This is a genomic window from Cohnella suwonensis, from assembly GCF_042655365.1.
Taxonomy (GTDB): Bacteria; Bacillota; Bacilli; order Paenibacillales; family Paenibacillaceae; genus Cohnella; species Cohnella suwonensis.
Genome location: NZ_JBHSMH010000022.1, coordinates 1 through 115,343, shown reverse-complemented (window position 1 = coordinate 115,343; position 115,343 = coordinate 1). Strand labels below are relative to the sequence as shown.

Genomic DNA, 115,343 nt, shown 5'->3' with positions numbered 1-115,343 from the left:
AAGGCATGCGGTACATTCGCTTCAGCTGGTAAGCGAGTTGATCCTTGACCGACGTGTAGCCGCAATCCCCCACGACCGCTTTCACGTTCGCAGGCAGCTTTTCCCCGCTGGTCATGAGCACAGTCGCTCCTCCCATGGAGATGCCGTGCAGCACGATTTGCGCTTGCGGGCCGACATGGGCGATCACCTTATCGATCCATTTAACATAGTCGAGCCGTTCCGGCCATCCGAAGCCGATATATTTCCCATCGCTCCTTCCGTGCCCGCGGGCGTCGGGGAGCAACACGTTATAGCCGAACGTATCCTTGTACATCTCCGCCAGCGGGACCAGTTGTTTGGCGTCTCCGGAATATCCGTGCGCGAGGATCGCCGTTTTATCCGAAATCGGGTTCGTCGGGATGAAGTAGGCGTGCAGCCGGAGGCCGTCGTCCGACGCGATGCTCCAATCCGTGATCGATTGGCGTTCCCACCAATCGTCATTCGGCAAGGAATGCGCATTCGTTTCGGAGCCAACGGCCGCACGGGCGCTCGCGTTCGCGGCAAGGTCCGGGTTGCCGCTTAGGAAACTCTTGTCCGCGCGGGCGACCGCCATGCGGTAGAAGTACAAGCTAGAGCCCGCCATCGCGGACGAGACGAGGGCAAGGAACGCAAGGAACGCAAGGAACGCTGGGACGATTATAACCACGGAAACCACCTCTCTGGCGGGGCTTAAGGCTATTATCTTACCTGGTCTCGTCTCCTTATGCATGGGATTCCGGATCGTAAGCCTAAACCGTAACCCTAAACCGTAACCCTAAACCGTAACCCTAAACCGTAACCCTAAACCGTAACCCACATGGACATATTGCCTCGAAAAATGGATATCTTATAGGAGGATCTGTTAAAGATAACGAATCCCTCGGGAGGTAATCCATGACTAAGTTGAATATCGGGATTATTCTGGGAAGCACCCGTCAAGGGCGCTTAAGCCCCCAAGTCGGGGAATGGGTGAAGAGCGTCGCCGATAAGCGGGGCGACGCGAATTACGAGATCGTCGATATCGCCGACTACAAGCTCCCGCTGCTCGGGGAAGCCGACGCGACCGAGCAGGCGACCGCTTGGAACGTCAAGCTTGCGAGCCTCGACGGTTTCGTGTTTATCGTACAGGAGTATAACCACAGCATTTCCGGCGCGCTGAAGAACGCGCTCGATTACGCAAGGGACGCTTGGAACAACAAGGCGGCGGGCATCGTCAGCTACGGCTCCGTCGGCGGCGCCCGGGCGGCCGAGCATCTGCGCGGGATTTTGGGCGAATTGTCCGTCGCGGACGTTCGCGTGCACCCTGCTCTCTCGCTGTTTACCGACTTCGAGAACGGCTCCGTATTCAAGCCGGCCGATCTTCATCTCACGAACGTAAACGGTATGCTCGACCAAGTGCTCGCCTGGAGCGGCGCTTTGAAGACGTTGAGGTAAGAAGACGCGAAAAAGACCATCCCGCGGGATGGTCTTTAATAATATTCCGAGGTTACAGAGATCTGCGAACAAGATCGCCCAGTTGATCGGCAATGTACCCCGAGCCCTGAGACAGTTGACCGCGCTCGAATCTGACTTTCACGATGCGCTCGTCGGCATTTAGCGCCTCTGCGAACAAGCCGGACAACCCGCGCGCTTTGCGATCCACTTGAAGATGCACGTCGATGCCGTTCTCGTCGGGGAAGAATACGACTTCCAATTCGTCCAATTGACCTTGGAAAAGCGAGGTGGGGACGAACTCGAACTCTTGAACGAAAGGTACGCCGGCTTTGCGGCCGATATGCGGCGCATAATCGCAGGTGACTTCGCGAAGGCGGAAGCCGAGTTGCCTGACCGCCTCCAGGACGACGGCCGAATGCGGGTGCGGCCCGACCTGAAGCTCGTCGCGGTCCTTCGGATTAATCGCTTCCTGTATTTCCAGTCCGGTCTGAATCCACACGGGCGTTCTGGCAGTCGTCATCGGCGTGATGGTCGGAAGCCGGAACGATACCGGGAACTCGTAAGTTTTCTCCGCCTCGACGGTGAACTTCCCGGCTAGCAGGAACTTGGCGATCGCCGCGTTCTCCGTCGTACGGCGGTCGTTGTTGCTCTTCTCGTAACTCGTCATGGCGAAAGCATAGACATCGTCGACTTGCTGATTCACCCGGCCGCCCTGAATTCGGACGACGCCTGTCATCGTATCTCCCGCGTTAACCTCATCCTCATGTAGTAGGAGATCGACTTGAGCCGCTCCGATCCCGGCGCTCGCGAGCATTCGCTTGAACATGGACATGATTGCTTATCCCCCTTCAACGATCATAGGTATTGATACGGATTAAGCCTAAGGCAGTTTCATCTTAATTAGCGATTGAACGGAAAATGAAGCCATTTCAAGCATTCCTCATGTCATGGAATGTCTCCATGAACAGCTTGACGCTGCGAGGCAGCAGGCGGTCCTTCAAGTAAATGAGCCCGACCTTCGTGCGTACCGGCGTATCCGTCAGACGCTTCACGCGAAGCGTCGATACGTAGGCCCTCGCTGCGGACTCGTGAAGCAAGGTCACGCCCAACCCTTCCCTGACCATGGATAGCATCGTGCTGATGCTGGCGCATTCGCAGACGACGTTCGGCGCGAAGCCGAGTTCCCGGCAAGCCTTCAGGATTATGTCGTGCGTGCCGGTCGATTTCTCGTTGCGAAGAAGGATGAACGGCCGATCCTTCAGGTCGTAGAGTCGAATGTCTTCGTTTGACGGGTCGGTATCCCAAGCGGGGGGCAGGACGGCGACGAAAGGCTCATCTCTGAGCTCTTCGACCGTAAACAGATTCGGGTCGAGATCCGTTTCGAGCGGGAGCCGGATGAGGCCGAGATCGAGCTCGCGTCTCTCGAGCCGGTAGGACAGGCCGTTCGGATCCCCTTCCCAGAGGCGGAAGGTCATCCCCGGATAGGCTAGCTTATATTGCTGGATTCGGGGGGGAAGGAACGAACTGCAAGAGCGCGCGGAGCCGATGTGCAAGATGCCGCGGATCCCCTGGTGCAGCTCCTTGACCTCATCCTCCGTCTCGGAGACGAGATGAATGATGGACGTCGCGCGCGAGCGAAGCAATTCTCCGGCTTGCGTCAGCAGCATCCTTCTGCCGTTACGCTCGAACAAGGTGACGCCGAGCTCGTCTTCGAGCGCCTTCAGTTGCTGGCTTAACGGGGGCTGCGCCATGTTGAGCACCTGAGCGGCGCGGGTCACTTGTCCTTCTTTGGCTATCGCGAGGAAATACCGGAGCTGTCTCAGTTCCATCGTTCGTGCCTCTATTCCATATATTTTTCATATAGTATACTAACAATATGAATATTTTTCATATGGATTTGCGCGTGCTAAGCTGATTTTAACAAAGAAAACCGCGTAGAAGCAGCGCCGGCTTAAGCCGGCATGAGGGAGATGACTTCGCATGAGTTGGAAAATTTATTTATTGGCTTTCGTTACGTTCTTGATCGGCACGTCGGAGCTCGTCATCGCGGGCATTCTCGATCTGGTCGCGGAGGATCTCGGCGTGTCGGTGTCCGCCGCGGGTCAGCTCGTCAGCGTGTTCGCGCTAACCGTGGCCGTCGGGTCTCCGATTCTCATCCTTCTCACAGGCAAGGTGGAACGGAAGAGGTTGCTCGCTTACTCCTTGATCGGATTTATCGCGGGTAACGCCATTGCGTACTTCAGCGGCAGCTACGGCTTCCTGATGGTATCCCGCGTCGTCCTCGCGCTGAGCACCGGGGTGTTCGCGGTCGGTTCGCTCGCTTTCGCGGCAAGGCTGGCGCCGGAAGGCAAGCAAGGCAGCGCGATCGCCACCGTCATTACGGGACTCAGCGTATCGATGGTGCTCGGCGTTCCTCTCGGTCGGGTCATGGCCGCCTTCATGAGCTGGAACGCGATCTTCGCCGTCATCGGATTGATCAGCATTCCCGCGCTGGCCGCGATCTACCGCTACATTCCTTCGATGCAAGGGCAGGCTTCCGCGTCCATGAAACATCAGTTGGCGCTGCTGAAAGACAGACGCGTCTCCTCTACGCTGCTGACGACGCTGTTCTGGATCGCCGGCTACGAGATCGTGTTCGCGTACATCTCGCCTTACTTGCTTCACGTCGTGCACTTCACATCCGGCCAGCTCAGCATCGGCTTGTTCGCTTTCGGCTTGTTCAGTATCCTGGGCTCGCGCCTTGGCGGAATGGGCTCGGACCGTTGGGGCGTCGCCAGAACGCAACTGTCCGGATTGGCGTTGCATGCCGCCATGCTGCTTCTTCTCTTGATCGCGGGTCAAAGCATGATCGCCACTTTCCCGATTCTCGTCGCTTGGTCGTTGTCGGCATGGACGACGGTGTCGGCGCAGATGGTTCGTCTCATTCAATTGTCGCCCCAATCGTCCGAGGTTATGATCAGCATGAACAATACGGTGCTTCAGCTCGGCATCGCGGCCGGCGCGGCGATCGGCGGCATCGTCGTCAACGGATCATCCGTGTCCCATATCGGATGGGTCGGCGCGATCAGCGTTATGGTCGCGTTAGGTTTGGCGGCTTACTCGCATTTGGCGGGACGGGGAAAAGCGCCGAAAGCGGGCGGCGACGTGCCAAGCGACGCGAAAGACGAAGATTATTCGATCGTCAGGTTGAGCTCCGTGTAAGCCGATGAACAGTCAACGCTACTTGGCCAGAATCGGAATCGTCGACGAGGGAGAGCGCGACATCGGTTTTCTCGGGCGGCTGCAAGCGCGGCACGCGACGGAGATTCCGTTCGAGAACTTGGACATTCTGGCAGGCATCCCGTTATCCCTCGACGCGTCGGATCTGTATCGGAAAATCGTCATTTACCGTAGAGGAGGCGTCTGCTATGAACTAAACGGCTTGTTTCACCTGCTGTTGGGCGACCTGGGGTACTCGGTCTCCTTGGCGGCGGCCACCGTATACGTCAACGGCGAATGGTTCATCGAAGAAACCCATGCCATGAACGTCGTTCGCCTCGAAGGCGCCGATTATTTGGTGGACGTCGGATTCGGAGGCAACACGCTTCGCAGGCCGATTCCCCTGACGGGAGAAGAGATTTCCGATGTCGACGGCGCATATCGCATCCGGCCGGATCCTTCGGATCGGGACAGAAAGATTCTGGAGAAGAAGGAAACCGCGGAATGGGAGAAGTTGTATCGTTTTACTCTCCGGTCGAAAAGTCCGGTTGATTTCGGCGAAGTGTCCGCGATGACGCAATGCGGCGAACGGTCGATTTTCAACAAAACGTTGTTTCTGATGATTCTGACGGACCGAGGGCGAGTGACGCTGCGCGATCATTCGTTGACGTCCGTGGAAGATGGCCGCAAGAAGAAAGAAACGATAGAACCGGACAAAGTGACGAGCCTGATTCACGACACGTTCAAGATCGGTTGATCGATACGCAACTGCTCGATCGCTTGACGGACGAGCGGAGCATGAATTATTCGGACAATCGGCGAAGAAAGGCCAATCACTGCCGTTGTTCGTCTGTTAGGCGCTCTTCGGCCTCGGACGTTTGGATATCCGACCGATAAGAGTATAATCCAAATAACGCAAATACTTTTCGGCAAAGGGGCGAGGCTTTCATGCAACGGGAGACGAACGAGCCGTATTACGCGGTCATTTTTACGAGTCAACGTACGGACGGGGATAACGGGTACGGAAAGATGGCGGACCGGATGGAAGAGCTAGCGCGCAAGCAATCGGGCTTTCTCGGAGTGGAAAGCGCAAGGGACGTCTCCGGGGCGGGCATTACCGTCTCCTACTGGGACAGTCTCGAAGCCATCGCCGGCTGGAAACGGGACGAGGCTCACCAAGTCGCTCAAGAGAAGGGCAAGCAGGTCTGGTACGAAAGCTACAAAGTAAGAATCTGCAAGGTCGAGAGAGAGTATTCGTTCTGAGGTTTAGACCGCGGATTCTCATACAGTCACGACGCCTTCGGCGGATTTATCCAAGCGGTATGCAAGCGGATCTGAAGGGCCGCGTTCTTTCAAGATGGCTGAGTTCCACTCTGTTGTGGCTTAATGACAGACAAATGAACTGTAAAACATGCAGTTATTTCGGCTAAAACTCAGATATCTGGTGAAATAGATGTAATACATACATTAATTTCACCGGATTCATCCTGCATCAGTTGAAATCCGCAAAATGAAGTGCACCTTTTGCATATAATTCATGCAAAAGGCCTTACCACGTATCTTTTTTCATGCACATTTTACAGTTAAATATTCCAACTACGTTGTTTCTAAGCAACATTCACGCTGAACTCAGCCTTCAAGATAGACAAGTTGACCTGCACCTTGCCTAAAGCATTTGAACGGAGCCGTCGAGTCCGGCGAACGCGTCGCGCGGGAAGTGGCGGATGATCTACGGGTTGAAATCGGCCGAAGCCGTTAATATGAGCATACGAATAGGGTGCCCGACAGGCACCCTGTTTAGCCGTTCCGTGAGGGTCGTGTATGCGCCGTCAAGGTGCGGATGCAACCGGAAGTTGAACAAAGAAAGCCGTCGTTTCCTTCGGGGCGCTCTTCGCGTAGATCCGCCCTCGGTGCTGCTCGACGATCGACTTGGCGATGGCCAGGCCGAGGCCGTAACCGCCCTGCTTGCGGGTCCGGGACTTATCGGCGCGGTAGAAGCGGTCGAAGATGCGGTCCAGATGCTCGGCCGGAATGCCGTCGCCGGTATTGGTCACCGTCAGCAGGACGTCGTGATGGCGCTTCTTGAGCGCAAGCGAGATCGAGCCTTTCGGATTCGCGTACTTGATGGCGTTGTCGAGCAGGATCATAACGACTTGCTTGAACTGTTCGGCGTTGCCCCGCACGGTCAAGTCCGGGTCGATGTCGTAGCTAAGCTCGAGATCCTTCTCGAACACGACCGCTTCCATCGTCAGGATGATGCTTTCCACCGCTTCGCTGACGTTGAAGTTCGCGAACAGCATGCCGGCCCGCGCGTCGTCGATCTCGGTCAAGTACAGCAGATCGTTCGTCAGCGTCTTCATCCGTTCCGTCTCCGATTTGATGTGATGCAGCCACTTCGATTGATGCGCGATCTTGTCATCGCTATTGGACAAGAGGACGTCCGCGTTCGTGTTGATGACGGCCAGAGGCGTCTTGAGCTCGTGCGAGGCGTCAGCGATGAACTGCCTCTGCTTGTCGAACGCCTCCTTGACGGGTGCGATGGAACGATTGGCGAAATACCGGCTCGTCAAATAAATGACGATAAGCATGGCGAAGCCGACCGCGAGAAACGTGTATACGAGATTCGTTAATATTTTGTGCTGGGCGGTCACGTCGAGGAAGACGACAGAATAACCCGATCCGTTCTGCTGCACCGTATAGGCCCAGCGGTTCCCGTCCAGGACGAACTGGCCGTCTTTCGTCGGGTTGGCGGCGGCTTTGCCGATCGCGGAGGCATAGAACTCGTCGTCCATATCGAAGCGGGAGTTCGTGGACGTCACGTTCCATTGCGCGTCCGTCTGCATGGAGAAGGATACCGAACGCTCCGGCGACGGTCCGTCGCCGAAGCCTCCCTTCGGCTGCTGCGAACGCTTGCCTTCTCCTCCGCCCTTGAACTGCCCTCCGCCGAAACCGCCGGGATCCCGGTAAAATTCCGATACGCGTTGCAGCTCCATGTCGATATCGTTCCGCACGTTCTGATACGTGATCGTATAGATCGCGGCGAAGGCCACGAGCATGATGAAAGTGATGATGACCAGGTTCACGACGAGGAACCGGTTCCTTAGCTTCGTGAACAACATTAGACCGTCTCCTCCAATACGTATCCGACGCCCCGAATCGTATTGATACGAACCGAGGCGTTCAGGAAGGCGAGCTTTTTCCGCAGGAACGAAATGTAGACCTCCACGTTGTTATGCTCGACCTCCGAATCGAAGCCCCACAGCTTCTCGATAATCTGCTCCTTGGAAGTGACCGCGCTACGACGCGACATCAATAGTTCGAGCAGTTCGCTCTCTTTTAAGATCAGCTTGAGCTCTTTGCTCTTGCACGTCAGCTTAAGCGTGCCCGTATTCAGCTCGATATCGCCGAACTTCAGCGAATCGTCCGGCATGACTTCCCCTTTGCGCCTAAGCGCCGCCCGGATTCGGGCCATCAGCTCTTCCGTCGAGAACGGCTTGGCCACGTAGTCGTCGGCCCCGTGATCGAGCCCGGAGATCTTGTCGTTAATCTCGCCTTTGGCGGTGAGCAGAATGACGGGCGTCGCGATGCCTTGGCCGCGAATCGTCTTCAAGATCGAGATGCCATCCATTTCCGGAAGCATGATGTCGAGAAGAAGCAGATCGTATATGCCGCTTAACGCGTTGTCCAGCCCCGATCGGCCGTCGTGCACGGCGTCGACGGAGTAATTTTGCTTACGCAGAATTTGGGTTAACGCCTCGGCAAGATGCACCTCGTCTTCTACGATTAATATTCTCATGGCTGCCTCCCCCTTCTTGTTTGCTTGCGCTTCATTATAGGGACCGAACCTTTAATCAACCTTAATCAATTGATTTTAACACAGAGTTTACAATTTAAGATTCGCTAAAGGTTCGGGGGCTAATATACAGACATGAACGGCGAGCCAAGAACGGCAGTCGTCGTCGCTTACCACAGGAAAGGAGCTTGAACCTATGGCGATCGAGGTGTTCAACCGGTACGAGAGCAAGTATTTGATGGATAGCAAGTCTTTCTACGATCTCTATAACCGCTTGCTCGACTATATGGAATTGGACGCGTACAACAAGAACGACAAGTTTTATTCGATTAGCAACCTTTATTACGACACGGAGCACGATACGTTGATCCGCAACAGCTTGGCGAAGCCGAAATACAGGGAGAAACTTCGGATCCGGTCGTACGGCGTGCCCGAGGCGGACGCTAAAGTGTACCTGGAGTTGAAGAAAAAAGTGTTCGGCTTGGTGAACAAGAGGCGGACGTCGCTGAGGCTGAACGAGGCGTACGAATTTGCCGGTACCGGCCGGACGCTGGAGCTGCAGCCCTATATGAACAAGCAAGTCGTGCGGGAGATCGAATACTTCTTGGGAAGATACGACCTGCAGCCCAAAGTGTATCTGGCTTACGACCGGATCGCGATGTTCTGCAAGAACAACCGGGATCTGCGCATCACGTTCGACACGAACATCCGCTCCAGGCGGCATGACCTGAAGCTCGAGGCGGGCGATTACGGAGATCAACTCATGGAACGCGGTCAATGGCTAATGGAAGTGAAGGCGGAGAAGACGGTTCCGGTATGGCTGTCCCGCATGTTATCGGAGCAGAAGATGTTCCGGACGAGCTTCTCCAAATACGGCAACGAATTCAAGAAATCGCTGAAAAGCGGCGAACTAACGAAGGAGAGAATACTGCTATGATCGATTCCCTTTTCTCGTCGGCGACGACGGAAGCTACACTGACGTTTACGGATGCGCTGCTGACGCTGGCCATCGCAATCGGGCTCGGCGCCTTGATCAGCTTGACTTATATGAAAACGCAGACGAGCGGCCACGCCCAGAACTTCGTATTTACGATGATCGTGCTTCCCGCGATCGTGGCCATCATCATTCTGCTGATCGGCAGCAACATCGCCAGGGCGTTCAGTTTGGCCGGCGCGTTCTCGATCATCCGGTTCCGAAGCGCGCCGGGCGATCCGAAGGATATCGCCTACGTCCTCTTCGCGATGGCGGCCGGACTCGCTTGCGGCGTCGGCTCTTACGACTACGCCGTCCTATTCACCGTCGTGTTGTGCCTGCTGATGTTCTTCCTGAAAAAGATCGATTTCGGGGCGAAAAAAGCGACGCAGAAGCTGCTGAAAGTAACGATTCCGGAAAATCTCGGCTACGAGGAAGCGTTCGATGAAGTATTCAAGCAATATAACGTCGCCTACGAGCTGAGAAAAGTACGGACGACCGAGCTTGGCAGCCTGTACGAGCTCGTGTACGCGATCACGCTGGATCATCAAGCGAATCAGAAAGAGTTCCTTGACGCCATTCGGTGCAGGAACGGCAACTTGGATATTACGTTAACGATGAGTCCGACCGTGTCGGAATATTAAAACAAGGAAGGAAGATGAAGAATGATGAAATCGAAGAAAGCAAGGACGCTAAGCATTATTCTATTATGCGCGGCTCTGATGTCGGCATGCGGCAACAACGGAACGAACGGAGGCAACGCGGCATCTACGGGCGTATCGGCGACGGAGACGGCGGGATCTGCAACGGGTACGGTTGCGGCGGCGCAGACGGCAAGCCTCGAGCTAACCGGCAAGGCGGAATTCGACGAGGATGACGCATACGCCGATTGGAGCGCGACGGACGCGACCGCGATTAAGTTGAACGGCGCAACCGCTACAGTGGAAGGAGCGGGAGCGGAAGTATCGGATGGCACGGTGACGATTACGTCCGCCGGTACCTACGTGCTCAGCGGGAAGCTGGACGACGGACAGATCGTCGTCGACGCGAAGGATGAGGCGACCGTGCGGCTCGTGCTGAACGGCGTCGAAATTCACAATGACGACTCCTCGGCGATCTACGTCAAGGAAGCGGGCAAGACGATCGTGTCGCTGCCGGAAGGAACGGATAACGTCGTGTCGGACGGCACGAAGTACGTGTATCCGGACGCGACGACGGACGAACCGAACGCGGCGGTGTTCAGCCATGACGATCTGACGATCAACGGCTCCGGCAAGCTGACGGTCCAAGGCAATTATAACAACGGCATCACGAGCAAGGATAAGCTGAAAATTACCGGAGGAACGCTTAACGTGAAGTCGGTCGACGACGGCGTCATGGGCAAGGACCTGGTCGCCGTTCAAGCGGGCGAGCTGACGGTCGACGCGGGCGGGCATGCCATCAAGACGTCGAACGACACGGCGGGCGAAGAAGGGTTTATCGGCATCGCTGGCGGCACGTTCAACCTGAAGTCCGGCGAAGACGCGCTGCACAGCAGCGGCAACCTGACGATCGCTGGCGGAGAGTTCACGATCAACGCCGAAGACGATGGTATTCATGCCGATTTGTCGGTCGGCATCGCGGAGGGCACGATCGATATCGCAAAGAGCAACGAAGGGATCGAAGCGCCGACGATCGAGGTCGCCGGGGGCAAAATTACGCTGGTAGCCAGCGATGACGGCTTTAACGCCGCGAGCGGCAGCAGCGAGACGGCGGAAGGCGAGCAAGGCGGGCAAGGCGGCGGTGGCGGCGGAATGGGCGGCGGTCCGGAAAGCGGCGCCGCGTCGACCAACAAGCTGACGATCAGCGGCGGGTACGTGTCCGTCGACGCGCAGGGCGACGGACTGGACGCGAACGGGTCGATCGAGATGACGGGCGGCACGGTTCTCGTGAACGGCCCGACGAATAACGGCAACGGTTCGCTCGATTACGACGGCGCGTTCCACATGTCGGGAGGCTTCCTGATCTCGGCCGGCAGCTCCGGCATGGTGCAAGCTGCGTCCGACGAATCGACGCAGGCGGGAATCTTAATGACATATCCGCAAGCGCAGCAAGCGGGTACGCTCGTTCATTTGGAAGACGGCGACGGCAACGAGATCGCGACGTTTGCCCCTTCGAAAACGTACCAATCCGTATTCATTAGCTCGCCAAGCTTGAAGAAGGGCGGCTCGTACGCGATCTATTCCGGAGGCGCTTCGAGCGGCAGCCTGGCGAACGGGTTGTACGACGGAGGCAAGTATACGGGCGGCACGAAGGTCGTGGCGTTCGAGGCGGCCTCGATCGTCACGTGGGTGAACGAGTCGGGCGTGACCGAAGCGAGAAGCGGCATGGGCGGTCCAGGCGGCGGGGGCTTCGGAGGCGGCGGAGGCAGAGGCGGCAGAGACGGCGATGGCGGAACGCCGCCGGACGGCGAACGGCCGGACATGCCGAACGGCGATATGCCAAGCGGCGAGCCGCTGCAGCAGCCGGAAACGCAGCAACAACAGTAATGGCAACGGAGGTGGCGGCACGATAGCCGTTCGAACGACCAAACCCCGTCTCGGGCTTATCCGAGACGGGGTTTTTGTCCGTGATTCAGCCGGATAGATTCCGGCGATCGTGCCGGATCGGGAGGCTGGCCGAGCCCGAGGGCTTCGTCCCTAATCGATGGGTGCCGATCACCCCGGCAATAATAAGCGCGGAGCCGATCACATGGTACGCGGTCACCTTTTCCCCGAGGAACATCGCCCCGGCCGCGACGGAGACGACGGTCGCTAAGTTGTTGAACACGCTGGCCTTGGAAGCCTCCATCTTGGACAGCAAGTAGTTGGCGGTCAGAGCGGAGGACAGCGTGGCCAAGACGCCGAGGAACAAGATCGACAAGAGGAAGGAAGGGTCCGCCAGCGGCGCCGCGAACCGTTCCAGCGTGCCGGACGTCGCATGCCTGACGAGCGAAGCGGCCAGGAAACTGACGAATCCGACTCCCAGAATCAAGTAAGTGACTTCCGCCGGATTGAACTGCTTCGAGAGCGATCGGGCGAATACGCCGTATCCGGCGAACGCGATACAGGTCAGCAGAAGCAGGGCAATGCCGGTCATGTTCGACCAAGCGACGCCGCCGTCCTTCATGGCGAAGATGAAGACGACGCCGAACGCGGACAGGAAGATCGAGAGCTTCTGTAACGAGGAAGTCCGTTCTTTCAGAATCAGGGAGGCAAGAATCGTCGTCATAGCCGGCGTGAACGCGTACAGAATGCCGCCTTCCGCCGACGTGGCATACCGTAGTCCGTACGCTTGCAGCGTGAAGAACCCGAGCGGGTACAGCGCCGACAATAGCAACAATCTGCCGACCGGCTTGCCCCGGTAATTCAGCTTGACCCAGCCGAATGCCGCCGGAACGGACATGGCGGCGAACGAGAGGGCGAACCGGAACGCGAGCGTGTCGAGCGGGTGGGCGCGGTCGATCGCGACCTTGGTCATAAGAAAAGAGAAGCCGATTATGGTCGCGTTCATGACGGCTAAGAAATAAGCGAGCTTTAAACTAGGTTTACGCATCGAAGGACCTCCAAACCGGCTATCGTGGAATCGTTCGAACGTATCTTTGCCATTAACGATCCCCGTAAGATGAGGTTACGTCATTGAGGCGTGCCGCGCGATGTCGACTTCTTTGAACTGTACCGGTACAGTTTGGGGCGAAGATGCCGTATGATAGAGGGAGAGGGAATGGGAAAGGAGCGCGAAGCGATGGTGACGAACGCGCGGGACGTCAAGAAATACTTGTCTGTCTTATCCGATCTGGAATCGAAGCTCCGGGAGGGACATTTCGGTCCCGGCCGCAAGCTGCCTTCCGTCCGCGCGGCAAAGGCGCTGTACGAATGCAGCGCGAGTACCATCGTGCGTGCTTATGCCGAGCTGGAGAAGCGGCACGCGATTTATTCGATTCCGCAGAGCGGTTTCTATGCCGTGGCCAAGCCGGGAGACGCGAGCGATCGGGAGGACGGGGTCCGGATCGACTTCGCCTCGGCTTCTCCCGACGAGGAGATGTTTCCGTATTTGGACTTTCAGCACTGCCTGAATAAGGCGATCGACCGGCACAAAGCGAGCCTGTTCGCATACGGCCACCCGCAAGGCTTGGACACGCTGCGGCAGACGCTCGTCTCCCACTTGGCCGGAGACCAGGTATTCGCCGGAGCGGAGGACATCGTCGTCACGTCCGGCGCCCAGCAAGCGCTCGAGATTCTGGCGAAGATGGCGTTCCCGGGCGGGAAAAGAACGGTGCTCGTCGAGCAGCCGAGCTACGACCTGTATTTACGTTTTCTGGAGGCGGAGGGTATCCCCGTTCGCGGCATCGCGCGTTCGGCGGAAGGCATCGATCTCGGTGAACTGGAGACGGCGTTCGCGAGCGGGGACATCAAATTCTTCTATACGATGTCGAGATTCCATAATCCGCTCGGCACCTCGTATCGCGAGGAGGAGAGGAAGACGATCGCCAAGCTGGCCGGCAAGTACGGCGTGTACATTGTCGAGGATGACTATATGGCCGATCTAGGCGGGGGGAGGCGGTTCGAGCCGATCTTCTCTTACGAGCGGACAGGCCGCGCCGTATACGTGAAGAGCTTCTCCAAAATCGTGTTCCCCGGGCTGAGGCTGGGCGCCGTCGTGTTGCCGGAAGCGTTGCGCGACGCATTCCAAGCGCATAAGAGATACGGAGATACATCGTTGCTGTCCCAAGCGGCGCTGGAGGTCTACATCCGCAATGGCATGTACGACCGGCATAAGCATACGATCGGCAGCCGATACGCGGCGCGAATGAGAACGCTGAACGAGGCGCTGAAGAAATTCGACGACGAAGGGATCGTCGAGGCGACCGACGTTCGCGAAGGGGTCTACGTCCGGTTCAAGCTGCCGCGGACGGTAAACTTGGAACGGATGACGAAGCGGCTCGCGGAGCGGGACATCCTTGTCGTGCCGGGAAAGGATTTTTACTTGTCGGACTGCGGGGACAGGGACAAATTTTTGCGCATCAGCGTTTCGAGGGCGAAGACCGACCGGATCGAAGAGGGCGTCAAAGCGATCGTCGAGGAGGCGAAACGGTGCAACCGGTGGTGATGCTATTGGAAGGCGGTCGCCCGGAGCGACCGCCTTCCGTTTGTATCCGCGCATATGTGTCGATACTAAGTCCGATAAAGGCGGGAAAAACCATCGGACGCCGCCGTCTCTTCGACAACCGGGAAGGTGCCGTTTTTTGCGGGTTGCTTCATGCGCGTCCGCAAGGTATAATGTGCTTGTAATCATTGCAGTTACAACTAATTTTAAACCTGGAGGGATTTCTGTGGCGAAATTATTGGTAACCGGAGCGACGGGACAACTCGGAGCGCTGGTCGTCGAACATTTGCTCACGAAAGTGCCGGCGGATCAAGTGGCCGTCAGCGTCCGCGATCCGCAGAAGGCGGAAGCGCTGAAAGCCCGAGGCGTAGACGTTCGCTTCGGCGATTTTAATCAACCGGAATCGTTGGCCGCCGCCTTCAAGGGCATCGACCGGCTTCTCATCGTCTCGACGTCGGACGTCGGCAACCGAGTCAAGCAGCAGATCGAAGCGGTAAAGGCGGCGAAGCAAGCGAACGTCGGGTTCATCGCCTACACGAGCGCTCCGCGAGCCGACACGAGCAAGTTCGCTCTCGTCGACGATCATCGCGCGACGGAGGAGGCGATCCGGGCGACCGGAATCCCGTATGCCTTCGTGCGCAATAACTGGTACCTGGAGAACGAGATCCAGACGATTCAAGCGGTATTGCACGGCGCGCCTTGGGTCACTTCCGCCGGAGACGGCAAAGTCGGCTGGGCGACGAGAAAGGATTACGCGGAAGCGGCGGCGAACGTGCTGGCGGGAGAAGGCCGCGACAATACGGTTTATGAATTGGCCGGCAAGCCGACGACGATCGCGGAGCTCGCGGCCATATTGGCCGAAGTCAGCGGCAAAGACGCGCAAGTGCAGCAGGTGGACGATGCGACTTACGCGAGCATCATGAGCGGCGCGGGCGTGCCGGAGCCGGCGATTCCGTTCGTCGTCTCGATCCAGCAAGCCATTCGCGACGGCTCGCTCGATGTGGAGAGCGACGATCTCCCGACCCTGCTCGGCCGGCCTTTAACGCCTCTCGCAGTAGGGCTTCGCGAAATCGTGAGCGGACTTCAAGGATAAGCAGCGACCGTAGCCATAAGAATAAGCTAGATCGAGAAAAGCGCCGAGCTATCGAAGCTCGGCGCTTTTGGCGTGCGGCCGGCTTGCCGTGAGTTAATTGCTCCCGATAAGCAACTCGGCGCCCGAAGCCTCACTTGGCCGTGAGCTAGTCGCTCTTGATCAGTCATTCCGTGCTCGAAGTATGCTTAGGCGGGAGTCGTTACTTTCAGTCGCGCTCGCTCTCCGTCCCGCCGACTTATTGCCTCAGCTTATAGATGCTATAAAATCAATTGTGTTGTGCCCCGCAGCGGGGCATGTTAGGGTTATAGCATCAATGTCATAAAATAATATCAGAATGATCGGATATGGCACATATCAAGATAGCGAGGTGCTTCAGGTTCATGCTTCAAGCGACGAATAGTCCTTTTCGGCAAGACCAGGTAGAATGGCTTAACCAATTGTTGCCCACGTTGACGGACGGACAGAAAATTTGGCTGAGCGGGTATTTGGCCGCTCTGCCGAGCGCAGGCGTTTCGGTTACGGGTACGACGAGTGCGAATACTGCCGCGGTAGCTACTGCTGCAGCTCCGGCGGCGCCGGCGGCTCCGCGGGAGGCGACCGTATTGTTCGGGTCGCAGACGGGCAACAGCCACAAGCTGGCGAAGAAGCTGAGCGGCAAGCTGCAAGACCAAGGCTTCCAAGTGACGCTGTCTTCGATGATCGATTTTAAACCGAATACGCTCAAGAAGGTCCAGAACTTGTTCGTGGTCGTGAGCACGCACGGAGAAGGGGATCCGCCGGACAACGCGATTTCTTTCCATGAGTTCTTGCTCGGCAAGCGGGCGCCCCGGTTGGAAGAAACGTCTTTCTCGGTGCTCGCGCTCGGCGACACGTCTTACGAGTTCTTCTGCAAGACGGGCAAAGACTTCGATCAGCGGCTAGAGGAGCTCGGCGCCAAGCGCATCGCTCCTCGCGTCGATTGCGACGTCGATTACGAAGACGCTTCGGAACAGTGGCTGGCCAGCGTGATTGCCGCGGTCGGCCAAGCGCCGGCGGGCGCCCAGGCGACGCCGGGCGACTCCGCAAACGCTGCCCCTGGCGCCGCGGCGACCGACTATTCGAGATCGAACCCGTTCTCGGCCGCCGTGCTCGAGAACTTGAACCTGAACGGCCGCGGCTCGGATCGCGAGACCCGGCATTTGGAGCTTTCTCTGGAGGGTTCCGGCCTCCGCTATGAAGCCGGGGACAGCTTGGGCGTGTATCCGGCCAACCATCCGCGGCTCGTCGACGAAGTGATCGAAGCGTTCGGCTGGAGCCCGGAAGTATCCGTGCCGCTTCCGAAGAACGCGGGAGAACTTCCGGTGAAGGACGCGCTGACTAGCGCGTACGAGATCACGGTGCTGACGAAGCCGCTGATCGAGCAAGTCGCCGCGCTCGCACCGAACAGCGGGCTGCAAGAGCTCCTCGCCTCCGGCAAGGAGCATGAGCTGAAGGAATACGTCAAAGGACGGGACTTGCTCGACCTGGCTCAAGATTACGATCTGAAAGGCTTCCCGGCGGCGAAGTTCGTGACGCTGCTTCGGAAGATTCCGGCTCGCCTCTATTCGATCTCCAGCAGCCCGAAGGCGTATCCGGACGAAGTGCACCTGACGATCCGCAAGGTGGAATACGAATCGCGCGGCCGGGTCCGTTACGGCGTATGCTCGACTTACGTGTCGGAGAGGCTGGAGCCGGGGCAGGAGCTCCCGGTATTCGTGCAGGACAATCCGAACTTCAAGCTCCCCGCGAACCCCGACGTTCCGGTCATCATGATCGGGCCGGGCACGGGCGTCGCTCCGTTCCGTGCTTTCCTGGGCGAACGCGAAGAGTCGGGCGCAGCCGGCAAAACATGGTTATTTTACGGAGATCAGCATTTCGCTTCCGACTTCCTTTATCAAGTGGAGTGGCAGCGCTGGCTGAAGGACGGCGTGCTGACTCGAATGGACGTCGCGTTCTCGCGCGATACGGATCAGAAGGTATACGTGCAGCATCGGATGCTTGAACATAGCAAAGAATTATACGAATGGCTCATGCAAGGCGCAGCCGTCTACGTCTGCGGAGACGAGAAGAAGATGGCGCACGACGTGCAAGCCGCGTTGCTGACGATACTCAAGCAAGAAGGCGGCCTCGAAGACGAGGAAGCGGCGGCTTACTTGGCGACGATGCAGCAGGACAAGCGTTACCAACGGGATGTCTATTAAGACCGGATCCGAGAAGGCAAGGGGGAAGAGGAATGTCTGAAAATAATTTGCTATCCAAGAACGGCGCTCCGCATAGCGATGTAGAGGCGATCAAGATCCGTAGCAACTACCTGCGCGGAACGCTGGACGAGACGCTGCTCGACCGGATCACGGGATCGATCTCGGAAGACGACAACCGTCTGATGAAATTCCACGGCAGCTATATGCAAGACGACCGCGACGTACGGAACGAGCGGAGCAAGCAGAAGCTGGAGCCGGCCTATCAATTCATGGTCCGGGTCCGGGCGGCCGGGGGCATCGTCACGCCGGAGCAATGGCTGATGATGGACCGGATCGGGCAACGCTACGCCAACGGAACGATCCGTCTGACGACGCGCCAATCGTTCCAGCTGCACGGCGTCATCAAGTGGAACATGAAGACGGTCATCAAGGAAGTGAACGACGAGCTGCTGAGCACGCTCGCCGCGTGCGGCGACGTTAACCGCAACGTCATGTGCAATCCGAACCCGTACCAGTCCGAAGTGCACGAGCAGGTGCAGGAGTGGGCTCAGAAAATCAGCGTGCACCTCGATCCGCGCAGCCGGGCTTACCATGAAATCTGGCTCGGCGAAGAGAAAGTCGCGGACAGCCGCAACGGAGAAGAGCAGGAGCCGATTTACGGCCCCGTCTACTTGCCTCGGAAGTTCAAGATCGGCATCGCGGTTCCTCCGGCGAACGAGGTCGACGTGTTCTCCCAGGATCTCGGCTTCATCGCGATTCACGAGAAAGGGCGCCTGCTCGGCTTTAACGTCGCGGTCGGCGGCGGCATGGGCATGACCCATGGCGATACGAAGACGTATCCGCAAGTGGCGCGGACGATCGGCTTCATTACACCGGAACAGGCGGTCGACGTCGCGGAGAAGACGGTCACGATCCAGCGGGATTACGGCGATCGCTCGGTGCGGAAGCACGCGAGGTTCAAGTACACGATCGACGACCGCGGCATCGAATGGTTCGCCGACGAGCTGCAGCAACGGCTCGGCTGGAAGCTGCAAGAAACCCGCGCGTACCATTTCGACCATAACGGCGACCGGTACGGCTGGGTGAAGGGTAGCGATAATAAGTGGCACTTCACGCTGTTCGTTCAGAACGGCCGCGTGAAGGACGAGGACGGCTATTTGCTCATGACCGGTTTGCGCGAGATCGCCAAAGCGCATGTCGGGGACTTCCGCCTGACGCCGAACCAGAACTTGATCATCGGGAACGTGCCGGCCGCTAAGAAGAAGAAAATCGACCAACTGATCGCCCGGTACGGGCTGACGGACGGCGCCGCTTACTCCGCGCTGCGGAGAAACGCGATGGCTTGCGTCTCGCTTCCGACTTGCGGCATGGCAATGGCGGAGGCGGAGCGCTACATGCCGTCCTTGCTCGACAAGCTCGAGACGATGCTGGACGAAGCGGGCTTGCGCGACGACGAGATCGTCATCCGGATGACCGGATGCCCGAACGGCTGCGCCCGCCCGGCGCTCGCCGAGGTGTCGTTCATCGGCAAGGCGCCAGGCAAGTACAACCTGTACTTGGGCGGCGGGTTCGCCGGACAGCGCCTGAACAAGCTGTACCGCGAGAACATCGGCGAAGCCGAGATCTTGGGCGAGCTCGGTCCGATCTTCAATCGCTACGCGAAGGAGCGGAACGAAGGCGAGCGCTTCGGCGACTTCTGCATTCGCGCCGAATACGTGAAAGAGGTTCGTTCCGGCCTCGATTTCCATTCTTGATAGGCAAAAGGGTTGAGCGGCTACAATGGCCGCTCAACCCTTTTTTGAACGATTCAGAATGTATAAGTTTCACGCTTATCCATTTCTGAATCGTCTCCGCAAAGCTTCTTTAGCGCCCAGAGGACGCCGAAGGCGTTTTTGCTTGATGATCTGTCACGATGCCCAGCTCTCCCATCCCGGAAGATTGCGAAGCACGCCGAAAGCGATCGTCATGGCGAGCATGACGGCCATAATCGCGTTGCCGGTTCGGTTCGCCTTCCTCTTCTTGGCGAACAAATAAGCGAGGAATAGCGGCGCAAGAACGAAGGGCAACGGGTTATAGGCGAACGCTTGAGGCGCGTCGAGCGAAAGCAAGCTCGAGGCGGCCCTTGTCATGCCGCATCCCGGACATTGCAGTCCCGTCACGAGGCGGAACGGACAGGGGATGCCGACATGCGTCGCGGGCAACCATGCTTTCAAGTAGAGCAACGCTCCCGAACCCAGCAAGAAACCCCAAGTCGTCTTGGGGTTTCTTTGGGCTGCGTCGACGATCCGATTACGCCATTTTATTGACATCCGATTGTACCAACGCGTAAGTGACGATGCTCAGTCCGATGAAGTTCAGGATGAGATACAGCACCGAATTGTCCGTGACGGCCAATCCGCGTTGACGTTGCGCTTCTGCGACCTGCTTGCCGACTTGGTAAGCCCAGATGAAGCTCCAAATGCCGCAAGTGACGATCGTCAGCAAGAAGTGTTTGCCGCCCGTGAACGAGGAATCCCCGCTCAGTCTGCCCACGTCGTTGGTCATGACGATGAACCAGTAGATTCCGTAAATGCCGCAAGTAATGATCGTTAATACGATTGCCAAGGCCACGCCTCTTTGATTAACCACTGGACACCATCCTGAGAGTTGTTTTATTTGCAGGCGCGCCGGAGGGCGACGCCGTCAAACCGAATTTCCGGAATCACCATGATCTAGCATAATTAGACAAAATGATTATAGTGGAATCCCTTCCATTCGACAATGGGCAAACAAAAATAAAGCTTACCCTGGCGGATGAGATGGCGTACGTTCTACTACTTCGCAAAAAAACAAAGCCGATTGCCGATCCCTTGCAGGATTCGACATTGCCCCGTAACCCCTTCGTACTTGACAGCATCTTCCTTTTCGTTTATTTTCTTAGTAACAAATAGTTATTATCAAAACGTTACGAACGGATGAGGGCATATGGACAATCGCGACAAAGACGGATTAACGGAACGCGAATACTTGAACGGATACCGAATGGCCGACTTCGAGCGGCCTTCGGTGGCGGCGGATATGGCGATTTTCACGGTGACGGATCGGGATGAGGACAACTATCGCAAGCTTCCCGAGAAAGAACTCCGAATTCTGCTCGTTCGGCGCGGCGCGCATCCTTATCTCGGGCAATGGGCGCTCCCGGGCGGGTTCGTAAGGACGGGCGAGACGACGGAGTCGGCCGCGCGCAGAGAGCTGCGAGAGGAAACGGGAGTCGCCGACGTTCATCTGGAGCAACTGTATACGTTCAGCGAATTGGGGCGGGATCCGAGGGGATGGATCATGAGTTGTTCGTACATGGCGCTGATCGACGGCGAGAACGTGCAAGTGAAAGCGGGAGACGATGCCGATCAAGCCGCTTGGTTTAAGGTCTCTTATCGATTGCTGCGAGAGCAAAGGGATCGCATGAAGGACGGTTACGTTCAATCCCTTCGAAACGAGCTGATACTGGAGAACGGGAGCTTAACATTGACGGCCGAGGTGGAGCAACGGACGATCGTATCGGAATCGTCGACGTCTTCGGAGTATGCGGTATTTTCGAACGACGGCCTGGCCTTCGACCACGCGAAAATCATCGCCTGCGCGATCGAACGACTTCGGGGCAAAGCGTCTTACACGGACGTTGCGTTCCATCTGATGCCGACGTTGTTTACCCTGACGGAATTGCAGCAAGTGTACGAGGTGATTTTGGATAAGGAGCTGCTGAAGGCGGCGTTCCGGCGCAAAATCTCTCACTTGGTGGAAGAGACGGATCACTACGCGGAGACGGCGGGCCATCGTCCGTCGAAGCTTTACCGCAGAAGCTGGGGGCGATTGAATTGATCTATACGTTAGCGAATTTGAGAAAATCGTGCGGCGAGGGGCGTGCGTTCCGATATTTGCTATTCTGGGGGCATACGCTGCCTAAAGACGGCAGCATAAACGAAAGTTGCCTAAGCCAATGGTGGATGAGCGACTTCGTAAGCGACAGTATCAGCTACTCTTGCGCCGAGCAGTACATGATGGCGGAGAAGGCGCGGCTATTCGGCGACGAGAAGGCGCTGGCCGCGATCATGAACGCCTCTAAGCCTCAAGAAATGAAAGCATTAGGGCGCACGGTGAGGAATTTCGATACCGCCATATGGGAGAGGCATGGCTATGAAGCCGTCAAACGAGGCTGCAGAGCGAAGTTTGCGCAGAACGCCGAGTTGAAGCGATATTTACTTTCTACCGGGGACCTGATCCTCGTAGAGGCAAGCCCCTACGATCGCATATGGGGCATCGGAATCGGCCGCGATCATCCGGATTCGGGTCATCCGATGAGATGGAAAGGAACGAATCTGCTCGGCTTCGCTCTGACCGAAGCGCGGGATGAGTTGTTGAAGGAAGAAGGGGATTAGAATGGATCGCAAAGAGATCGCCCGCGAGACGGTGCGAATCATGCAAGAAGGTTACTACGAATATAACGGACGGCGAATCGAGATCGCCGAAGCGCAGAGGAAGTCCGAGAACGGGAGCGCGTTGATTACGCCCGAGCAGGGAGCGGCATACGTCGGCGAACGCCGAATCGAGCCCGAGACGAGGCAGGCCCTGCTCACGGTAGCGAACGAAGCGACCGTCAAAGCGATTTTGTCCGCGGCTGGATCGGGTGCCGAGAGAATAGCGGTCCTCAACTTCGCGAGCGCGAAAAATCCGGGAGGAGGCTTCCTGAACGGCGCGATGGCGCAGGAGGAAAGCCTGGCCGCGTCCGGAGGCTTGTACGGCACGCTGCTCCGCAACGAAGGCTACTATAAGGCGAACCGCGCATGCCTATCGATGATCTATACCGATCACGCGATTTACTCTCCCGACGTCGTATTTTTCAGAGACGAGAAATTCGCCTTGTTGGGCGAGCCGGTAACGGCCTCGGTATTGACGTTGCCCGCGGTCAATTACGGTCAAGTACTGCTGAAGGGCGAAGACGCAGCGCTAGCGCTTCGGGCGATGAAGAACCGCATGCGGCTTTCGCTGGCTATATTCGCGCATCGGGGAGACCGGAATCTGATTCTGGGCGCATACGGCTGCGGCGTGTTCCGCAACGATCCGGTCAAAGTCGCCGCTTGGTGGCGGGAATTGATCGAGGAAGAAGGCTACGGCGCATCGTTCGAAAGCATTCATTTCGCCGTGCTGGACCCTTCGAGGGACGGGAGCTGCATTCGCGCTTTCGAGAACGAGTTCGGGCGCTGAAGCGGACAAGGGGATATGACAAATGAAACAAAGCGATAAGGACGTCGAAGCCGGCCGTTTCCTCAGCTACGTGCTACGCCACCAGCCGTCCGCCGCGGGGATCGAACTGGATGCGAATGGTTGGGCGGACGTGGAAGCGCTGCTGGCGGGATGCAAGATTGCGGGCAAGAACATCGATCGCGCCTCTTTGGATCGCATCGTCATGGAAAACGGCAAGCAACGCTATGCTCTCAACGAAGATAGAACGAAGATTCGGGCGAATCAAGGCCACTCCGTGCCCGTAGACGTCGAGCTGGCCCGGCGCGAACCGCCCGATATGCTCTATCATGGAACGGCTTCGAGATTTCTGGCGAGCATTCGGTCGGAGGGTATACTCAAGCGCTCGAGGCAACATGTGCATCTATCCGCGGACGAGCGTACGGCTCTCGAAGTCGGGAACCGCCATGGGCAAGGCATTCTTCTGCGCATAGATGCCGCCGCCATGCATCGTGACGGACATCCGTTTTATCTATCGGCGAACGGGGTATGGTTATGCGATGTCGTGCCTAGTAAGTATATTAGCACAAGCACATGAAGCATCCCGTCGATATCGGCAAGCTTCGGGAACCGCTGCCACACCAACGCCAAACGATTTTGAAATGAATCCCCCGACGACCTGCAAAAATGCAGGTTGATCGGTCCAAAATCGGTAAAAAGGCTCAACAACCTGCGAATATGCAGTTTATTGAGCCGAAATGGATCGTATTGCGCGAAAAGCAGCAAACAACCTGCAGATTTGCAGGTTGTCCACGGACGATTAAAGAGACGATCTAAACAACATGTACTTTTGCATTTTGTTGGCCAAGAGTGCCCGGCTCCGAGTTAAGGAAGCACGTTCCCCGCGGCGCGGTAGGTGCCGTACCACTCTTCGCGAGTCAGGTAGATGTCGCTCGCTTTGATGCAGTCCTTCAGGCGTTCGATGTTCATCGTGCCGATGACCGGTGCATCTTCGCGGTTATTGAACGAGCGCGACCGCGGGCTTCCGGATATGCTCCGCGAATCGGATCGCCTCTTCCGCGATATAAGCATCCGAGCCCGCATTGGCGTTGTACGTGACGAAAGAAGGCAAATAAACGACGTCGCACTTCGTCAGCGTACGCTGGATCGGCCGCAGCAATTCGCTGACCGTGTACAGGTTCTCCCCGCCGGCGCGGTAGGCGTTCTCCGTCCCTCCGGCCGTCGTCGCGACGATGAATTCTTTGCCCTTCAAATGATCTCCGCCAGGGCCGAAAGCCCAGCCGTAGGCCAAGACGTCGTCGAACCATTTTTTCAGAAGGGGCGGGGCGCTGTACCAGTAAAAGGGGAACTGAAGCACGATGCGATCGTATTGAAGCAGCAGCTCTTGCTCGCTCTTCACGTCGATCGTCCAATCGGGATATTCTTGATACAGGTCGCGGAACGCCACGTCTCCGTATTTTTTCGCTTCGTTCGCCATCGCTTGATTCGCCCGAGATCTTTCCAGGTTGGGGTGCGCGGAAATAACGATAGTCTTCATGCGGATCATCCTTTCAAAATGGGATTAACCTCGCGAGTTAGCCTCATTATTGGGGATGTTCCCGTATTTGCGAAGTAAGCTTTTTTTCCGTACATAGTCCCTCCGTACATACCGTTATGAGTACTGAAAACCGTACTAAGTCCGTAAAAACGTCGTACTGTGAACGAACCGGATACTCTGCTATAGTCAGGGTAATCGGAATAACGAACGAATAGATCGGAGGCGCATACGCATGGCGGACCATCATCGGCAACCGATGCCGACGCAAGGCATTCTGGCGACGCTGCAGGCGATCGGGGGCAAGTGGAAACCGCTCGTTCTGTTTGTTCTTCTCCATGAGGGCACGAAACGGTTCGGCGAACTCAGGCGTCTGCTACCCAACGTCACGCAAGGGATGCTGACGAATCAGCTTCGGGAGCTGGAGCGGGACGGATTGATCGTGCGCCGGGTGTACGGCGAGATTCCTCCGAAAGTGGAATACGAGTTGTCGGAGCACGGCCGATCGTTGGACAGCGTTCTCGAAGACATGTGCGGATGGGGCTATGGCCATCTCGAATTCATCGGCGTTCCGGACGAACGGCATTTGGACGACGCGGGGGCGGAGCGCCGAGAATCGTGAAAGTCGACTCGCGCATGATAACAGACGAAACAAGCTCTCCCCTCGACCGGGAAGAGCTTTTTTTGGCATTCATGGCGTTTCTTTTACCCCCGTTCGGGGGAAAATAACTCGCGGTTGATCATCCGGCCGAGATACTCGTCTATCTCCTCCGGCGAATGCATCATGCCGTTCTCCATCCACCAGGAACAGAGCGAGGAGACGGCCCCGGAATAAAAAGCGGCGAGAATCTCGATGGGAATATCGAATAGGACGCCGTTTTTGCGGGCTTCCGCCAGATCCCGCTTTAACGACTCCGCGCCGTGTTTCATCATCATGTTGCTCAAGAAATTGTTTTCCTCGGCGGCTTTCATGAGCGTCCGGAATGGCTTCGTGTCCCCGAAGCTCCGGAACGTCTTCATCGGGTGAAGCAGGCGTTCCTCGAGGCTCTTGTTCGCGAACAGCTCGTCCGTTAACGAAAGCCCGTACGACAGCAGGTGATACTTATCCTCGAAATGCTTGTAGAACGTCGTCCGGTGCACCATCGCCGTGTCGCAGATTTCTTGGATGCTGAGCGATTCGAACGTCCGATTTTCGAGCAAATCCATCAGCGCCTCCCAGAGCAGCTTGCGCGTGCGCCGAATCCGCAAGTCCGTCTTGGCGTCGGTGGAGCCGCTTACGCCGGCATCTCGCTTGTTCGTATACATTTTGCCCTCCTCTGTAGATTAAGCTACATTTTACCGCGAACTGATTCTTGGCTGGGCACAGTCGCAACGTGTATATTATCAACTATACATTTGTAGAGTTAAGCATACAAGTGTGGAAAAATAGATAGAGGATAGGCAGGAGGAAACATCATGAGCGCTGCAAGTACCAAGAAGGCATCACCGCCCGACTTAAGCAAAATTAGAAGAGGGCCTATCGTCATCGCGCTTATCATCGGCGCATTCGTTGCGATTCTGAACGAAACGCTGCTCGGCAACGCGCTACCCGATCTCATGAAAGCATTCGACGTGTCGGCGTCCACGATCCAGTGGCTCTCGACCGCCTACATGCTCGTCGTAGGGGTGCTCGTTCCGATTACGGCTTTGCTTCAACAATGGTATACGACGAGGCAAATGTTCCTAGGGGCGATGATCTTATTCCTTGCAGGGACTGTCGTCGCCGCCGTCGCTCCCGAATTCGAAGTGTTGCTGGTCGGTCGAATTATACAGGCTTTAGGCACGGGGCTCATGCTGCCGGTCATGATGAACACGATTCTGGCGATCTTCCCGCCGGAGAAGCGCGGCGGGGCGATGGGGCTCATCGGTCTCGTCATTATGTTCGCGCCAGCGATCGGGCCGACGGTGTCCGGCTTGATCATGGACTCGCTGTCTTGGCGCTGGTTGTTCTATCTCGTCATTCCGCTTGCGGTTTTCTCGATTATTTTCGCCGCGGTCTATATGAAGAACGTCTCGGAAATCACGAAGCCGAAGGTCGATATCCTGTCCATTCTCCTGTCGACGGCAGGGTTCGGCGGCATCGTGTACGGCTTCAGCTCGGCGGGCAGCCATAGCTGGTCGGATCCGGAGGTTTACTGGACGATCATCGTAGGCGCGGTCGCGCTGCTGCTGTTCATCTGGCGCCAATTGGTGCTAAAGGAACCGGTCATGGATTTGCGGGCGTTCAAATACCCGATGTTCGCGCTCGTGACGGTGCTCATGTTCGTCATCATGATGACGCTGTTCTCGACGATGACGCTTCTTCCGATGTTCTTGCAAGGCGCATTGCTGATGACGGCATTCAAATCCGGCCTGACGATGCTGCCGGGCGGCGTCATCAACGGGATCATGGCTCCGGTCGCGGGCAAGCTGTTCGATAAATTCGGACCTCGCGTGCTCGTCACGCCGGGCCTCCTGCTCGTCGTGATCTCCATCTGGATGTTCACGGGCATCGACGAGACGGCAAGCACCGGTTACGTCATTACGATCCATATCATCATGCTGATCGGCATTTCCTTGGTCATGATGCCGGCGCAGACGACGGGCCTCAACCAACTGCCGCGTCACTTGTACCCGCACGGCACGGCGATCATGAACACGCTGCAGCAAGTGTCCGGCGCGATCGGGACGGCGCTGTTCATCAGCGTCATGTCCAACGGAGCGAAAGATTACCTCAAGGACTCGAGCGACCCGACGAATCCGGCCGAGGCGATCAAAGGGATGATATCCGGCCTCCACAACGCGTTCTGGATCGGCCTGTTCGTCGCCATCGTGGCTCTGATCATCGGCTTGTTCATCAAGAAGACCCATCCGCCGGAAGGCGAAGAAGGTCGTATGATGGGACATTAAAGTAACGTCGCACATGAAAAAAGGCATCCCATTCGGCTTCGAGGCCGAGCGGGATGCCTTTGTTTTGCGGATGTCCGCTAACCGCAAATTATCGCTGCGACGTGAAATATCGGCATTTAGATGACTTTTCTACACTTAAACGGTGCGTGCAAGAGAGACTCATTCGACTTGTCTAGCTACCTCGCACCCGGGACTCCCGAGCACGAAAGATGATAAAATAAGTAGAGATTTGCCCATGAATTCGCCGAAGGCGTTTTGGCTTGAAGGATCGGGGAGAATGAGTATTCGATATCCTTACTCTTATCCGATCCCTACGCAAAGCTAGTTCGGCATCCTTCGGATGCCGAAGGCGTTTTTGCTTGCCGGTGAATAACATGGTAGCACTTATTTTAGAAGATTATGCCGGGCTTGACATCGAAAGGAGATTGGAAATATGCACGACGCTTTATGGACGGAGCAGCAGAAGAGGATCGCCGGGGAGGCGGTCGAATGGGTGCGCGCCAAGCTGCACGAGGACAGCAGCGGACACGACTGGTGGCATATCGACCGCGTCGTGAGGACGGCGCGAACGATCTCCCTCGAAGAAGGGGCGGATACGTTCGTCTGCGAGCTTGCCGCGCTATTGCACGATATGGCGGACGAGAAGCTGAACGACGATCCCCGCGCGGCCGAGCTGGAGCTGGAACGCTGGTTGGAGAAAAGCGGGGCGGGCGAGGATCAGGTCGCTCACGTGCTGGAGATCATCCGCACGATGTCGTTCAAGGGAGGCTCCCGGGCTCCGATGAAGACGACGGAGGGCAAGGTCGTGCAGGATGCGGACCGGCTGGACGCGATCGGGGCGGTAGGCATCTCCCGCGTGTTCGCGTATTCCGGAGACAAGGGGCGCCCGATTCACGATCCGGATTTGCCGCCGAGGGAGCGCATGACCGAAGAGGAGTATCGCCACGGGAAGGACACGGCGATCAACCACTTTTACGAGAAGCTGCTGAAGCTGCGGGAACTGATGAACACGGCAGCCGGCAGAAGGCTGGCGGAAGAACGCCACGCTTTCATGGAGAAATACTTGGAGCGCTTCTACGCCGAATGGGAGGGGAGAAGCTGAAGGAGAAAAAGCCGGTTCAAACCTCGCGGGAGGTCTGAAACGGCTTTATTCGAAGGATTAGAAAGCATAAGTTTCGACTTCCTTATATGTCTTTCCACTTTTGAATCGTAAGATTAACGGCTTCCGTTCCGCCTACGGTCGTATACGTCCGGTTCTGAATGTCCTGTCCGTTCAGATTGACTTCGACCGTCGTCCAGTTGCCGCGCGTAATTTTGAATTCGATTCTCGTCTGTTCGGGCAGCTGCAGCGTTACGCTATAAGTACCGTTCGCGTTTTTCGTCATGCGGTAGTTCGGATCCGCGGGGCTCCATCCGTTGAACGTTCCCGCCATATAGAGCGAATCCCCGAACGGGGTGTTGCTTGGGGCGGTCACCGTGAACGTCACCATGTTGACCCCCGGCGCTCCCGACTTCATCGTTCCTGCTCCCCCCGTCGTGCTTGGCGTATAGGTCCAGGTGCCGAGACCGAAGAAATAGTTTTGTCCGCTATTGCTGTCCCATTGTCCGCTTCCATTGTTGAACGTAACTTCCGCGCGAGTCGCGCTTCCGACGTTTAGCGTGATTTTGTTATATCCCGCTACTTCCGACGCGGCCATTGCCGTTCCGGGAGCCGTCGTCCACGTACCTGCTTCCGGACGCCAATGAATGAACGGCGTCGCGAATCCGCGTTTGTAATAGATCGTGACGAAATTGTTCGTCGTGCTTTCGGTCGTTACGGCGAGCGGCGAACTCGCGGCCGATGCGTTGCCCGCGGCGTCTTTCGCTTTCACGGTATACGAGTAAGCGGTAGCGGCGGCGAGCCCGGTGTCGGTGAACGTCGTCTGCGAGGTCGTTCCCGCTAAAGTCGCGCCGCGATAGATTTCGTAGGCCGTTACGCCGATGTCGTCCGTTGACGCGCTCCATTGCAGCGTGACCGACGTCGCTGTTTTGGACGGGGCCGTCAAGTTGGCCGGAACGCTCGGAGGCGTCGTGTCCGTCGTTCCGGACGGCGCTCCGGACGTAATTTGTCCCGTCGGCGTATAGGTCCAGGTTCCGACTCCGAAGAAATAGTTGGCGCCGTTTTTGGAATCCCACGTACCGCTGCCGTTGTTGAAGCAAGCTTCCAATTGCGTGGCCGATCCGATGTTGATCGTATACTTATTGTAGCCCGCGACTTCGGATTCGGGCATCGGAACGCCCGGAACGGCGGTCCAGGATCCGCCTTGCGGTCGGTAGTGAATGTACGGCGTGGCAAAGCCGCGCTTGTAGTAGATGGTTACGAGGTTGCCCGGGGCAGTGTTCGTCGTTCCCGTCGCCGCGTTGCTTTGCGCCGATTCGTTATGCGCGGCGTCCGAAGCGGTGACCGTGTAAGCATAAGTCGTGCTCGCGGTTAACCCGGCATCGGTATAGCTCGTCGTTCCTGCGGCTACCGTGGCGACTTTGGCGCCGCCCCGATAGATCGCGTATTCCGCGACCCCGACGTTGTCCGTCGCGGCAGACCAGGAAAGCGAGATGGAGGAAGAGGTCGTTCCCGTAACGGTCAAGTTGCCCGGCGCGGAAGGCGCGGTCGCGTCGTCCGATTTCGTCGTGACGGAGAGCGCCGCGCTCGCGGCGGATACGTTGCCTGCGGCATCTTTGGCTTTTACGGTATACGTATAGGCGGAGAGCGGCGCCAAGCCTTCGTCGACGAACGACGTGTTGGAGGTCGTGCCGACGAGAGCGCTTCCTCGATAGACGTCGTAAGCCGTCACGCCGAAGGCGTCCGTGGAAGCCGACCAGTTCAGCGTTAAGCTATGGCTCGTAATGCCGGTCGCGTTCAAGTTGGCCGGCACGGTCGGAGCGACGTTGTCTACCGGTATGCCCGAGGCGATCGTGCCCGGACCGCCGGATCCCGGCGTATAAGTCGAAGTCCCGGCATTGAAGAAGTAGTTCTGTCCGTTGTTGTTGTCCCAGCTGCCGCTGCCGTTGTTGAACGTCACTTCCGCGCGGTTCGCCAAATTGATGTCGAGCGTGATTTTATTGAATCCGGCAATTTCCGACGCCGGAATCGGAGTACCCGGCGCGGTCGTCCATACGCCGGCTTCCGGCCTCCAGTGAATATAAGGGGTCGCATAGCCTTTCTTGTAGTAGATCGTGACGGTATTTCCCTGATTCGACGTGCTGACCGCGAACGGGATGCTGAACGCCGAGAAATTGCCTTTGGCGTCGAAAGCTTTGATCGTATAGGTGTAGCCGGTCAGCGCGGTTAAGCCGGAATCCGTAAAGCTGTTCGTAACCGAGCTGCCGACCTTCGCGCCGTCCCGGTAAATGTCGTAGCCTTTGACGTTGACATTGTCCGTGGAAGCCGTCCATGTAAGGGCAATCGAAGATTTGGACTGCGAAGGCGAAGCGATGTCGGTCGGCGCGGAAGGCGGCGTCGTGTCCGGTATGAACGGCGTATCGGTGACGAACGGATAAGTCCCGTTGACCGTGCCGTTGATGTCTTCGATATACTTGCCGGTCGGCGAGTCGAAACGGTATTTGCCGGCCCCGACGAAGACGGTTTGAATGTCGCTTTTCGTAACGTTTCCTTGGCTATCCGTTGCTTCGATGTAATAGTCGACGTACTGGTTGCGGAAATCTTTCAAATATGAAAAATATAAATCGCCGATTTCTTGAGCGGGCACTTTCTGCATCGTCGCTTTGCTGGCGCTTTGCCAGTCGACGCCGTTCATATCGGCCCGCATATCGCGTTTGGTCATCGGATAATCGGTCCAGGCGCTAACCTTGGAAGGATCGATGTTCGAGATGCCTTGGGCTTGCAGCGATGCGGGATTGTAAACCTTATACGTGTTATCCGAAGCATCGATATTTTGCGTCGTATGCGTTCTGACTTTCACTTTGATGTCGGATATGCTGCTAGTGTCGAAGGCGTAAGTGTAGATGGCGAACGTATTATCGAAATGGTGGGTCGTCCAGCCTTCGGCCTTGCTGTTGTTCACGCTGCCGGGATTGTACGGATAGCGCTGCGGCCACCACACGGACGGTCCGGTGCGGTCCTTCGAAGGGCTTGCCGATACAAGCGGCTTCGTAAAGAACAAGGAATTATTGAAGGACAACGTCGGTTTCACGTTATCGTCGGTATTCTCGTCGTAGTAGCCGAAGCCCGAGTCGAGAGCGGGCAATAGGAAGTACCAGCCGAGCTCGGCGGGGTTGGCTCCGCCGCTGTAATCGTTGTTCGGGTCGCCTTTGACGGGAAACGAGATCATCCAAGGATTGAGCTGGTTGCCCGGATACGTAATTTCGTTGTCCAGGGCGGTGGTCGGTTGCCAGTTGTTCGGATGGTCGTCCAGCCAAATTTGTTCGGCTGTCTTCGCGTAGTTCAGCGCCGCCTGCAGCAACGCGAAGTTGCGCTCCAGGAAGTGGTGTCCGTATTCGAAGGACACCGTGAATTTCTCGGTTTGTCCGCTCAAATTTTGTTTGGGAGTTAACGTGTCCGGGTTCGCGTTGTTGAATGCGGCACGCTCCGTATCCCAAACGCCGAACGGAAGCTTCCAATGGTACCATGTCGGATCGGACGAAGAATCGCGCGTATCGACCCAGGAGCCGTCTTGTACGTGGACGACGTCGGAGGCTTGCGGCGTATTCGCGATCAAGTACTCGTCGATCCCCATCCCTTTTACGCCGGTATCGGTATAGGTAACATTGCCCGCGTTGCGCCAAGTCTCCTCGGATCCGGCGCGGCCGGAGGAATTGTCCCCGTCATGGGCGACGACGAAAAACTGCTTTTGAGGCGAGAGGCCTTCGAACGGCTTCAACGCGGTCGCTGTCACTTGGCCTTGGTACGACTCCTCCCACGACTCCGCTTGGGCGACGGGAACGCCGACGACTTTCGATTCCTGGCCCGTGGCCGGATCGACGTAACGGACCCAATGGGGCGTTGATGCGAACGGATATTTGTTTTGGACGACATGCGCTTCGTTGAACATTTGCTGCGATACCCAAGAACCGATGTTGCTCGTGTTTTGAAGGTCCGCCCGGTTCGGCGGCGAGATCTTCGTATCCACTCCCGGATCGTTCAGGTAAGGATAATCTTTGAGGGTTCTCGAGAAATGATTGTTTCCGATGACGGACCATTGGATGCCGAGCTTGGCAAGCACGGGAATGATCCGTTCCGAGAAGCCGAGCTCGGTCGGAAAGAACCCTTTGGACGATTTGAACGAGTTGCCGAGGAAAAAAGGCTGCGCCAAGGTGGCGCTTTGATAGATCAAATCTTTCAACATGTAGTCGTTCCCAACTAAAGGTCCCATTGAATGATGGCCCGTAAAATGAATCAGATCCATCGTGCGCTTGTTGTTCTGAGTCAGGAGAGACGTATAGGCGTTGCGCCATGGCGCCCCCCAATTCGTGTTGTTGTAACCGTTTACATTATTGGTGTACATGAGGCTGTTGACGTTGTTCAAAAGCGCGCCCGACATCGTGACGTGCATTTGCGCGTTAGGATGGTTCGCGTCCAGCGTACCTGCCACGTTCCAAGGCCAGTTCAGATAAGCGCCCGTTTTGGCATGGTGAGAGTAATAAGACACAAGATCGTCGTGCGGCATCGGCGCGCCGCTCGGCAAGAAATAGGTGTAACCGGAAGGCGGATTTTGTTTGAGATTGATGACTTGCCCGTCGTACATGTAACGGATTTCGCCGCCGATCGGCGTCGACTGGTAATTGCTCGTGTCGTAGTAAGGCCAAAAATTAGGCATGTGGTTGTGATAGACGTGGGAAGCGGCGATTTCGGCGAACGCGGTCGATGCGGAGGGGATGACGCAGAAGATGGCAAGCGTACTGATAAGCAGGCGGAATAAGGTCGCCTTCGTTCGGTTCATTATGACTCTCTCCCTTCAGGAATAAATTCACCCTTAGTATAGAAGCTGGGCGTAGGGAGCAAAACCGCCGTATTTTAAGATAAGAGTACGTTTTTTTATTCTGGGACCATGCGGCGATATATGCTATATACTGAAGCTGCTTTATTCGCAAGACCGCATAAAACCTGAATAAAGGAAGGTGATGGCGATGGCCGCCCGCATTGTACCGCTCGCGGAACCGCCGATTAACGGGTATCACTATCTCGCTTTTCCGTTGTCGGTAATGGCCGGACACGAGGAGATCTTGCCATGGTTCCACAGCAATTTCATTCAGCTTTGCTGCGCCGCCGATTTTCTAGAGCAAGGAACGCTTCACTTCGATTTTTACAACTACGATTTCACCGTTTACCCGTTGCCATGGCTCGACGCCCAGCGAATCTCCCGCAGTATGATCTCCGCGGCCTACCCCCGTGTTCACGAGTTTCTGATCTCCAGCCTGGATCGAGGACTCGCCGTTTACCTCTTCCTGAACGAGTATTACTTGCCTCACAAAAGAGCCTACCTGGAGCAAACCTTCTATCACGACAATTTCATCTACGGCTACGACGACGAGAACGAACGGCTTTACACCGTGGGTTACGACAAATCGGGCTCTTATAAAAAAAGCGCAATCTCCTACGAGGAACTGAACGACGCTTACGACCGCATGGAAATGGTCAAGGACGAATTGAATTACGTGCACCTTTTTCGGTTCGACGCGGGCGGAGAGTACGAATTCGATCTTCGGCTGGTCATCGACCTGCTCAAGGAATACTTGCAGGGGAGCGATACGTCACGGCATTTCGGCATTTTCCGAAATCCGAAAAAACAAGTATACGGCATCAAGGTGTACGATTGCTTGACTCAGTATATGCAGTATTTGCTCCGGGGGAGGATTTCGTTCGATATCCGTCCTTTCCATCTGTCCTGGGAGCATAAAAAGTGCATGCGCTCGAGGATCGGCTACATGGCCGACACTTTCGGCTGGACCGGCATGGAGCCGTTCCGTCAAGCGTACGAGGAAATGGAGAATGCCGCTCTCGTCGCCAGAAACATGATGTTGAAGTACGAATTAACGGGCAACCCCCGACATTTGCTGAACAACATCGATCGAATCGGCGCTTTGAAGGAGAAAGAGTCCAAAGTCGTAAACGACCTGATCGCCGCGCTTGAAAATTCGCACTTTAATCTTTAATAATCGGTGTTCCGCGAAGAAGGCTTATTTCTTAAACTGAAGGCAAGGAGGTGAGATGGCGGGAACCGTACAAGTTTGACGGATTCAATGACAGTCAAAGGAGGTGGCGCGATGTACGCCATGCACAAGGAGGAAGTCGCGGCAATCGTTCGCGGCAAAGTCGCGGAGATGACGAATCGGCAACCGGAAGAACCATTGCAGGGCGATGAGGAGCCTATCCAAAACTCGGGGCTTGATTCCGTCATGATCATCAACTTGATCGTGTCGGTCGAACGGCGCTTCGATATCTTGTTCGACGACGAGGAGATGCTCATCGAAAACTTTTCGTCCATCTCGCGTATTACGGCTAGCATTCTCGGAAAAATCGGGGCCGAATTTTCACTGGAAAGATAAAATACGCACCTTATTATGAATAATTCGGATTTTCAGGATTCCGCGGACTCAGTAAGATAAAAGCTGAATCAAATTGTAAATATTTCCGACAAATTGTCGGGCAAGGGGGTGGCGGAAGCAACGGGGGACGTCGTCCGTTCACGATAACCGGGATGGGCAGCCTCAAGGCGGCAAGCTTGAATGGCTATTAAAATAACGAACGCGAGGGAGAGATTTTATGAAGACACGGAAAGTCGGAACGCTGCTAAAAGTATTGCTAGTGCTTTCCGTCGTCCTGTCGGTTATCCCGATCGGGATTACCCATGCGGCGGCAAACGGCATCGTTAAGAGAGTATATACCGACAAAGCCAGGTACAATCCGGGCGATCCGGTCGCGATCAAGGTTGAAATCACGAACGATTCCGGATCGGCGTACAACGACAACGTCTATTTGAATATCCTTTATCTTGAAACGGGAGTATTTTCGGCCGTGCAGAACGTGAACGTCGGGGCGGGCAGCTCTACGACGATCACCTTTAACTGGACGGCTCCCGCCACCGATTTCCGCGGTTATTTCGCGCATGTTACGACCGGATTAAGCGGGTCGAACGGAGCTACGGCGATCGACGTGTCCAGCGACTGGACCAAATATCCGCGCTACGGCTTTATGAGCGAATTCCCGGTCGGGGAATCTAGCACCGCAACGGATGCGCGCGTCAAGCAAACGATGGAAGACTACCACATCAACGCCTTCCAGCTGTATGACTGGATGTGGCGCCACGAGAACATGATCAAGCGCACCGGCGGTACGATCGACAGCTCGTGGACCGACTGGAGCGGTAAGCTCACGCTCTCTTGGCCTACGATTCAAAACCTGATCTCGTCCGTCCACAACTATAATGCGGCAGCTATGCCGTATACGATGACCTACGCGGCGCTGCAAGGCTACGAGCAAATTTCCGGCGTCAGCCCGCAGGGCGGCATGTACATGGATGCCTCCCACACGAACCAATTCGTGTTCGATTTCGTAGACAACAACCCGAATACGAACCTGTGGCTGTTCAACCCGGCCAGCACGGCGTGGCGAAACCATATTTACGCCCAATACCGCGACATTTTGAACACGGCCGGTTTTGACGGCATCCACTTGGACCAGATGGGCCAGCGGGACAACACGTACGCCTACGACGGCAGCGTTCTCGACTTGCCTAATTCGTTCTCCGGCTTCGTCAACGGATTGAAAACGGATTTGAACAATAACGGCCTGTCCGGCAAGAAAGTCACGTTCAACATGGTCGACGGAGTAGAAAACGGCTGGGCGGTCAACGACGTGACGAAGAACGCGAACACCGATTTCGATTACAGCGAAGTATGGTATAAGGCCGACGACTATTTGGAATTGAAAGATTACGTGAACCAAGTTCGCCAAAATAACGGCGGAAAGCCGCTCGTTCTTGCCGCGTACATGAACTACGAGGAAAACTCGGGCACGCGGTACGAGGCGGAATCCGCCGCGCTGAACGGCGTGGCCACGAATACGAACCATACCGGCTATACGGGCAGCGGCTTCGTCGATCAGTACGGCGAGCTCGGAGACTATGTCCAGTTTACGATCAACGCCCCGGAAGCAGGCAAGTACGCGCTCGTGTTCCGCTACGCGAACGACATCGGCTCCACGGCGACGCGTAACGTATACGTAGACGGCGCGCTTCAGAAAAAAATCGAGTTCCTGGATCAAGCGAACTGGGACGCTTGGGCATTCGACGCCTATAACGTCGTCCAGTTGACGGCAGGCAGCCACACCGTCAAGCTGGCGCGCGATTCCGACAATACCGGTCATATTAACCTGGACAGCTTGACGCTAGGCACGTTCGAGGAAAATTCGGTACGTCTCGCGAACGCGGCGATCGCCTCCAGCGGCGCCTCCCGCATCGAGATGGGCGAAGGCGACCAAATGCTCGGGCATCCGTACTTCCCGAACGCAAGCAAGCAAATGAGAAACAGCCTGAAAAACGGAATGAAAGATCATTACAACTTCGTTACCGCCTACGAGAACCTCCTTTACGATTCGAATGTCGTAGAGAACGACGGGGGCGGCCAATTCATGACGATCACGGGCGTGTCGACGAGCGGCAGCGCCAGCGCGGGCTCCGTATGGACGCGCTTCAAGCGCACGCCGGACTATAACATCGTCCATCTGATCAATTTGACGAACAACGACACGAAATGGCGCAATGCCGGCGCCCAGCCGACGTTCTACACGAACAAGGCGACGAAGATTTATATCGGCAACGAGGAGAATATCTCCGGCGTTTACTTGGCCTCCCCTGATCTGAACCATGGCGCTACGCAGTCGCTGACGTTCACGAGCGGCACGGACACGGTCGGCAAATACGTTTCCTTCACGCTCCCGGATCTGAAATACTGGGATATGATTTATATGAAGAAAACGTTCAACGCGCCGACGAACGACATCTATGAAGCCGAAACCGCGATTAAGTCGAATACGGCTACGAACACGAACCATACCGGATATACGGGGACGGGCTTCGTCGATCAGTTCACGGCGGTTAACGACGGCGTTTCCTTCTTCGTGAACACGGCGACCGCGGGCGATTATAAGCTTCGCTTCCGCTACGGCAACGGCGGAACGGCGGCGACGAGAGACGTAATCATCGACGGCAAATACACCGGCACCGTCAACTTCGGCAATACCGGCAACTGGGACACGTGGGCTTACGGCGAATTGGTCGCTTCTCTCAAGCCGGGTTACCATAGCGTCGTTCTCTGGTACGCTTCCACCAACGCGAACTCGATTAACCTCGATCATCTGGATATCGACGCGGTCGGGACGGATCCCGATCCCGATCCGGATCCGGATCCGGATCCGGATCCGAACGCGACGCAGCCGACCGACCGTTCCGTCACGAGCTTGTACATGAACAACTGGGACAACGCGGTCAGCCTCTGGAAAGCGAGCAAGCTTTCGCAGAACGATGCTGGAAGCGGCGGTCCCCGGATTGGCGAAATGCGGATCGCGAACGACTACTCGGTCAACCAGATCAAAGACTATACGAGCTTCTTCCGCAACGAATCAAGCGGCGTCAAATACAACAATACGGGCAACTTCCAATCGGAGGCTTATTTCGACGACGGAGGCATCGTGCGCACGAAATATTTGCAATACAGCGGCAGCTCCATGCCGATTACGGTGACGAAAGACTTCGCGATGGTGCCGAACGAAGACTTCACCGTCGCGACGCTGACGTTCACCAATAATAACGCGTCGTCCGTCAACTACAACCTGCTCGAAATGCTGCACGTCAACAACAAGACGATCGGCGGGACGAACAGCAACAACCACGGCTGGTGGGACAGCGGCCGCAACGCGATGTTCGTCGACATGAGCGGCTCCGGCCAATATTTCCTCGGACTCGGAGCGTTCCAGGCTGCGGACGGACACCAAGTCGCGAACGATACGGTAACGTCGACTAGCCAAAACAACGTTTCTCCTTGGATCAGCTTCGACAGCAACGGCACGGTGAAAAACAACAACGACGTCGTGGCTCCCGACATCAGCATCGCGTTCCAGGACAACATCGCGATTCCGGCAAACAGCTCTGTAACGGTATCGTTCGTAACCACATTGCAGCCTACGCAGTCCGCGGCGCAAGCGGCGATCGATACGGCGCGCGCGCAATCGGCTTCGTACTGGCAAACGGAAACGCAAACAAGGTACAACAATTGGCTGACCGCTCCGGGCAAGAAAACGGTCGATTTCGCCGACGACGGTCTCGACAAGATGTTCAAACGCGGCTTGATCTCGATCAAGAACGCGACGAATCCGACGTACGGCCCGACGCCCGCGACGACCAATCCCATTGCGTACGGCTACAAAGTGTGGGCGCGCGATTCCGCCGTTACGGCCATGGTGCTCGACCAAGCCGGATTTCACGAGGAAGCGGAGAAGTATTGGTACTGGTTGGCCGACCGCCAAAGCTCGGACGGCACGTTCAAGACGACGTTCGACTACTGGACGAACGCCTACGTGCCATTCGTCGAACCCGAGCACGATTCCATGGGCATCTTCCTCATCGGCGCGTATAACCACTACAAGCTGACGGGAAATACGACGTTCCTGAACAACATCTGGACGAAGTACAAGAAAACGGCCGATTTCGTCTGGTCCAGCCTAGGCAGCGATCCTTACGGGCTCGGCGTAGCGGACTCCAGCATCTGGGAAGAGCAAGTCGAATATAACACCTTCACGCAAGCCTTGTACGTTGCCGGCCTGGACGCCGCGCAGTACATGGCCAAAGCGAAAGGGCTGCCGGGCGATGCCGACAATTACAACGGCGCGGCAAGCAAAATCCGCACCAACATCCAGAAACCGAACGATTTTAGCCCGAAAGGCTTGTGGAACGCGGCGGGCGGCTACTTTAACCGCGCGGTTGCGACGAACGGCAGCGAGAATGCGCTTGTCGACGCGTCCTCGAACGCGTTGATCGTCTACGGCGTGCTGGACGCCATGTCTTCCAGGGCGGTCAGCCACGTGAACAAAATCAAAACGAATTTGCAGCACGACAACTACGGCATCGCCCGCTACGACGGCGACGTGTTCTACTACACGTCCCAATGGAGTCCCGCCGGCAACGAAGCGCTCAGCGACGAGCCTTCCTGGCCGCAAATGAGCACCTATGTCGCTCTGCATCATATTTACCGCGGCGAGTTAAGTACGGCTCTGAACTACCTGAAGTGGATCGCTTCCCGTACCTCCGTCGGCTATATGGCGCAAGGCGAAGCCGTATCGCGCGTCGATCTGAAGCCGCTGATCAGCACGTCGGTCGAGCCGGTTACCGCAGCCTGGTTCATCCTGGGAGCGCTCGCTTACGAGGGGGAAGCGGATTTCCGCGTAACCTCGCCGCAAGTGAACGCCGGCGTGTTCAAGACGATCAACGTGACGACGAACGTCGCATCCGATTTGACGCAATGGAGCAACGTCCCGTATTATACGGACTTCAAGAACGACTCCGTATCCGCGTCCGGCGATACGGACTTGACGAAGGTGTACGTCAGCAACGACGCCAACAATCTGTACGTGCGCATCAAGAACAGAAGCAACGCGCTCTCCGCATCGGGCGCCGCGCCGAAATTCGGCATGTACGTGTACGGCACCGACCTCAAAGCGAGCGCGGCCGCTTCCAAGACGACCGGCATCAACGGCGGCGCGCTGGAGCGCGGCATGCAGTACGCGGTCGGCAAAACCAGCGACAGCAGCAGCTACGCGAAGTACAACGTCCAAAGCGGAAGCTGGACGTCGACCGGCACGATTTCCGGGGTGACGGAGCCGCAGTGGAGCACGTCCTCCGGCGATATCGAGATGGTCGTTCCGCTGTCCGCGCTGTCCAGCACGGGCTCCTCGGCGACGGGCGACTGGTCGTACTTGAACATCGTGCTTTCCCGCCAGGATCCTAGCACTTCGGTGTGGAACGACGACGATACGATCGCGATCCATTACCGGGTGACGACGACCGGCGAACAATGGTACTTCGGCAACGTCGAGTAAGGCAGGCAAAACATCATAGTACCGGGATTACCCGCCGTTATCGATTGCGGCGGGTAATTTTTAATACGCCGTCTATTCATTTAGAGATTGATAGATTTGGAGGTAGGATGGGATGAAAAAGGTTTATCGGTATCTCGCGATGTCGGCGCTGGCGTTCGCGATTTCGCTCGCGATCGCTCTCGTCGCATCGGCCGCTCCGGCACGAAGCGGAATTCAGGATTTTGAGCAACCGACCGGTCAGAAGTTCAAGGGCGAGCTTAAGGGCGACGAATGGCTGAACTGGGTCGAAACCGACCAGGATGAAGTCGTCGTTCGCGACAAGCAAGGGTATTGGAGCTATGCGGAAATCGTACTCGATCAGTTGAAGCCAAGCGGCCGAAAAGCGCGAATCGACGCCAAGCCCAAGAACGCGTTGACGGGCAACGACATGAAACGAAACGGCGACAAACTCCATGAAAAAGCCGAGAAAAATAAAAATCCATCGGGCTCGCTCGCTTCCGGCGCAAGCGGGGAAAACAGCCAGCAGTCCTCGGAAGCCGCTCCGGCAATCGCTTCGTCATCCCCGCTCAGGACGACGGGCACGCAAAAAGTGCTCGTTCTGCTCGTTCAGTTCACCAACGCGACGATCCAATATTCGGATAACGAATGGAGCGATACCTTCTTTGAAACTTCCGGCAAGACGGTTAGAAACTTCTACCGATCTACTTCGAACAACCGGCTCGATTTCGTGCCGGCGGAAGAGACGTCGGGAACTTCCGACGACGGCGTTATCAAAGTATCCCTGAACGTGCCGCATTCCGCCGGAATGGTAAAAGAAGCGCTGACCGCTGCCGATGCTTATATCGACTTCGCCAGCTTCGATACGAACGGCGACGGCGGAATCGGCAACGACGAGCTTCATGTCGTCACGATATTGGCAGGTTACGAGGCAAGCTATAGCAGCCAGCTTCCGAACGTCTGGGGACATAAGACCAACTTGGCAGGCGACGCCGTTCCGACGCTGGACGGCAAGCGGCTGTGCGATTACGTCTATAACGGGGGCTATACGCAGCAAGGCGAAATTCAAGGCGATCACCGCGCGACGATCGGGATATTGGCTCACGAGCTCGGCCATATGCTGGGGTTGCCGGATTTGTACACGAACGGCAGCTATGTGGGGATCGGCACGCACAGTCTGATGGCAAACGGGAGCTGGGGAAGCGTTGCGGGCGAATATTTGGGCGCGACGCCGGTCCAACTGGACGCTTGGTGCAAAGTGACGCTCGGATTCGTCGATCCGATCGTCGTCGATTCCAGCATGAGCACGCCTTATTCCGTGAAATCGGCGTCTACCGGCGAATACAACGTATTAAAGCTGCCGACCTCGAATCCGAATCAATATTTTCTCGTGGAGAACCGCCAGAAGGAAGGTTACGACGCCGGCTTAAGCGTCGCGAGCGGAGGCATCGCCATCTGGCACATAGACTCGAACAAGCCGTTGGATCTGGAAGAGGAGACGTACGGCATGTACGATCCGTATTACCGCGCGGGCTACAAGACGGAATTCAATCCGACGTCGAACCCGAGCAGCGGCCGGAACGACTGGTCAGGCGAGAAGTATACGGGGATTAATATTTCGGTCGCGAGCGCGAGCGCGCCTGCGATGACGGTTAACGCATACGGAGATTATACGCCTCCGTCCAAGCCCGACGGATTGGTTTCCACCTATGCGGTGATGAGCGCCATTGGTCTTGCCTGGAATGCTTCCGCGGATAGTTCGGGGATCGATTCCTATATCGTGAACCGCGATGGCGTCAAATATGACACAACGAGTTCGATCCGATACAAGATGCCGGCTACCGCAAATCAAACGAACTCGTATACGATTCAAGCCGTCGATAAGTCAGGCAACTTATCGGCGCCAAGCGATCCGATTACGGTAACGACGCCGTCCTCGAACAGCGTGACGATTTATTACAAACGCGGATTCGCGACCCCGAATATTCTCTATAAATTAGATGTTACGGCGCAGTGGTCCGAAGCGCCGATGACGCAATCGGAATACCCGGCCTATAGCAAAACGACGGTCGATACCGGAGGTTCCTATTCCGGCCTCGTCGCGGCTTTCGGCGACGGGCAAGGAACGGTGGACGACAAGGAAGGGAGAAACTACTATTTCGAGCCGGGAATCATCACGTTTGCAGCGGGCACATATACTCAGGATTTCCCGGTTGTCGATACGCAGCCGCCGACGGCGCCGACGGGACTCGCGACGACAGGCAAGACGGATACAACCGTTAGCCTCTTCTGGACGGCTGCAGAGGATAACGTCGGGGTTGCCGGTTATGATGTTTACCAAGATGGCCAGTTTATCGGAACGACGGCCGTCACGAGCTTTGCGGTGACCGGGCTGACGGCGAACACGGCATACGTGTTTACCGTTAAGGCCCAAGACGCGGAAGGCAACGTATCCTCGGCAAGCAACGCCGTTTCGGTAACGACGGGCGCCCCGGGCAATTACGCGGTCATCTACTACAAACAAGGCTTTACGACGCCATACATCCATTACAATCTGAACGGAATTTGGACGGCCGTACCGGGCGTGCCGATGCCGGCATCCGAAGTGGCGGGATACAACAAGTATACGATCAATATCGGATCGGCTACGCAACTGGAGGCTTGCTTCAACAACGGCAGCGGAACATGGGATAGCCGCGGCGGCCTGAACTATTTGTTCCCGGTCGGTACTTCGACCTTCGACGCGGGGACGATTACATCCGGCGCGCCGGATTTTCAAGCTCCTACGGCACCGACCGGCCTAGTATCCACAGGCAAGACGGACACGACCGTATCGCTTGCCTGGAACGCCTCTTCGGATAATATCGGAGTCGTCGGGTACGACGTCTATAGGGAAGGCCAACTGGTCGGGACGACAGCCGCTGCGAGCTACATGGTAACGGGACTTCCGCCAAGCACTTCCGCGATGTATAGCGTAAAAGCGAAAGACGCGAAAGGCAACGTATCTTCCGCAAGCAACGCGATCTCGGTGACGACTGCGGCGGGCAACGGCAATACGGCGACGATCTATTACAAACGCGGCTTCGCGGCTCCGTTTATCCACTATCAAGTAGACGGCGGCTCATGGACGATCGCTCCGGGCGTTGCGATGCAGAACTCAGAGTTCGGCGGCTATAGCAAAATCACGATCAATCTCGGATCGGCGACCGGCTTGTCGGCGGTATTCAACGACGGAAACGGAACGTGGGACAACAATAACGGCCAAAATTACCGTTTCGCGGCTGGCGTATCCACTTTCGCGAACGGGACGATTATTTCCGGAGAACCGCAGCCCGACAGTCTGACGATCGTATTGGCCGTCCCGGCGAATACGCCTGCGACCGCGGATGTGTATATGGCATCCTCCCTCGGGAACTGGGATGCGGCCAACGCGTCGTATAAATTAACGAAGCAAGCGGACGGAACGTATCAAATCACGTTACCTTTCTCCGCGGGGACCAGCTTTGAATTCAAATTCACGCGGGGAGCCTGGTCGAGCGTAGAAGCGAACGCCGACGGCTCGGACATCTCCAACCGGACGTACACGACGTCCGGCGGCGCGCAGACGATTGACTTGACCGCGCAACGCTGGAAGGATCTGTAACGGAATCTAAAGCAAAAGAAGGCCAAGGGCGAATGGCTGCCCTCGGCCTTTTTTTTTGAATGGATGCTACGCCAGGGCAATCGCTTACGAGATCAACGGATCGGCAGGAGTCGTTTCGGTCAAGTCGACGGATGCGATAACTGCCATTTTGACCGTTATGACTGTTCAGAGAACCCGTCCCCCGTACATAACGGTCATCTTGCCCGTTAAGTTCTCTACAACCTCCAATAGACAAGGCAAATGGAAACTTTAACCGCCAATTTGACCGTTAACCATCCACTAAGATGTCGTTTGTTTATTGATAATGGTCATTTTGACGGTTATCCCTTATCGGATGTGGTCTCGCGTTTTCGTAAGCGATTGCCCTGGATGCTACACCTTTTCCTGGTATTCCCCTGGCGGAATCCCGAAATACTGCTTGAATACGTATGAAAAATGCTTGACGCTCACATAGCCGACTTTCTCCGAGATCGCATACACTTTTTCCGCGGGTTTCGCTCGAAGCAGCTTCGCCGCATGTTCCATTCGAACCCGAGTCAAGAACTTGATATACGATTCGTTGTCGTTTTGTTGGAACAAATTGCTCAAGTATCCCGGCGAAACGCCTGCTATCTCGGCGATGAGCGCCAGGCTGAGCGGTTCGGCAAAGTGGCCGATAATATATTCTTTGGCTTTCTTGACGATATCGTGCTCTTCGTCGCCCGCTAAGCCCGATTCGGTTAAACGTGCAGGGGCAAGAGGCTGGAGCATGTGACGGTAGGCGGTCGCGACGGCTTCCGGAGAATCCGGCGCGGGAAATTGCCCGGAGAGCTGCTTCAAGCGGAGCAGAGACGCTTCGTAACCGCCGAGCGCAGTGTCCTCTTGGCTTTTTTGAAGACGATTCAGCAGAAAAGCGCCGAATCTGAATAACTTCCCGGTCGAGCTATCCTCCATCAGTTCCATGTAGAGCCTGAGCGCCGAGACGAAACCGGGATCATGCTGGTCGGACAGCGCGGAACGGATGCCGGCGATCGCCTTGTCCAACTTCTTGAGAGCGGGTCCGGGCGGTTCGGCTTCATCGTGCATGAATAGTTCGCCGGAAGGGGAGAAGAGCCGTTTTTTCAACAGGGCGAGAGCTTTTCGGTAGGAAACATGCAGCTGCAGCGATTCGCTTTCCACGGAACCGACCGCCCCCCATACCTCGAGCCCGGTCATCTTCCGCATCGCTTCGCCGATGCTCGAGAACAGCGCGCGGCATTTATCGAGCAGATCGGTCTCGTCGTCTCCGGTTATCAGGAGGCAAGTGCGCTGCTCCGAGTCGAAGAAAGGCGTGACGCCCGTCTCGGGCTCCGCCAATTCCAACGTCGTCTGATGCAAGATATAATGGAACATCGGCAGATCGTTCGGCGATACGTCCCTCCGCAACAGCTGGCCTTCGTCCATCTCCAGCGCCATAATCGCGCCTTCGGCTTCGACCAAACTGACTTTCATTCGGAACAGCAGCGGATATAACGCTTTGATTTCCACGTTGTTGTCGGACACGACGGCTTTCAGGAAATGGTTCACGACTTGCGATTTGGTCGTCTGCGACAAGCTGACCATCGTTTCGTAAGCGAGCCGCTTCCTGCGCTCCGTCTTCAATACCTCGGCGATCTTGTCCAGCATGCCGACGAATTCGGTTCTGACGACCGGTTTCAGCAAATATTCGTGTACGCCGGAGCGCAACGCTTCCTTGACGAGGGCGAACTCGTCGTATCCCGATAAGATGGCGATTTTGAGGTTCGGAAACCGCTGAGCCGCGTTGCGCGCCAATTCGAGGCCGTCCATGACCGGCATTTTAATATCCGTGACGAGTAAATCTACCGATCGCCCGTCCTCCAGCATGTCCAGCGCTTCTTGGCCATCCCCGGCTTCCCCCGCGAACAACCATTCCGAATGAAGCTCCGCCAGGTTCGTTTTCACATATTCTCGGGTTAAAGGTTCGTCGTCAACGACAAATAAGGTATACATCCCGGGCCTCCTCGATTATGACGGATCATAAGGCAACGATATGGTGACTACCGTGCCTTTGCCAAGCTCGCTTCGGATCGCAAGACCGTAGACGCTGCCGTATCTCGCTTTGATCCGTTTGTTCACGTTGACGAGCCCGATGCCCGTATGAGTGGCCGAAGCCGCGTCCGCCGATTCCTCCGATGCGTTCACTTTCGACTGCAATAGGCCAAGCGTAGGCGCGTCCATGCCGATTCCGTCATCTTCGACGATCAACCATAACCGGTCTCCCTTCCTTTCGGAACGGATCGCGATCGACGTCTTTTCTTTTTTCTTCTCGCAGCCGTGATGAATCGAATTTTCGACGATCGGCTGGAGCATGAAGGAGGGAATGCGCATCGCGTACAAGGAGACGTCGATATCGATCGAATAGGCGAGACGGCCTTCGTACCTGCTGCATTGGATGCCCAAATAAGCGTGGAGAAGATCGATTTCCCTTTGCAGCGTCACGTCCTTATCCCCTTGAGTCATGCTGCGCATGATGCTGCTGAGCCGATTGATATGGTCGATCGCTTGTTCCGTTCGGCCGGATTGCATGGACAAGCTGATCAGATTCAGCGTATTGAACAGGAAGTGCGGGCGGATTTGGCTGTAGAGAGCGCTGATGTGGGCTTCCTTCTGAAGCAGCTTCGTTTCGTAAACTTCTTTGACGAGCTCGGTGTTGGCGGACAGCATGTCGCTGATCTTCGATACGAGCCGGTTAAAGGCGGCTCCGAGATAGCCGATCTCGTCGCGTCTGGCGCTTTGAAAGTGGATATCCAGCCGACCGCGCTCCACCTCCTTCATGAGCCTGACGATGGACAGCAGCGGTTGAAGAAACCGGCGTATGATGAGGACGAGCACGAACAAGGCGAATAAACAGCTGGCGAAGGCGAACAAAAAAGCGGTATTGCGCGTTTTGAGCGCTTCGCTGTTCATCTCGGAAACGGAGTTGACGGCGACGACTTTCCAGCCCAGCTTCGGAATCGTAGCCGTGTTGATCAAATAACCGTCAACTATCCGGCTGCCCGGCTCGACTGCGTTCACCGCGAGCTTCTGAAAGCGGGAATGGGTCGAATAGATGGAAAGGTTCCGATCGTCGAGGAGGTATAAGCCGCCGTCCTCCGTCATCGTCGCTTTGTCGCAAATTTCGACTATGCCGTCATAGTTGGCGTCGGCTTTAATGACGCCGATGATTTGCTGGGTATTGCGAATGCTGCGAAGCTGCTTGACGATGGAGAAGACGCTGACTTTGTCGTTCGTCTTCGGCTGCATGTCGTTCGGCACGAAAATATATTCCTGGGTTTTGAGCGCCCGCTTGTACCAATCGTACGTTTCGGGATTGTCGTCCGGGACGATCTTCGTCGGCAATCTCGCGCTGGAGTAGATTTGGTCCGTCATGATGGACACCCGCAATATGTCTTTGCGCGGATAAATCATCATGTCGTCGAGAAAGCTTTCGATTAGCCGCCGTTTTTCGAGCTGCCCGAGCTCGGTGTCGGGAGAGCCTTCTTCAAGAGAGGCCATGATCGTGGAGTTGCGATACGGAAACAACGTCAGCCGGTACAGCTCATCCAAATAAGTTTCGATGTTAAACGAAACCTGCTCGATAATCTGCTGAACTTTTTCCGAAGATTGCCTCTCGAAATCTTTGGTATATTGGGTGTATGACAAGTAAGATTCGAGAAACACGGAACCGAGGATGAGCATGCCCGTCATGAGGAGCAGCTTCATCTTGATACTCCAATCGCGGTACCCCATGAAGCCCATTACGGTTTTCATGCCGTCCCACCTTCCCGCTTATGATCCATTTCTATTGTACAGGAAGGCGGATGGGTGCCGTAACCGTTTCTTGAATTTCCGTACCAAAAGTCGAATATTCAGGTGTTTCGTCCTTCTCGGCGACCCATTAAGATGAAATTGCAAGCGATATCAACCAAGGGAGGAAATAGAGTGTTACGCAAAAAACTGTCATTGTTTTTAAGCTTGATTCTGATCGTGGGGGTAATGGCCGCGTGCGGAAAAAACAATAATGAGCCTGCAAGCTCGCCGTCCGAGGTCCCCAGCGCCTCGCCGTCCGAATCGGCATCGGCATCGCCGTCGCCTTCCGCAAGCGAAGCGCCGCAAGAAAAAGTTACGCTCAAGTTTTTCACCGGAAAAGTCGAAACGGTCGACCTGATCAACTCCATGATCAAGAAGTTCGAGGAAGAAAACCCGAACATTCACGTCGAACAAGAGTACCAAAAAGACGCGAGCAGCGTCATCAAGGTCAAGTTCGCGTCCGGCGACGTTCCGGACATCACGACGGTCGTGGCGCAAGACTACATCGACCAAGGCAAATACCTCGATTTGTCGAATGAAGCGTTCTGGTCGCGCATCCTGCCGTCGATCAAGGACCTCAGCACGGATATCAAAACCGGAAAGCAATTCAAAGTCGCGACGAACGTGACGATGGCCGGCATCTTCTACAACAAGAAAATTTTCTCCGAGCTCGGATTGAAAGAGGCGCTGACGTGGGCGGAGTTCCAAAGTAACCTGCAAACGATCCATGACAAAAAGCCGGACGTCACGCCGATGTTCCTCGCGGGCAAAGATTCCTGGACGCTCGGCCATCTGATCGAATTTATGGCGCACGGAGTCGTGAAGCAGCAACTAGGAGTAACGGGAGCGCGCAAAGCGTTCATCAACAACGAATCCGACAAATTGGCCTTCGACGCGTCCGGCAGCGGCATCGATTTGCTGGCGGGTCACTTAGTTGACCTGAAAAAAGCCGGTCTTATTAACAAAGATGCCTTGACGGCTACGTACGACAACCAAAAAGAAACGTTCACGAGCGGTAAATCCGCCTTGTTCGCGCAAGGGATGTGGGTTCTTGGAGATCTGCTGAAGATGAACCCGGATATGGCCGGCGACATCGGATTCTCTCCTTTCCCGGCACTCGCCGACGGCTTGAAGCCGGTCACCTTATCCGCCGAGGATTCGGTTTACGCGATCACGTCCGAATCGAAGCATCCCGAAGAAGCGAAGAAGTTCCTGGAGTTCCTGTTCAAGCCGGAAAACTTGAAAGCGTACAGCGAGTTCCTGAAACAACCGTCCGCGTTCACGGACGTAAGCGCGGATTGGGGTCCTCTGAAAGACCAAGCGGCGGCTGCGCTTCAAGCGGGCGCGAATATCGCCTTCACGGATACGCCTGCCGGCTTCTCCGGGGACGATGCCGGCCGCATGATGCAAGAGCTTCTCGCGGGCAAGTACAAAACTTCGCACGATTTCGCCGTAGCCTATACCGAAGCTTGGAATAAAGGCTGGGGCACGACGAAGTAAACGCGATAACCCATGCGAAATAGATACATTCAGGAGAGAGAAACCATGCAAGCATTCAGAAAGCTGAACGCCAATCTGCATCTGTTCATGGCGGTACCCGCCATCCTGTTGTTCGGCATCTTCTTCATCTATCCGCTGACGCAAGGAATCGGGATCAGCCTGACGGATTCGAACGGCATAACGACGCCGAACTTCATCGGGTTTAATAACTTCATAGATTTCTTTCACGATGACCGCGCCACGACCGATGTCAAGAATACGATGTTGTTCGCGCTCGGAAGCGCTCCGTTACTGAATGTGTTCGGGTTGCTCTACGCGCTGCTCCTCGATCGGAAGATGGCCGGCAAAGGAATCGTCAGAACGATCGTTTATTTGCCGGCCGTTATCAGTCCGCTGATCATGGGCTACATTTGGTACTTTATTCTTCAACCGGAGCGCGGTTATATCCCTCATGTCCTTCGAGAGCTTGGACTTGGGCATTGGGACGTGAATTGGCTTGGAGAAAGCTCCTCCGCGCTTGTCGTACTCGTGTTGGTTAACGTCTGGCAGTACGTCGGCCTGACCATGATTGTTTACTTGGCGGGATTGCAATCCATTCCTCCCGAGTTATACGAGGCAGCCAGAATCGACGGAGCGGGAAACCGCTCCTCGTTATGGCACATCACGCTTCCGTTGTTGTATCCCGCAATCAAAATCAACGTGGTGACCAATATTATCGGTTCCTTATCCGTCTTCGACATTATCGTCGCGCTCACGGACGGCGGCCCTGGTTACAGCACGGAGTCGCTAAGCATTTACATCCTGCGCATGCTCTACGGTAATTCCACGGGCTATTCAACCGCCGTCGCGCTCATTATGTTCATTATCATCATCGTGCCTGTCGTCGTCTTTCTCCAGCTGACGAGAAAGCGGGAATACGAGCTGTGAGGAGGAGAAAAAGGTGAAATCACTCGTATTCATATCGAAGTATGCGATCGTAGCGGCGATGATTCTCGTCTCGCTCATTCCGTTCTACGTGCTGCTTTACTTATCCTTGAATGCTCCTTCCGGCAATTCCTTTCAAGGCTTGTTTCTGATGCCGGATTTTCATTTCGCGAACTTCGCCGATGCCTGGAAAGGTTCGAAGATCGATCGCGCGACGGTCAACTCGCTGATCATCACCTCTGGTTCGGTAGCGCTAATCGTACTCGTATCCAGCGCCGCGGGCTACTCGATCGCTCGCTTCCGGCACAAGGCCAACGCCATTATTTTCAATACGCTGCTCATGTGCCTGACGATCCCGGCGATTATCATCACCGTCCCGTTATATACGCTGATGAAATCCATTCACGGTATCAACACGCATTGGGCAATGATTCTACTCATGGCGGCCAACTCGATGCCTCTATCCGTGTTTTTGTACACGAGCTTTATCCGGACATTGCCCAAAGAGGTCGAGGAATCGGCCATTATCGACGGGTGCACTTATTTCACCGCTTTTTGGCGGGTCACGTTCCACTTCGTTAAGCCGGTTACTTCGGCCGTCGTCATTTTGACGGGCTTGAGCATTTGGAACAATTACGGCCAATCGGTATTTTTCCTTCAAAGCCAAGACGTCCGAACGGTCCCACTCGCCGTATCCATGTTTTTTCAGACATACGGCGCCAAATGGAATATGATGGCGGCCGCGGCTCTGATCGGTTTGCTGCCCGCCGTAGCGGCATTTCTCGTCTTCCAGAAATACTTCATTAAAGGGATCACGGCCGGAGCGCTGAAAGGATGAATAAAGTGAATATCGACACAATCCGCATCGTGGACGCCTATCCGCTGAAGGCGCAGTTTCGCAGCGGAGAGAGGGTGGAACTGGCCGTCGAGATCGAGGGCGGGGAAGCCGTATACGGCGAGTTGGCGTTGCGAGTGCGCATATACGAGCTGGAAATACTGAGGGAGACGCGAGAAATCCCGATTGCGACGGGGTTGTCCGGCCTTCATGAAATGAGAATTTCCGTCGGCCCTTACGATTGCGATTTTACGGGTTTCGGATGCGACATCGATGTTGTTCGCGGAGACGATCTGCTCGATTCGCTCAGTACCGCGTTCGACGTCGTTTCCGATTGGAGAAAAGCGACCCGGTACGGTTTCCTGAGCGAATACGATGCCGGCCGCGAAGCGGAGGACGGGCGAAAGGCCAAGTGGCTGAACAAGCTCCATCTTAACCTTACGCTATATTACGATTGGATGTATCGGCATGACGATTTGGTTTCCGAAGAAGAATCGTATACCGACCTGATGGGAAGACAAGTGAGCCTGTCCGCGATCGGCAATAAAATCGAGCTTTGCCGCCGGTACGGCATGAAAGCGATCGCTTACGGAGCCATCTATGCCGCAAGCAAAGGGTTCGCCGAAAAGTATCCCGATTGGGGCCTTTATACCAGCGCGGGAGATCCGTTCGATTTCATCGGGATATTCCGGATCATGAACATCGAACCGGATAGCCCATGGCATGCTCATATCATCGAGCAGTATGCGAAGTCGGTAGAGCTTGGGTTCGACGGCATCCATCTGGATACGTACGGATTTCCGAAAACGGCTTGGTCCCGATTGAACGGGGAGCGGAAGCTGATCAAGCTGGAGGAACATTTCCCTGCTCTGATCGATAACACCCGCGCGAAATTGTCGAAGCTTCGGGACGAAGTCTGCCTGATTTTCAACAATGTCGGCAATTGGCCCGTGGATGCGGTGGCGAAAGCCGATCAGGACGCCATCTACATCGAAGTTTGGAAGCCTTACGAGCGTTACCAGCATTTGCGGGAAATCATCGCGATGGCTAAAGTGCTTAGCGAAGGGAAAAACGTCATTCTCGCGGCCTATCTCCAGCCGTTCCGCGTCGTCAGCGAGGCGCTTGGCATTGCCGGCGCGGAAAACGGCCTTCGTCTGCTGACCGCGACCGTCACGGCGCACGGCGCGTATCATCTGCTTCACGGAGAGGACGGCGGCGTCTTGACGCAAGGCTATTACGTCGATCATTCGAAGCTGCGCGACGGCTTCCGCAGAACCGTGAGGGATTACGCCGACTTCGTCGTCCGGTATGGTCATCTGACGCACGATAACGCTCTGCGCAACGTGTCGATGACGCATGCCGATTACGATAACTTCGAATACGTGTTCGAAGGCTTCGCATTCAGCGCTTATGGAGAGCCCGGCAAAGTGTGGACCGTCATTCAAGAAAAGAAGACTCTTAAGCTGATTCACTTCATCAATTTGACCGGCATATCGGACGATCTATGGAATGAGGCGAAAGAAACGCCGGTTGCCGTGTATGGGCGAACGGTAAGAGTCGCGGTAGACCTGCCCGTAAAGTCGGTTTTCCTAGCGACGCCGGATGAGAACGGAGGACGTCCGATAACACTCGAATACCGGACGGAGGCAAGCGATAGGGGCAAGGTTGTCGTCATCGATTTGCCGAAATTGAATTACTGGGATGTCCTGGTTATTCAGTTCCAAGATCATTGAGATCGAGCGAATAGCCGCCCTGGTTGGTCGAAAAGGGGAATGAACAAAGTGAAAAAGCAATGGTGGAAAGAGAGCGTCGTCTATCAAATTTATCCGCGCAGTTTCATGGACGGCAACGGCGACGGCATCGGCGATATTCCCGGCATCCTATCGAAATTGGACTATTTGCAAAATCTCGGCGTAGACGTGATCTGGTTAAGTCCGGTATACGAATCGCCGAACGACGATAACGGTTACGATATTAGCGACTATCGGAGCATCTTGGGAGAGTTCGGAACGATCGACGATTGGAAAAGTTTGCTCGAAGGCCTTCACGATCGGGGCATGAAACTGATCATGGACCTTGTAGTCAACCACTCGTCGGATGAGCACGCCTGGTTCGTCGAGTCCCGGAAATCCAAAGACAACCCTTATCGCGATTATTACATTTGGCGGGAGGGCAAGGGCGGGAAGGAGCCGAACGATTGGGGTTCTTTCTTCAGCGGCTCCGCTTGGCAACGCGACGAGGCGACGGGGGAATACTTCCTGCACCTCTTCTCCAAGAAACAGCCCGACCTGAACTGGGAGAACGAGGCGCTCCGTCAGGAAATTTACGACATGATGACATGGTGGCTGGACCTTGGAATCGACGGATTCCGCATGGACGTCATCAACCTGATTTCCAAGGTTCCCGAACTTCCGAACGCGGGGAACGGCGACGGCAAGTACGTATTCGGCGGCGAATATTTCATGAACGGCCCGAGAATTCACGAGTACTTGCAAGAAATGAACCGTAAAGTGCTGTCCAAATACGATATCATGACGGTCGGGGAAGCGATCGGCGTGACGCCGGAGGAGGCCTCGCTATACGTCGGAGAAGACCGCGGAGAGCTAAACATGGTGTTCCACTTCGAGCTCATGGACGTCGATTCCGGACCGGGCGGCAAATGGGACGTCGTGCCGTGGAAGCTCTCCGATCTGAAACGGATCATCGGCAAGTGGCAAAGGTCGCTTCACGGCAAAGGTTGGAACAGCCTGTACTTAAACAACCACGATCAGCCGCGCATGGTGTCCCGATTCGGGGACGACGGTCGATACCGAATCGAATCCGCGAAGATGCTGGCGACTTTGCTGCATACGCTTCAAGGTACGCCTTACGTGTACCAAGGCGAAGAACTTGGGATGGTGAACGTGAAATTCGACGGCGTATCCGAGTATAAGGATATCGAGACGCTTAATATGTACGAAGAATACGCGGCGGCCGGCCGCGACCATTCGGAGATTATGAATTCGATCTACGTCAAAGGGAGGGACAACGCCCGCACGCCGATGCAATGGAACGGTTCGGCGAACGCGGGGTTCACGACCGGAACGCCTTGGATTCGCGTCAATCCGAGCTATATGGACATTAACGCGGAACGAACGTTAGCCGACGAGAATTCCGTGTTCCACTACTACCGGAAGCTCATTCGCCTTCGTAAAGAGAACGAGATTGCCGTGTACGGCGACTATCGCCCCCTGCTCGAGAATGACAATCGCGTCTTCGCTTACGTCCGTTCGCTGGGCGACGATCGGCTCGTCGTCGTATTGAACTTCTTCGGCGCACCCGCGGAAGTCGTTTTCGACGAACTCATCGCCTACGGCAATTGCGAGCTGTATATCGGTAATTACGAAGACGCGCCCCGGAACGAACTGGAGCAACGAATCGAGCTAAGGCCTTATGAGGCCCGGGTCTACAAGCTGACGAAATAACGCTGCAAACCCAATCCAAACCGGTTGGGTTTTTCTATTTTCCAAAGAAGAACTTTCAATAGCTCAATAATTGGCGGGGATGGAAGGTAACAAACGACTATAACGGAATGGTTCGTTGACGAAAACGGGGGGGGGCAGGGCTATAATACATTCAATTATGTAAAAAGGTGGGATAGTGACATGGAAAATCGAACCGTGGCATTCATTATCGGTTAATCGATAACTGAATACGGCATGAACGCCAAGCCGGACTCGCATGCGAATGACGCATGTTTATTGAAGTTAGGCGGTTTCATGTTCCGATTGTCATGGACGATTCTTCAGTTCGCTATGCGCTCGTGTTACGGGTCAAGGCCGCGCCTTGTTTGTCGTATTCATGTTGTCGAATGGCCGTAGTTGAACGAATGTTCCTCTGCGGCTTTTTTTGCGTATGTAAAAGTCCGTTTGAATTGGGGGCGAGAAAGTTGAAGGCCGATAGGAAACGAGAAAGGCGAGATGCGGGCGGCTTCGTCGTCTGGTTCACCGGGCTGTCCGGTTCTGGCAAGACGACGTTAGCGCTCGAAGCGGAGCGTGAGCTGGCGAAGCACGGTGCGTTGTGTGTCGTGTTGGACGGTGACCGATTACGGCAAGGACTGAACAGCGATCTCGGCTATACGGAAGAGGATCGCGCGGAGAACCTGAGACGTGCGGCAGAGGTAGCCGTCTTGTTCGCGGAGAAAGGATTTATCGTTCTGGCACCGATGATTTCGCCATCGGAAAAGGCGCGGTCGTCGGTCAGGGAACGGTTTGACTCGGAGCGATATGCGGAAGTGTACGTGAAGTGCACGCTGGATGGCTGCGAACGGCGCGATCCCAAAGGGCTGTATCGCAGGGCCAGGGCCGGAGAAATCGCGAATTTTACGGGGGTTGACGCCACCTACGAGCTGCCGTCGCGGGCTGAATTGACGATCGATAAGGAAGAGGTGGCGTTGGCAAGTTGCTCCGCCGAATTAATTCGGTACATCGAGCATCGCTACGACAATTTATCGAAGAGAAGAGGAGAACGGCAATGATACGGATAATACCCGAACAAAGCTATACGATATGGTTCTCGCAACGCACGGGAAGCACGCTATTGAACCGGGCGCTCTCCGCAACCGGGGTAGCCGGAGATCCGGGAGAATGGCTGACCTTTAGGGATCCGGACTCGACAACGAGGGATGATATCGAGCGAATGTGGCGAGACGGGATGACGCCCAACGGCGTATTCGGATTAAAGACGGCCTATCGGGAGAAATGGATCGAGTCGTTCCGATCAGTGTTCCAGTTGCCCGAGACCGCATCCAGATTGCAAGCGTGGAACGCGGCATTTCCGAATTGCTACAAACACATTTTCATGACTCGCCGCAACAAAGTCAGGTTGGCTGTCTCTTGGTGGCGAGCGATCGTCTCGGGAGAGTGGCACCGCCAACACGGCGAGAAACCGCTCGAGAAAGACATCGCGGATCAATACAATTTCGACGCAATCATTCACCTTCTTAAAGAGTGCGCGTTGTTGGAGGCTGCGATAGAAGACTTCTTTACGGAGGGGGGCATTATTCCCCTCACGATCGTCTATGAAGACTTCATTCTGGACTATGAAGGCACGGTGCGGAAGGTGTTAGCGTTCCTCGGAATTCCGTCAGAAGGGGTGACGATTCCTCCTCCCGCGTTCGATCGAATCGCGGACGACGTCGCCGAGCATTGGGTTCAACGCTTTCGTAAGGAGATTCAAGCGGATTGGCAGAACGTCGCGTGGTAAGAGGTAGAAATCGGGTATAATCAGCGAAAAGGGGGAGTCGCGACATGTTGAAGAGCTTCGGGTTAGGAGATCGGATCTTTGAGAGGGCAAGCTTTATTGCGGACGAAGTCAGTTATAATCTCGTCTTTCGGATTTGCGATTCGCCTCAGGCAGTCAGCCTGAAGTCCGAAGACGATACGCTCTTGTGGGCATGGACGGCTCCCCATCACGCCTGGTTATGGATGGACGGCGGCGTCGCCGAGAAAAGGCGGGACGCGCTGTTCCGAGAGGTTATCGCTTCGATCGACGGCGAGTTGCCGGGCATAAACGGAAAGCCTGCGGTCGCCGAGCTCTTCGCGCGATTGTTCGCTTCGGCGAAGGGGCTTGTCTATCGGGAGCATATGCGACTGGAAGCTTACGAGTGTCCGGCGGCGAGAAAGCCTACGGGAGTCGAAGGCAGAATTCGGCAGGCGAGGATCGCCGACATGATGACGGTCGCGACGTTCATGGCGGGTTTCTCCGAAGGAGCTTACGGCGTGGCGGTCACGCCGGAGAGTCAGCTCTCGGGAGCGGAAGGGTTGATCGCAAACGGGGATCTGTATTTCTGGCTGGAGGACGATGGTACTCCGGTGTCGATGGCGAATATCGCGCACCGAAGCGCCAAGCACGCGCGGATCAACGCGGTGTACACGCCGATCGAGTATCGCAGGCGAGGTTACGCGGGCGCGGTCGTCGCGGCATTGTGCGGCAGGCTCGAGAAGGAGCGCCTCATGCCGATGCTGTATGCGGATCTGGCGAACCCAGCTTCGAACCAAGCTTATAGAAACGTCGGATTCGTCGAGCGAGGCTGGATCGCGGAGTACAAATTCATATCGTAGAACCCGCCGGGACTCGCCGGTGTTCAAGGTTCGCGTCGTCCAGTTCTTCAACGACGACCTGTCCGACTTCTACAGCAACTACAACAACGTCGCCGCATCCGTCTTCCGGGACGTGCTCCGCAACATGGTCAGCGGGACGGTCATTCAGTTCTCCACGGAGCAGAAGAAATAAATCTCGAAAAAGGCAGCCTGCGGGGCTGCCTTTACATGTGACTTTGTGCACGAATGCCATATCTTCAGCCGAACCCCGTCATCCGCGAGCATTAGTTCGACTAAACCCAACTATGGCGCGGAAACTCGGCCATTCGGGAGCATTAGTTCGACTAAACCCAACTACAGCGCGGAAATCTGGCCATTCGGGAGCATTAGTTCGACTAAACCCAACTACAACGCAGAAACTCGGCCATTCGGGAGCATTAGTTCGACTAAACCCAACTACGGCGCGGAAATCCGGCCATCCGCGAGCATTAGTTCGACTAAACCCAACTACAGCGCAGAAACTCGGCCATCCGTGAGCATTAGTTCGACTAAACCCAACTACGATGCGGAAATCCGGTCAACCGCTTCTCTCCGCTTCCCATTGCTTACTCCGCCGCGCCCTCGATGCGGGCAAGCTCCTTACGCACGATCGGCGCGACGCGCGTGCCGAGCAGCTCGATCGCGCGAAGCGTTTCCTTGTGCGGAATCGAGCTGGCGTCCATGTGCAGGAAGAAGCGGGTCACGCCGAGATTGCGGCGCAGCAGCACGATCTTCTCGGCGACGTATTCGGGTTCGCCCGCGTAGAGCGCGCCGCGCAAGCCGTTGGAGGCATCGAACATGGCGCGGTCGAACGTACCGCTCCATCCGCGCTCGCGTCCGATAACAGTCGATTGATATCGCCAGTGAGGGAAGAGCAAATCTTCCGCTTTCCCCGGCGTATCGGAGACGAAGCCGTGCGAATGCGTGGCGATCTGCAGCTTGGACACGTCGTGTCCGGCTTTCGCGGCCGCTTTCTTGTACAGATCGACGAGAGGAGCGAACCGCTCAGGCATGCCGCCGATGATGGCGAAGACGACCGGGAGCCCGAGCATGCCCGCGCGGACGGCCGATTCCGGACTGCCGCCGGTCGCGATCCAGACGGGCAGCGGCTCTTGCACGGAGCGCGGATAGACGCCTTGATCGTTAATGGCGGGACGAAGCCCGCCTTTCCAAGACACCTTCTCCGATTCGCGGATCTTAAGCAATAGCTCCAGCTTCTCGTCGAACAGCTCGTTATAGTCGTCCAAGTTATAGCCGAACAACGGGAACGACTCGATGAACGAACCTCTGCCCGCCATAATCTCCGCCCGGCCGTTCGAGAGGCCGTCGAGCGTGGAGAACGATTGATACACTCTTACCGGATCGTCCGACGACAGCACCGTCACGGCGCTCGACAGCCGGATTCGCTTCGTCACGCTCGCCGCGGCGGCCAGCACGACGGCGGGCGCGGAGCCCGCGAAGTCCGGGCGGTGATGCTCGCCGATTCCGTATACGTCCAGTCCGGCCTGATCGGCCGCGACGATTTCCTCTACCGCGTTGCGCAGCCGTTCCGCATGGCTGATGACCGTTCCCAATGCCGGATTAGGCGATGCCTCCAGAAAAGTACTGATACCGATTTCTATAGATGATGCCGCGTTCGATGTATCTGCCATGGGTGTCTCCTCCTTTGATCTTATCCCCATTTTACTATACTTTTTATAGTTTCTGCAACTAAGTAAGATACAGTTCGGACGGTAAGCCGATTCGCCTGCGGGACAACGCAAAATGGCGTATAGTATGAGGGTGAGCTTGATGCAACCAAACGATACAGGGAAGAGGAATGAACTTGAACGATACGCTGCAGGAGCTCCTGGCGCAAGAAGAGGAGCTGCAATTCGACGAATTCACGAACGACGAAGCCTTGCGTCTGGGACTTGCCATCGTCGCGATCGCGAAGGAAGAGATCGGGAAAGGCATCGCGGTGCACATCGAGAATGGCGAGCATCCGCTCTTCACCCACTATATGGCAGGTACGTCCAAGGATAACATTTACTGGGTGAACGCGAAGAAGAACGTCGTGAACCGGTTCGGCCATAGCTCGTTGTACGTCGGCGAGAAGCATAAGGCGGAAGGAACGACGTTCCATGAAGCGACGGGCCTTTCGTCGGAAGAATACCAAGGCGAAGGCGGCTCGTTCCCGATTATCGTGCGCGGACAAGGCATCGTCGGCACGGTGACCGTCTCCGGACTGACCGGGGAAGAGGACCACCGGGCGGCGGTGGACGGCATTCGCAAGCTTCTCGGCAAGTAAGGGGGAGTCAGGCAAGTCAGGCAAGTCAGGCAAGTTAGGCAAGTAAGGCAAGTCAGCCCCTCTTTTCTGGCTGTATTGCTCTCATATACCAAACAACCTGCAAATCTGCAGGTTGTTTGGTTAGTTCTTCAGAAATAGCGTGGTCAACCTGCAAATCTGCAGGTTGTTTTCCGATTTTCGAGGAAAATGAGCTTTTTCAACTTAACAAACTGTAGTGGATGCAGGTGGTTGAGTCGTTTTGCCGATTGGGGATGGATCAACCTGCACTTTTACAGTTTGACTGGAACGGAAGCGCTTTGGCGGCGACAGCGGGCGGGCCAGGGAAAAGAGGTTTATCGACAAACGAAAGGGAACCGGAGACGACCTCCGGTTCCCTTTTTGCGTAAGCCATGCGATTCGATTATCTAGCCGTCCAGCCGCCGTCGACCGGCACCGTAACGCCGTTCACGAAGCTGGCGTCGTCGGATGCGAGGAACAGCGCCACGCGGGCGATTTCCATCGGATCGGCCATACGGGAAGGACCCGTATCGCGGATTGCCGCGAAGCCCAGCGCGCTCGGTTCGGTAATCGTGGAACTGATGTTCGTGTTCACGCCGCCGGGAGCGATCGCGTTGGCGCGGATTTTGCCTTCGCGTCCGTAGGTGGAGGCGATGTTCTTCGTCAAGCCGATGACGCCGTGCTTGGACGCGATGTAAGCCGCCCCGCCTCTGGCGCCGAAGAGGCCGCCGACGGAAGCGTTGTTAATGATGACGCCGCTGTCCTGTTCGACCATGTACTTAAGCGCGGCGCGGCTGCCGTAGAACACGCCGTTCAGGTTGACGCCCAGCACGCGATCCCATAGATCGTCTTTCACGTCGGCTACCGGCATGAAATTATCCATGATGCCCGCATTGTTCACCAAGACGTCGATCGAGCCGTACGTTTTGACGGCGGTATCGACCATGTTCACGACTTCTTCGTTCTTGGAGACGTTCACGACGATGGCGGTCGCTTCGCCGCCGGCGGCTTTGATCTCCGCGACGACCGCGTCCAGTGCGGCTTGATTCATGTCCGCGGCGACGACTTTCGCGCCTTCCTGCGCGTACAGCGTCGCGATCGCTTTGCCCATGCCGGAACCGGCACCCGTTACGACGGCTACTTTACCTTGCAATTTCATTTGATTTTCCTCCAGTCGGATAGATGATATTTGGCGAGAACAAAGCTATACTATCCATACAACAGTATGGTTAAAAATCACGTGTTTAGTATACTGCCGGCGGTAAAGGCTTACAATCGACAAAGAAGCGCCGTATGTACGTTAACGGACACGTGAAACGGCCATGTACGGGTTACGCCGAAATTTAAGACAAGGAGGACTACGATGTCTAATTCACCCACGAAGGACAAACGCATCGTCCGAACGGAAAAAGCGCTGAGGGACGCGCTGATCCAGCTGATGGAAACCAAAGATTTTCGAGCGATCACGATCAAGGAGATCATCGGGCTCGCGGATTACAACCGAGGCACCTTCTATGCCCATTATCCGCACAAGGATGCGTTGCTCGAAGCGATGGTGAAGGACTTGATCGAAGGCTTCATTCAGGCGTATCGCGAACCGTACTTGGATAAGTCTGAGCTCAACATCGACGAACTATCCGTTTCAGGCATCAAGATCTTCGGGTATATCGAGCAGAACGCCAAAGTGTTCCGCCTGCTGCTGAACAGCGAATACATTCCGCACTTCCAAGACCGGCTGGCGGACGCGATGCGCAACGTCATCGAGAAGGACTTCGTCCCTCCGTCGGGCGCCGGCGTTAATCACGAGTTATACGTCTACCATCAGACCTACGCCATCTTCGGCCTCATCCAATTCTGGGTCAAGTCGGACTTCGCCTATACGGCCCAGTACATGACGAATCAGCTCTTGATTCTGATCAACCTTCAGCGCCTCTCGATCAAGGTCACCCCGAACAAATAAACGATCGTCCAAGCCGGCGCGTCGAAAATGGTTATCCGTATCCGATTTTAGTGATATGTTAGAAGAAGCTGCCCATCAATCCCTTTTTATCGGAGGCGACGTTTATGAAAGCGCTTTTTATCGGAGGTACGGGAACGATCAGTTCCGCGATTACGAAACGATTGGCGGAGCAAGGGCGCGAGCTGTATTTGCTCAATAGAGGTACGCGCAACGGGGAGTTGCCCGCCGGCGTGAAGATCATCGAAGCGGACATCAACGACGAGAAACAAGTCGCGAAGCTGATCGAAGGCATGCGGTTCGACGTCGTGGCGGACTTCATCGCGTTCGTACCGTCGCAGCTCGAGCGGGATTACCGGCTGTTCGCCGGCAAGACGAAGCAGTTCATGTTCATCAGCTCGGCATCGGCCTACCAGACGCCGCTGTCGGACTATCGCATTACGGAAGGTACGCCTCTATCGAATCCCTATTGGGAGTATTCGAGAAACAAGATCGCCTGCGAGGAGTTCCTGATCAAGCAATACCGCGAGCAAGGCTTCCCGATCACGATCGTCCGGCCGAGCCATACGTACGACGAACGCTCGATTCCGCTCGGCGTTCACGGGAGCAAGGGCACGTGGCAAGTCGCGAAGCGGATGCTGGAAAATAAACCGGTCATCATCCACGGAGACGGAACCTCGTTATGGACGATGACGCACAATAGCGACTTCGCCAAAGGCTTCATCGGCCTAATGGGCAACATTCACGCCATCGGCGAGACGGTACATATCACGTCGGACGAGTCGGTGACGTGGAACCAGATTTACGAGGTCATCGCGGATGCGCTCGGCGTGAAGCTGAACGCCGTCCACGTGTCGTCTTCGTTCCTGGACGCGTGCAGCACGGAGGATTACCGCGGGGGCTTGCTCGGCGACAAGGCGAACACCGTCGTCTTCGACAATAGCAAGCTGAAGCGGCTCGTACCCGACTTCGTCGCGACGGTGCGGCTCGATCAAGGGTTGAAGCGGACGGTCGAGCATATTCTCGCGCATCCCGAGCTTCAGGCCGAGGATCCGAAGTTCGACGCATGGTGCGACAAGGTAATCGCGGCGCTGGACGCGGCCGTCGCGGCGGTTAACGCGGAATAAGCCCGGAACGGACATCAGCATCATCGGGGAAAAGGGAGAGGTCGCCGTGGATTACGATGTCATCGTGGTAGGAGCGGGGTTGGCGGGCTTGGTGGCGACGGCGGAGATCGCCGACGCGGGCAAGAAGGTATTGCTGTTGGATCAAGAGCCGGAAGCTTCGTTCGGAGGTCAGGCTTGGTGGTCGTTCGGAGGCTTGTTCCTCGTCGACTCCCCGGAGCAGCGCCGGCTGGGCATCAAGGACTCCCATGAGCTGGCTTGGCAAGATTGGATGGGCTCGGCGGGCTTCGACCGGGAAGCGGACGAGGACGCATGGGGACGCCGGTGGGCGGAAGCTTACGTGAAGTTCGCGGCGGGAGAGAAACGCGAATGGCTGCGCGGCATGGGCGTGAGGTTCTTCCCCGTCGTCGGCTGGGCGGAGCGCGGCGGTTACCTCGCCGACGGGCACGGCAATTCCGTGCCGAGATTCCACATCGTCTGGGGAACGGGCCCGGGCATCGTCGCGCCGTTCGAGAAGCGGGTTCGCGAGCATATGAGCCGGGGACGGGTCGACTATCGTCCCCGTCACCAAGTCGATCGGCTTCTTCTGGAGGGCGGCGCCGTAATCGGCGTCGGCGGTTCGATTCTCGTGCCGAGCGAAGCGGCGCGGGGCGAGCCGAGCTCGCGTGAAGCCGTCGGCCCGGCGAGCCGCCGCGGCGCATGCTCTCGGGCGTGCCCGCCCACGTCGACGGGCGTTTGCTCGGCATCGCGGAAGCGGCGGGCGGACGCATCGTCAACCGCGACCGGATGTGGCATTACACGGAAGGGCTGGCGAATTGGAATCCCGTATGGGACCGGCACGGCATTCGCGTTCTGCCCGGGCCTTCGTCCATGTGGTTCGACGCGCGGGGCAAGCGCTTCGGGGCGCCGAATTTCCCCGGCTTCGACACGCTAGGCACGTTAGAGGCGATCCAGCGGAGCGGCTACGATTATTCGTGGTTCGTGCTGACGAAGAAGATCATTAAGAAGGAATTCGCGCTGTCCGGCTCGGAACAGAATCCGGATCTGACCGGCAAGAACATTCGCAAGGTGCTCGGCCGGGCGGTCTCCGGGCCGGCTCCGGTCAAGGCGTTCATGGAGAACGGCGAGGACTTCGTCATCTCGGATAACCTCCCGGAGCTGGTCGCCGGCATGAACAGGCTGACGGGGGACGACTTGATCGATCTCGCCGATCTGGAACGCCAGATTCGGGCCCGCGACCGCGAGATGGACAACGCGTTCACGAAAGACCTGCAGATTACGGCGCTTCGGGGCGCTCGCCATTATATCGGAGACAAGATCATCCGGGCGGCGAAGCCGCACAAGCTGCTCGATCCGAAGAACGGGCCGCTCATCGCCGTTCGCCTGCGCATCGTCAGCCGCAAGACGCTCGGCGGGCTGCAGACGGATCTGTCCGGCCGGGTGTTGGACGCTTCCGGGATGCCGGTTCCCGGCTTGTACGCCGCGGGCGAAGCTTCCGGGTTCGGCGGCGGCGGGCAGGGCGGTCGCCGCGGCTCTTCCAACGAAACGCGATTGACAGCTTTCCGCGCCCGTGGTACCTTCGCTATATCGTTAATCTAAAGGCAATGCAACCTTCGGGTTCAACCTCGCTACATACGGGTTGAACCCTTTGCGTTTTCTTCGGAAGAATAGGAGCAAGCCCCAATGAAATCCATTTCCGACCCATCGACGCCGTCCTGGCGCAAACTGTCCCTGTTCGCCGTCACGTGGCCGATCTTCCTCGATACGCTGCTGCGGATGTTTCACGGCTCGGCCGACGTGTTCATGATGAGCCAGGTGTCCGATCTCGCGACGGGCGCCGTCGGCATATCCAACGAGATCATCTACTTCTGCATCACGATGTTCGGCTTCGTCGGCATCGGCACGAGCATCGTCGTGGCCCAGTATATCGGAGCCGGGCGGGAGCGGGAAGCGAGCCGGATCTCGGCGCACGCGATCTCGATCAATTTCCTGTTCGGCCTGATCGTCAGCGCCGCTCTCGTCGTTTGCGCGGAGCCGCTCATGAGGCTTCTGAACTTGGACGCCGAGCAGATCGGCATCGCGAGCCGGTATTTGAAGATCATCGGCGGCTTCATCTGGATCGAGGCGCTGTCTTACGCGATCTCTTCGATTATTCGGTCGCAAGGAAGGACGAAGGACGTCCTGTTCGTCACTCTCGGCGTGAACGCGGTGCATCTCGTCGGCAATTACCTGCTGATCTTCGGCCATGCCGGATTCCCGGAGATGGGCGTTACGGGTGCCGCCGTCTCCGCCGTCGTCAGCCGGGCGCTCGGCATCGTCGTTCTGTTCATGATCTTGTACCGCCGCGCGTTGTCGCCGATCCGCTTGAAGGATTACGTGAAATGGAAAGGCGAGTACGTAAAGCAGATTCTTGGCGTCGGCCTGCCGGCCGCGGGCGAACATCTCGCTTGGCAGGGGCAATACATGATGATCATGAGCTTCATCAATATCATCGGAGTGACCGCGCTATCCGCCCATATCTATATCATGAATATTTCGCACTACTTCTTCTCCCTGGCGTTCGCGATCGGCATCGGCACGGAAATCATCGTCGGTCAGATGGTCGGGGCGGGCGAGAATCGAGCGGCATACGAACGGCTGATGCGAAGCGTGAAGATCAGCTTCGTCGTGACGCTGGCGGTCGTCGGCGCGGCGGCGTTCTTCCGCGAAGGCATCGTCGGCCTGTTCACCGAAGACGCGGAGATTCTCGCGATGGCGACAGGAATCCTGCTGCTATCGGTCGTCTTGGAGCCGGGCCGGACGTTTAATCTCGTCGTCATCGCCTCGCTGAGGGCGGCGGGAGACGCGCGGTTCCCCGTGTTCGTCGGCGTCATCTCCATGTGGGGCGTGGCGGTCCCTCTGGCCTACGCGCTCGGCATTCACTACGGCATGGGGCTGTTCGGCATATGGATCGCGTTCGCGGTCGACGAATGGCTGCGGGGCCTGATTATGCTGCTTCGGTGGAAAAGCCTGGCGTGGCAGCGGTATTCCCTTGTTGGACCGCAAAAGGAGCCGGGCGCGCCGGTCGGGCAGCCAGCGAGCACGCAGTCGCTTTAATGCACCCCAATTTCGCCAGTTCGGCAATGCCCGGTTTAGATGCCGATGAGTAACTATATAGGTTGAACCTAAAACTACCCTGTCCCCGGCGGAGATCGTCGCGCTGTACAAGGCGCCTTCGCCACGAGCCGGTTATTCAGCTTCGCGCGAAGCCGAGCGATCTTCGGCGTAACGTACGTCTATCCGGTGTTCAAGGTTCGCGTCGTCCAGTTCGGCAACGACGACTTCTCCGACTTCTACGGCAACTACAACAGTAGTTCGACTAAACCCAACTACAGCACCGTAACCCGGCCAACCGAGGGCAGTAGTTCGACTAAACCCAACTGCAGCGCCGCAACCCGGCCAACCGAGAGCAGTAGTTCGACTATACCCAACTACAGCGCCGCAACCCGGCCAACCGAGAGCAGTAGTTCGACTAAACCCAACTACAGCCGTAAACCGACCAACCGAGAGCAGTAGTTCGACTAAACCCAACTACAGCGCTGTAACCCAGCCAACCGAGAGCAGTAGTTCGACTAAACCCAACTACAGCGTCGTAACCCGGCCAACCGAGGGCAGTAGTTCGACTAAACCCAACCACAGCGCCGTAACCCGGCCAACCGAGAGCAGTAGTTCGACTAAACCCAACTACAGCGAGGAAATCCGGTCATCCGCAAGCAGTAGTTCGACTAATCCCAACTACAGCGCCGTAACCCGGCCAACCGAGAGCAGTAGTTCGACTAAACCCAACTACAGCGCCGCAACCCGGCCAACCGAGGGCAGTAGTTCGACTAAATGGGGTTGGAACGATTGAACGTTACTGCATCATCTTATTGTCCATCAAAATCCGAAATCGGCGTGAATAACAGGATGCCGCAATCTTATTTTACTCCAGTTCCGAAGATGGGCTTCAGGTACTTGGATCTCGATACTTAAGTTCAACGTACATAGACCGGGCATTTTCGTGGGTTGGCGGAGAAAACGGTGCGATCGCGGCAGGGGGCGGTTGGAAAACGGTTCGAAAACAACCGACGGCCGTCCGTCGCCCGCGACCGTTTTCACTCCCGAACGAAGCTCGGTCTCTAGTACAATGAAAGCGCAATCTTTTCCTCTTTGGATCTCCCGCAACGGAAACCTTCAGTCCTCTATGCAATCGCTTCTCTTCTCGCACCTCGGTCAACACCCTACGAGCAATACCTACCTTTACCGTCCATTACGCATTAAGATATCGAGCTCCGAGTTCATCCAATCGATTCAGGATTCAGTCCAAGTCCGTAAACGGAAAGGGGGTGATTTTTGTCGTGGCGCGGGGGAGCAGCGAATAGGGCTTCCTGCCGCCTTGAATCGGTATTCTATCTTACCATTCATAAGGAGGTTTCGATCGTGATTAAGAAGTTGATCCGCAAGTCGGGCTTGGTTGTTTTGCTGGCGTCCGTCGTGGTGCCGTTCTTCTCGGCGCCGCAGGCGAAGGTTCATGCCGCCGGAAGCGAAGCGTACAATTGGAAGAGCGTCGTCACGGGAGCCGGGGGAGGCTTCGTGCCGGGCATTATCTTTAACCAGACGCAGCCGAACTTGATTTACGCGCGAACCGATATCGGAGGAGCGTACCGGTGGAACCAGACGACCGGCAGCTGGATTCCGCTTAACGATTCGGTCGGCTGGACGGATTGGAACAAGAACGGAGTCGATGCGCTCGCCACCGACCCGATCGATCCGAACCGCGTGTACATGGCTACGGGCACGTACACGAACGCTTGGGACGACAACGGCCAGATCATGCGTTCTACCGATCAAGGGGCGACTTGGCAGACGACGGCGCTCCCGTTCAAAGTCGGCGGCAACATGCCGGGCAGGTCGATGGGCGAGCGGCTAATGATCGATCCGAACAAGAACAGTATCTTGTTCTACGGCGCGCGTAGCGGCAACGGGCTATGGAAGAGCACGGACTACGGAGTCACTTGGGCGAAGGTGACGAGCTTCACGAATACGGGCACTTACATTCAGTTCCCGGGTCAGGAGTACGGCAGCGATACCGTCGGCCTCGCTTGGATCACGTTCGATAAGAGCACGGGAAGCTTGGGCAACGCGACGCAGACGATCTACGTCGGCGTGGCGGATACCGGGAACAGCGTTTTCAAGAGCACGGACGGCGGCGCGACTTGGGCGGCCGTACCGGGGCAGCCGACAGGGTATTTGCCGCACCACGGCGTGTTGTCCTCCACGGGCAAGCTTTATATTAGCTACAGCAACGGCGTTGGACCTTACGACGGGTCCAAAGGCGACGTCTGGAAGCTGGATACCGCGACGGGAACGTGGACCCTAATCAGTCCGGTTCCGGGCAGCAGCACGGACAATTATTACGGTTACGGCGGACTTGCGGTCGACGCGCAGAATCCGAACACCGTCATGGTCGCCACGCTTAACTCCTGGTGGCCGGACGCGATCATTTTCCGCAGCACGGACGGCGGAACGACGTGGAGCCGGATCTGGGACTGGAACGGCTACCCGAACCGCACGCTTCGGTACTCGCAGGACATCTCGGCCGCTCCGTGGCTGACGTTCGGGAAGACGGCAGCTCCGCCGATTCCTTCCCCTTTGATTGGCTGGATGATAGGCGATCTGGAGATCGATCCGTTTAACTCGAACCGGATGCTGTACGGAACCGGGGCGACGATCTACGGCTCTAACAATTTGACGGCCTGGGATACCGGGGGGACGGTGAACATCGCGGTTGCGGCCAAGGGTATCGAAGAAACGGCGGTGCTCGGCCTGATCAGCCCTCCTTCCGGCACTTCCCATCTCATTAGCGCGCTCGGCGACATCTCCGGCTTCAGGCATGAGGATCTGACCCAGGCGCCGACGACTTATCAGACGCAGCCGTCTTACGCGTCGACGCAAAGCATCGACTACGCGGAGCTGAATCCTTCCTTTATGGTTCGGATCGGAAGCGCCGATAAGTCCGCCGACGCGAACATGAAATCGATCGGTCTATCGAGCGACGGGGGATCGAACTGGTATATGCCGAGCTCCGAACCGTCGAACGGCACGACGACGACGGTCGGCAACGGTCAAGTCGCCGTATCGGCGAACGGGAACGCGATCGTGTGGAGCACGGGCGACATCGGCGTGTACTATTCCAAGACGTCCGGTAATTCCTGGACCGCGAGCACGGGCGTTCCCGCGAAAGCGAAGGTGCTGTCCGACCGCGTTAACCCGAACAAATTTTATGCGTTCTACGCCGGCACCTTCTACATCAGCACGGACGGCGGGGTTACGTTTACCGCTACGGCGGCGACGGGATTGCCGACGAACGACGTGGCCGGCCTGCAGCCGAACCAAGCCCAACTCAGCATCAAAGCCGTTCCGGGCATCGAAGGGGACATCTGGTTCGCCGGAGGCAATACGGTGGAATCGAAATACGGCTTATGGCATTCCACCAACTCCGGAGCGAGCTTCTCCAAGCTGACGAACGTGCAGGAAGCGGACTTGATCGGCTTCGGCATGGCCGCGCCGGGTCAAAGCTACCAAGCGCTCTATACCGTAGCGAAGATCGATGGCGTGCGCGGCGTGTTCCGCTCCGACGATACGGGCGCGACCTGGGTCCGGATCAACGACGATCAGCACCAATACGCCAAGATCAATATGGCGATCACCGGCGATCCGCGAATTTACGGACGCGTCTACCTCGGCACGAACGGACGCGGCATTTTATACGCCGATCCGGTCAATGTGACGAGCAATTCCACGATCAGCCCTACGACCGCCACGTTCGACAAGAAGACGGCCAATCAGGCCGACATCGCCGTGACGATGACGCTGAACGGCAATACGCTGAGCAGCATCAAGAACGGAACGGCGACACTCGTGTCGGGCACGGACTATACGGTTTCCGGCTCCGCCGTCACGATCAAGAAAGCATACTTGGCCGCGCAAGCGGTCGGGACGACGACGCTCACCTTTACGTTTAGCGCCGGCGCCACGCAAAACCTCGCGGTAAGCATTGTCGACACATCGGTCGTGAGCTCCACGATTAGCCCGACGACCGCCGCGTTCGACAAGAAGACGGCCAATCAGGCCGACATCGCCGTGACGATGACGCTGAACGGCAACACGCTCAGCAGCATTAAGAACGGAACGGCGACGCTTGTCTCGGGCACGGACTATACGGTTTCCGGCTCCGCCGTCACGATCAAGAAAGAGTACTTGGCCGCGCAGGCGGTCGGGACGACGACGCTCTCGTTCAACTTCAGCGCGGGCTCCGCGGCGAATCTCGCCGTCACCGTCGTCGATACGACCGGCATGACAAGCAGCTTGAAGGTCCAAATGTACAACGGGACGACGACGTCTGCGTCGAATACGCTCAATCCGCGGTTCAAGCTCGTCAACACCGGAACGTCCGCCGTCACGCTGTCGAACGTGAAGCTCAGATACTATTACACGATCGACGGAGTGCAAGCGCAAAGCTTCTGGTGCGACTGGTCGACGATCGGCAGCTCCAATGTCACCGGTTCCTTCATTAGCATGACGACTCCGAAAACGGGGGCGGACTATTACCTGGAAATCGGCTTCACGAGCGGAGCGGGTTCCCTGGCCGCCGGTCAGAGTATCGAGATCCAAACCCGGTCCTCGAAATCGGACTGGACGAATTACACGCAAACGGGCGACTATTCGTTCGATTCCACGGATACGAGCTACGTCGACTGGACGAAGGTTCCCGCCTACGTGTCCGGAAGCTTGGCTTGGGGCGTCGAACCGTAATCGTTAAGCAAGCGGCATAAGCGCAAGAGGGCTTTCCCTACGTCATCGCGGATGACGGGGGAAAGCCTTTTTTTCTCATCCGAGGGCAATTTGGTATAATAGCGGCAAAGGGGAGCGGAGCGAATGGCGACACAAGAAGCGCACTACGCGGAACACCGGCCGATGCTGTTCGGGCTAGCTTACCGCATGCTCGGCAGCGCGTCGGACGCGGAGGATATCGTCCAAGACGTGTTCGCCCGGTACATGCGGCTGGATGCGGCCGGCATCGGGAACGAGAAAGCGTATTTGGCGAAAATGACGACCAACCGCTGCCTTAATGAGCTTCAATCGTCGAAACGACGGCGCGAAGCGTATACGGGATCTTGGTTGCCGGAGCCGCTGCCGGACGAGGCCGCAGGCGGACGCGGGGGCGAGGGTTACTGGAGCGATCCGGCGGAGCGCCGGGGAAATATCGGCTACGCCTATCTCGTCCTGCTGCAGAAGCTGTCGCCGCTCGAGCGGGCGATCTACGTATTGAAGGAAACGATAGGCTTCGAGTACGCGGACTTGGCGGACATGCTCGACAAGACGGAAGCGAGCTGCCGGAAGACGTTCAGCCGGGCGCAGGCGAAGGTCAAGGAAGCGGCTCCCTCCGCGTCTTCCGCTCCGCCCTCCTCGCTGGACGAGGAGAGGGAAGAGGCCCGCGAACGGTTCATCGACGCTTTCCTGCGCGCTTCCGACACGGGGAACTTCAAGCCGCTCCTGTCTTTCCTGCTGGACGAAGTGACGCTCTTGTCGGACGGCGGCGGCAAAGTCCGCACGGCGCTCAACCCGATTATCGGCATCGGACGCGTCCAGGCGTTCTTCGAGGGGATCGTCGCCAAAGGCGCGTTCAAGGAAGGCTTTCGGCGCGTTCGCTTGAACGGAGAGCCCGGGCTAGCGCTGTACAGGGACGGACAAGCGACGATCGTTCTCTGCCTGGAAATGGAAAGGGAGCCCGAGGGCTCCCGCGTTCGCAGTATTTATATGGTGCGTAACCCGGATAAGCTGACGCGCTTCGGTTAGCTTAGCGGTCAGAAGCAGCCCGGGAACATGCCCGTGCCGACGCCGATGCGGTTCCAGGCGTTGATGACGCTGATCGCCATGAGCAGGTCGACGTATTGCTTCTCGTCGAAGTGGGCGCGAACGCGAGCGTAGACGTCGTCCGGAACGCCCGCCTCGGACAGCTTCGTGGCGTATTCGGTCAGCTCGAGCACGGCGCGTTCCGCGTCCGAGTAGATTGGCGTTTCGCGCCAAGCGGACAGCAGCAGCAGCCGGTCCACGCTCTCGCCCATGGCGAGCAAATCCTTCGAGTGCATATCGATGCAGTACGAGCAGCCGTTGATCTGCGAGGCGCGCAGCTTGATGAACTCGTAAGTTTTTTTGTCCAAGCCGGATTTCACGATAAATTGCTCCAGATCCAGCATCGCCTTGTAAGCCTCGGGATTCGCTTGTTGACTCTTGATTCTCAGTTCCATCTTCAATCGCTCCTTGTCGTTTGCCTCGACGTCCGGCCGGACCGTCGAAGGCGTGTTTGCTTGGTTACATAGATATGACAGCTAGAGAATTCGTTTTGTGACATCGCATCGATCGTCATTCGATCTTTAACCAAAAAGGAGTCAGAATGCCCATGAAACCGAGAAATCAACTGCACGAAGTCAGCCGGACGCTCGCCCAAGTCGCGCTGGGGCAGGCTTTCGCGGACGTCGTCGTCCGGGGAGGCAAGCTCGTGAACGTGTTCTCCGGAGAAATATTGGATAATATCGACGTCGCGATCGCGGCGGGCAGAGTCGCCTACGTCGGCAACGCGGCGCGCGCGATCGGGCCGGAGACGAAGGTCGTCGACGCCCAAGGCCGCTACATCGCGCCGGGGTTGCTGGACGGACATATGCACGTCGAGAGCACGATGCTCTCCGTGACCGAATTCGCCCGGGCGGCGCTTGCGAAGGGGACGACCGGCATCTTCATGGATCCGCACGAGATCGCCAACGTGTTCGGTTCGGAAGGCGTCCGCCTCATGCACGAGGAAGGGCAGCGATTGCCGCTGAAGGTGTTCACGACATTCCCGTCCTGCGTGCCGGCGACGAACGATCTGGAGGACGCGGGCGCGCGCCTCGAAGTCGCCGATATCGAAGAGGGCCTGAAGTGGAACAACGTGGTCGGGTTGGGAGAAGTCATGAACTTCCCGGGCGTCGTGTACGGCGATCCGAAAATGCTCGGGGAAATCGAAGCGACGATGAGAAGCGGCGGCACCGTGACGGGACATTTTCCAAGCGACGACGATCCGATGCTCCAAGCCTACATCGCTTCCGGGGTTACCTCCGACCACGAGACCATCACGCGCGAGCAAGGGCTGCATAAGGTCCGCATGGGCATGCATCTCATGATTCGCGAAGGCTCCGCGTGGCACGACGTGAAGGAAGTCATCAAGATCGTTACCGAGGACAAGGTCAACACGGATAACATATCCCTCGTCACCGACGACGTCATGCCGCAGACGCTCGTCGAGAAGGGGCATATCAACCACGTCGTGAGACGCGCGATCGAAGAGGGCGTCGACCCGGTGACGGCGATCCGGATGGCGACGATCAACGTCGCGCGCTACTTCAAGCTCGACCAGGATCTCGGCGGCATCGCGCCGGGCAAGTGCGCGGATATTCTGCTCATCGACGATCTGCGCGACATGACGCCTTCGACGGTCCTCGCGGACGGGCAAGTCGTTTACGACAATGGCGCTTATGCGGCGGAATTTCCGAACTTCGTATATCCCGAGCATATCCGCAATTCGATGAACGTGAAGAGGGCGCTGACGCCGGACGACTTTAAGCTCGCGAGCCGCCGCCCGGGCCAAGACCATACCCGGGTCAACGTCATCGGCGCGATCGAGAACAGCGCGAGAACGGAGAAGCGGACGGCGACGCTTCGCGTCGAGAACGGCATCGTTCTGCCGGACCCGGAGCAAGACGTGATCCGGCTCGCTTGCATCGAGCGCCATCGCGGCACGGGCGAGATCTCGCTCGCGTTCGCGCAAGGGTTCCGATTGAAATCGGGAGCGGTCGCGTCCACGGTCGCGCACGATAGCCATAACCTGCTCGTCATGGGCACGAACGAGGCCGACATGGCTTTCGCGGCGAACGAGCTCGTCCGCATCGGAGGAGGCATGATCGTCGTCGAGGACGGCCGGGTGCTCGCGGAAGTGCCGATGGCGATCGCGGGCCTCATGTCCGAGAAGTCGCTGGATGAAGTCGTTGTCGAGGTCGCGCGGATGGAAGACGCGTGGAAGCGGATCGGCTGCCCGCTGAACGCGCCGTTCATGACGTTCTCGCTCATCGCGCTGCCGGTCATCCCGGAAATCCGCATCACGAACCGCGGCTTGGCGGACGTGACGCGGTTTAAGCTGATCGACGTGGAGATCTTGGAGTAATTCGACGACGCGTCCTTCCAGACGCGAACGTTCTGCCGCGAATGTCGTCGGATGGCTTTGCACGGAATGAGGGACCGCCGTTCTCGCCGATGCCGCCGAACCGCTGACGACTGTCCGGTAACAATCGCGTCCATGCTTTGCCATTATGGCACCGATGGACCAGACAAACTGCAAATGTGCAGTTTGTTTGGGCTAGATCTTCAAAGTTTGTGGACAACCAGCAAAAATGCAGTTTGTTTGCCGATTTTTATGGAAAATGAGCCCTTTCAACTCAACAAACTGTAGTGGGCGCAGGTTGTTCGGTCGTTTTGCCGATTTGGGATGGATCAACCTGTACTTTTGCAGTTTGTCTGGATCAGCAGCGCTTTGGCGACGACTGAAACCCGAGAGATCGCGTTCCATCAGGCCCGTGTTTACGCCAAAATGGTTTCTCTTCGTCCTTCGTCGTGAATAGCTTACTGCACGCGAGTCAGCTTATCCGGGTTAACGACGATGTAGATCCCGTCGATCCGATCGGCCGTCGCCCGGAAGGAGATGACGCTTTGCGTCCGTCCGCCTTCGTACGTGACGATGCCGGGCAGGCCGTTGACCGTCGCGACTCGGAAGGAAAAGCTGGAGGACTGTTTCTTCGACAAGCCCTCGAAAAACTTGGCGATGCGTTCCGCGCCTTCGATCGGGCGGATAGCCGCGTTGACTTTGCCGCCGCCGTCCGACAGCAGCGTGACATCCGCGGATAGCACGTTCATGAGCTGTCCCGGATTGCCGGCGGCCAAGGCGGCGATGAACCGGGCGACCAGATCGGCGACTTTGCGGGCGGTATCGTCCGATCCCGGCATCGCGGTTGCCCATTGCCCATCTCCGTCTCCGTCCGGGGAATGCTGTCCAATGCTGCGCTTGGCGCGCGAGAAAATCTGCCTGCAATTCGAGGGACTCTTGCCCACGATGCCGGCGATCTCGTCGTATTCGTATTGAAGGGCTTCCCGGAGCAGGAAGACGGCGCGTTCCGTCGATGATAACTGCTGCAGCAGCAAGAGATATGCGGTAGACAGCGATTCGTTCCGCGCATAAGAGCTGTAAGGATCGCCATTCCCGATCGGGCTCTCGACGAGAGGCTCGGGCAGCCAAGGACCGACGTAGATTTCGCGCCGGCTTTGCGCCGATCGCAGGCGATCGATGCAACGGTTGGTGGCGATTTTGCATAAATAGGCTTTCGTGTTCTGGATCGCTTCCTGGGATGCGTCCTTCAGGGAGAGGAACGCGTCGTGAACGACGTCTTCGGCGTCGGCCGCGCTTCCCAGCATCCGATAGGCCAAGGAGAAGAGCAAAGGTTTGTACGTTTGATAGATTTCGTCCGTGAATAGAGATTCCGTCATGGGGAGGTCCCCTTTCTTAGCGATGTGCGGCCAACGCGCGTCCGGCGTCTCCCGTTCCTTCGCGCGCAAGCTCTTCGATGATTCGCTTCGAAGCTCTCCGGGCGCTGGCAGCTGCCGCGTCCAAGAGCCATTCTCCGTGGCTCGCCCAATCTCCTGCCACGTAGAGGCCGCGAATTTCCGGGACGGCCGGTCCCGGCCGCCGGTCTCTCCGGCGGAGATGCATGAAATCGTGGCAGACGGTCATCGTCGGAAGAAACTGCTTCCCGACGAGCTCGGCTTGCCAATTCGGATGGAGCAGCGTCATCGCCTGCTCGAGAATCCGCTCGTCCTCTTGCGGATTTCCTTCTCCCGCCATGTTGTATTTGACGAGGTGAACGACTTGGTCGCCGTTATCGCTAAGCTTGGCGCCGAACGAGTGGTTCGAAGCGAAGATCGGCCTATCGAGCCCGATGGCGAGGTTGCGGCCGGGCACCGGCAGCTTGCGAAGGGCGAGGTCGAGACAGGCCGCCATCGCGGGCCGCGCGTCTTCTTTCCATCCGCGAAGCGCCGTATGGTCCGCGTCGCGGACGAGCCGAAACGTCTCGCGCGGAGCCAGCGCGCTAACGACGCGCGGTACGCTCAGCGTCGTGCCGTCGCTTAGCCTCAATCCGAGGACCGCGCCGTCATGCTCGATGTCCGCGACGCTTTGCCCCGTCAAGATCGTCGCGCCCGAGCGAAGCGCCAGATCGCGCAGTTGATCGACGATCGTCTGCCAGCCCCCGTCCAAGTAGCGGATTCTGTCCTTGCGAAGGGAGCGTTCGAGTTGCCGAAGGACGGGGCCGGCGATCGGAAGGTCGATGTCCTTGTTGTACGTCGACGTCCGGCATAGCGCGTACGTCATGTTCCTGACCATCGGGTCGCGGATTTCCCGTTCGGCCCATTCCCGCAAGCTTATTTCGGACAAGGCTTCCGTATCGAGCTTCGGAAGCTTCGTCATGATTCGGGCCAGCTCGATTTTGCCCGGCCACGACAGAAGCTTGGAGGTCAACAGGGCGGCAGCCCCTCCGGGCAGAGGCGGAAGCTTCCCGTTCCAGATGCCGACGCCTTTCGTCTGCGGCGGTCCGCCGTCCAGCCGCAATCCGTATTCCCGGAAGATCGCATTCGCTTCGCCGTCGAGGTAGAGCGCATGGCCTCCGAGATTAAACCGGGCGCCGTTCTTCTCTACGGTCATCGCCCGGCCTCCGAGCTTGTGAGCTTTCTCCAACAAGACGACCGACAGGCCCGAACGCGCCAAATCGATCGCCGCGATCAAGCCGGCCGCCCCTCCTCCGATGACGGCGACGTCGTAAGCGTTCGCGTTGTTTTCCATATTCCGATTCCTCCTCGAATTCGATCTGCAACTAAGACGGGGGAGCGTCCGAATTTGTGACAAAGGTAGAATCTGGAATATTAAGGATGGCCTATATTTTCCGCTCCGTGCTACAATGGTTCGAAAAAGAGTCGAATTTTGTCGCGTCTGGAGGAATTATTTTGAATAGGAAGTTGCTGTCCGCGTTGCTTTGTTTGTTGCTGCTGCTGCCCGCCATGCCCGCCGCCCGCGCCGAATCCGCGCCCGCGGACGCGATTACGGTCGACGAGCTGGCCAAGCTTTATTTCGGAGAGGACGAGCCGCTCGAAGGCTTCAAGATCGAACGCGAAGGCTTCGACGAGAATACGCCGAACTACGTGAACGAAGCGTTCCTATATGGTCTCATCGACGGGCTCGACGATTTGAACCGGACGATGACGCGGAGCGAAGCGGCGAAGCGAATAGCCAGAAGCTTGACCTACGTGCTGGGACGGGACGTGCCGACGAAGGATTTCGGATCGATTAAGCCGGCCGACTTCCACGCGGTGGCGAACGTGCTGAATTACGGCGTCATGGAGGCGGTTGGCGGCAACTTCGAACCGTCGAAGCCGTTTACCTTAGCGCAAGCGGAGAAAGGCGCGGAGCGATATTCGGCCAACAATATCCGGGGTATTTTACCTCGTAACGGGGAGAACCGGAAGGCGCTTATCTCCGTTGGTTCCAATTACGCTTATATGGATTTCGAATCCAAGGCGGACGCCGACGATTACATTCGCTATCATCTCGAGGAAATCACGACGGGCGTGAAGCTTTCGGGCAGCGCCTACCAACGAGTCGATATCGGTTTTGCGATCTTGGAGCTATGGGCGCCGGATTACGAAATCAAGTTCACGTTTAAGAGCGGCCTCGAGAACATTCGTTTCCGCCAATCCAAAGTGATGTACGGCACGTTCGTCTACACGAACTGGGATGGGGAAGGCTACGTGGCCGAAGCGCGGGTGATGAAGCCGGGCGAGACGGCCGTCATGACGGCGCAGCCGGATAGCGTCCACAAGAAGCTCTATGCCAAGGCCGACCTCATTCTCAAGAAAATCGTCAAGCCGGGCATGACGGACGAGCAGAAGGTCAAGGCGATTTTCGACTACGTCGTCGCCCACGTGAAATATTCGAAAGGCACGGACTACGTCTCGGGGGAGAACGCCTTGGAAGCGATCGACGCGGGCAAAGGGGTGTGCGTACACTATGCGTCCCTCTTTCACTACCTGGCGATGAGGGCCGGCATTCCGGACATGCCGCAGACGGGCAATTCCATCGTCGGGCAGCATGCGTGGAACATGGTGTACGTGAACGGCAAATGGCGGTATTTGGACGCGACGTTGGCGGACGGGAAGAAGACGGTCGACTATGCGTATTATTTGAAGGACGCCATGTTCATGATGAACTCGCGCGAGTGGAGCGGCTTCGGTTATCCGGACGTCAACACGTTCCCCCAAGTCGATGGCATGAAGCTGAAGACGACGGAAGAGCTCCGGGTGTTCCTGCTTCGCGAAATGGAAAACCGCGGTCATCCGAAGACGATCAAGTTCGCCGTGACGAACAAGTACGTAGATACGAATCCGAAGTTTCTGGCGGTCAAGTTTTTCGAAGGGAAATACAAGCTGAGTTACGACGCCAAAAGCAAAGTCTATACGTTGACGAAAGTCTGAGCCTTCGGTCCGGCGAAGAGCATCCGCGCGGAAGCGGCGGGTGCTCTTTTTTCTGTGTTTGCGGCCGCTTGCGGGTGCTATACTGGCGATAGAATAGAAGGGCTCCGGATCGCTGGAGACAGGGGCAAGGGGGAAGCCTTATCCGCAAGCGAATCTTGATCGTCGACGACGATTCGTCCATCGTGAAGATTACGAAATTGTATTTGACCAAGAACGGCTACGACGTCGAGGAAGCGTACGACGGAGAGAGGGCTCTGGCGCTTATCGGCGAGGGGGCGTACGATCTCGTCGTGCTTGACTTGATGCTCCCGAAGCTCGACGGTTGGGCGGTATGCCGGAGGCTTAGGGAGAACGGGGACGATACGCCGATCGTGATGCTGACCGCGCGGGGAGAAGTTCATGAGCGGATCGAAGGGCTTCAGCTTGGCGCCGACGACTACTTGGTCAAGCCGTTCGACCCCCACGAGCTGTTGGCGCGCATCGCTACCGTGCTAAGAAGGGCAGGGCGCGGCGGGGTCGCGGATTCCGAGGTCGGGAATAAAGGCTCGAGCCGTGACGGAAAAACGCTGTTCGCCGGCAATCTGACGCTGCGGCCGGAGTCGTACGAGGTGTCGGTCGGGGGAGAGACGGCCAGCTTAACGCGCCGCGAATTCGAGCTGCTCGCCTATTTGGCTCGGCGACCGGGGAAGGTGCTGTCCCGCGAAGATCTCATCGCCGCGTTGTGGGGATGGGATTTCGACGGCGAAGACCGGGTCGTGGACTTGTACGTCCAGCGCATCCGCCGCAAGCTCGGGCCGGGCGAAGGCTGGAACCTCGGTACCGTATGGGGCGTCGGCTATAAGTTCGAGGTCGGTCCATGAGGCCCGCGACGCGGCCGACCCGTTCGTTGTTCCGCCAAACTCTTTTCGCTTCCGTCGCGATCGGCGTCGTCGTCCTGCTGCTGCTGACGGCGACGATCAACTGGGTCGTTCAGAAGGATTTCTACCGCCAAAGCTTCGATCGGCTGGGCGAACGCGCCGCCGGCGTCGAACGGGCGTACGGCGCCTACTCGCGCGGCGAGACGTCGTTGGCCGAATTTCGCAAGCGGCTCCGGGAGATCGAGCAGGAAAACGGCGTTCGGATTAGCGTCGTCGGCAAGAGGGTCAAGTTTCTGAAGCAAGACCTGTACGAGATCGGGGTCAAGCCGGACGTCCGTGGCTGGGTTGCTTCGGTAAGCGAAGGGAACCGCGTCGAGAAGGTCGCGAAGCTGCGCAAACAAGACGCGACCATGGTCGTCGTCGGCTTTCCGCTTCTGAAGAACGGACAAGTCGCCGCTTCGGCATTCGTCTACGAGCCGAGCGCGGACGTTAAACGTCTTGCGATGCCGATTCGCCGGAGCATCTGGCTCGTCGCGCTCTTGTGCGCGGGACCGGTCATACTATTGCTCTGGTTCGCGACGAGAAGGTTGGTCGCTCCGATTCGCCGCATGGGCAACGCCGCGGTCGCGATCGCGCAAGGGGATTTCACGAGCAGGGTGGAGACGAGGGGGAACGACGAAATCGCGCGGCTCGGCGAATCGTTTAACGTGATGGCGGAGCGGATGGAGCGCGTCGAAGATCAGAGAAGCCGCCTTATCTCGGAAATTTCGCATGATCTGCGAACGCCGCTGACGAGCATCCGGGGCACGCTACAAGCGATCTCGGACGGCATCCTGACGGGGGACGAGCAGAAGGAATTCGTCGGTCTCGGGTTGAGCGAGACCGCGAGGCTCGGCAAGCTGATTGACCAGCTGCAGGAGCTGTCGGCGTTCGAGGAGCACCGGGTGCGGTTCGACTTTCGCAAGACGGATCTGGCGGCGCTCGCCGAGAAGACCGTCAGGCAGTTGTCGCCGAAAGCCGAGCAGGCGGGCATGGTCTTCGCCTTCGAAGGCGACTTAACGGCTGGAGTGATCGCGCGGGTCGATCCGGACCGCATGAAGCAGGCGTTCGTGAACTTGATCGGCAACGCGGTCGACCATAATCCGCCGGGGACGAGAGTGGCCGTTCGGCTGCAAGGCGGCCGGCGCACGGCAACGATCGTCGTCGAGGACGACGGGCAAGGCGTCGATCCGAAGCATCTGCCGCATCTGTTCGAGCGGTTGTACAAAGCCGATTCGAGCCGCGCGTCCAAGGGCTCCGGGCTGGGGCTGACGATCGTCCGGCACATCGTGCAAGCCCACGGCGGAACGATCCGGGCGGAGTCGGAACCGGGCAAAGGCACCGCGATCCGCATCGAGCTGCCGGTCGGCGGTCCGTAACGCGTGACAAACTTTTGATACATTTCCCCTGTAGAGTGGGAAGAGCAAGACCACTCGACGAAAGAGGAGGAAATGAAGATGAAGAAGAAATGGACCGTGGCCGCGCTCGCGCTGGCGCTGACGATCGGGTCGGCACAGTCGGCTTTCGCGGCGACGGAGACGGGCACGGGAACGGGAACCGAGACGGGGACGGATAAAGCGGCCAAGCATTCGGCTTGGAAGGAACAGACCGCTTCGCTGAAGACGCAGCTCGTCGGGCTGAGAGCCCAGCAACAGGCCCTCGTCGCCCAGATTCAGGCGCTGCGCGCTTCGAACAAGGCGGCTCGCAAGGCGCTGACGAAGGAGCGGAAAGCGGCGCTTAAGCAAGACGCCAAGGCGTTGGCGGAGCAGATCAAGGCGCAGCACGCGTCGATTCAGACGCTGCGCGCGCAGAAGCAAGCGCTCTGGGCGCAAGTGAAAGCGGCCAAGCAAGCGGACGACGTCGGCACGGGCGTCGCCGATCTGGAAGCGGTCATCGCGCTGAAAGAGCAGATCATTCAGGCGAAGCAAGCGGTGCTGACGCTGCAGACGAGCCTGCAGACGCTGCTGGCGTCAGCGGGAGCGTAAGGATCTGGTTTGGCTAAGCCCAAGATAAGAGATGGCGAGCAAGCGAGAAGGGCTTTATTCGTTAGGCGATTATCTCTAGTGAGGCAACTGCCCGATATACATCAATTGATCGGCTTCCCGATGATCCTCGGCTCCTTCGAGAATGCGTTGCACGTCATGAAGCGCGTCTTGCAGAGCAACGGTTGTACCGGCTTTACCGGTAAAAGCGGCGGCGACGTATAGCGGCTGGGTTAAGTAGGCTTCGAGCAGCTCGCCCCGAATGAAAGTCTGCGCTTCTTGGGGCGGCAGCGCCTCTAACCCGTGTGCCTGAACGAGGAACCGAAGCTCTTTATACCTCCGTAGCAGTCGTTTCGCTTTCTGCTGGACGGATAGGTGCGCGGCGTCGGCACGCGCGCTTTCCAAGATTTCCGACGCCGAAAGGACGGCGTTAACGGCGGGATAGACGTGCCTGACCGCCAGATCGGCATCGAATTGCCATAAGGTTTCCAACGGGCCGAACGGCAATTCCTCGTCGACGGCTTCGCCCTTCAAATCGACGAGAAGCGTCGTCAGCGAGGTCACTCCCGCCTCGCGAAGGCGATCCTGAAGCCGATAAATTTCATTGTTCGTGACGTGGGAGCGATCGGCGGCAATGACGACGTCTTTCGTGGAACCGATCCGGCTAAGCCGCGAGAAAGCCTCTTCCGCATCGGCGCACACGAACTCCGCGTCTTCCGTTACGTCGTCGATTTCGGGATGTCGGCCATCGGGTTTTAACAGGGCCGTCGCGAATCCTTGCTTGCGGAGCAGGAAGAAGAGCTCGGCCAGAATGACCAATTGCCCCATCTTCGGCCTGGCGACAAGTCCTGCGGTTCCGCCTTTGGTGAGCGGAGCGAACAAATCCAACGTTTTGATTCCGGTTTCGATCATTTCGAATTTTCCTCCTTGGATAATGAGATCGTCCATCGTGCAACCGGCCAATGAAGCCAATGCCGCTAGCGTACGGACTTCCGCCCTCCCGATATGGATTTTACCCGTACAAAGATTGGATACGGTTGCCGCGCGCAAACCGACGGACCGTGCGGCGCTCGTGAGATGAGGTACGCGTTGTCGTAGCAAAGCGACGTTCAGCCGAATGTCTTCCATCTTTATCCCCCACTTTCTTACTTCACATCGTAATTTATATTACTCTTTAAAGCAATTATTATTACGCTTGAGCGTTAACGACACTATTTGCGGCGTAATCGAAGAAATACTGGTCGATAGTCGCGGGCGAGAAAAGGGAGGCCCCAGGAGGCAGGTTGTCGGAAGGGAGCGCGCTTGTAGACGACTGCGGATCCAGGGAATACGCGACCTGTCCAATGTTGAACAAAACAAGCCCCTTCTCGAAAAAAAGAAACCCCAGAAGAACGCGGAGTTTCTCGTAGAACTGATGCACCTCTTGCTGACAAATTCGATTGTAGGCCGAAATAATAACGCCCGGCACCGCTAAATCGCACAAAGTCCTCATTTCGCCGGAATAACATCGCCAGATACCGCTAAATCGCGCAAACTCGGTAATCTGTCGAAATAACGTCGCCCGGCACCGCTAAATCGCGTAAACTTGGGATTTTCGGCGAATTAACGCCGCGTGGCACCGCTAAATCGCTCCAAGTCCGCATTTCGTCGAAATAACGTCCTCCCAGACCGCTAACTCACTCGCATGTCGGGATTTCGCGATCGGCACCGCTACCTACTTCTTCGCGATCGGAATCCAAACCTCGTAGCGGTAGTCGTCGGCCGAGATGTCGCCCGGTGGATACACTTCCATCTCCGGTCTGCCGGAATGCTCTTTGCCGGTCGCGGGAACCGTTCCTGGAACACGCGCGCGAACATGCTCTGGATGGCGGAGGGCATCGGCCCGACCGCGTGAAGATCGCCCACGTGGAGGCGGGGATTTCCCTCGATCCGCGTTTGAAAGAATCCGAAGCGATCGTAGAGTGGTCGAAGAAAAAAGACGGCCCGTCTGCGGCATTGCTGGTGACCAGGAACGCAGATGACGTAGGCGTACTCGAGCATGCGCAGATCATGAGGATTCCCGCGTTGGCGTACGACCGTTGCACAAATGATATGACATAGTATATTATATTAATATCGATATCGGTATTAGCTTGCTGCAATTGTTAACTTCAAATCTGTTATGAAGGTGAAGTATGCATGTTCGACAATTCGTCGCTAAAACCCAGATATGAACAAATGTACGCTATCCTGCGAGAGCGAGTTCAATCCGGCGAATATAAGCTTGGAGATCGAATCCCCTCGGAAAAGGAGTTATTGGAGGAATTCGGAGTCAGCCGGATTACGTCCAAGAAGGCGCTTGATATGCTCGTCAACGACGGCTTGATCATGCGGCAGCCGGGCAGGGGTTCGTTCGTTATTAAGCGGGACAACCTGCCCGCCGAGCAGCCCGGCTTGAAGGTTGAAGGGAATGCTAAGGGCTCGGGACGCGACGGTCAGGTCGTCCTTGGATTGGTAATGGAGGATTTCACCGATAGCTATGGCAAGGAAATGCTGGTGGAGATGGAGAGGACGGCGCAAGAGCGCGGCGTGTTTCTGCTGCTTCGGCTATCTTTCTCCCAATCGGATATCGAGGAGCAAGCGATTCAAATGCTGCGGAACTTCGGGGTGGACGGCCTGATTATCTATCCGACGCGCGGCAGGCATTTCAGCCAGGAAATACTTAAGCTGGTCATTGAGAAGTTCCCCCATGTGCTCGTCGACCGCTATTTGAAAGGGACCGCTACAACCGCAATCAGTACGGATAACGTGGAAGCGGCGATGGCCGGAACGGCTTATCTGCTGAGCCTCGGGCACAGGCATATCGGGCTATTGGCCTCAAGGGTTACGGATAATGTGGCAATAGAGGACCGAATCGAAGGTTTTGTGCAAGCGCATGCAGAACATGGGGTCATCCTGGACCGATCCCACTGGATAACGGACATGCATTGGACGGCTAATGACGACTTAAACCAGCAGCTCTTGGCTCAGAACGTAGAGATCGTTCAGCAGCTTCTGCGGAAGAATCCCCAAATTACGGCTTTGTTTGCGCTGGAGTACGAATTGGCGTTAATTGCCAAAGAAGCGGTAGAGAAACTGGGTAAGCGCATCCCTCAGAGCGTATCCATCGTATGCTTCGACAGCCCGTCGAGCAGCTCGGCGAATTATTCGTTCACCCATTTGCGGCAAAATCAACGCGAGCTGGGCCGACTGGCCGTGGACAGCGTATTGAGACTGATTCAAGGAGATACGCTGCCGGGAAAAATCTCGCTGCACGCGGAGCTGATCCAGGGCAGATCGACCGGGCCGGCCCCGAAAAACGATAGCGAATAAATCAATTCCAAAGACGACAGAGCCCCCAATAACGCAAGCGGCGTTCGGTAATTCGGACGTACGCTTTGCGTTTTTTTTCTGTAGGCGATCGCATTTCTCGTTCACGGCGCTTCCTGAAAAAATAGGCATGCTTGGTTGGTGTGCGAGCATAATTATATATCATTATATATAATAGGATTATAAACAATGAAATAATGTTGACAATGACATGCTATATATACTATTATGATTTTAGAGCTCGGATGAAAGCGCTTTACAACTGAAGGGTGGGTTTGTTGAAATGATTACGATTTCGGAGTCACTGCCGGCTTCGGTGAATCAACTGATTCAGGATGTTGCGGCCAAGCTTCCGCATCGGCCTAAATTGGCTCGAATGTTTGCCAATTGCTTCTCCAATACGTTGAGCACGACGGTCAAGCCTTTACCGGACGGAACGACCTTTATCATCACGGGCGATATTCCGGCGATGTGGCTTCGGGACTCGGCAGCGCAGGTGCGGCCGTATCTGATACTGGCGCAGCGGGATGAGCAATTGGCAGAGCTCGTCGAGCGCGTCGTCAAACGGCAATTTCGCTACGTTCAACTCGATCCTTACGCCAATGCTTTCAATGACAGCGACAATGGCAAAGGCCATCAGGACGATCTTACGCAAATGAACGGCTGGCTGTGGGAGCGGAAATACGAGATCGATTCGCTGTGTTATCCGATCCAGCTTGCTTATCTGCTGTGGAAGACAACGGGCAGAACCTCGCATCTGGACCCGGTTTTCTCCGATGCGTGCCGCTTGATTCTGAAAGTCTGGCGTACGGAGCAGAACCACGAGACAGACTCTTCTTACCGGTTCGAGAGAACGAATTGTCCGCCGCTCGATACGCTAGTCCGCGAAGGGAAGGGTAGCCCGGTCGCGGTGACCGGAATGACCTGGTCCGGATTTCGCCCGAGCGATGATGCCTGTACCTACGGGTATTTAATTCCGTCGAACATGTTCGCGGTAGTCGTGCTCGGGTATATGGCGGAGCTGGCACGGGAAGCTTTGCAGGACGAGGCGCTGGCTAAGGAAGCGGAAGCTCTTCGGACTGAAATTCGGCAAGGGCTCGCGGCCCACGCGATTGTCGAGCATCCGGAATTCGGTCCAATCTACGCTTATGAGACGGACGGTCTTGGCGGGTATCATCTGATGGACGACGCCAACGTTCCGAGCTTGCTTGCGCTTCCCTATCTCGGTTATTGCGCGCCGGACGATCCGATTTATTTGAACACTCGGAGGTTTGTACTCAGCGATAGCAATCCATACTTCTACAGAGGCGCGGCTGCGGAGGGAGTTGGAAGCCCTCATACGCCGGAGAACTACATTTGGCACATCTCTTTGGCGATGCAAGCTCTTACCTCGTTGGATGAAGAGGAAGTGCTGCGGCTGCTGAACGTCTTGGAACGCACGGATGCCGGAACCGATTTCCTTCATGAAGGCTTCCATGCCGACGACAGCTCGCAGTATACAAGAGAGTGGTTTTCATGGGCGAATGCTTTGTTCAGCGAGTTGATTCTATCCTACTGCGGCTTCTCTATTCCATCCGGCTCTCTGACTCGCTTGAAGTAGCCCGTGATCGCCTGGAAAGGGGAGCGGAGAGCGGCTTTAGCCGCTTCTGCGATAGATGAAGGCCAGAAGATAAGAAAGGAGGCGGCGATTCGTTAAGGCGCGTGATGCGTAATACTCTAGAAATTTGTTTTGAAAACGAATTCAAATAAGGGGAGATATGCAAATGCTAAAGAAAAGTAAATGGCTCGGACTGGCAATGGTCATCATGCTCGTCATTTTAACCGCATGCGGAAATAATAACTCGAATTCCAGTCCATCCGGAAGCGACTCTTCCGACAGCGGCGCTCCCGTTGAATCCAAGACGATTAAGGTCGCTTACGGAAAATGGAACGAAACGGACAATTGGGGAAAATGGTTGGCCGGCGTTAAGACGGAATTCGAACAGGCGCATGCGGGCGTTAAGGTAGAGCTGCAGCCGATCGAGGGCTCGCAATATTCGACGAAGGCGCCCTTGCTGCTGATGGATGACCGGACGGCGCCCGAGGTGCTGGCGGAAGACTCCTTCCTGATCAACGCGGATAGCGCGGCAGGTTACCTGCAGGAGCTGGACGTGGCTTCATGGGAAGACTGGGGCAAGTTCAACGAGGGGATCAAAGCGGCGGTAACGGCGAACGGCAAGGTCTACGGCGTTCCTTTCTCTACGGACGTGCGCGGGCTTTACTACAATAAGGAGCTGTTTAAGAAAGCGGGTCTTCCTGTGCCGTGGCAGCCGAAAAGCTGGGATGAGGTTCTCTCGGCGTCGAAGACGATCAAAGAAAAGCTTCCGGACATTATCCCGTTCTGGATGAACTCGGGCAAAGCCGGGCAGGAAGCCACGACGATGCAGACGTTCGAAATGCTGCTATACGGTACGAAAGACACGTTGTACGATAACGGCAAATGGGTTGTGAAAAGTCCCGGTATTCTAAGCTCCCTGCAATTCATTAACAATATCTACTCCGGAGGTATGGGACCGAAGCTCTCGCAAGTGCTTACGGCGCAAGCCGGACAGGTGCTGGAAACCGATCTGATGCCGAACCAGAAGGTTGCGATCGTCTTGAACGGCAACTGGATGACGGGCAGCTGGGCGGAAACGGGCAGCAAACCGTGGCCGGAAGCGCTCGATGTTTACGATTTCGTGAAGATGCCGACCCAGAACGGGGAAGACCCTGGCTTTACGTCGATGTCGGGCGGGTGGACGCTGGCGGTTGGCGCGAAATCGAAGGAGAAGGAGCTTGGCTTCGAATTTATCAAGCTGGCTATCAATGCGAAGAATAACAAAGCGTTCGCTATTCTGGACGGCGCGCTGACGCCAAGAACCGACGTGGCCGCGGATGCGGAGTACACGGGTCAGAAGGGCACCTTGTACGGGGTGGCGGCGGATTTCATTACCTACACGCACGTTCGTCCGGCGAATGCCGAATATCCAAGCGTATCGACGCAAATTCAGGAAATGGTGGAGAAAGTCGCGGCAGGGAATCTGACCCCCGAGGCGGCGATGGAGGAGTACGCCAAGAACGTGGAGAGAACGGTTGGCGCGGATAAAGTAACGACCAAGTAAATAGGCAATGATGAGGAGAGCCGATTGCCCGGGAAAGCGGTGGCAATCGGCTTCGCCCATTAGCAAGGAGGAGACTAGATGAAGGCGTTGGATCTGCAGGCTCCCCGGAAGAAGCAGAAGGGGCTGGACGGCAATGCGCAGTGGCGGGCGGTATTGTTCTTATCGCCCAGTTGGCTGCTCCTGTTATTGTTTTTTTTCGTGCCGACCATCCTAACCTTTTATTTTGCTTTCACCAATATGTCTTTGACGGGCATTGCGGCGGCGCAGACGGAGTTCGTCGGCTTTAAGAACTTTACTTATATGTTCGAAGACCCCGGTTTCCGGACGTCGGTATGGAATACGATCGTGTTTCTTGTTTTCTCGGCGATCATCGGTCAGCAGGTGATGGGCTTCTTGATTGCCGTTCTGATGAACGGTCGCAGCCGTGCCTTCCGAAGCGTTATCGGAGCGATCGTCATCGCGGGGTGGGTTGCCCCGGAGGTCGTGTGCGCATTCGTCTGGTTCGCTTTCCTTAACGACACCGGAACGGCGAACGCGTTCCTGGAGTCGGTCGGGATGACCCCGGTCGCTTGGCTGTATACCTTTCCGATGGTATCCGTAATCGTAGCCAATGTGTGGCATGGCACGGCTTTCTCCATGATGGTGTTCCAAGCTGCGCTGGGAGACGTCCCGAAGGAAGTAGAGGAATCGGCGATGATCGACGGGGCGTCCGCTTTTCAACGTTTGACCCGGATAACGATTCCGATGATTCTTCCTTCCGTCGTGACTAACATGGTATTGGTTACTTTGCAGACTCTCGGATCCTTCACCTTGATCTACGCTTTGACGGGCGGAGGACCAGGCAATTCTACAGAGACGCTTCCTGTCTATATGTATCACCAAGCTTTCGTCAATTATCAGCTGGGGTATGGCACGGCGATTTCCCTTATGCTGCTCGTCATAGGTATTGTCGCAAGTCTTATCTACATGCGCGCATTAAAAGTGAAAATCTAGTCGATCTGCGAGGAGGCTTTGGAGATGGAAGACAAAGCTTGGAAACCGAAGAAATTAAACCGTTTTATCCTGGGAAGAACGCTTCCCAATGCGATACTCGCGCTGATCGGATTGCTCTTCTTCATTCCCCTTCTGTGGTTGGTGCTGGCTTCGCTCGATTCCAATGCGACGCTGGCGCTGAAAATTCCCGATGCTTTAACGGCTGACAACTACGTATCGACGTTGACCAGTTCCGCGAATCAGCGGTCTTTCGGGAACGGTCTGATTCTGGCTTTGGGTCAGGCTCTGTTGGTCGTCGTTGTGGCGGGGCTTGCCTCATACCCGTTATCCCGTTATCAATTACGGTATAAGCGTCCTTTCATGTACGTCATTCTATTCTCGACGGGACTGCCGATTACGGCGGTCATGGTACCGGTATATCGATTCTTTCTCTATTTTCAGCTGCAGGATTCCTTGTTCTTCACCGTTCTGTTCCTGACGGCCTCCGCGCTGCCTTACTCGATCTGGATGATGAAGAATTTCATGGATTCCGTCCCGATTGAGCTGGAAGAAGCGGCTTGGGTGGACGGGGCGTCGATCTGGACCTCGCTGCGAATAGTCGTCGCGCCGCTCATGCTCCCCGGAATTTTCACCATAGGCATATTTGCTTTCGCGGGCAGCTGGGGGAACTTCCTTGTGCCGTTCATTCTCCTGCAGAGTCCGGAGAAGCTGCCTGCGGCGGTGACGGTCTACCAGTATTTCGGACAGAACGGAATCGTGCAATACGGCAAGCTGGCCGCCTTCTCGATTATTTATACCCTTCCTGCCGTAGCGCTCTACGTCTTCGGTCAGCGCTTCATGTCGCAAGGCTTCAGCTTCGGAGGAGCCAGCAAAGGATAGCGAAACGTCATCGATAAACATTAAAAATCCCCGCCTTCAAGCTGAGCTTGAAGGCGGGGATTTTCGTATAGATTAGAAGCCCGCAGCCACTTTAGCCGCTTGCGCCAAACCTGCTTCGACGATTTCTTGCGAACGGTCCGAGAATTGGTTGTGGCCTTCGACGACGACCGTTTCGACATCCTTCACGCCCCAGAAGCCGAGTATGTTGCGAACGTAGTTGACGGACATTTCGAGCTGCGCCATCGGACCATCCGAATAGACGCCGCCGCGCGCGTTCAGCAATACGACCTTTTTGTCGCCCGCAAGTCCGACGGGGCCTTCCGATGAGTATTTGAACGTTTTGCCCGCTTGGTTCAAGTAGAACAGGTAAGTGAGCAATTGCGCCGGAATCGTGAAGTTCCACAGCGGGAACGCGAACACGACTTTGTCGGCGGCCAGGAATTGATCGAGATAGCCGTTTGCGGTATCGGCCGCTTTTTGCTCTTCCGGCGTGCGATCGTAGCCTTGGGCTTCTTTGTACAAGCCCGTCAACATTTCATTATCGTAGTATGGCAGTTCCGCTTCGAAAAGATTCAGCTCGGTGATCTGGTCGTTCGGGTTATTGGCGCGATAGGCGGCCACGAAAGTATCGTACAGCTTGACGCTGACGGATTGATCCGACGGACGGTTGTTTGCTTTGACGAACAATACGTTTGCCATGTGTATAATTACCTCCTAATGTTTGCGATTCATTTTGCCACACTTACTGTGTAACAACTGAGCACAGTATACACCCGGTAACTGTGCTAAGTCAATGTCAGTTACTTACTTTTTTATCGGATGTCACATATCGTTCCGATTTCGCTTGATGCTCCCGTGATCAGTGCGGTTTTCATGGTCGAGTTCTTGGTCATGCGATAGTACCTCACGGTATTCGTTTTGTTAAACAACTAAACAACCGAGTGTCTAATTACTTGGCTGAGTTCAGCGTGAATGTTGCTTAGAAACAACGTAGTTGGAATATTTAACTGTAAAATGTGCATGAAAAAAGATACATGGTAAGGCCTTTGCATGCATTATATGCAAAAGGTGCACTTCATTTTGCGGATTTCAACTGATGCAGGATAAATCTGGTGATTTTAATGTATGTATTACATCTATTTCACCAGATATCTGAGTTTTAGCCGAAATAACTGCATGTTTTACAGTTCATTTGTCTGTCTTTAAGCCACAACAGAGTGGAACTCAGCCAATTACTTAGTTATTTAAGAGTAAAGGCCTATTCGGCCTCGGCGGTTTTCATCTCGATGATCCGTTGCGTCGTCTCTACGAACGCCTTCAGCTGAAGGACGGAGTCTTCGATGTCCAGGCGTATTAGATTTCCGTCGCGACCTTGTTCGAGACGATCAGCTTTGCCTGTCGCAATATTTTCAGGGGGTGGGAGATGGCCGATCTCGACATCGGGGAACGTTCCACGATCTGGGCGACGTTCAGCGTTTCGTGTTTCGTCAGCATCATGATGATGTATTGGCGGATTGGGTCGGCCAGCGCCAGGAATAAGGGGCTGCATTCCCTTAGCTGACGGTGCACGGTAAGCTCGAGTTGAGCCGCGGCGTTCGCGTCCATCGACGATTTGTACGGCAAAGTCAAGACCCTTATGCGCGTAAGGCGTTCAGAATACTTTCAGTAGGTTCTAAGGTAGGCTTAAGTTTGAGCCCTCATGATGGTAGAAGTCGCAAGAACGATCAGGAGGTCGAAAATAAATGAAAAAGACGCGTCAATTGCATTTGTGGATCGGATTGATCTGCTCGGTGTTTATATTGCTTCAATCGGTTACCGGATTGCTTCTCAGCGAGAAGTGGATCTTGGGCGGCGAAGGGGAAGGCGGCCAGCGGCCGGCATTCGGGCAAATGCAGCAGATGTCGCAGCAGGATTCCGGAACGGGCATGGGCAGCGGCACTGATAACGGCGGGGTTGCGGACGGGAGTTCGTACGACGCGTCAGCCGCGGGATCGGGAGATTCGTCGCAATCGCAGGATACGGACGGAATGCCGGGCGGACAAGCCGGTTTCGGGATGAGAGGCCCCGGAGGCGAAGGAAGCGGAACGATAGGCTTCATCAAAAACCTTCACGAAGGCAAAATCGGCGATACCGACGTATCGCTCCTCATCGACGCCGCGGCGATCGGCATGATCATCCTCACGCTTACAGGCATCATCCTATCGATCAAGACGCTTCGCGCCCAACGCAGAAGCCGCCTCAAGCGGCAAAGCGCGTAACGCGGCGACGGCCGGATCGTAAGCGAAGCCAAGCCCAAAAGGCCAATCGACGCGAAAGCAAGAAGCTTACGCGTCGATTGGCTTTTTTCTGAGTGTCAGAAAGTATAAGTTTTCGATTTCCTTTGTACTCATCTGATACCTACGCAAAGCTGCTTCAGCGTCTAAGTACGACGAAGGCGTGTTTGCTTGTTTGGTAAAGTGCGGAAAGTCGTACAAAGTGGCGTTCGAGGTAGTCCGTCGTAGAAGTTTTGTTCGAAATATCGTACAAAGTGGCTTGCGAGGCAGTCCGTCGCAAAGTTTTGTACGAAATATCGTACAAAGCGGTGAGCGAGGTAGTCCGTAGCAAAGGTTTTGTACGAAATATCGAACAAAGTGGTGAGCGAGGCACCCCGTCGCAGAAGTTTTGTACGAAATATCGCACATAGCGGTTTATACAATCGTTCGATTCAATACGTCCAAGGACGTCGGAGACGTTTTTGCTTGTCGTTTTGCTTTCGCCCCTTGTTCGCCTTCTCCTGTTGTATAATCTTGTTATTACGTTTGTTGGGAGGAAGTCGCATGCACGAGTGGCCTCGGGAGTTGCTCGCGTTCAAGGAACGTTCCGTTCCTGTCTATATCCATTTGGCCGCGGCCAATCCGGGACAACCGCCGTTTTGCTGCCGGGGATACGGCTATCATCTGGAGCTCGCGCCCGGAGCGGGGCGAATGTGGATCTCCGTCCTCAAGAGCCAATGGGTCAGGCTGAACGCCTATCTCGCGGCCAACCCGGCAGACCGTTCCCGTTCGTCCGAGCTGACGGCGCTCCTCACCGCGGGAACGGATAACCGATCGTACCAATTCAAGGGGCCGTTCATCGAATTTCGGATGCCCGCGAAGGAAGACGCGGCATCGATCGAAGAGCAGCGCAGGCTGACCGCCCGCTATTCGCCCCATCTCGCGCCTCTCGTTAACGTCGCGGTTTCCGATTGTCTCGCGATCGGATTCAGGATCGGAGCCGTATACGAGCAGACGCCCGGACCGAACGCAGGCGAACTCGTGTCCGAAAGGAGAGGCGAATCATGATACCGGCAGAACTGAAGCCGACCTTGGAGGACGCCGTTCCGTCCTGCATCGTGACGAGTTCCGCGGACGGCATCCCGAATATCGCCAACTTGACGAAAGTGTGGGGCGTCGACGGCAATCACGTCGCCATCGCCAATCAGTTGCTCAATAAGACGTATCGCAACCTCGCGGAAAACAGTCTCGCTCTCATCAAGATCGTGAATCCCGCCGATCTCGTTCATTGGGAAGTCGCCGTCCGGTACGTCCGTTCGGAGCGGGAAGGCCCTCTCTATGAACGGATCCGGCACGATATCGAAACGCTCTCGTGGGTCGGAGGCGGGATGCCATCGGCGCCGGTCAAATCCGCGATCCTGTTCGAGGTCTTGAACGCGTACAGATGCGAGGAGGAGTCGCGGCATCTGATGCCGGCGCCGGAGACGTACGGGGACTTGCTGAACGCGCTGGCGACGATTCACGGGTGGGAGAGGTGCTCCTACTGGATTCCCGAATACGACGATGACGATCCCGGCACGGCGCCAAAGGTGAAGCTCAAAGCTTCCCGCGGAGTGCCGGGGGCGGGGGTTATCCCGAAAGCGTTCGACGCGATGGGCCGGTTGGCCGGGCTGTCCGTCAAGGAACGCCGGACGATCCGGCTCAACAACGTCCGCTCCCAGCTTCAATATTTGGATTCCGTGCGCAACGCGTTCGAACCGTCCGGTGCTCCGTCCGCCTTGCCCTTGCCCGATGAGCCGGTCAGTTTTTTGGCGGTGCCGATCGTCTCGCGGAGTTTCTTGCACGGCATCGTCTGCTGCGAAGCGACGAGAGTTCATTCGGACGTCCTTCGCGGCATTGCGAATGGATACGCCGACATCCTGTCAAGCATGCTGGGCGATGCGCTATTCGCGTCGCCTTCGGTCGAGGAAGGGGAGCGCGAATCGTTGTTCAGGCAAGCGGTCGAACGCGCGAAGCTGGAGTGGGAGAAGGCGTCGGAGCCTTTCCTGTCCGCGCTTAGCGCCCGGGAACGCCAGGTGGCTTCGCACGTCGCGAAGGGCGAAACGAACGCGGAGATCGCCATGCGGCTGTTCGTAAGCCCGAGAACGGTGACGACGCACTTGGAGCGAATATACGAGAAGCTAAACGTGACTTCCCGGGTTGCGCTTACGCGATACGTGATGGAGAGGGGCCTGTTACCCGACTTCGAACATAAGGATTCGAAGTCGAGCGAATAAATACGTATTTCAACCGATATTGAGGAACGGCGATAGCCGCTACGATGAGATCAAGAACTAAATCTCTCGAAAGCGGTGTTGAGAAATGGAATGGTTAGTCGTCGTACATGTGTTGTCGGCGGTGCTCGGACTCGGTCCGGCGTTCGCTTTTCCGGTTATGCTGCGCAAAGCATTGACGGTCGAAGACATGAAAAACAATTTGCGGATGGTCGCTTCCCTGGAGGTGTTCCCGAAGCTGTTCGGCACGCTCGCGATCGTCTCGGGACTGACGCTCTTCTTCGTCGGATCGTACGGCGCGTTCATGCAGCTGTGGATTTTCGGCACGTTGGCCGTCTACGTCGTCATCGAAATTCTCGTCGTCGCATTCCTGAACCGGATTGCGGCGAAGCTTCAGAAGATGTTGGCCGACTCGTCCGTCGAAGCCGTCGCTCGGCCGTCCGGGGAACTGACGAGAATGTACGTGCAAGTGCGGAACCTTCATCTGTGGGCGGGCGCGCTGGGCATCGTTATTTTCGTGCTGATGATCGTTAAGCCGTAAAATACCCGAGAGGAGGCGAGAAGCGTGGATCCCGGCATTACGCGAAAATACTTGGCACTACTGCAAGCAGAACCGCAAACCCCCGATTTCGCGTATTTGCGATCGTTGGTTCGTCGTCACCTGCATCGTTTTCCGTTCGAGAACTTGAGCAAATTTCATTATTATCTTCATCAAGGCCGAACGGGAATGGGATGGCTGCCTTCCGCCGAAGCTTTCCTGAACCATTTCGAACGCTACGGCTTGGGCGGCAATTGTTACATTCTGAACATTCATTTCGGGCAGCTACTCGAATCGCTTGGTTTCCGGACGGAGATCGTGCGGGCAAGGAACGGCAACGCGCATCTGGCGAACCGGGTGACGGTCGAAGGGCGATCCTACTACGTGGACGTCGGATACGGTGCCCCGCTGTTCGAACCTCTGGCGATCGAAGAGCAGCCCCGGTTCAGCCGGCTCGGGGAAGAAGTGGAGATCGTTCGGATGAGTCCGGACCGGTACATGATCGACCGGAGGGCAGGAGGCCAAAGCTTCGTCACCAAATACATCGAGTGGACGCCGGTCGAGCTCGCGAGCTTCGAGGACGACATCACGCACTCCTTGAGGGACGAGGAGGACAATCCGTTCATGAGAAGAATCGTCGCGACGCTGTTCAAGCCGGACGCCGCGTACGTGGTCGTGAACCATAAGCTATTGATCAAGAAAGACAACGGAACCGAGAGCCACGACTATTCGCGAAAAAATGACTGGATGGACATGATGGCGACGACGTTCGGATTCGACGGCGAGATGGCGGAGCAAGCGTTGCGTTTCGTCGCCGAGCGCGGTAATCGGTTGTTTCCGGAAATTTGACCCGGCGCGCGGGGAATCGGGAACCGTCCGGACAGCCGGACAAGAAAAACCGTCAGGGTGCCCTGACGGTTTTTCTTGTTTGCTTGTGAGCCGGATAATAACGGCCAATCCGCGCTTAAAGAACAATCGAACCTCCTCCTTCACATGCCCGCATCCAGGCCGAAATAACGTCGCCACGCGACGGTAAATATCTCGAATCCGCTCGTCCCGCCGAAATAACATCGCCACGCGACGGTAAATCCTCGAATCCGCTCGTCCCGCCGAAATAACGTCGCCACGCGACGGTAAATATCTCGGATGCCGCATTTCGCCGAAAAGAAAAGCGCTTTTGATGCACGCATGACACAAAAGGCGTTTTTCTTCGCTGAATCACCCCGCAAAATAACAAATGTATCGGAGTGCAATCAATCATGTGTTCATTTACCTATTGTCATGCTATTGTTGGTCGACGTGCGAGTATGGTATCGAAGACGGTCGGTTCGTCATCCATGCGAAGAAAATCAAGTGAAGGGACGCGTTCGATCCCTATGACGAGGAAAAGCAGGCTCGCGCTAGTAGCGGGCATTCTAACGATAGGCTTGTTGACCGGCTGCGGGGCTGGAGGGGACGCGTCGACGGCTTCGCCGACGGCATCGACGACGGTGACGGCAATATCGCCGGCGCCCGCATCGGCAACCGCAATAGCAACTGCATCAACGACTGGTTCAGCAGCCGGGCAAACGGAGGATCCTATGGAAAAATATTATGAACAATCTATCGCCGTGCAGGGAGTTCCGTCCCGGATCGCGCAGGCGATGAAGAAGGCGAAGGATGGACAACCGGTTACGCTCGGCGTGATCGGCGGTTCGATCACGGTAGGTTACTTGTCGAGCGACTTACAGAAGCGCTCTTGGGCGGCGTTGCTGCGGGCGTGGTGGGAGAACAAATTTCCCGATTCCAAGTTGACGTACGTCAATGCGGGCATCGGCGCGACCGGATCGCTGCTCGGCGTACACCGCGTAGACAAGGATTTGCTGGAGGCGACTCCGGACATGGTCGTCGTGGAATTCAGCGTGAACGACCTGGGCGTCGCGTCGGCAACGGAAACATACGAGGGCTTGATGCGCAAAATATTGAAATCGGACGGCAATCCCGGCGTTCTGACGCTGGACATGATGAATAACCGCGGCGAGAGCTGGCAGGAGCATTTTATCCCGGTGAACGAGTATTACGGAATCCCTCTCATCAGCTACCGGGACGCGGTGTGGCCGAAGATTCAAGCGGGAGAGCTAAGCTGGGCGGACGTATCTCCCGACGAGGTTCACCCGAACGACAAAGGGCACGAGCTCGCGGCGGATTTGATCATTCGTTATTTGGACGATCTTTACGCGCAGCTGGATACGATCGCCACCCCTTCATACGAGCTGACTGCTTCCGTAACGGACAACGGCTTCGAGAATTCGACCTTGGACAACAATCTGAATCTGACTCCGTCGTCCACCGGCGGTTGGGAGGCTTATTCGTACGAGGGGCTATGGGGCGACGGCTGGATCGCCTCGGCCAAAGGCAAGCCGCTTGCGTTCGACGTCAAGGCCGCTTCGATCACGGTGAATTTCGCGAGGTTTAACTTCGAAGGCAAGGGTGCCAAAGCCTATGTCATGATCGACGGCAAGACGCGGGTCGATTTCGACGCGGATTTCTCGGGTGGTTGGGGCGACTATATGGAGTCGAAGACGATCTTGAAGGAGCGGGAAGCGAAGAAGCATCGTCTCGAATTCTATTATGACGACGAGGTGGACAAGGAATTCAGGATCGTTAGCATCATGGCGGCGGGGTATTGATCGTTTGCTCCGGAGAAGGCTCTCGAAGACGAGGGCCTTCTCTTTTTAACGAGTTTCAACGTAGTCCGGCCAAACCGACTTAGCCGCACCAAAAACCCGCTCGATCGCGCTGTAGTCCGGCCAAACCGACTTAGCCGCACCGCAAACCCGCTCGATCGCGCTGAAGTCCGGCCAAACCCACTTAGCCGCACCATAAACCCGCTCGATCGCGCTGAAGTCCGGCCAAACCCACTTAGCCGTACCATAAACCCGCTCGATCGCGCTGTAGTCCGGCCAAACCTACTTAGCCGCCCCAAAAACCGGCTCGATCGCGCTGTAGTCCGGCCAAACCGACTTACCCGCCCCGAAAACCGGCTCGTAGGTGAATTGCAGAAGGTACATCTAAATCCCCGCGTTTGCTCTATTGCGACGAACTAGTTGCAGAAGCGGCAGTAAATTTGAACGAAATTACCGTTTATCCGCCATATTTGCTCCAATAAATTACTTTTATGCAACTAAATCGCGAAATGTCTAATGGCGAGCGAGATTAAGTGTTGTTCGTGCAACAATCTCCATGAGCCGCTACCGTCTACCATCTCTCTAATCACCCTCATACACGTGGAAGGCGTGTTTGTTAGCCGACTTTTTACCACTTTCTATTGCCTTGGTGTGCACTTAGAAGGGTGTTCACTCGGAGGTTCCCGCAACATAATTAAAGGCGCTTAGCATTTCGAGAGGAGCTTCAAGATGGTGAATGACAACCAAACTGAGCGATCGAAAGCCATGCTCCCTCCCCGTAAGATCATATGGCTAGCTACCGTCGGCGGGGCATGTCTCATAGCCGTTCTCGTCGCCGTGCTGGCGAACGATCATGGCAAATCTGAAAGCGCCATCAAGCTCGAGGACCCGGACGGCAAGGCCGGTCCATCGATCGTCGCGACCGCGGTGAACGCCGACAAGGTCGGCTTGTACGAGAAGTTCGAGCTGACTCCGGAACTGAAAGCTCGGTACGACAATCCCTACGATCCGGAGCAGCTTGATCTCCGGGCGGTATTTCTGTCCCCTAAGGGCAAGGAGTGGCACATCAACGGATTCTATGACGGAGAGTCCTGGCGCATCAGGTTCGCGCCGAGCGAGCTCGGCGAGTGGCGCTATCGGCTGCAAGCGACCGACAAGACGGGAACGACGACCGGCGAGGAAGGCGTCTTCGAAGCGGCGGCTTCGGATCGACATGGATGGGTGCAAGTGTCCGATCGGAACAAGCGCTTCCTGAAGCAAGCCGACGGAACGCCGTTCTACGGCGTCGGCGCGGCGTATCCGTGGGGCGTGACCGAATCCGGACTGGATAAGCTCAAGTCCGCTGGAGGCAATCTCATCACCTATTGGAACGGCAACTACGACAGCGCCGGCGGATCGAAGCAACTGGAATCGACGGCCTCCGGCATCGGACGCTACGATACCGACAAAGGCCAACGCGTCGACGAACTCGTCGGCATGCTCGAATCCCGGAACATGAAGATGAATTTCGTCATTTGGCCGCATGACTCCTTGACCGACAAGCTCGAGGGCTGGCCGGCGACGTGGACCAAGAACGCCTATTCGACGCTCGGAGAGGCGAAGGATTTCTACAAGGACGAGAAAATGTGGAAGTATCAAGAGAAGCTGTACCGCTACATCATCGCGCGATGGGGGTACAGCGAAGCGATCGGGTCATGGAACTTGATTACCGAGATGTCGGGTACGGATGGCTGGGCGTTCGGCGATAAGCAAGTCGCGAACGCTTGGCTCACGAAGGTTCACGATTATTTTCGCGCGAACGATCCGTACGGACACCCGACCGCGGGCTCCAAGGCGGGAAACGAGAACGATTATTGGGCGCACGCCTACCGCACGCTCGATATCGCCGACCGGGAGAATTATTACGACCTGACCGTGTCGGGGTATGCCGAGGATATCGCGAGAAGGTGGCAGCCGTTCGAGAAGCCGCTGTTCATCGGCGAGACGGGCAATATCACCGACGCGACGACGTACCATCAAGCGCTCTGGACGGGATTGTCGAACGGACTTGCCGCTACGCCGATCTGGTGGGATATCACGAAGCTCGACGAAGACATGTATATGATGATGTCGAGCTTGGCCCAATTCGTCGGCAAGCTGGATCTGAGCGAAATTCGCGCGCCCGCCAAGCTGAAGTCGGGAACGGTGAGCATCTCGCTGAAGGATCGGCCGGTTGAAGACGGCAAGGACATCGCGGATTGGAGCCAGCCGAACTGGGCGGACGCCAACAAGGACGAGAAGGGGAACGACTACTCGGCGCAGCTCGAGGACGGCTCGATCCGTACGAGCATGCTGTTCCGTAGCGGAGCGTTCTCGCAAGGGGCGCTGACGCAATTTTTCCAGAAGCAGGATTGGAGCGGGTATCCGCGCTTGCTCGCCGAGGTGTATATCGAACAGGCGGGAAGCGAAGAGATCAAGCTGCGTCCGGTGCTGTTCCCGAACGGCAACTGGGACGAGGGCAACGACGCGAGCGACGTGAAGCTCGTAAGCGGACAATGGACGACGATGGACGTGCCGCTGCTGGACGCGCCCGAAGGTTACTGGCGGAATAACGAGATCAAACGGTCCGATCTGCAAAATATGATGGGCTTCGGCCTGAAGCTGTGGACCGGCGCCTCGGCCAAGGACGCGAAGCCGGTTACGGTAAAGGTGCGTAACGTGCGGCTCGCGGCGGATCCGGGATCGACGGTCGCCGTCGAGGAAATCCAAGGCTGGATCATGAAGGGCGACAAGACGTCATATGGCTGGCTCCTCGCCAATGAAGATGAGATATCGGGCAAGAAGGCGACGGTGGACAACTTCGGCGAAGGCAAGGCGACGATATCCTGGTACGATCCGTGGTCGGGAACGCCGCTCGAGGAAACGACCGCGGATTCGGACAAAGGCGCATTGGCGCTTACGGCGCCGACGCTGGCTCGTCCGGACATCGCCTTCATCATCCGCCGCTCAACATGATCGGGCACAATTCAAGCAAGGAGGGTTTTCATTGGCAAACAACTTGTTCATCAAAGGAATGACCTATGGCTGGAATAGCTCCAGAGGGGCGTACCGCCAGCCTTACGCGCTCGATTCGCTGAAGAAGCTGAAGGAAACCGGCAGCGAATGGATCGCCTTATCGTTCTATACGTACCAGACGAACGTATACTCGACGGACATTCCGTTCGATTACGGTCATACGATGACCGACAGGGATATCGAGCATGCGGTCAAGCATGCGAAGGCTCTCGGGCTGAAAGTATGCCTAAAGCCCGTCGTCAATTCCGCGGACGGCATCTGGCGGGCGCATATCGGCTTCCCCAACGAGTCGGCCGCGGAACCGTATTGGGATGCATGGTTCCGTTCTTACGGCAATTTCTTGTGCCATTACGCCGAGCTCGCGGAAGAATTGGGTTGCGAAATGTTATGCATCGGCTGCGAGATGGTCCGAACGGAAGGCAAAACCGCGCATTGGATCGCGCTGATCGATCGCGTTCGGCAAATTTACGGCGGTCCGATTACGTACAACGCGAACCACGGTACGGAAGAAGGAGTCGAATGGTTCGACCGGGTCGACCTGATCGGCACGAGCGCGTATTACCCGGTCGCGAAACGGCCGGGCGATAGCGAAGAAGCGATGATCGCCAATTGGCTCCCGGTGAAGGAGAAGATGGCCAGGCTTCACGCCAAGTTCGGCAAACCGATCGCCTTCATCGAGATCGGCTGCCGAAGCGCTCTCGGTTGCGCGACGATGCCTTGGGACTACGACACCTTAGATCTTCCGTACAGCGAAGAGGAACAGGCGAACTTCTACGGCTCCGTGTTGAAGTCGTTTTGGGATGAGCCTTGGTTCGCCGGGTTTTTCTGGTGGGACTGGAGCGTGAACCTGTATCCTCTGCAAGCGGCAGGCACCGACGTCGGCTTCGATATTTACGGCAAGAAAGCGGAGCGGATTCTGAAGGAATGGTACGCGAAAAGCAGATCGTACGCCCAAGCGTAGACAAACATGCGCATTGCGGGATGGAGCTCGTGATTCCGGCTCGTCCCGTTTTTTTATATCGTTAATAGGGTCAACAGGTATAATCAGTCGGATTGTTGGCACAAGGAATGTAACCTAAAATAGGAGAACCAACGGGTCCATCGGACACTTAAGGATATGGAAAGCGAGTGATTGAGTGGTGTTGAATCGACTGAAGCGATATCGGAAACCCGTGATATGGACCTTAGTCGCCGCCATCCTCTTCGGCTGGTGGTTCTATGGAGGTTCGTCCGACGAGGTGCGCGCGAATCTGATATCGAATTTGGACAAATTGCAAACCTATTCCGACGGCAGCTACCAGAACTACGTGAATCAATACGCCCAGGCGGCCAAGCCGGCGGAGGCGGTTCGAATAAAGGGCGATTCCTATTCCGCCAAGGACGGGTGCGAATGCAACGTGCTCCCCGGATACGAAGGAGCGTCCGGCAACGTGCTGTCTACGGGCGATTCCGGCTCCGTGACATGGAAGTTCGACGTGAAGACGGAGGGCTTGTATCAGATCAAGCTTCGTTACTTTACCGCCGAAGGCAAGAGCGCGGCCATCGAACGAGGGGTTGCCATCGACGGCAAGCTTCCGTTCGATGAAGCCGCTTCGATTACGTTCGACCGGGCATGGAGAAACGAAACCGAAGATTTCAAAGAGGATAACCGGGGCAATAACATTCGCCCTAGGCAGGTAGAGGTCGCGACATGGCTCGAGGAGCCTTTCAAGGATTCGCAGGGTCTCTATGCAGATCCGTTCCAATTCTATTTTGCCGCAGGCGAACATTCGCTGACGCTGACGGGGTTGCGGGAGCCGCTCGTCATCGATTATATCGAGCTCTATCCGAAGCCGGAGCTGCCGACGTACGCGGAGGTCAAGCAACAATACGAAGCCAATGGGTACAAGGCGGCGCAAGGCGTTTCCGTGAAGATTCAGGCAGAGCATGCGACATACAAGTCTTCGCCGACGCTCTATCCGGTATCGGACCATTCCAGTCCGGCGACAGAGCCGTACAGCGCCTCCAAAATCCGGCTCAATACGATCGGAGGGCTTAATTGGCGGCTGCCGGGACAATGGATCGAATGGGAGCTCGACGTGCCGCAAGACGGCCTCTATCAGCTCGGGCTTAAAGCCCGGCAGGATCTATTAAGAGGGCTGTATTCCAATCGAACGTTATCTATAGACGGCGTCGTTCCGTTCAAAGAAATGGAATCGATCCCTTTCAATTACGACTCCGGTTGGCAAATGGTCGTTCCAAGTCTGGAGAAGGAGCCTTATCGGTTTTACCTGACGAAAGGCAAGCACTCCATCCGGCTAGAGGCCGATCTCGGGGAAGTATCCTCGCTGATTCGTACGGTCCAATCCAGCATGCTTGAATTGAATCGCATCTACCGGAAGATTCTCGTCATTACGTCCGCCGACCCCGATCCGTTTCGGGACTATCAGCTGGGCAAGCGAATTCCGGAAATCTCCGAAGTATACGCGAAGCAGAGCGATATTTTGTATTCGGTGGCGGAAGAGCTCAGGGGAATTACCGGGGAGAAGAGCGACAAGACGGCGATTCTGTATCTGCTCGCGAAAGAGCTTCGCAGGTTCGCGGAAGACCCGGAGACGATTCCGAAAAATTTAAAGCAGTTCAAGATCGATCTCGGTTCGCTCGGCACTTGGCTGCTGACGGTCCGGGAGATGCCGCTCCAAGTCGACTATTTGGTTCTGTCGAGTCCGGACATGAAGATGCCGAGCGCGACCAAGGGCACGATGGCCAACCTCGCCCACAATGTGTCTTCGTTCGGGTATTCGTTCGTCGAAGATTACAACTCGATCGGAAGCACGGCAACGGGCGGCAAGAAAGTAACCGTCTGGATCGGAACCGGTCGCGATCAGGCCAATGTCATCAAGCAGATGATCGACGATTCCTTCACGCCGGCTAACAACGCCGGCGTCGATCTGAAGCTGGTCGACATGAGCGTCCTGCTGTCCGCGACGCTGGCCGGACAGGGGCCCGACGTCGCCATGATGATCGGCAATGGCGACCCGGTGAACTACGCGATGCGAGGAGCCTCGTACGATATTAGCCAGTTTCCGGATTACGCCGAGGTGGCCAGACGTTTCGCGGACAGCGCTTCGACACCGTACAAATTCAATGGCGGAGTATATGCGTTGCCCGAACAGCAAGTCTACGATGTGCTGTTCTACCGGAAGGACATCTTGGAGGAATTGGGACTGCAAATTCCGCAAACCTGGGACGACGTCTACAAGCTGCTGCCTTTCTTGAAGAAGAACAACATGGACTTCGGCCTGCCGATTATCAGTACGAGAGTTCAGCAGCCGCCGGCGCTGCCGATTAACGACGCCTTCGCGACGTTGCTCTATCAGCACGGGGGGAGCTTCTACAAGGAAGACGGCTCGGCCAGCGATCTCGACAGCGAGATCGGCATGTCCGCTTTCAAGCAATGGACGGACTTGTACACCGATTACAAGTTCCCGGTAGACTACGACTTCGCCAACCGGTTCCGTCTCGGCGAAGTGCCGCTCGGGATCGACGCCTATACGACCTACAACACGTTATCGGTGTTCGCGCCGGAAATTCGAGGCCAGTGGGGCTTCACGCTCGTGCCGGGGACGAAGAAGGAAGACGGAACGGTGGATCGAACGGTGTCGAGCAACGGAACGGCGGTCATGATGCTCGATTCGGCCAAGGATAAGCTATCCGCATGGGAATTCATGAAGTGGTGGACCGACGAGACGACGCAGGTTCAATACGGACGGGAAATGGAGAGCCTGATGGGCGAATCCGCCCGTTATCCGACGGCGAACGTCAAAGCGCTGGCCGAGTTGCCGTGGCCGGTTAACGACTACAAGACGCTGGCCGAGCAGCAGAAGTGGGTCAAAGGCATTCCGGAGGTGCCCGGCGGGTACTTCACGGGACGGATTCTGGACAATGCCTTCCGGAGGGTCGTCAATAAGGGATTGAATCCGCGGGACGCCCTCTACGACCAGGTTGTTTTCATGAACAACGAGATTACGAACAAGCGCAAAGAATTCGGTTTGAATAGCAGCGGATCGGAGGGGACGGCCGGTGGAAAAAGCGGGAATTGAGTTTCTAGGCAAGCAGGAACGGGCAGCGCGTCCATGGCTGCCTCCTTCTCTGAGCCGACGTTTGGGAGAGATAAAGAAGAACAGGCAATCGTACGTGCTGATGGCGCCGTACATGATATTGTTTGCCCTGTTTACGGTGCTGCCCGTCTGCATGGCGATCGCGATCAGCTTCACCAACTTTAACTTGCTCGAGTTCCCGAAGTGGGTCGGTTGGCACAATTACACCCGCATGTTCCTCGAGGACGAAATCTTCCTTATCGCGGTGAAGAATACGTTCCTGTTCGCCGGAATCGTCGGACCGATCAGCTATATGATGTGCTTCGTGTTCGCGTGGCTGGTCAACGAGCTGAAGCCGAGGACGAGAGCGCTCATGACGCTGTTCTTCTACGCGCCGTCCATATCGGGCAACGTCTTCTTTATTTGGCAGATCATTTTCTCCGGCGACCGTTACGGATACGTCAATGGCTTTCTGCTGGACCTAGGCATTATTAATTCGCCGATTATTTTCCTAAGGAACGAAACGTACGTGCTGTGGATCGTTCTTCTCGTCCAGCTATGGCTAAGTCTTGGCGTTAGCTTCCTGGCTTTCATCGCCGGGTTGCAGACGGTGGACCGGTCTCTGTTCGAAGCGGGCGCGGTAGACGGTATCCGCAACCGCTGGCAGGAGCTGTGGTACATTACGCTGCCGGCCATGCGCCCGCAGTTGCTGTTCGGGGCTGTCATGCAGATCACGGCTTCGTTCGCCGTAGCCGACGTATCGACGCAGTTGGCGGGCTTCCCGAGCGTGAACTACGCGGCGCATACGATCGTGACCCATTTGGAGGACTACGGTACGATTCGCTTCGAGATGGGGTATGCGTCGTCAATCGCGACGGTGCTGTTTATCGTCATGGTCGGCGCGAACGTCGTCGTGCAAAAACTGCTGAGAAAAGTAGGTGAATGATTCCCGATGAGCACGATATCCGCAACCAAGCAGAAGCGGTTAAACCGATCCTTTCTTGGGGATTTGTTCCTATTTCTGTTTTTGGCCGTATTTGCCGCATTTATGGTCGTACCGCTCGTCTTTACGGTGAGCAACGCGCTGAAGCCGCTTAACGAGCTGTTTCTTTTCCCGCCGACGCTGTTCGTTCGTCATCCGACGTTCAACAATTTCGTCGATTTGTTTCATCTGATGTCCACGTCGTGGGTGCCGTTCTCCCGCTACATTTTCAACACCGTCTTCATTACGCTCGCGGGAACGGCGGGTCACGTGCTCCTCGCCTCCGCGGCCGCCTATCCGCTCGCGAAGCATAAATTTCCGGGAAGAGCCCTTCTCTTCTCCGTCGTCGTATTGTCGCTGATGTTCTCGCCGAAAGTAACGAACATCCCGAACTACGTCATTATGTCCTGGCTGGGCTGGATCGATAGTTACGCCGCGATCATCGTGCCGGCGTTCGCTTACTCGCTCGGACTGTACCTGATGAAGCAGTTCATGGAGCAAATACCGGACGCGCTTCTCGAAGCGGCGAAGATCGACGGGGCCAGCGAATACCGGATTTTCTTCCGGATCGTCATGCCGCTCGTCAAGCCGGCCTGGCTGACGCTGACCATTCTGTCCTTTCAGACGCTATGGGGGACTTGGGGCGGCAACTTCATCTACAGCGAACAACTGAAGACGCTGCCTTACGCGCTTAACCAGATCATCCAAGGCGGGATCGTCCGCGCGGGACCTGGTGCGGCCGTTGCCCTGTTCATGATGATCGTTCCCGTAACCATCTTCGTCGTGTCTCAGAGCAGCATCATCCAGACGATGGCCAGTTCCGGGATGAAGGAGTAGAGCGATGAGAACAACACATTGGATACGAACGTTAACCGCTTCGACGGCTTTGACGATAGCATTGATCATCTTCTCCGGTTATGCGAAGGCGGCAGTCCCTTATGTCCCGTATACGTACGACGGATGGGGGGACAGGGTGTGGTCGCCGGCCGCATACGTGCCCGACCGGATCATAGAAGGCGAGAAGCTCGGCATCGGAAGCTTCAACCAGCCCGAGGACTTCTACGTGACCGAAGACGGGCGGATCTACGTAGCGGATACGGGGAATAACCGCGTCGTCGAATTGAACGACCGGTACGAATTCGTCCGCCAGATCGACAAGTTCGTCTTCGACGGACAAGAGCAGACGCTGAATAAGCCCAGAGGGGTGTTCGTCACGCCCGGGGGCGATATCTACGTCGCGGACACGGGGAACCACCGGGTCGTTCGCTTGAAAGAGGGCGGCAACGCCGATCTGCTGATCGCGGCGCCGAAGTCGGAGTACTTCGCGAGCGACTTCGTGTTCGATCCGAAGAAGATCGCCGTAGACGCCGCCGGCCGCATTCTCGTCATTGCCGACCGAGTCTTCGACGGCATTCTGGAATTCGACGAGAAGGGCGAATTCCAGAATTTCTTCGCCGCCAATCGGGTCACTTATAGCGTCTCCGACTACTTCTGGAAGCGGTACATCGCCACGAAAGCCCAGAAGGAACGGATGGTAACGTTCGTCCCTACCGAATATACGAATCTGGATCTGGACGAGAAGGACTTCGTTTTCACGACTAGCGCCGAAAGAACCAATACGCCGATTAAGCGGCATAATCCGTCGGGGACGGACGTCTTGCTTCGCCAAGGATTCGCGAGCCCGATAGGCGATCTCAAATACGATAAAAGAGGACAGTCGACGCTGATCGATATTAGCGTCGGCCCGGACGGCACCTACAGCGCGCTCGATTCCATTCGCGGAAGAATCTTTACCTACGATTCCGAGGGTAAGCTTCTGTACGTCTTCGGACATAACGGCGATCGCGTCGGCAACTTTAAAGTGCCGTCGGCGATCGGGCGCAAAGGAGACTCGATCCTCGTGCTGGACAAGGAACTGGCGCGGCTGACGCTGTTCAAGTCGACGGATTTCGGCAAGCTCATCAATGAAGCGGTGCACAACCATTACATCGGCAACGAAGGTCGCGCGGCGGAGCTGTGGAAGGAAATTCTCTCGATGAACCAAAATCTCGAGATCGCCTACAGCGGAATCAGCAAAGCGGATTTCCGCGCGGGCGACAACGAGAAAGCGCTGAAGGAAGCGAAATTCGCCATGGACCGGACTTCGTATTCCAAGGCGTATAAGTATCTCCGCAAGGAAACGTTGAAGGAGCACTTCAATACGATTCTGACGACGATTCTGGTACTCGTCGTCGCATGGGCCGCATGGAAGTCGATCCGTAAATACAGGCGAAGAAAAGGGGGGGTCTCCCATGTGGAAAGAACGCCTTAGGTTTCCTTTTTACGTGATCGTCCACCCGTTCAAGGGCTTCTGGGACTTGAAGTACGACAAGAAGGGGAATTGGATCGTCGCGATGGCGATCGTGTTCTTGGTATCGTTAGCCGCGATGTTCCAATATCAGTACGCCGGCTTTATCGTCAACTATAACTCGCCTTATTCGTTCAATAGCATGATTCAATTGCGGAATGTCATCCTGCCGTTCTTCCTGTGGTGCGTGGCGAACTGGTCGCTGACGACGCTCATGGACGGGGAAGGCAAATTCAAAGAGATCGTCGTCTCTTCCGCGTACGCGCTGCTGCCGATCTTCCTGTTGTTCGTTCCGGCGACGATCTACAGCCGGTTCATCACGCTGGAGGAAACCGCGTTCTATTATTACCTGAACGGGTTCGCGGTCATCTGGTTTCTCTTCCTGATTTTCGTCTCCACGATGACCATCCATCAGTACACGGCGTTCAAGACGATCGTCACGATCTGTCTGACCGCCGTATGCATGGGCTTCATCGTCTTCTTGGGCATGCTGTTCTTCAGCTTGGTCCAGCAGATGTACAGCTTCTTCTTCACGATCTATAAAGAATTGCAATTTCGCGGATAGGGGGGGCCGAACCGGTTGAAAAAATACATCGGCATTGTCATAGCGATCGTTCTGTTGTTCGGCTCCGGATATTATTTGTACGGCAAATACAAGCCTCTTCCGGCGCTTAGCATGTCGGCATTGCCCGATTTGAGGGATATCGAGCCGCAAGCGGCCGCGGGCGACCGTTATACGAAGCCTGCCGCTGCGCTTGAAGGCATGGAGGGCGTCGTTTCCAACGGTCGGCTGTCGCTGTACTACGACTCGAAGACGATGGCGATCGCGGTACGGGATAAGGATGGCCGCGTATGGCGTTCCAACCCCGAGGCGACGGCGGAGGACGCGATCGCGAACGCGTCCGTCAAAGACCAGCTTTCCTCCCAGATCATCGTCGGCTACAGCGACAAGACCGGCCAAGAGGCGTACAAGACGTCGAACCAGGATAGCGTTCAGCTCGGGCAGGCCGTCGTAGAAAAGATCGAAGACGGATTGAAAGTCACCTACACGTTGGGCAAAGCGACCAGCGAGATCGACGGCCTGCCCAAGAAAATAAGCGCCGAACGGTACCGGAAGCTCATTCTGGATAAGGTCGGAGATAAATACAAGCGTTATTTGACCCCGGCCTATCAGAACGACGGCAACAAGGATGTCTATACGCGTAACGATTCGAAGCTGACGGCGATCTCGCTGAAGAAAGTCGTTCAAGCGTTCCAGGAGGCCGGATATACGGCCGAGGACTTGGCGAAGGACAACGAGGAGAATTCGGCGGGCGCGGGCGACGAGAAGCAAGTGTTCACGATCCCGGTCGAATATACGCTGTCGGGCGACCAATTCGTCGCCAGAGTGCTGTCGAAGGGGATCGAGTACCCGGCATCGTATCCGCTAACCGATATTCACCTGCTTCCGTACTTCGGAGCGGCCGGTCGCCAAGACGAGGGCTATATGTTCGTTCCCGACGGTTCCGGGAGCCTTATCTATCTGAATAACGGGAAGCAACGATACGAGCCTTTCGTTCAGCCGGTATACGGCGACGACGGAGGCACCTGGAACGGGGAGAACGACGACGATCCGACGATCGAGCCGATTCGGATGCCCGTCTACGGATTGAAGAAGAAGGACTCCGCTTTCGTCGCGATTATCGACCAGGGGGCGGCCGTCGCGTCGATCCGCGCCGAGGTAAGCCAGAAGCGAAGCTCGTACAATAGCGTCTATCCAAGCTTTCAATTGATCGGCAAAGAGAAGATCAATCTGTCGGTAACCTCCCAGGCGCTCGAGACGAAATCCAAGGAGATTCGAGTGTTCCAGCAGCGTCCGGTCTATTCCGACTTCAGCGTGAGGTATTCGTTCTTGTCGGGAGACAAGGCCGACTATACGGGGATGGCAGAATACTATCGCAATTATTTACTGTCGAACGGCACGCTGGCGAAGAAAGAAGCGACGCAAAGCGAACTGCCGTTTTACCTCGAGCTCGTGGGCGGCATTCCGAAACGGAAGACGGTTATGGGTATTCCGTATAAAGCCGTCGTGCCGCTGACGACCTTCGATCAAGCGCAGACGATTATCGGCAGTCTCAAGGAACAAGGCATCGCCAACCAGAAGGTGCGGCTGTCCGGTTGGTTCAATAAAGGGTATTCCCATAAGGTCGCGGACAAGATCGAAGTCGACGGCGCCCTCGGCGGCAGCTCCGGATACAAGGATCTGATCGCCTATACGAAGCAAGAGGGTATCGGCTTATTCCCGGACGTGTCGTTCACGCATTTGTATACGACGGGCGGTAAATATAGCGAGGCTAAAGCCGTGTCCCGCTACATCAATCGCGAGACCGCGTGGGTATGGGAGAGAACGGACTGGACGAGGCCGTTGTCGCCTCGGCTCGTGCCGAATGTCGTGGACGGCTTCCTCGGCTCGTACGAGCGCTACGGCCAGACCGGCATCTCCGTTCGCAGCATGGGGAACCAGCTCGAAGGAGACTATCGGCGCAACCATGTCGTCGATCGCGTCCAATCGGAAGAGATCGATAAGAAGCAGTTCGAGAAGATCGGCGAGCAGCTGCCGAACGTGATGGTGGACGGGGGCAACGCCTACGCCCTGAAATACGCGAAGGACATCGTCGAAGCGCCTATGGTCAACAACGGCTATAACGTGACGGACGAAGCCGTTCCGTTCTACGAAATCGTGCTTCACGGCTACGTCGATTACGCCGGCGAACCGGTGAACCTGTCCAGGGAAGTCGACGTGCGGAAATACGTGCTCAAAAGCTTGGAGTACGGTTCGAATTTGTATTTCAAATGGATCTACGCCGACAACAGCGCGGTGAAGAACACGTTCTTCCTAAACCTCTACTCCGTCAACTACAAGACGTGGATGAATACGGCCGTCGAATCCTACAAGACCGTAACGAAAGCGCTGAACGACGTGCAGGACAAAGCGATCGTCGGGCACGAGAAGCTGGCAGAGAACGTATTCCGAACGACTTACGAAGGCGGCAAGACGATTACCGTCAATTATAACGACTACGAAGTTTCCGTCGACGGGAAACGCATACCGGCCGAAGATTACCTTGTTGGAGGGACCGACCGATGAAATGGATATCGACCAAACGCTCGTTCCAACAAAAAAAAGCGCTCACGGGGATGCTTTTCCTGACCCCGTGGGTGCTGGGGTTCGTGTTCTTCTTCATGGTTCCGCTCGTGAACTCGATCATCTACAGCTTCAACGATATGCAAGCGTCCGATAACGGCTATACATTGACGTTCGAGGGATGGTCTAATTTCCATCAAGCGCTTTACGTCGATGCGACGTACGTGCGCAATCTGACGAAGGTCGTCGGAGAGATGGTCGTCAACGTGCCGCTCATTATTATTTTCAGCTTGTTCATCGCGGTGTTGCTTAACCAGAAGTTTATCGGACGCTCCTTGTCGCGGGCGATCTTCTTCCTGCCCGTCATTCTGGCGTCCGGCGTCATGCTGAGCATCAATAACGCCGGCTTCATGCAGCAGATCATGGATGCCAATCTCGTCACGAACAACCCGGAAGGCGGGTCGGTCAACGGTTTCCTGCAAAGCGTCGAGCTGAAGAACATGATGCTCGATATCGGGGTCAACGAATCGATCGTGAACTATTTGACCGGCGCCGTCGACCGGATTTACGAAATCATTAGCCAGTCGGGCGTGCAGATCATTATTTTCCTTGCAGGCTTGCAATCGATATCGCCCTCGCTCTACGAAGCGTCCCGAATGGAGGGCGCGACCGGGTACGAGGCGTTCTGGAAAATTACGTTTCCGATGGTCAGTCCTCTCATACTGACGAATCTGGTCTATACGATTATCGATTCGTTCATGAACAACAAGGTGACGCAGCAGATCGATACGACCGCGTTCAAGACGCTTGATTTCGGCCTCAGTTCGGCGATGGCTTGGATTTACTTCGCGATCGTCGCCGCCATTCTGGCGGTCAGCACCTTCATCGTATCCAGAAAGGTGTTCTATCACGATTGATTTGACATCATGCCCAACCTGCCGTCCGCACCGATCGGACGGCGCGAGGGCGATTAGGGGTGATTAGAGTTGACCAATCAGACTGACGCGGCGGCAGGCGCCCCGGTCGCTGCGACCGAGCGCGTGCAAACCGACCTATACCGCTTTAAGCAGCGCGTAACGAATCTGAACAAGTGGTCTAAGCTTCTATGGTCGCTTGTGCGGGCGGTGCTCCTCATCGGAATGTCCTTCGTCATTCTGTACCCGATCCTGCTCAAAATATCGACGTCGTTCAAGACGCTGGAAGATTTAACGAATCCGACCGTCATGTGGATTCCCGAGCGGTTCTCGTTGGATAATTATCGGCTGGCGATCGACGTCATGGACTACTTCGCCGCGATCCGCAACAGCTTCACGTTATCGGCCGTCACGACCGTACTGCAGACGTTAAGCTGCGCGATGGCCGGCTATGCGTTCGCCAAGCTGCCGTTCCGCGGCATCAATATTTTATTCGCGGGCGTTATTCTCACGATTCTGGTGCCGCCTCAGACGCTTCTCGTTCCGAGTTACGTTAACTTCAAATCGTTCGACATCTTCGGCCTATTCCACTTGATCGCCGGCAAAGGCATTAACATGCTGGATACGTACTGGCCGTTCGTTCTGATGGCGATTACCGGCAACGCCTTGAAGTCGGGCTTGTTCATCTACATTTTCAGGCAGTTCTTCCGGGGAATCTCGAAAGAGATCGAGGAAGCGGCCTTCGTCGACGGGGCAGGGGTGTTCAAGAGCTTCGCGACTATCATGCTTCCGAATGCCATACCGGCCATGGTGACCGTCATGCTCTTCGCTTTCGTCTGGCAATGGAACGACACTTTCTTCTCGTCCAACTTCTTGCCCGGCATGAATACGCTAACGAACGCAACGCTCGCCTTTCCGTACAACGTCAACGTGATGCTCGGTCTAACGAATCAAGTCGATCCGTTCTACGCTTCGATGCTGGTCGATACCGCCCTTCTGCTATCGATCTTGCCGCTCGTTCTGATGTACCTCTTCGTTCAACGTTATTTCGTGGAGAGCATCGATCGAACGGGACTCGTAGGATAGAATGCCAAACGCGCAATTGTATAATCTCTAAGGCCGAAAGTGCAATTTCTAGGATTGTTGCCTTCTAAGGGACATTCTACAATTACTAGTGAACCCATTTAATAACGGAACTGCCGTTAAATGAAATGGAAAAAATCAGGGGGGTATGTAGGTTGAACAGGACAAAGAAGACGCTGTTGCTTGGTTTGACAACCGCTTTCGCTTTCTCGTTGACGGCTTGCGGAGGCGGCAATAATAACAATAACGCAAGTCCGAGCGCGAGTCCGAGCGCGAGCCCGTCCGCCAGCGCGCCGGCTTCGCCAAGCGCCGAAGCATCGCCGTCGGCGAGCGCGAACGAAATGGAATTCGACCTCGGCGGCCGTACGATCACGATGGCTACTTGGTGGGACGCGACGCCTAAGGGCGACACGGAATCCAGCAAGAAAATATTGCAGAACATTGCCGATTTGGAGAAACAATACAACTTCAAATGGAAATTCGAGCAAGTCGATTACGGTCAAATCGTAGAGAAAACGTCCAGCTCGGTTCTGGCTGGCCAGCCATTCGCGGATATCGTCCGACTGGAGCAAGGCATGGCTTATCCGGGCCTCGTGAACAAGGGCATCGTTCAGCCGATCGACGACTTCCTGGCTGCGAGCGCAACCGATAAAGAAACGTTCATCGATCCATTCGTCATTACGACGTCTACCTTCAACGGCAAGCTGTACGGATGGAGCGACAATCCATATTTCACTTACGCAGGCGTTCTTTACAACCGCACGCTGCTTCAGAAGCTGGGCATGAAAGACTTGGCCGAGTACGTCAAGGACGGAACTTGGACGTGGGATAAGTTCAAAGAAGTCGCGGCGGAAGCGACCCAAGGCGACACGTACGGTCTCGCGGACTTCTCAGGCAACTTCCTTGATTTCGCGCTCATTTCCAACGGCGCCGACTTGATCGACCTGGCGGGCAACAAACAAGCGCTTGACGATGCGAAGACAGTCGAAGCGTTGCAATTTACGCAAGATGTCATTAACTCGAACATCTTCCCTAAAGGCGTCCAAACCGACTGGCAAGCTCCTGGACCGGCTTTCCGCAAAGGCAACGTCCTGATGTACGATGCGTTCAACTGGCAGACGGTATCCGTGAAGCAAGACATGGGCGACGTGGACATCGGTTTCGTGCCGTTCCCGAAAGGTCCTTCCGCAACGGGCTACTCTGCGAACGCCGGCGGACCTAATTTCTGGACGATTCCGAAGGGCGTTAAAGATCCGGAGAAAGTATTGTACTTGTACCGCAAAATCTACGACGTACCTGCTGATGACGAGTATCCGGGCCAAACGAGCCTCGAATCGACGTACACGAACCAACAGGATATCGATATGGCGATCGAAGCTTCGAAAAACCTGCGAGTGTTGAACTACAAGCTGTTCATGTCGATCTACTCGAACGATTTCTACGGCATGGTCGACGACTTGACGGTGCAGAAGAAATCGCCGGCAGCGGCGACGGAAGCTCGCAAATCGGTCTTCCAGAAGGCGCTTGACGATACGGCGGCCACGAAAGTAGAGTAGGGAATTGGGAATGATAAGAAGGAGTCCGGCCGACATGAGGCTGGACTCTTTTTTTTATTTAACACTATCTTAGTCTATCAGCCGCATAGCGCACAAAATTTGTGCTCAACCACCGCAAACGTGCCGTAGCCGCGCGCCTTGCGCACAAAAATTGTGCTCAACCATCGCAAACGTACCGCAACCGCACGCCCAGCGCACAAAAATTGTGCTCAACCACCGCAAACGTACCACAGCTGCACGCCTTGCGCACAAAAATTGTGCTCAACTAACGCCAACGTTCCATAGCCACGCACCTTGCGCACAAAAATTGTGCTCAACCACCGCAAACGTACCGCAGCTGCACGCCTTGCGCACAAAAATTGTGCTCAACCACCGCAAACGTACCGCAGCTTCACGCCTTGCGCACAAAAATTGTGCTCAACCACCGCAAACGTGCCACAGCCGCACGCCTTGCGCACAAAAATTGTGCTCAACCACCGCAAACGTACCGTAGCCGCACGCTCTGCGCACAAAATTGGTTATATCCTTACGAAAAGCAATTGAAAGCTAGCTGTAAGGCGAGTATATTATCCTTAGAGTATGGTCGTGAAGCACACGCCGCTAGGTAAGCGTCAAATAGCCCCCACCTATTAAATAGATGAGGGCTAAGTTATGCTGATCTATGATTTAAATATACGGCAGGTCAACGGCAATGACGACGACC

General features: G+C 56.3%; 86 protein-coding genes and 2 pseudogenes (1 of these 88 running past the window's edge). 66 read left to right on the top strand and 22 right to left on the bottom strand.

Features of this window, described 5'->3' with window-relative positions:
- On the bottom strand, nt 1–622 hold the 5' portion of the coding sequence (locus ACFPPD_RS09690; protein ID WP_378082029.1) for an alpha/beta hydrolase. It extends 326 nt beyond the left edge of the window; 622 of the gene's 948 nt are visible here — the first part of the coding sequence; it begins with the start codon at nt 620–622; its stop codon lies beyond the left edge, outside the window.
- Between the two features lie 290 nt (nt 623–912).
- Between ACFPPD_RS09690 and ACFPPD_RS09685 the strand changes: the two genes are divergently transcribed.
- Nucleotides 913–1,452 (top strand): NADPH-dependent FMN reductase, encoded by a 540-nt coding sequence (locus ACFPPD_RS09685; RefSeq protein WP_209748945.1) that lies wholly within the window; start codon nt 913–915, stop codon nt 1,450–1,452.
- Nucleotides 1,453–1,504: 52 nt separating this feature from the next.
- On the opposite strand, the gene ACFPPD_RS09680 is transcribed toward ACFPPD_RS09685, so the two are convergent.
- Both ACFPPD_RS09680 and ACFPPD_RS09675 read right to left on the bottom strand, forming a co-directional pair.
- Nucleotides 1,505–2,284 (bottom strand): sporulation protein, encoded by a 780-nt coding sequence (locus ACFPPD_RS09680; RefSeq protein ID WP_209748944.1) that lies wholly within the window; start codon nt 2,282–2,284, stop codon nt 1,505–1,507.
- A gap of 97 nt (nt 2,285–2,381) precedes the next feature.
- Nucleotides 2,382–3,281 (bottom strand): LysR family transcriptional regulator, encoded by a 900-nt coding sequence (locus ACFPPD_RS09675; protein ID WP_209748943.1) that lies wholly within the window; start codon nt 3,279–3,281, stop codon nt 2,382–2,384.
- Nucleotides 3,282–3,432: 151 nt separating this feature from the next.
- On the opposite strand from ACFPPD_RS09675, the gene ACFPPD_RS09670 reads away from it, so the two are divergent.
- From ACFPPD_RS09670 to ACFPPD_RS09660, 3 genes are all read left to right on the top strand, one after another.
- Nucleotides 3,433–4,653, top strand: a complete 1,221-nt coding sequence (locus ACFPPD_RS09670; RefSeq protein WP_209748942.1) for an MFS transporter — start codon at nt 3,433–3,435, stop codon at nt 4,651–4,653.
- A 4-nt stretch (nt 4,654–4,657) separates the two neighbouring features.
- Complete coding sequence (locus tag ACFPPD_RS09665) at nt 4,658–5,407, top strand: arylamine N-acetyltransferase family protein (protein ID WP_209748941.1); 750 nt, start codon at nt 4,658–4,660, stop codon at nt 5,405–5,407.
- Nucleotides 5,408–5,598: 191 nt separating this feature from the next.
- Nucleotides 5,599–5,913, top strand: a complete 315-nt coding sequence (locus ACFPPD_RS09660) for an antibiotic biosynthesis monooxygenase family protein (protein ID WP_209748940.1) — start codon at nt 5,599–5,601, stop codon at nt 5,911–5,913.
- 566 nt (nt 5,914–6,479) lie between these two features.
- Here ACFPPD_RS09660 and ACFPPD_RS09655 read toward each other — a convergent pair.
- Both ACFPPD_RS09655 and ACFPPD_RS09650 read right to left on the bottom strand, forming a co-directional pair.
- Nucleotides 6,480–7,766: a sensor histidine kinase gene (locus ACFPPD_RS09655; RefSeq protein WP_209748955.1), complete on the bottom strand. Its 1,287-nt coding sequence runs from the start codon at nt 7,764–7,766 to the stop codon at nt 6,480–6,482.
- A 2-nt stretch (nt 7,767–7,768) separates the two neighbouring features.
- Nucleotides 7,769–8,446 carry a response regulator transcription factor gene (locus ACFPPD_RS09650; protein ID WP_209748939.1) on the bottom strand — a complete coding sequence of 226 codons (678 nt, stop codon included), beginning with the start codon at nt 8,444–8,446 and terminating at the stop codon, nt 7,769–7,771.
- Nucleotides 8,447–8,639: 193 nt separating this feature from the next.
- Here ACFPPD_RS09650 and ACFPPD_RS09645 point away from each other — a divergent pair, with 193 nt between their 5' ends.
- Genes ACFPPD_RS09645 through ACFPPD_RS09635 form a run of 3 tightly spaced genes read left to right on the top strand, consistent with a single transcriptional unit; the run spans nt 8,640 to nt 11,944 of the window.
- A complete protein-coding gene (locus tag ACFPPD_RS09645) occupies nt 8,640–9,380 on the top strand; it encodes a polyphosphate polymerase domain-containing protein (RefSeq protein ID WP_209748938.1) in 741 nt (246 codons plus the stop codon).
- A complete protein-coding gene (locus ACFPPD_RS09640) occupies nt 9,377–10,060 on the top strand; it encodes a DUF4956 domain-containing protein (protein WP_209748937.1) in 684 nt (227 codons plus the stop codon). Before ACFPPD_RS09645 ends, ACFPPD_RS09640 begins: the two co-directional genes overlap by 4 nt.
- Nucleotides 10,061–10,081: 21 nt before the next feature.
- Nucleotides 10,082–11,944: a carbohydrate-binding domain-containing protein gene (locus ACFPPD_RS09635; protein WP_378082010.1), complete on the top strand. Its 1,863-nt coding sequence runs from the start codon at nt 10,082–10,084 to the stop codon at nt 11,942–11,944.
- An 85-nt stretch (nt 11,945–12,029) separates the two neighbouring features.
- Here the strand turns inward: ACFPPD_RS09635 and ACFPPD_RS09630 are convergent, their stop codons facing one another.
- Nucleotides 12,030–12,989 carry a DMT family transporter gene (locus ACFPPD_RS09630; protein WP_209748936.1) on the bottom strand — a complete coding sequence of 320 codons (960 nt, stop codon included), beginning with the start codon at nt 12,987–12,989 and terminating at the stop codon, nt 12,030–12,032.
- 168 nt (nt 12,990–13,157) lie between these two features.
- On the opposite strand from ACFPPD_RS09630, the gene ACFPPD_RS09625 reads away from it, so the two are divergent.
- The 4 genes from ACFPPD_RS09625 to cysI all read left to right on the top strand — a co-directional run bounded on the left by ACFPPD_RS09625 (nt 13,158) and on the right by cysI (nt 19,606).
- On the top strand, nt 13,158–14,543 hold the full coding sequence (locus ACFPPD_RS09625) for an aminotransferase-like domain-containing protein (protein ID WP_378082008.1): 1,386 nt from the start codon (nt 13,158–13,160) through the stop codon (nt 14,541–14,543).
- A 223-nt stretch (nt 14,544–14,766) separates the two neighbouring features.
- Nucleotides 14,767–15,633, top strand: coding sequence for an SDR family oxidoreductase (locus ACFPPD_RS09620; protein WP_209748935.1), 867 nt, complete (start codon nt 14,767–14,769; stop codon nt 15,631–15,633).
- A 380-nt stretch (nt 15,634–16,013) separates the two neighbouring features.
- Nucleotides 16,014–17,852, top strand: a complete 1,839-nt coding sequence (locus ACFPPD_RS09615; RefSeq protein WP_209748934.1) for an assimilatory sulfite reductase (NADPH) flavoprotein subunit — start codon at nt 16,014–16,016, stop codon at nt 17,850–17,852.
- 32 nt (nt 17,853–17,884) lie between these two features.
- The gene (gene cysI, locus ACFPPD_RS09610; RefSeq protein WP_209748933.1) at nt 17,885–19,606 is read left to right on the top strand and encodes an assimilatory sulfite reductase (NADPH) hemoprotein subunit; all 1,722 of its coding nucleotides are present in this window, start codon (nt 17,885–17,887) and stop codon (nt 19,604–19,606) included.
- Between the two features lie 153 nt (nt 19,607–19,759).
- Here the strand turns inward: cysI and ACFPPD_RS09605 are convergent, their stop codons facing one another.
- Nucleotides 19,760–20,065, bottom strand: a complete 306-nt coding sequence (locus ACFPPD_RS09605; protein WP_378082004.1) for a DUF2752 domain-containing protein — start codon at nt 20,063–20,065, stop codon at nt 19,760–19,762.
- A 76-nt stretch (nt 20,066–20,141) separates the two neighbouring features.
- Nucleotides 20,142–20,462, bottom strand: coding sequence for a DUF4234 domain-containing protein (locus tag ACFPPD_RS09600; RefSeq protein ID WP_378082025.1), 321 nt, complete (start codon nt 20,460–20,462; stop codon nt 20,142–20,144).
- A 354-nt stretch (nt 20,463–20,816) separates the two neighbouring features.
- On the opposite strand from ACFPPD_RS09600, the gene ACFPPD_RS09595 reads away from it, so the two are divergent.
- From ACFPPD_RS09595 to ACFPPD_RS09580, 4 genes are read left to right on the top strand one after another with little or no spacing between them, the layout of a single operon-like run.
- Nucleotides 20,817–21,710 (top strand): NUDIX hydrolase, encoded by an 894-nt coding sequence (locus ACFPPD_RS09595; RefSeq protein ID WP_209748930.1) that lies wholly within the window; start codon nt 20,817–20,819, stop codon nt 21,708–21,710.
- Entirely contained in the window at nt 21,707–22,267 is a 561-nt protein-coding gene (locus ACFPPD_RS09590; RefSeq protein ID WP_209748929.1) for an NADAR family protein, read from the top strand. The genes ACFPPD_RS09595 and ACFPPD_RS09590 overlap by 4 nt, the downstream gene beginning before the upstream one ends.
- A gap of 1 nt (nt 22,268) precedes the next feature.
- Nucleotides 22,269–23,093 carry a TIGR02452 family protein gene (locus ACFPPD_RS09585; RefSeq protein WP_209748928.1) on the top strand — a complete coding sequence of 275 codons (825 nt, stop codon included), beginning with the start codon at nt 22,269–22,271 and terminating at the stop codon, nt 23,091–23,093.
- Nucleotides 23,094–23,115: 22 nt separating this feature from the next.
- Nucleotides 23,116–23,667 (top strand): RNA 2'-phosphotransferase, encoded by a 552-nt coding sequence (locus tag ACFPPD_RS09580; RefSeq protein WP_209748927.1) that lies wholly within the window; start codon nt 23,116–23,118, stop codon nt 23,665–23,667.
- 287 nt (nt 23,668–23,954) lie between these two features.
- Here ACFPPD_RS09580 and ACFPPD_RS09575 read toward each other — a convergent pair.
- Together ACFPPD_RS09575 and ACFPPD_RS09570 are read right to left on the bottom strand one after the other, a co-directional pair.
- Nucleotides 23,955–24,074, bottom strand: a pseudogene (locus ACFPPD_RS09575) (aldo/keto reductase); the annotation flags it as partial.
- A 13-nt stretch (nt 24,075–24,087) separates the two neighbouring features.
- Nucleotides 24,088–24,627 carry an NAD(P)H-dependent oxidoreductase gene (locus ACFPPD_RS09570; protein ID WP_209748926.1) on the bottom strand — a complete coding sequence of 180 codons (540 nt, stop codon included), beginning with the start codon at nt 24,625–24,627 and terminating at the stop codon, nt 24,088–24,090.
- 232 nt (nt 24,628–24,859) lie between these two features.
- On the opposite strand from ACFPPD_RS09570, the gene ACFPPD_RS09565 reads away from it, so the two are divergent.
- A complete protein-coding gene (locus ACFPPD_RS09565) occupies nt 24,860–25,246 on the top strand; it encodes a winged helix-turn-helix transcriptional regulator (protein WP_209748925.1) in 387 nt (128 codons plus the stop codon).
- An 83-nt stretch (nt 25,247–25,329) separates the two neighbouring features.
- Here the strand turns inward: ACFPPD_RS09565 and ACFPPD_RS09560 are convergent, their stop codons facing one another.
- A complete protein-coding gene (locus ACFPPD_RS09560) occupies nt 25,330–25,929 on the bottom strand; it encodes a TetR/AcrR family transcriptional regulator (RefSeq protein WP_209748924.1) in 600 nt (199 codons plus the stop codon).
- A gap of 150 nt (nt 25,930–26,079) precedes the next feature.
- Here ACFPPD_RS09560 and ACFPPD_RS09555 point away from each other — a divergent pair, with 150 nt between their 5' ends.
- Both ACFPPD_RS09555 and ACFPPD_RS09550 read left to right on the top strand, forming a co-directional pair.
- Entirely contained in the window at nt 26,080–27,552 is a 1,473-nt protein-coding gene (locus ACFPPD_RS09555; protein WP_209748923.1) for a DHA2 family efflux MFS transporter permease subunit, read from the top strand.
- A 433-nt stretch (nt 27,553–27,985) separates the two neighbouring features.
- The gene (locus tag ACFPPD_RS09550; RefSeq protein WP_209748922.1) at nt 27,986–28,654 is read left to right on the top strand and encodes an HD domain-containing protein; all 669 of its coding nucleotides are present in this window, start codon (nt 27,986–27,988) and stop codon (nt 28,652–28,654) included.
- Nucleotides 28,655–28,736: 82 nt separating this feature from the next.
- Here ACFPPD_RS09550 and ACFPPD_RS09545 read toward each other — a convergent pair whose 3' ends face one another.
- Nucleotides 28,737–33,488, bottom strand: coding sequence for a carbohydrate binding domain-containing protein (locus tag ACFPPD_RS09545; protein WP_209748921.1), 4,752 nt, complete (start codon nt 33,486–33,488; stop codon nt 28,737–28,739).
- Between the two features lie 187 nt (nt 33,489–33,675).
- Between ACFPPD_RS09545 and ACFPPD_RS09540 the strand changes: the two genes are divergently transcribed.
- The 4 genes from ACFPPD_RS09540 to ACFPPD_RS09525 all read left to right on the top strand — a co-directional run bounded on the left by ACFPPD_RS09540 (nt 33,676) and on the right by ACFPPD_RS09525 (nt 44,279).
- Nucleotides 33,676–34,701: a hypothetical protein gene (locus ACFPPD_RS09540; protein WP_209748920.1), complete on the top strand. Its 1,026-nt coding sequence runs from the start codon at nt 33,676–33,678 to the stop codon at nt 34,699–34,701.
- A 111-nt stretch (nt 34,702–34,812) separates the two neighbouring features.
- On the top strand, nt 34,813–35,094 hold the full coding sequence (locus ACFPPD_RS09535) for an acyl carrier protein (protein ID WP_209748919.1): 282 nt from the start codon (nt 34,813–34,815) through the stop codon (nt 35,092–35,094).
- Nucleotides 35,095–35,311: 217 nt separating this feature from the next.
- Nucleotides 35,312–40,639 (top strand): glycoside hydrolase family 66 protein, encoded by a 5,328-nt coding sequence (locus tag ACFPPD_RS09530; RefSeq protein WP_209748918.1) that lies wholly within the window; start codon nt 35,312–35,314, stop codon nt 40,637–40,639.
- 112 nt (nt 40,640–40,751) lie between these two features.
- A complete protein-coding gene (locus ACFPPD_RS09525) occupies nt 40,752–44,279 on the top strand; it encodes a M6 family metalloprotease domain-containing protein (protein ID WP_209748917.1) in 3,528 nt (1,175 codons plus the stop codon).
- A 372-nt stretch (nt 44,280–44,651) separates the two neighbouring features.
- Here the strand turns inward: ACFPPD_RS09525 and ACFPPD_RS09520 are convergent, their stop codons facing one another.
- Together ACFPPD_RS09520 and ACFPPD_RS09515 are read right to left on the bottom strand one after the other, a co-directional pair.
- Nucleotides 44,652–46,268, bottom strand: coding sequence for a response regulator transcription factor (locus ACFPPD_RS09520; protein ID WP_209748916.1), 1,617 nt, complete (start codon nt 46,266–46,268; stop codon nt 44,652–44,654).
- A gap of 15 nt (nt 46,269–46,283) precedes the next feature.
- Nucleotides 46,284–48,068, bottom strand: coding sequence for a sensor histidine kinase (locus tag ACFPPD_RS09515; protein WP_209748915.1), 1,785 nt, complete (start codon nt 48,066–48,068; stop codon nt 46,284–46,286).
- 171 nt (nt 48,069–48,239) lie between these two features.
- On the opposite strand from ACFPPD_RS09515, the gene ACFPPD_RS09510 reads away from it, so the two are divergent.
- From ACFPPD_RS09510 to ACFPPD_RS09470, 9 genes are all read left to right on the top strand, one after another.
- Nucleotides 48,240–49,607 (top strand): ABC transporter substrate-binding protein, encoded by a 1,368-nt coding sequence (locus ACFPPD_RS09510; protein WP_209748914.1) that lies wholly within the window; start codon nt 48,240–48,242, stop codon nt 49,605–49,607.
- Between the two features lie 45 nt (nt 49,608–49,652).
- Nucleotides 49,653–50,534 (top strand): carbohydrate ABC transporter permease, encoded by an 882-nt coding sequence (locus tag ACFPPD_RS09505; protein ID WP_209748913.1) that lies wholly within the window; start codon nt 49,653–49,655, stop codon nt 50,532–50,534.
- Nucleotides 50,535–50,547: 13 nt separating this feature from the next.
- A complete protein-coding gene (locus ACFPPD_RS09500) occupies nt 50,548–51,369 on the top strand; it encodes a carbohydrate ABC transporter permease (RefSeq protein ID WP_209748912.1) in 822 nt (273 codons plus the stop codon).
- Entirely contained in the window at nt 51,366–53,099 is a 1,734-nt protein-coding gene (locus tag ACFPPD_RS09495) for a glycoside hydrolase family 66 protein (RefSeq protein ID WP_209748911.1), read from the top strand. The genes ACFPPD_RS09500 and ACFPPD_RS09495 overlap by 4 nt, the downstream gene beginning before the upstream one ends.
- Before the next feature lie 48 nt (nt 53,100–53,147).
- Nucleotides 53,148–54,830, top strand: a complete 1,683-nt coding sequence (locus ACFPPD_RS09490; RefSeq protein WP_209748952.1) for a glycoside hydrolase family 13 protein — start codon at nt 53,148–53,150, stop codon at nt 54,828–54,830.
- Between the two features lie 464 nt (nt 54,831–55,294).
- Nucleotides 55,295–55,882, top strand: coding sequence for an adenylyl-sulfate kinase (gene cysC / locus ACFPPD_RS09485; RefSeq protein WP_209748910.1), 588 nt, complete (start codon nt 55,295–55,297; stop codon nt 55,880–55,882).
- Entirely contained in the window at nt 55,879–56,610 is a 732-nt protein-coding gene (locus ACFPPD_RS09480) for a Stf0 family sulfotransferase (RefSeq protein WP_209748909.1), read from the top strand. The genes cysC and ACFPPD_RS09480 overlap by 4 nt, the downstream gene beginning before the upstream one ends.
- 44 nt (nt 56,611–56,654) lie before the next feature.
- Nucleotides 56,655–57,467 (top strand): GNAT family N-acetyltransferase, encoded by an 813-nt coding sequence (locus ACFPPD_RS09475; protein WP_209748908.1) that lies wholly within the window; start codon nt 56,655–56,657, stop codon nt 57,465–57,467.
- A gap of 19 nt (nt 57,468–57,486) precedes the next feature.
- Entirely contained in the window at nt 57,487–57,639 is a 153-nt protein-coding gene (locus ACFPPD_RS09470; RefSeq protein WP_209748907.1) for a hypothetical protein, read from the top strand.
- A gap of 412 nt (nt 57,640–58,051) precedes the next feature.
- On the opposite strand, the gene ACFPPD_RS09465 is transcribed toward ACFPPD_RS09470, so the two are convergent.
- Nucleotides 58,052–59,137 carry an LLM class flavin-dependent oxidoreductase gene (locus ACFPPD_RS09465; RefSeq protein ID WP_209748906.1) on the bottom strand — a complete coding sequence of 362 codons (1,086 nt, stop codon included), beginning with the start codon at nt 59,135–59,137 and terminating at the stop codon, nt 58,052–58,054.
- Nucleotides 59,138–59,310: 173 nt separating this feature from the next.
- Here ACFPPD_RS09465 and ACFPPD_RS09460 point away from each other — a divergent pair, with 173 nt between their 5' ends.
- On the top strand, nt 59,311–59,775 hold the full coding sequence (locus ACFPPD_RS09460; protein ID WP_209748905.1) for a heme-degrading domain-containing protein: 465 nt from the start codon (nt 59,311–59,313) through the stop codon (nt 59,773–59,775).
- A 400-nt stretch (nt 59,776–60,175) separates the two neighbouring features.
- Here ACFPPD_RS09460 and ACFPPD_RS09455 read toward each other — a convergent pair whose 3' ends face one another.
- Complete coding sequence (locus ACFPPD_RS09455; protein WP_209748904.1) at nt 60,176–60,931, bottom strand: glucose 1-dehydrogenase; 756 nt, start codon at nt 60,929–60,931, stop codon at nt 60,176–60,178.
- Nucleotides 60,932–61,135: 204 nt separating this feature from the next.
- Between ACFPPD_RS09455 and ACFPPD_RS09450 the strand changes: the two genes are divergently transcribed.
- The 6 genes and pseudogenes from ACFPPD_RS09450 (at nt 61,136) to ACFPPD_RS09425 (ending at nt 71,730) form a co-directional block, all read left to right on the top strand.
- On the top strand, nt 61,136–61,732 hold the full coding sequence (locus tag ACFPPD_RS09450) for a TetR/AcrR family transcriptional regulator (RefSeq protein WP_209748903.1): 597 nt from the start codon (nt 61,136–61,138) through the stop codon (nt 61,730–61,732).
- Nucleotides 61,733–61,836: 104 nt separating this feature from the next.
- Entirely contained in the window at nt 61,837–62,856 is a 1,020-nt protein-coding gene (locus ACFPPD_RS09445) for an SDR family oxidoreductase (RefSeq protein ID WP_209748902.1), read from the top strand.
- Nucleotides 62,857–62,902: 46 nt separating this feature from the next.
- Nucleotides 62,903–64,383: pseudogene (locus tag ACFPPD_RS09440) on the top strand (FAD-binding dehydrogenase); the annotation flags it as partial.
- Nucleotides 64,384–64,536: 153 nt separating this feature from the next.
- Entirely contained in the window at nt 64,537–65,949 is a 1,413-nt protein-coding gene (locus ACFPPD_RS09435) for an MATE family efflux transporter (RefSeq protein WP_209748901.1), read from the top strand.
- 1,365 nt (nt 65,950–67,314) lie between these two features.
- Entirely contained in the window at nt 67,315–70,686 is a 3,372-nt protein-coding gene (locus ACFPPD_RS09430; protein ID WP_378082022.1) for a X2-like carbohydrate binding domain-containing protein, read from the top strand.
- Between the two features lie 123 nt (nt 70,687–70,809).
- Nucleotides 70,810–71,730: a sigma-70 family RNA polymerase sigma factor gene (locus ACFPPD_RS09425; protein ID WP_209748899.1), complete on the top strand. Its 921-nt coding sequence runs from the start codon at nt 70,810–70,812 to the stop codon at nt 71,728–71,730.
- Nucleotides 71,731–71,738: 8 nt separating this feature from the next.
- On the opposite strand, the gene ACFPPD_RS09420 is transcribed toward ACFPPD_RS09425, so the two are convergent.
- Nucleotides 71,739–72,182 carry a carboxymuconolactone decarboxylase family protein gene (locus tag ACFPPD_RS09420; RefSeq protein WP_209748898.1) on the bottom strand — a complete coding sequence of 148 codons (444 nt, stop codon included), beginning with the start codon at nt 72,180–72,182 and terminating at the stop codon, nt 71,739–71,741.
- Nucleotides 72,183–72,334: 152 nt separating this feature from the next.
- On the opposite strand from ACFPPD_RS09420, the gene ade reads away from it, so the two are divergent.
- Nucleotides 72,335–74,128, top strand: coding sequence for an adenine deaminase (ade, locus tag ACFPPD_RS09415; protein ID WP_209748897.1), 1,794 nt, complete (start codon nt 72,335–72,337; stop codon nt 74,126–74,128).
- A gap of 455 nt (nt 74,129–74,583) precedes the next feature.
- Here ade and ACFPPD_RS09410 read toward each other — a convergent pair whose 3' ends face one another.
- Both ACFPPD_RS09410 and ACFPPD_RS09405 read right to left on the bottom strand, forming a co-directional pair.
- On the bottom strand, nt 74,584–75,501 hold the full coding sequence (locus ACFPPD_RS09410) for an RNA polymerase sigma-70 factor (RefSeq protein WP_209748896.1): 918 nt from the start codon (nt 75,499–75,501) through the stop codon (nt 74,584–74,586).
- A gap of 16 nt (nt 75,502–75,517) precedes the next feature.
- Complete coding sequence (locus tag ACFPPD_RS09405) at nt 75,518–76,849, bottom strand: phytoene desaturase family protein (protein WP_209748895.1); 1,332 nt, start codon at nt 76,847–76,849, stop codon at nt 75,518–75,520.
- Nucleotides 76,850–77,010: 161 nt separating this feature from the next.
- On the opposite strand from ACFPPD_RS09405, the gene ACFPPD_RS09400 reads away from it, so the two are divergent.
- From ACFPPD_RS09400 to ACFPPD_RS09385, 4 genes are all read left to right on the top strand, one after another.
- Complete coding sequence (locus ACFPPD_RS09400) at nt 77,011–78,534, top strand: transglutaminase domain-containing protein (protein ID WP_209748894.1); 1,524 nt, start codon at nt 77,011–77,013, stop codon at nt 78,532–78,534.
- A gap of 155 nt (nt 78,535–78,689) precedes the next feature.
- The gene (locus ACFPPD_RS09395) at nt 78,690–79,394 is read left to right on the top strand and encodes a response regulator transcription factor (RefSeq protein WP_378081986.1); all 705 of its coding nucleotides are present in this window, start codon (nt 78,690–78,692) and stop codon (nt 79,392–79,394) included.
- Nucleotides 79,391–80,809 carry a sensor histidine kinase gene (locus ACFPPD_RS09390; protein ID WP_209748892.1) on the top strand — a complete coding sequence of 473 codons (1,419 nt, stop codon included), beginning with the start codon at nt 79,391–79,393 and terminating at the stop codon, nt 80,807–80,809. Before ACFPPD_RS09395 ends, ACFPPD_RS09390 begins: the two co-directional genes overlap by 4 nt.
- A gap of 78 nt (nt 80,810–80,887) precedes the next feature.
- Nucleotides 80,888–81,415, top strand: coding sequence for a hypothetical protein (locus ACFPPD_RS09385; protein ID WP_209748891.1), 528 nt, complete (start codon nt 80,888–80,890; stop codon nt 81,413–81,415).
- Between the two features lie 75 nt (nt 81,416–81,490).
- Here the strand turns inward: ACFPPD_RS09385 and ACFPPD_RS09380 are convergent, their stop codons facing one another.
- The gene (locus tag ACFPPD_RS09380) at nt 81,491–82,540 is read right to left on the bottom strand and encodes a P-loop NTPase family protein (RefSeq protein ID WP_209748890.1); all 1,050 of its coding nucleotides are present in this window, start codon (nt 82,538–82,540) and stop codon (nt 81,491–81,493) included.
- A gap of 648 nt (nt 82,541–83,188) precedes the next feature.
- Here ACFPPD_RS09380 and ACFPPD_RS09375 point away from each other — a divergent pair.
- From ACFPPD_RS09375 to ACFPPD_RS09350, 6 genes are all read left to right on the top strand, one after another.
- Nucleotides 83,189–83,512, top strand: a complete 324-nt coding sequence (locus ACFPPD_RS09375; protein WP_209748889.1) for a hypothetical protein — start codon at nt 83,189–83,191, stop codon at nt 83,510–83,512.
- 78 nt (nt 83,513–83,590) lie between these two features.
- The gene (locus tag ACFPPD_RS09370) at nt 83,591–84,763 is read left to right on the top strand and encodes a GntR family transcriptional regulator (protein ID WP_209748888.1); all 1,173 of its coding nucleotides are present in this window, start codon (nt 83,591–83,593) and stop codon (nt 84,761–84,763) included.
- Nucleotides 84,764–85,043: 280 nt separating this feature from the next.
- On the top strand, nt 85,044–86,360 hold the full coding sequence (locus ACFPPD_RS09365; RefSeq protein ID WP_209748887.1) for a glycoside hydrolase family 125 protein: 1,317 nt from the start codon (nt 85,044–85,046) through the stop codon (nt 86,358–86,360).
- Nucleotides 86,361–86,523: 163 nt separating this feature from the next.
- Nucleotides 86,524–87,900, top strand: a complete 1,377-nt coding sequence (locus ACFPPD_RS09360; protein WP_378081980.1) for an extracellular solute-binding protein — start codon at nt 86,524–86,526, stop codon at nt 87,898–87,900.
- A 78-nt stretch (nt 87,901–87,978) separates the two neighbouring features.
- Nucleotides 87,979–88,893 (top strand): carbohydrate ABC transporter permease, encoded by a 915-nt coding sequence (locus tag ACFPPD_RS09355; protein WP_209748886.1) that lies wholly within the window; start codon nt 87,979–87,981, stop codon nt 88,891–88,893.
- A 24-nt stretch (nt 88,894–88,917) separates the two neighbouring features.
- On the top strand, nt 88,918–89,772 hold the full coding sequence (locus ACFPPD_RS09350) for a carbohydrate ABC transporter permease (protein WP_209748885.1): 855 nt from the start codon (nt 88,918–88,920) through the stop codon (nt 89,770–89,772).
- A 72-nt stretch (nt 89,773–89,844) separates the two neighbouring features.
- Here the strand turns inward: ACFPPD_RS09350 and ACFPPD_RS09345 are convergent, their stop codons facing one another.
- A complete protein-coding gene (locus ACFPPD_RS09345; RefSeq protein ID WP_209748884.1) occupies nt 89,845–90,471 on the bottom strand; it encodes an FMN-dependent NADH-azoreductase in 627 nt (208 codons plus the stop codon).
- 654 nt (nt 90,472–91,125) lie between these two features.
- Nucleotides 91,126–91,395, bottom strand: coding sequence for an ArsR family transcriptional regulator (locus tag ACFPPD_RS09340; protein ID WP_378081976.1), 270 nt, complete (start codon nt 91,393–91,395; stop codon nt 91,126–91,128).
- A 119-nt stretch (nt 91,396–91,514) separates the two neighbouring features.
- Here ACFPPD_RS09340 and ACFPPD_RS09335 point away from each other — a divergent pair, with 119 nt between their 5' ends.
- The 17 genes from ACFPPD_RS09335 to ACFPPD_RS09255 all read left to right on the top strand — a co-directional run bounded on the left by ACFPPD_RS09335 (nt 91,515) and on the right by ACFPPD_RS09255 (nt 114,640).
- Nucleotides 91,515–92,030, top strand: coding sequence for a PepSY-associated TM helix domain-containing protein (locus tag ACFPPD_RS09335; RefSeq protein WP_209748883.1), 516 nt, complete (start codon nt 91,515–91,517; stop codon nt 92,028–92,030).
- Between the two features lie 558 nt (nt 92,031–92,588).
- On the top strand, nt 92,589–93,092 hold the full coding sequence (locus tag ACFPPD_RS09330) for a hypothetical protein (RefSeq protein WP_209748882.1): 504 nt from the start codon (nt 92,589–92,591) through the stop codon (nt 93,090–93,092).
- On the top strand, nt 93,089–94,300 hold the full coding sequence (locus ACFPPD_RS09325) for a LuxR C-terminal-related transcriptional regulator (RefSeq protein WP_209748881.1): 1,212 nt from the start codon (nt 93,089–93,091) through the stop codon (nt 94,298–94,300). The genes ACFPPD_RS09330 and ACFPPD_RS09325 overlap by 4 nt, the downstream gene beginning before the upstream one ends.
- A gap of 85 nt (nt 94,301–94,385) precedes the next feature.
- Complete coding sequence (locus tag ACFPPD_RS09320) at nt 94,386–94,838, top strand: DUF2269 family protein (protein WP_209748880.1); 453 nt, start codon at nt 94,386–94,388, stop codon at nt 94,836–94,838.
- Between the two features lie 24 nt (nt 94,839–94,862).
- Complete coding sequence (locus tag ACFPPD_RS09315) at nt 94,863–95,684, top strand: arylamine N-acetyltransferase (RefSeq protein WP_209748879.1); 822 nt, start codon at nt 94,863–94,865, stop codon at nt 95,682–95,684.
- A gap of 527 nt (nt 95,685–96,211) precedes the next feature.
- Nucleotides 96,212–97,504: an SGNH/GDSL hydrolase family protein gene (locus tag ACFPPD_RS09310; protein WP_209748878.1), complete on the top strand. Its 1,293-nt coding sequence runs from the start codon at nt 96,212–96,214 to the stop codon at nt 97,502–97,504.
- Between the two features lie 729 nt (nt 97,505–98,233).
- Nucleotides 98,234–100,495 (top strand): DUF5060 domain-containing protein, encoded by a 2,262-nt coding sequence (locus ACFPPD_RS09305; protein ID WP_209748877.1) that lies wholly within the window; start codon nt 98,234–98,236, stop codon nt 100,493–100,495.
- Between the two features lie 31 nt (nt 100,496–100,526).
- A complete protein-coding gene (locus ACFPPD_RS09300) occupies nt 100,527–101,516 on the top strand; it encodes a glycoside hydrolase family 113 (RefSeq protein WP_417286512.1) in 990 nt (329 codons plus the stop codon).
- Nucleotides 101,517–101,727: 211 nt separating this feature from the next.
- Nucleotides 101,728–104,637: an extracellular solute-binding protein gene (locus ACFPPD_RS09295; protein ID WP_378081968.1), complete on the top strand. Its 2,910-nt coding sequence runs from the start codon at nt 101,728–101,730 to the stop codon at nt 104,635–104,637.
- A gap of 37 nt (nt 104,638–104,674) precedes the next feature.
- The gene (locus ACFPPD_RS09290) at nt 104,675–105,580 is read left to right on the top strand and encodes a carbohydrate ABC transporter permease (protein ID WP_378082018.1); all 906 of its coding nucleotides are present in this window, start codon (nt 104,675–104,677) and stop codon (nt 105,578–105,580) included.
- Between the two features lie 6 nt (nt 105,581–105,586).
- The gene (locus ACFPPD_RS09285) at nt 105,587–106,453 is read left to right on the top strand and encodes a carbohydrate ABC transporter permease (RefSeq protein WP_209748876.1); all 867 of its coding nucleotides are present in this window, start codon (nt 105,587–105,589) and stop codon (nt 106,451–106,453) included.
- 4 nt (nt 106,454–106,457) lie between these two features.
- Nucleotides 106,458–107,927: an NHL repeat-containing protein gene (locus tag ACFPPD_RS09280; RefSeq protein ID WP_209748875.1), complete on the top strand. Its 1,470-nt coding sequence runs from the start codon at nt 106,458–106,460 to the stop codon at nt 107,925–107,927.
- Nucleotides 107,908–108,528, top strand: a complete 621-nt coding sequence (locus tag ACFPPD_RS09275) for a YIP1 family protein (RefSeq protein ID WP_209748874.1) — start codon at nt 107,908–107,910, stop codon at nt 108,526–108,528. The genes ACFPPD_RS09280 and ACFPPD_RS09275 overlap by 20 nt, the downstream gene beginning before the upstream one ends.
- Nucleotides 108,529–108,543: 15 nt before the next feature.
- Nucleotides 108,544–111,090: a DUF5696 domain-containing protein gene (locus ACFPPD_RS09270; protein WP_209748873.1), complete on the top strand. Its 2,547-nt coding sequence runs from the start codon at nt 108,544–108,546 to the stop codon at nt 111,088–111,090.
- Nucleotides 111,087–112,004 carry a carbohydrate ABC transporter permease gene (locus ACFPPD_RS09265; protein WP_209748872.1) on the top strand — a complete coding sequence of 306 codons (918 nt, stop codon included), beginning with the start codon at nt 111,087–111,089 and terminating at the stop codon, nt 112,002–112,004. Before ACFPPD_RS09270 ends, ACFPPD_RS09265 begins: the two co-directional genes overlap by 4 nt.
- 69 nt (nt 112,005–112,073) lie before the next feature.
- Entirely contained in the window at nt 112,074–113,087 is a 1,014-nt protein-coding gene (locus ACFPPD_RS09260) for a carbohydrate ABC transporter permease (RefSeq protein WP_378081964.1), read from the top strand.
- A gap of 152 nt (nt 113,088–113,239) precedes the next feature.
- The gene (locus ACFPPD_RS09255) at nt 113,240–114,640 is read left to right on the top strand and encodes an ABC transporter substrate-binding protein (protein ID WP_209748871.1); all 1,401 of its coding nucleotides are present in this window, start codon (nt 113,240–113,242) and stop codon (nt 114,638–114,640) included.
- Nucleotides 114,641–115,343 lie beyond the last annotated feature (703 nt).

Coding starts and splice junctions, on each gene's coding strand:
- ACFPPD_RS09325 (WP_209748881.1), top strand. CDS start 93,089: ATGATACCGGCAGAACTGAAGCCGACCTTGGAGGACGCCGTTCCGTCC.
- ACFPPD_RS09425 (WP_209748899.1), top strand. CDS start 70,810: ATGGCGACACAAGAAGCGCACTACGCGGAACACCGGCCGATGCTGTTC.
- ACFPPD_RS09465 (WP_209748906.1), bottom strand. CDS start 59,137: ATGGCAGATACATCGAACGCGGCATCATCTATAGAAATCGGTATCAGT.
- ACFPPD_RS09540 (WP_209748920.1), top strand. CDS start 33,676: ATGGCCGCCCGCATTGTACCGCTCGCGGAACCGCCGATTAACGGGTAT.
- ACFPPD_RS09350 (WP_209748885.1), top strand. CDS start 88,918: ATGGAAGACAAAGCTTGGAAACCGAAGAAATTAAACCGTTTTATCCTG.
- ACFPPD_RS09625 (WP_378082008.1), top strand. CDS start 13,158: ATGGGAAAGGAGCGCGAAGCGATGGTGACGAACGCGCGGGACGTCAAG.
- ACFPPD_RS09570 (WP_209748926.1), bottom strand. CDS start 24,627: ATGAAGACTATCGTTATTTCCGCGCACCCCAACCTGGAAAGATCTCGG.
- ACFPPD_RS09615 (WP_209748934.1), top strand. CDS start 16,014: ATGCTTCAAGCGACGAATAGTCCTTTTCGGCAAGACCAGGTAGAATGG.
- ACFPPD_RS09445 (WP_209748902.1), top strand. CDS start 61,837: ATGAAAGCGCTTTTTATCGGAGGTACGGGAACGATCAGTTCCGCGATT.
- ACFPPD_RS09285 (WP_209748876.1), top strand. CDS start 105,587: ATGAGCACGATATCCGCAACCAAGCAGAAGCGGTTAAACCGATCCTTT.
- ACFPPD_RS09410 (WP_209748896.1), bottom strand. CDS start 75,501: ATGACGGAATCTCTATTCACGGACGAAATCTATCAAACGTACAAACCT.
- ACFPPD_RS09275 (WP_209748874.1), top strand. CDS start 107,908: ATGTGGAAAGAACGCCTTAGGTTTCCTTTTTACGTGATCGTCCACCCG.
- ACFPPD_RS09495 (WP_209748911.1), top strand. CDS start 51,366: ATGAATAAAGTGAATATCGACACAATCCGCATCGTGGACGCCTATCCG.
- ACFPPD_RS09525 (WP_209748917.1), top strand. CDS start 40,752: ATGAAAAAGGTTTATCGGTATCTCGCGATGTCGGCGCTGGCGTTCGCG.
- ACFPPD_RS09335 (WP_209748883.1), top strand. CDS start 91,515: ATGAAAAAGACGCGTCAATTGCATTTGTGGATCGGATTGATCTGCTCG.
- ACFPPD_RS09680 (WP_209748944.1), bottom strand. CDS start 2,284: ATGTCCATGTTCAAGCGAATGCTCGCGAGCGCCGGGATCGGAGCGGCT.
- ACFPPD_RS09370 (WP_209748888.1), top strand. CDS start 83,591: ATGTTCGACAATTCGTCGCTAAAACCCAGATATGAACAAATGTACGCT.
- ACFPPD_RS09520 (WP_209748916.1), bottom strand. CDS start 46,268: ATGTATACCTTATTTGTCGTTGACGACGAACCTTTAACCCGAGAATAT.
- ACFPPD_RS09505 (WP_209748913.1), top strand. CDS start 49,653: ATGCAAGCATTCAGAAAGCTGAACGCCAATCTGCATCTGTTCATGGCG.
- ACFPPD_RS09670 (WP_209748942.1), top strand. CDS start 3,433: ATGAGTTGGAAAATTTATTTATTGGCTTTCGTTACGTTCTTGATCGGC.
- ACFPPD_RS09640 (WP_209748937.1), top strand. CDS start 9,377: ATGATCGATTCCCTTTTCTCGTCGGCGACGACGGAAGCTACACTGACG.
- ACFPPD_RS09320 (WP_209748880.1), top strand. CDS start 94,386: ATGGAATGGTTAGTCGTCGTACATGTGTTGTCGGCGGTGCTCGGACTC.
- ade (WP_209748897.1), top strand. CDS start 72,335: ATGAAACCGAGAAATCAACTGCACGAAGTCAGCCGGACGCTCGCCCAA.
- ACFPPD_RS09650 (WP_209748939.1), bottom strand. CDS start 8,446: ATGAGAATATTAATCGTAGAAGACGAGGTGCATCTTGCCGAGGCGTTA.
- ACFPPD_RS09630 (WP_209748936.1), bottom strand. CDS start 12,989: ATGCGTAAACCTAGTTTAAAGCTCGCTTATTTCTTAGCCGTCATGAAC.
- ACFPPD_RS09645 (WP_209748938.1), top strand. CDS start 8,640: ATGGCGATCGAGGTGTTCAACCGGTACGAGAGCAAGTATTTGATGGAT.
- ACFPPD_RS09685 (WP_209748945.1), top strand. CDS start 913: ATGACTAAGTTGAATATCGGGATTATTCTGGGAAGCACCCGTCAAGGG.
- ACFPPD_RS09365 (WP_209748887.1), top strand. CDS start 85,044: ATGATTACGATTTCGGAGTCACTGCCGGCTTCGGTGAATCAACTGATT.
- ACFPPD_RS09595 (WP_209748930.1), top strand. CDS start 20,817: ATGGACAATCGCGACAAAGACGGATTAACGGAACGCGAATACTTGAAC.
- ACFPPD_RS09330 (WP_209748882.1), top strand. CDS start 92,589: ATGCACGAGTGGCCTCGGGAGTTGCTCGCGTTCAAGGAACGTTCCGTT.
- ACFPPD_RS09420 (WP_209748898.1), bottom strand. CDS start 72,182: ATGGAACTGAGAATCAAGAGTCAACAAGCGAATCCCGAGGCTTACAAG.
- cysI (WP_209748933.1), top strand. CDS start 17,885: ATGTCTGAAAATAATTTGCTATCCAAGAACGGCGCTCCGCATAGCGAT.
- ACFPPD_RS09665 (WP_209748941.1), top strand. CDS start 4,658: ATGAACAGTCAACGCTACTTGGCCAGAATCGGAATCGTCGACGAGGGA.
- ACFPPD_RS09580 (WP_209748927.1), top strand. CDS start 23,116: ATGAAACAAAGCGATAAGGACGTCGAAGCCGGCCGTTTCCTCAGCTAC.
- ACFPPD_RS09380 (WP_209748890.1), bottom strand. CDS start 82,540: ATGGAAGACATTCGGCTGAACGTCGCTTTGCTACGACAACGCGTACCT.
- ACFPPD_RS09535 (WP_209748919.1), top strand. CDS start 34,813: ATGTACGCCATGCACAAGGAGGAAGTCGCGGCAATCGTTCGCGGCAAA.
- ACFPPD_RS09435 (WP_209748901.1), top strand. CDS start 64,537: ATGAAATCCATTTCCGACCCATCGACGCCGTCCTGGCGCAAACTGTCC.
- ACFPPD_RS09480 (WP_209748909.1), top strand. CDS start 55,879: ATGATACGGATAATACCCGAACAAAGCTATACGATATGGTTCTCGCAA.
- ACFPPD_RS09585 (WP_209748928.1), top strand. CDS start 22,269: ATGGATCGCAAAGAGATCGCCCGCGAGACGGTGCGAATCATGCAAGAA.
- ACFPPD_RS09675 (WP_209748943.1), bottom strand. CDS start 3,281: ATGGAACTGAGACAGCTCCGGTATTTCCTCGCGATAGCCAAAGAAGGA.
- ACFPPD_RS09550 (WP_209748922.1), top strand. CDS start 27,986: ATGCACGACGCTTTATGGACGGAGCAGCAGAAGAGGATCGCCGGGGAG.
- ACFPPD_RS09555 (WP_209748923.1), top strand. CDS start 26,080: ATGAGCGCTGCAAGTACCAAGAAGGCATCACCGCCCGACTTAAGCAAA.
- ACFPPD_RS09345 (WP_209748884.1), bottom strand. CDS start 90,471: ATGGCAAACGTATTGTTCGTCAAAGCAAACAACCGTCCGTCGGATCAA.
- ACFPPD_RS09385 (WP_209748891.1), top strand. CDS start 80,888: ATGAAGAAGAAATGGACCGTGGCCGCGCTCGCGCTGGCGCTGACGATC.
- ACFPPD_RS09475 (WP_209748908.1), top strand. CDS start 56,655: ATGTTGAAGAGCTTCGGGTTAGGAGATCGGATCTTTGAGAGGGCAAGC.
- ACFPPD_RS09390 (WP_209748892.1), top strand. CDS start 79,391: ATGAGGCCCGCGACGCGGCCGACCCGTTCGTTGTTCCGCCAAACTCTT.
- ACFPPD_RS09455 (WP_209748904.1), bottom strand. CDS start 60,931: ATGAAATTGCAAGGTAAAGTAGCCGTCGTAACGGGTGCCGGTTCCGGC.
- ACFPPD_RS09405 (WP_209748895.1), bottom strand. CDS start 76,849: ATGGAAAACAACGCGAACGCTTACGACGTCGCCGTCATCGGAGGAGGG.
- ACFPPD_RS09355 (WP_209748886.1), top strand. CDS start 87,979: ATGAAGGCGTTGGATCTGCAGGCTCCCCGGAAGAAGCAGAAGGGGCTG.
- ACFPPD_RS09265 (WP_209748872.1), top strand. CDS start 111,087: ATGAAATGGATATCGACCAAACGCTCGTTCCAACAAAAAAAAGCGCTC.
- ACFPPD_RS09545 (WP_209748921.1), bottom strand. CDS start 33,488: ATGAACCGAACGAAGGCGACCTTATTCCGCCTGCTTATCAGTACGCTT.
- ACFPPD_RS09310 (WP_209748878.1), top strand. CDS start 96,212: ATGACGAGGAAAAGCAGGCTCGCGCTAGTAGCGGGCATTCTAACGATA.
- ACFPPD_RS09280 (WP_209748875.1), top strand. CDS start 106,458: ATGAGAACAACACATTGGATACGAACGTTAACCGCTTCGACGGCTTTG.
- ACFPPD_RS09660 (WP_209748940.1), top strand. CDS start 5,599: ATGCAACGGGAGACGAACGAGCCGTATTACGCGGTCATTTTTACGAGT.
- ACFPPD_RS09530 (WP_209748918.1), top strand. CDS start 35,312: ATGAAGACACGGAAAGTCGGAACGCTGCTAAAAGTATTGCTAGTGCTT.
- ACFPPD_RS09450 (WP_209748903.1), top strand. CDS start 61,136: ATGTCTAATTCACCCACGAAGGACAAACGCATCGTCCGAACGGAAAAA.
- ACFPPD_RS09560 (WP_209748924.1), bottom strand. CDS start 25,929: ATGTATACGAACAAGCGAGATGCCGGCGTAAGCGGCTCCACCGACGCC.
- ACFPPD_RS09565 (WP_209748925.1), top strand. CDS start 24,860: ATGGCGGACCATCATCGGCAACCGATGCCGACGCAAGGCATTCTGGCG.
- ACFPPD_RS09360 (WP_378081980.1), top strand. CDS start 86,524: ATGCTAAAGAAAAGTAAATGGCTCGGACTGGCAATGGTCATCATGCTC.
- ACFPPD_RS09515 (WP_209748915.1), bottom strand. CDS start 48,068: ATGAAAACCGTAATGGGCTTCATGGGGTACCGCGATTGGAGTATCAAG.
- ACFPPD_RS09635 (WP_378082010.1), top strand. CDS start 10,082: ATGATGAAATCGAAGAAAGCAAGGACGCTAAGCATTATTCTATTATGC.